The 110540-nt window shown below is 63.3% G+C and carries 108 protein-coding genes and 6 tRNA genes (2 of these 114 running past the window's edge); 41 read left to right on the top strand and 73 right to left on the bottom strand.

Going from position 1 to position 110540, the window contains the following annotated elements:
* On the bottom strand, positions 1-120 hold the start of the coding sequence (locus ACQ4WQ_RS05930) for a peptide chain release factor 3 (protein WP_326457758.1). The gene continues 1557 nt to the left of window position 1, outside the view; only the first 120 of its 1677 coding nucleotides appear in the window; the start codon lies at positions 118-120; the stop codon falls past the left edge of the window.
* 201 nt (positions 121-321) lie between these two features.
* Between ACQ4WQ_RS05930 and ACQ4WQ_RS05925 the strand changes: the two genes are divergently transcribed.
* On the top strand, positions 322-2379 hold the full coding sequence (locus tag ACQ4WQ_RS05925; RefSeq protein ID WP_436495324.1) for a methyl-accepting chemotaxis protein: 2058 nt from the start codon (positions 322-324) through the stop codon (positions 2377-2379).
* 229 nt (positions 2380-2608) lie between these two features.
* The gene (locus ACQ4WQ_RS05920; protein ID WP_034783188.1) at positions 2609-3418 is read left to right on the top strand and encodes a Crp/Fnr family transcriptional regulator; all 810 of its coding nucleotides are present in this window, start codon (positions 2609-2611) and stop codon (positions 3416-3418) included.
* Between the two features lie 82 nt (positions 3419-3500).
* Here the strand turns inward: ACQ4WQ_RS05920 and ACQ4WQ_RS05915 are convergent, their stop codons facing one another.
* From ACQ4WQ_RS05915 to ACQ4WQ_RS05860, 12 genes are all read right to left on the bottom strand, one after another.
* Entirely contained in the window at positions 3501-4916 is a 1416-nt protein-coding gene (locus tag ACQ4WQ_RS05915; RefSeq protein WP_436495322.1) for a sensor histidine kinase, read from the bottom strand.
* Positions 4917-5060: 144 nt separating this feature from the next.
* The gene (locus ACQ4WQ_RS05910; protein ID WP_034783185.1) at positions 5061-5693 is read right to left on the bottom strand and encodes a response regulator; all 633 of its coding nucleotides are present in this window, start codon (positions 5691-5693) and stop codon (positions 5061-5063) included.
* 201 nt (positions 5694-5894) lie between these two features.
* On the bottom strand, positions 5895-6302 hold the full coding sequence (locus tag ACQ4WQ_RS05905) for a MerR family transcriptional regulator (protein WP_326457759.1): 408 nt from the start codon (positions 6300-6302) through the stop codon (positions 5895-5897).
* Between the two features lie 10 nt (positions 6303-6312).
* Positions 6313-6660 (bottom strand): integration host factor subunit alpha, encoded by a 348-nt coding sequence (locus ACQ4WQ_RS05900; RefSeq protein WP_010399205.1) that lies wholly within the window; start codon positions 6658-6660, stop codon positions 6313-6315.
* A gap of 172 nt (positions 6661-6832) precedes the next feature.
* Positions 6833-9259: a phenylalanine--tRNA ligase subunit beta gene (gene pheT, locus ACQ4WQ_RS05895; protein ID WP_436495319.1), complete on the bottom strand. Its 2427-nt coding sequence runs from the start codon at positions 9257-9259 to the stop codon at positions 6833-6835.
* A 78-nt stretch (positions 9260-9337) separates the two neighbouring features.
* A complete protein-coding gene (gene pheS, locus ACQ4WQ_RS05890) occupies positions 9338-10354 on the bottom strand; it encodes a phenylalanine--tRNA ligase subunit alpha (protein ID WP_034751917.1) in 1017 nt (338 codons plus the stop codon).
* A 145-nt stretch (positions 10355-10499) separates the two neighbouring features.
* Complete coding sequence (rplT, locus tag ACQ4WQ_RS05885) at positions 10500-10859, bottom strand: 50S ribosomal protein L20 (RefSeq protein WP_010399214.1); 360 nt, start codon at positions 10857-10859, stop codon at positions 10500-10502.
* 26 nt (positions 10860-10885) lie between these two features.
* On the bottom strand, positions 10886-11083 hold the full coding sequence (gene rpmI / locus ACQ4WQ_RS05880) for a 50S ribosomal protein L35 (RefSeq protein WP_038493025.1): 198 nt from the start codon (positions 11081-11083) through the stop codon (positions 10886-10888).
* A 227-nt stretch (positions 11084-11310) separates the two neighbouring features.
* On the bottom strand, positions 11311-11871 hold the full coding sequence (gene infC, locus ACQ4WQ_RS05875; RefSeq protein ID WP_205711303.1) for a translation initiation factor IF-3: 561 nt from the start codon (positions 11869-11871) through the stop codon (positions 11311-11313).
* Positions 11872-11883: 12 nt separating this feature from the next.
* Positions 11884-13791, bottom strand: a complete 1908-nt coding sequence (gene thrS / locus ACQ4WQ_RS05870; protein ID WP_071326353.1) for a threonine--tRNA ligase — start codon at positions 13789-13791, stop codon at positions 11884-11886.
* A 215-nt stretch (positions 13792-14006) separates the two neighbouring features.
* Positions 14007-14083, bottom strand: a tRNA-Val gene (locus ACQ4WQ_RS05865).
* An 89-nt stretch (positions 14084-14172) separates the two neighbouring features.
* Positions 14173-14249 (bottom strand) — tRNA-Val (locus ACQ4WQ_RS05860).
* Between the two features lie 137 nt (positions 14250-14386).
* Here ACQ4WQ_RS05860 and ACQ4WQ_RS05855 point away from each other — a divergent pair.
* Positions 14387-14851: a hypothetical protein gene (locus tag ACQ4WQ_RS05855; protein ID WP_436495317.1), complete on the top strand. Its 465-nt coding sequence runs from the start codon at positions 14387-14389 to the stop codon at positions 14849-14851.
* Positions 14852-14854: 3 nt separating this feature from the next.
* Here ACQ4WQ_RS05855 and ACQ4WQ_RS05850 read toward each other — a convergent pair whose 3' ends face one another.
* Positions 14855-15967 carry an acyltransferase family protein gene (locus ACQ4WQ_RS05850; protein ID WP_436495315.1) on the bottom strand — a complete coding sequence of 371 codons (1113 nt, stop codon included), beginning with the start codon at positions 15965-15967 and terminating at the stop codon, positions 14855-14857.
* 138 nt (positions 15968-16105) lie between these two features.
* Between ACQ4WQ_RS05850 and ACQ4WQ_RS05845 the strand changes: the two genes are divergently transcribed.
* Positions 16106-17068, top strand: a complete 963-nt coding sequence (locus tag ACQ4WQ_RS05845) for a M14 family metallopeptidase (RefSeq protein WP_436495313.1) — start codon at positions 16106-16108, stop codon at positions 17066-17068.
* On the opposite strand, the gene ACQ4WQ_RS05840 is transcribed toward ACQ4WQ_RS05845, so the two are convergent.
* A complete protein-coding gene (locus tag ACQ4WQ_RS05840; protein ID WP_070217979.1) occupies positions 17069-17398 on the bottom strand; it encodes an SMR family transporter in 330 nt (109 codons plus the stop codon).
* A 23-nt stretch (positions 17399-17421) separates the two neighbouring features.
* Positions 17422-17742, bottom strand: a complete 321-nt coding sequence (gene sugE / locus ACQ4WQ_RS05835) for a quaternary ammonium compound efflux SMR transporter SugE (RefSeq protein WP_070217981.1) — start codon at positions 17740-17742, stop codon at positions 17422-17424.
* Between the two features lie 209 nt (positions 17743-17951).
* Here sugE and ACQ4WQ_RS05830 point away from each other — a divergent pair, with 209 nt between their 5' ends.
* From ACQ4WQ_RS05830 to ACQ4WQ_RS05810, 5 genes are all read left to right on the top strand, one after another.
* Positions 17952-18314, top strand: coding sequence for a DUF1304 domain-containing protein (locus tag ACQ4WQ_RS05830; protein ID WP_035819959.1), 363 nt, complete (start codon positions 17952-17954; stop codon positions 18312-18314).
* A gap of 160 nt (positions 18315-18474) precedes the next feature.
* A complete protein-coding gene (locus ACQ4WQ_RS05825; protein ID WP_436495310.1) occupies positions 18475-18771 on the top strand; it encodes an ArsR/SmtB family transcription factor in 297 nt (98 codons plus the stop codon).
* Between the two features lie 56 nt (positions 18772-18827).
* A complete protein-coding gene (locus ACQ4WQ_RS05820) occupies positions 18828-19892 on the top strand; it encodes an alkene reductase (protein WP_326457753.1) in 1065 nt (354 codons plus the stop codon).
* Between the two features lie 89 nt (positions 19893-19981).
* Entirely contained in the window at positions 19982-20305 is a 324-nt protein-coding gene (locus ACQ4WQ_RS05815; RefSeq protein WP_436495308.1) for a hypothetical protein, read from the top strand.
* Positions 20306-20509: 204 nt separating this feature from the next.
* Positions 20510-21121, top strand: a complete 612-nt coding sequence (locus ACQ4WQ_RS05810) for a 1-acyl-sn-glycerol-3-phosphate acyltransferase (protein WP_326457755.1) — start codon at positions 20510-20512, stop codon at positions 21119-21121.
* Here the strand turns inward: ACQ4WQ_RS05810 and ACQ4WQ_RS05805 are convergent.
* The 11 genes from ACQ4WQ_RS05805 to ACQ4WQ_RS05755 all read right to left on the bottom strand — a co-directional run bounded on the left by ACQ4WQ_RS05805 (position 21118) and on the right by ACQ4WQ_RS05755 (position 34538).
* Complete coding sequence (locus ACQ4WQ_RS05805) at positions 21118-21678, bottom strand: HupE/UreJ family protein (protein WP_436495306.1); 561 nt, start codon at positions 21676-21678, stop codon at positions 21118-21120. The genes ACQ4WQ_RS05810 and ACQ4WQ_RS05805 overlap by 4 nt on opposite strands.
* Entirely contained in the window at positions 21675-22313 is a 639-nt protein-coding gene (gene ureG, locus ACQ4WQ_RS05800; RefSeq protein WP_070289315.1) for an urease accessory protein UreG, read from the bottom strand. Before ureG ends, ACQ4WQ_RS05805 begins: the two co-directional genes overlap by 4 nt.
* A gap of 22 nt (positions 22314-22335) precedes the next feature.
* The gene (locus tag ACQ4WQ_RS05795) at positions 22336-23016 is read right to left on the bottom strand and encodes an urease accessory protein UreF (RefSeq protein ID WP_436495303.1); all 681 of its coding nucleotides are present in this window, start codon (positions 23014-23016) and stop codon (positions 22336-22338) included.
* The gene (gene ureE, locus ACQ4WQ_RS05790) at positions 23016-23540 is read right to left on the bottom strand and encodes an urease accessory protein UreE (protein ID WP_436495301.1); all 525 of its coding nucleotides are present in this window, start codon (positions 23538-23540) and stop codon (positions 23016-23018) included. The genes ACQ4WQ_RS05795 and ureE overlap by 1 nt, the downstream gene beginning before the upstream one ends.
* Positions 23541-23553: 13 nt before the next feature.
* Complete coding sequence (ureC, locus tag ACQ4WQ_RS05785; protein ID WP_436495299.1) at positions 23554-25254, bottom strand: urease subunit alpha; 1701 nt, start codon at positions 25252-25254, stop codon at positions 23554-23556.
* A gap of 1 nt (position 25255) precedes the next feature.
* Positions 25256-25585: an urease subunit beta gene (locus ACQ4WQ_RS05780; RefSeq protein WP_034751935.1), complete on the bottom strand. Its 330-nt coding sequence runs from the start codon at positions 25583-25585 to the stop codon at positions 25256-25258.
* A 30-nt stretch (positions 25586-25615) separates the two neighbouring features.
* Complete coding sequence (locus ACQ4WQ_RS05775) at positions 25616-25918, bottom strand: urease subunit gamma (protein WP_436495297.1); 303 nt, start codon at positions 25916-25918, stop codon at positions 25616-25618.
* 25 nt (positions 25919-25943) lie between these two features.
* Positions 25944-26786 carry an urease accessory protein UreD gene (locus ACQ4WQ_RS05770; protein WP_436495295.1) on the bottom strand — a complete coding sequence of 281 codons (843 nt, stop codon included), beginning with the start codon at positions 26784-26786 and terminating at the stop codon, positions 25944-25946.
* A gap of 154 nt (positions 26787-26940) precedes the next feature.
* A complete protein-coding gene (locus ACQ4WQ_RS05765) occupies positions 26941-29151 on the bottom strand; it encodes a two-component system response regulator (RefSeq protein ID WP_436495293.1) in 2211 nt (736 codons plus the stop codon).
* Between the two features lie 174 nt (positions 29152-29325).
* Positions 29326-31491, bottom strand: a complete 2166-nt coding sequence (locus ACQ4WQ_RS05760; protein ID WP_436495291.1) for a sensor histidine kinase — start codon at positions 31489-31491, stop codon at positions 29326-29328.
* On the bottom strand, positions 31488-34538 hold the full coding sequence (locus tag ACQ4WQ_RS05755) for an ATP-binding protein (protein ID WP_436495289.1): 3051 nt from the start codon (positions 34536-34538) through the stop codon (positions 31488-31490). The genes ACQ4WQ_RS05760 and ACQ4WQ_RS05755 overlap by 4 nt, the downstream gene beginning before the upstream one ends.
* Positions 34539-34742: 204 nt before the next feature.
* On the opposite strand from ACQ4WQ_RS05755, the gene ACQ4WQ_RS05750 reads away from it, so the two are divergent.
* Positions 34743-35222, top strand: a complete 480-nt coding sequence (locus ACQ4WQ_RS05750) for a GNAT family N-acetyltransferase (RefSeq protein WP_436495287.1) — start codon at positions 34743-34745, stop codon at positions 35220-35222.
* A 3-nt stretch (positions 35223-35225) separates the two neighbouring features.
* Here ACQ4WQ_RS05750 and ACQ4WQ_RS05745 read toward each other — a convergent pair whose 3' ends face one another.
* The 6 genes from ACQ4WQ_RS05745 to ACQ4WQ_RS05720 form a co-directional block, all read right to left on the bottom strand.
* Entirely contained in the window at positions 35226-35399 is a 174-nt protein-coding gene (locus tag ACQ4WQ_RS05745; RefSeq protein WP_175445173.1) for a hypothetical protein, read from the bottom strand.
* Positions 35392-35769, bottom strand: coding sequence for a DUF2750 domain-containing protein (locus ACQ4WQ_RS05740; protein WP_436495284.1), 378 nt, complete (start codon positions 35767-35769; stop codon positions 35392-35394). The genes ACQ4WQ_RS05745 and ACQ4WQ_RS05740 overlap by 8 nt, the downstream gene beginning before the upstream one ends.
* Positions 35759-36031 carry a hypothetical protein gene (locus ACQ4WQ_RS05735; protein ID WP_436495282.1) on the bottom strand — a complete coding sequence of 91 codons (273 nt, stop codon included), beginning with the start codon at positions 36029-36031 and terminating at the stop codon, positions 35759-35761. Before ACQ4WQ_RS05735 ends, ACQ4WQ_RS05740 begins: the two co-directional genes overlap by 11 nt.
* Before the next feature lies 1 nt (position 36032).
* Positions 36033-36422: an Imm1 family immunity protein gene (locus ACQ4WQ_RS05730; protein WP_436495280.1), complete on the bottom strand. Its 390-nt coding sequence runs from the start codon at positions 36420-36422 to the stop codon at positions 36033-36035.
* Positions 36419-38059, bottom strand: a complete 1641-nt coding sequence (locus ACQ4WQ_RS05725; RefSeq protein WP_436495278.1) for a SulP family inorganic anion transporter — start codon at positions 38057-38059, stop codon at positions 36419-36421. The genes ACQ4WQ_RS05730 and ACQ4WQ_RS05725 overlap by 4 nt, the downstream gene beginning before the upstream one ends.
* A 68-nt stretch (positions 38060-38127) precedes the next feature.
* Positions 38128-38709 (bottom strand): TetR/AcrR family transcriptional regulator, encoded by a 582-nt coding sequence (locus tag ACQ4WQ_RS05720; protein ID WP_436495276.1) that lies wholly within the window; start codon positions 38707-38709, stop codon positions 38128-38130.
* Between the two features lie 127 nt (positions 38710-38836).
* Between ACQ4WQ_RS05720 and ACQ4WQ_RS05715 the strand changes: the two genes are divergently transcribed.
* The 3 genes from ACQ4WQ_RS05715 to ACQ4WQ_RS05705 all read left to right on the top strand — a co-directional run bounded on the left by ACQ4WQ_RS05715 (position 38837) and on the right by ACQ4WQ_RS05705 (position 43123).
* Positions 38837-39811, top strand: a complete 975-nt coding sequence (locus ACQ4WQ_RS05715; protein WP_326459880.1) for an SDR family oxidoreductase — start codon at positions 38837-38839, stop codon at positions 39809-39811.
* 3 nt (positions 39812-39814) lie between these two features.
* Entirely contained in the window at positions 39815-40690 is an 876-nt protein-coding gene (ku, locus tag ACQ4WQ_RS05710; RefSeq protein WP_436495274.1) for a non-homologous end joining protein Ku, read from the top strand.
* A 120-nt stretch (positions 40691-40810) separates the two neighbouring features.
* Positions 40811-43123 carry a PAS domain S-box protein gene (locus tag ACQ4WQ_RS05705; protein WP_436495272.1) on the top strand — a complete coding sequence of 771 codons (2313 nt, stop codon included), beginning with the start codon at positions 40811-40813 and terminating at the stop codon, positions 43121-43123.
* On the opposite strand, the gene ligD is transcribed toward ACQ4WQ_RS05705, so the two are convergent.
* Positions 43107-45605 (bottom strand): DNA ligase D, encoded by a 2499-nt coding sequence (ligD, locus tag ACQ4WQ_RS05700; protein WP_436495270.1) that lies wholly within the window; start codon positions 45603-45605, stop codon positions 43107-43109. The genes ACQ4WQ_RS05705 and ligD overlap by 17 nt on opposite strands.
* Before the next feature lie 211 nt (positions 45606-45816).
* On the opposite strand from ligD, the gene ACQ4WQ_RS05695 reads away from it, so the two are divergent.
* The 8 genes from ACQ4WQ_RS05695 (at position 45817) to ACQ4WQ_RS05660 (ending at position 52655) form a co-directional block, all read left to right on the top strand.
* Entirely contained in the window at positions 45817-46137 is a 321-nt protein-coding gene (locus tag ACQ4WQ_RS05695) for a hypothetical protein (protein ID WP_436495268.1), read from the top strand.
* A gap of 222 nt (positions 46138-46359) precedes the next feature.
* The gene (locus ACQ4WQ_RS05690; RefSeq protein WP_436495266.1) at positions 46360-46722 is read left to right on the top strand and encodes a hypothetical protein; all 363 of its coding nucleotides are present in this window, start codon (positions 46360-46362) and stop codon (positions 46720-46722) included.
* Positions 46723-46761: 39 nt separating this feature from the next.
* Positions 46762-47100, top strand: a complete 339-nt coding sequence (locus ACQ4WQ_RS05685; protein WP_436495264.1) for a hypothetical protein — start codon at positions 46762-46764, stop codon at positions 47098-47100.
* A gap of 277 nt (positions 47101-47377) precedes the next feature.
* On the top strand, positions 47378-49546 hold the full coding sequence (locus ACQ4WQ_RS05680) for a TonB-dependent siderophore receptor (RefSeq protein ID WP_436495262.1): 2169 nt from the start codon (positions 47378-47380) through the stop codon (positions 49544-49546).
* A gap of 15 nt (positions 49547-49561) precedes the next feature.
* Positions 49562-50797: a PepSY-associated TM helix domain-containing protein gene (locus tag ACQ4WQ_RS05675; RefSeq protein ID WP_436495967.1), complete on the top strand. Its 1236-nt coding sequence runs from the start codon at positions 49562-49564 to the stop codon at positions 50795-50797.
* A gap of 63 nt (positions 50798-50860) precedes the next feature.
* Positions 50861-51886 carry a serine hydrolase domain-containing protein gene (locus ACQ4WQ_RS05670; RefSeq protein WP_436495260.1) on the top strand — a complete coding sequence of 342 codons (1026 nt, stop codon included), beginning with the start codon at positions 50861-50863 and terminating at the stop codon, positions 51884-51886.
* A 115-nt stretch (positions 51887-52001) separates the two neighbouring features.
* On the top strand, positions 52002-52346 hold the full coding sequence (locus tag ACQ4WQ_RS05665) for a hypothetical protein (RefSeq protein WP_070219501.1): 345 nt from the start codon (positions 52002-52004) through the stop codon (positions 52344-52346).
* Positions 52347-52391: 45 nt separating this feature from the next.
* On the top strand, positions 52392-52655 hold the full coding sequence (locus tag ACQ4WQ_RS05660) for a hypothetical protein (RefSeq protein ID WP_099411462.1): 264 nt from the start codon (positions 52392-52394) through the stop codon (positions 52653-52655).
* A 55-nt stretch (positions 52656-52710) separates the two neighbouring features.
* On the opposite strand, the gene ACQ4WQ_RS05655 is transcribed toward ACQ4WQ_RS05660, so the two are convergent.
* From ACQ4WQ_RS05655 to ACQ4WQ_RS05630, 6 genes are all read right to left on the bottom strand, one after another.
* Positions 52711-53268, bottom strand: a complete 558-nt coding sequence (locus ACQ4WQ_RS05655) for a fasciclin domain-containing protein (protein WP_436495257.1) — start codon at positions 53266-53268, stop codon at positions 52711-52713.
* A gap of 178 nt (positions 53269-53446) precedes the next feature.
* Positions 53447-54889, bottom strand: a complete 1443-nt coding sequence (locus tag ACQ4WQ_RS05650; protein ID WP_436495965.1) for an efflux transporter outer membrane subunit — start codon at positions 54887-54889, stop codon at positions 53447-53449.
* Positions 54890-54933: 44 nt separating this feature from the next.
* A complete protein-coding gene (locus ACQ4WQ_RS05645; RefSeq protein ID WP_436495255.1) occupies positions 54934-58134 on the bottom strand; it encodes an efflux RND transporter permease subunit in 3201 nt (1066 codons plus the stop codon).
* 2 nt (positions 58135-58136) lie between these two features.
* Complete coding sequence (locus ACQ4WQ_RS05640) at positions 58137-59381, bottom strand: efflux RND transporter periplasmic adaptor subunit (protein WP_326457030.1); 1245 nt, start codon at positions 59379-59381, stop codon at positions 58137-58139.
* Between the two features lie 271 nt (positions 59382-59652).
* Positions 59653-60513 carry an alpha/beta hydrolase gene (locus ACQ4WQ_RS05635; protein ID WP_326457031.1) on the bottom strand — a complete coding sequence of 287 codons (861 nt, stop codon included), beginning with the start codon at positions 60511-60513 and terminating at the stop codon, positions 59653-59655.
* Positions 60510-60680, bottom strand: a complete 171-nt coding sequence (locus ACQ4WQ_RS05630; protein ID WP_326457032.1) for a hypothetical protein — start codon at positions 60678-60680, stop codon at positions 60510-60512. The genes ACQ4WQ_RS05635 and ACQ4WQ_RS05630 overlap by 4 nt, the downstream gene beginning before the upstream one ends.
* A 190-nt stretch (positions 60681-60870) precedes the next feature.
* On the opposite strand from ACQ4WQ_RS05630, the gene ACQ4WQ_RS05625 reads away from it, so the two are divergent.
* Genes ACQ4WQ_RS05625 through ACQ4WQ_RS05615 form a run of 3 tightly spaced genes read left to right on the top strand, consistent with a single transcriptional unit; the run spans position 60871 to position 63256 of the window.
* On the top strand, positions 60871-61830 hold the full coding sequence (locus tag ACQ4WQ_RS05625) for a LysR family transcriptional regulator (protein WP_436495252.1): 960 nt from the start codon (positions 60871-60873) through the stop codon (positions 61828-61830).
* Positions 61827-62804, top strand: coding sequence for a D-2-hydroxyacid dehydrogenase (locus tag ACQ4WQ_RS05620; protein WP_436495250.1), 978 nt, complete (start codon positions 61827-61829; stop codon positions 62802-62804). The genes ACQ4WQ_RS05625 and ACQ4WQ_RS05620 overlap by 4 nt, the downstream gene beginning before the upstream one ends.
* A complete protein-coding gene (locus tag ACQ4WQ_RS05615) occupies positions 62801-63256 on the top strand; it encodes a hypothetical protein (RefSeq protein WP_436495248.1) in 456 nt (151 codons plus the stop codon). The genes ACQ4WQ_RS05620 and ACQ4WQ_RS05615 overlap by 4 nt, the downstream gene beginning before the upstream one ends.
* 3 nt (positions 63257-63259) lie before the next feature.
* On the opposite strand, the gene ACQ4WQ_RS05610 is transcribed toward ACQ4WQ_RS05615, so the two are convergent.
* The 8 genes from ACQ4WQ_RS05610 to ACQ4WQ_RS05575 form a co-directional block, all read right to left on the bottom strand.
* The gene (locus ACQ4WQ_RS05610; RefSeq protein ID WP_436495246.1) at positions 63260-63772 is read right to left on the bottom strand and encodes a DUF1993 family protein; all 513 of its coding nucleotides are present in this window, start codon (positions 63770-63772) and stop codon (positions 63260-63262) included.
* Positions 63769-64263 carry a hypothetical protein gene (locus ACQ4WQ_RS05605; protein ID WP_436495244.1) on the bottom strand — a complete coding sequence of 165 codons (495 nt, stop codon included), beginning with the start codon at positions 64261-64263 and terminating at the stop codon, positions 63769-63771. The genes ACQ4WQ_RS05610 and ACQ4WQ_RS05605 overlap by 4 nt, the downstream gene beginning before the upstream one ends.
* A 59-nt stretch (positions 64264-64322) precedes the next feature.
* Positions 64323-65198, bottom strand: coding sequence for an extracellular catalytic domain type 1 short-chain-length polyhydroxyalkanoate depolymerase (locus ACQ4WQ_RS05600; protein WP_436495242.1), 876 nt, complete (start codon positions 65196-65198; stop codon positions 64323-64325).
* Between the two features lie 75 nt (positions 65199-65273).
* Positions 65274-66497 (bottom strand): sensor histidine kinase, encoded by a 1224-nt coding sequence (locus tag ACQ4WQ_RS05595; protein ID WP_436495240.1) that lies wholly within the window; start codon positions 66495-66497, stop codon positions 65274-65276.
* Positions 66490-67194: a response regulator transcription factor gene (locus tag ACQ4WQ_RS05590; protein WP_436495238.1), complete on the bottom strand. Its 705-nt coding sequence runs from the start codon at positions 67192-67194 to the stop codon at positions 66490-66492. The genes ACQ4WQ_RS05595 and ACQ4WQ_RS05590 overlap by 8 nt, the downstream gene beginning before the upstream one ends.
* Positions 67191-67730 (bottom strand): GNAT family N-acetyltransferase, encoded by a 540-nt coding sequence (locus ACQ4WQ_RS05585; RefSeq protein WP_436495236.1) that lies wholly within the window; start codon positions 67728-67730, stop codon positions 67191-67193. The genes ACQ4WQ_RS05590 and ACQ4WQ_RS05585 overlap by 4 nt, the downstream gene beginning before the upstream one ends.
* A gap of 18 nt (positions 67731-67748) precedes the next feature.
* Complete coding sequence (locus ACQ4WQ_RS05580) at positions 67749-68096, bottom strand: SMI1/KNR4 family protein (RefSeq protein ID WP_436495234.1); 348 nt, start codon at positions 68094-68096, stop codon at positions 67749-67751.
* Positions 68093-68656, bottom strand: a complete 564-nt coding sequence (locus ACQ4WQ_RS05575) for a GNAT family N-acetyltransferase (protein ID WP_326458763.1) — start codon at positions 68654-68656, stop codon at positions 68093-68095. The genes ACQ4WQ_RS05580 and ACQ4WQ_RS05575 overlap by 4 nt, the downstream gene beginning before the upstream one ends.
* A 180-nt stretch (positions 68657-68836) precedes the next feature.
* On the opposite strand from ACQ4WQ_RS05575, the gene ACQ4WQ_RS05570 reads away from it, so the two are divergent.
* The 4 genes from ACQ4WQ_RS05570 to ACQ4WQ_RS05555 all read left to right on the top strand — a co-directional run bounded on the left by ACQ4WQ_RS05570 (position 68837) and on the right by ACQ4WQ_RS05555 (position 71792).
* Positions 68837-69604, top strand: a complete 768-nt coding sequence (locus ACQ4WQ_RS05570) for a CPBP family intramembrane glutamic endopeptidase (protein WP_436495231.1) — start codon at positions 68837-68839, stop codon at positions 69602-69604.
* Between the two features lie 9 nt (positions 69605-69613).
* Positions 69614-70273 carry a hypothetical protein gene (locus tag ACQ4WQ_RS05565; protein WP_436495229.1) on the top strand — a complete coding sequence of 220 codons (660 nt, stop codon included), beginning with the start codon at positions 69614-69616 and terminating at the stop codon, positions 70271-70273.
* A gap of 10 nt (positions 70274-70283) precedes the next feature.
* Positions 70284-71090 carry a DUF6624 domain-containing protein gene (locus tag ACQ4WQ_RS05560; protein WP_436495227.1) on the top strand — a complete coding sequence of 269 codons (807 nt, stop codon included), beginning with the start codon at positions 70284-70286 and terminating at the stop codon, positions 71088-71090.
* Between the two features lie 195 nt (positions 71091-71285).
* On the top strand, positions 71286-71792 hold the full coding sequence (locus ACQ4WQ_RS05555; protein WP_436495225.1) for a P-loop nucleotide/nucleoside kinase family protein: 507 nt from the start codon (positions 71286-71288) through the stop codon (positions 71790-71792).
* Between the two features lie 147 nt (positions 71793-71939).
* Here the strand turns inward: ACQ4WQ_RS05555 and ACQ4WQ_RS05550 are convergent, their stop codons facing one another.
* The 3 genes from ACQ4WQ_RS05550 to ACQ4WQ_RS05540 all read right to left on the bottom strand — a co-directional run bounded on the left by ACQ4WQ_RS05550 (position 71940) and on the right by ACQ4WQ_RS05540 (position 76508).
* Positions 71940-73958 carry a DNA recombination protein RmuC gene (locus ACQ4WQ_RS05550; RefSeq protein ID WP_436495223.1) on the bottom strand — a complete coding sequence of 673 codons (2019 nt, stop codon included), beginning with the start codon at positions 73956-73958 and terminating at the stop codon, positions 71940-71942.
* 340 nt (positions 73959-74298) lie between these two features.
* A complete protein-coding gene (locus tag ACQ4WQ_RS05545; protein ID WP_436495221.1) occupies positions 74299-75444 on the bottom strand; it encodes an alpha-hydroxy acid oxidase in 1146 nt (381 codons plus the stop codon).
* A 92-nt stretch (positions 75445-75536) separates the two neighbouring features.
* The gene (locus ACQ4WQ_RS05540; RefSeq protein ID WP_436495219.1) at positions 75537-76508 is read right to left on the bottom strand and encodes a phytanoyl-CoA dioxygenase family protein; all 972 of its coding nucleotides are present in this window, start codon (positions 76506-76508) and stop codon (positions 75537-75539) included.
* A gap of 115 nt (positions 76509-76623) precedes the next feature.
* On the opposite strand from ACQ4WQ_RS05540, the gene ACQ4WQ_RS05535 reads away from it, so the two are divergent.
* Entirely contained in the window at positions 76624-77496 is an 873-nt protein-coding gene (locus ACQ4WQ_RS05535; protein WP_436495217.1) for a helix-turn-helix domain-containing protein, read from the top strand.
* A 55-nt stretch (positions 77497-77551) separates the two neighbouring features.
* On the opposite strand, the gene ACQ4WQ_RS05530 is transcribed toward ACQ4WQ_RS05535, so the two are convergent.
* Positions 77552-77628, bottom strand: a tRNA-Arg gene (locus tag ACQ4WQ_RS05530).
* Between the two features lie 278 nt (positions 77629-77906).
* Here ACQ4WQ_RS05530 and ACQ4WQ_RS05525 point away from each other — a divergent pair.
* Positions 77907-80036 carry a hypothetical protein gene (locus ACQ4WQ_RS05525; protein ID WP_436495215.1) on the top strand — a complete coding sequence of 710 codons (2130 nt, stop codon included), beginning with the start codon at positions 77907-77909 and terminating at the stop codon, positions 80034-80036.
* Between the two features lie 119 nt (positions 80037-80155).
* On the opposite strand, the gene ACQ4WQ_RS05520 is transcribed toward ACQ4WQ_RS05525, so the two are convergent.
* The 3 genes from ACQ4WQ_RS05520 to ACQ4WQ_RS05510 form a co-directional block, all read right to left on the bottom strand.
* Positions 80156-80232 (bottom strand) — tRNA-Arg (locus ACQ4WQ_RS05520).
* A 78-nt stretch (positions 80233-80310) separates the two neighbouring features.
* A tRNA-Arg gene (locus tag ACQ4WQ_RS05515) sits at positions 80311-80387 on the bottom strand.
* Between the two features lie 82 nt (positions 80388-80469).
* Positions 80470-80546: transfer RNA gene (locus tag ACQ4WQ_RS05510), tRNA-Arg, on the bottom strand.
* Positions 80547-80974: 428 nt separating this feature from the next.
* Between ACQ4WQ_RS05510 and ACQ4WQ_RS05505 the strand changes: the two genes are divergently transcribed.
* Both ACQ4WQ_RS05505 and ACQ4WQ_RS05500 read left to right on the top strand, forming a co-directional pair.
* Entirely contained in the window at positions 80975-83464 is a 2490-nt protein-coding gene (locus ACQ4WQ_RS05505; RefSeq protein WP_436495213.1) for an ATP-binding protein, read from the top strand.
* 305 nt (positions 83465-83769) lie between these two features.
* Positions 83770-84753 (top strand): GGDEF domain-containing response regulator, encoded by a 984-nt coding sequence (locus tag ACQ4WQ_RS05500; protein ID WP_326455841.1) that lies wholly within the window; start codon positions 83770-83772, stop codon positions 84751-84753.
* Between the two features lie 77 nt (positions 84754-84830).
* Here ACQ4WQ_RS05500 and ACQ4WQ_RS05495 read toward each other — a convergent pair whose 3' ends face one another.
* Positions 84831-85226, bottom strand: a complete 396-nt coding sequence (locus ACQ4WQ_RS05495; protein WP_070219229.1) for a hypothetical protein — start codon at positions 85224-85226, stop codon at positions 84831-84833.
* Between the two features lie 310 nt (positions 85227-85536).
* Here ACQ4WQ_RS05495 and ACQ4WQ_RS05490 point away from each other — a divergent pair, with 310 nt between their 5' ends.
* Together ACQ4WQ_RS05490 and ACQ4WQ_RS05485 are read left to right on the top strand one after the other, a co-directional pair.
* A complete protein-coding gene (locus tag ACQ4WQ_RS05490) occupies positions 85537-86250 on the top strand; it encodes a sensor histidine kinase (protein ID WP_326455840.1) in 714 nt (237 codons plus the stop codon).
* A gap of 76 nt (positions 86251-86326) precedes the next feature.
* Positions 86327-86842, top strand: a complete 516-nt coding sequence (locus ACQ4WQ_RS05485) for a DUF6265 family protein (RefSeq protein ID WP_436495210.1) — start codon at positions 86327-86329, stop codon at positions 86840-86842.
* A 42-nt stretch (positions 86843-86884) separates the two neighbouring features.
* Here the strand turns inward: ACQ4WQ_RS05485 and ACQ4WQ_RS05480 are convergent, their stop codons facing one another.
* The 13 genes from ACQ4WQ_RS05480 to ACQ4WQ_RS05420 all read right to left on the bottom strand — a co-directional run bounded on the left by ACQ4WQ_RS05480 (position 86885) and on the right by ACQ4WQ_RS05420 (position 100652).
* A complete protein-coding gene (locus ACQ4WQ_RS05480; RefSeq protein WP_436495208.1) occupies positions 86885-88183 on the bottom strand; it encodes an NAD(P)/FAD-dependent oxidoreductase in 1299 nt (432 codons plus the stop codon).
* A gap of 15 nt (positions 88184-88198) precedes the next feature.
* Positions 88199-88699 (bottom strand): hypothetical protein, encoded by a 501-nt coding sequence (locus ACQ4WQ_RS05475; RefSeq protein WP_436495206.1) that lies wholly within the window; start codon positions 88697-88699, stop codon positions 88199-88201.
* Positions 88700-88792: 93 nt separating this feature from the next.
* Positions 88793-89566: a transporter gene (locus ACQ4WQ_RS05470; protein WP_436495204.1), complete on the bottom strand. Its 774-nt coding sequence runs from the start codon at positions 89564-89566 to the stop codon at positions 88793-88795.
* A 77-nt stretch (positions 89567-89643) separates the two neighbouring features.
* Entirely contained in the window at positions 89644-91299 is a 1656-nt protein-coding gene (locus ACQ4WQ_RS05465) for a methyl-accepting chemotaxis protein (RefSeq protein WP_436495202.1), read from the bottom strand.
* A gap of 178 nt (positions 91300-91477) precedes the next feature.
* Positions 91478-92857, bottom strand: coding sequence for a multicopper oxidase family protein (locus tag ACQ4WQ_RS05460; protein ID WP_326458101.1), 1380 nt, complete (start codon positions 92855-92857; stop codon positions 91478-91480).
* Positions 92858-92859: 2 nt separating this feature from the next.
* On the bottom strand, positions 92860-94218 hold the full coding sequence (locus ACQ4WQ_RS05455; protein WP_436495200.1) for a TolC family protein: 1359 nt from the start codon (positions 94216-94218) through the stop codon (positions 92860-92862).
* 1 nt (position 94219) lies between these two features.
* Positions 94220-94582 carry a hypothetical protein gene (locus ACQ4WQ_RS05450; protein WP_436495198.1) on the bottom strand — a complete coding sequence of 121 codons (363 nt, stop codon included), beginning with the start codon at positions 94580-94582 and terminating at the stop codon, positions 94220-94222.
* 128 nt (positions 94583-94710) lie between these two features.
* Complete coding sequence (locus ACQ4WQ_RS05445; RefSeq protein ID WP_436495196.1) at positions 94711-95139, bottom strand: hypothetical protein; 429 nt, start codon at positions 95137-95139, stop codon at positions 94711-94713.
* Positions 95140-95172: 33 nt separating this feature from the next.
* Complete coding sequence (locus tag ACQ4WQ_RS05440; RefSeq protein WP_436495194.1) at positions 95173-95718, bottom strand: hypothetical protein; 546 nt, start codon at positions 95716-95718, stop codon at positions 95173-95175.
* A 137-nt stretch (positions 95719-95855) separates the two neighbouring features.
* On the bottom strand, positions 95856-97430 hold the full coding sequence (locus tag ACQ4WQ_RS05435) for a sensor domain-containing diguanylate cyclase (protein WP_436495192.1): 1575 nt from the start codon (positions 97428-97430) through the stop codon (positions 95856-95858).
* A 155-nt stretch (positions 97431-97585) separates the two neighbouring features.
* Positions 97586-98143, bottom strand: coding sequence for an NADPH-dependent FMN reductase (locus ACQ4WQ_RS05430; protein ID WP_436495190.1), 558 nt, complete (start codon positions 98141-98143; stop codon positions 97586-97588).
* 87 nt (positions 98144-98230) lie between these two features.
* A complete protein-coding gene (alr, locus tag ACQ4WQ_RS05425; protein WP_436495188.1) occupies positions 98231-99349 on the bottom strand; it encodes an alanine racemase in 1119 nt (372 codons plus the stop codon).
* A gap of 13 nt (positions 99350-99362) precedes the next feature.
* A complete protein-coding gene (locus ACQ4WQ_RS05420) occupies positions 99363-100652 on the bottom strand; it encodes a D-amino acid dehydrogenase (protein ID WP_326458109.1) in 1290 nt (429 codons plus the stop codon).
* Positions 100653-100757: 105 nt separating this feature from the next.
* Here ACQ4WQ_RS05420 and ACQ4WQ_RS05415 point away from each other — a divergent pair, with 105 nt between their 5' ends.
* The 4 genes from ACQ4WQ_RS05415 (at position 100758) to ACQ4WQ_RS05400 (ending at position 103366) form a co-directional block, all read left to right on the top strand.
* Positions 100758-101258 (top strand): Lrp/AsnC ligand binding domain-containing protein, encoded by a 501-nt coding sequence (locus ACQ4WQ_RS05415; RefSeq protein ID WP_034754979.1) that lies wholly within the window; start codon positions 100758-100760, stop codon positions 101256-101258.
* Between the two features lie 148 nt (positions 101259-101406).
* Entirely contained in the window at positions 101407-101754 is a 348-nt protein-coding gene (locus tag ACQ4WQ_RS05410) for a hypothetical protein (RefSeq protein ID WP_070222194.1), read from the top strand.
* 95 nt (positions 101755-101849) lie between these two features.
* Positions 101850-102416 (top strand): carboxymuconolactone decarboxylase family protein, encoded by a 567-nt coding sequence (locus tag ACQ4WQ_RS05405; RefSeq protein ID WP_436495186.1) that lies wholly within the window; start codon positions 101850-101852, stop codon positions 102414-102416.
* Positions 102417-102505: 89 nt separating this feature from the next.
* Positions 102506-103366 (top strand): tetratricopeptide repeat protein, encoded by an 861-nt coding sequence (locus ACQ4WQ_RS05400; protein ID WP_436495184.1) that lies wholly within the window; start codon positions 102506-102508, stop codon positions 103364-103366.
* Here ACQ4WQ_RS05400 and ACQ4WQ_RS05395 read toward each other — a convergent pair.
* Positions 103343-104311 (bottom strand): GlxA family transcriptional regulator, encoded by a 969-nt coding sequence (locus tag ACQ4WQ_RS05395; protein WP_436495963.1) that lies wholly within the window; start codon positions 104309-104311, stop codon positions 103343-103345. The two genes, ACQ4WQ_RS05400 and ACQ4WQ_RS05395, sit on opposite strands and share 24 nt — an antisense overlap.
* A gap of 139 nt (positions 104312-104450) precedes the next feature.
* On the opposite strand from ACQ4WQ_RS05395, the gene ACQ4WQ_RS05390 reads away from it, so the two are divergent.
* The 3 genes from ACQ4WQ_RS05390 to ACQ4WQ_RS05380 all read left to right on the top strand — a co-directional run bounded on the left by ACQ4WQ_RS05390 (position 104451) and on the right by ACQ4WQ_RS05380 (position 106726).
* Positions 104451-105092, top strand: coding sequence for a cysteine hydrolase family protein (locus ACQ4WQ_RS05390; RefSeq protein WP_436495182.1), 642 nt, complete (start codon positions 104451-104453; stop codon positions 105090-105092).
* 141 nt (positions 105093-105233) lie between these two features.
* Positions 105234-106166 (top strand): CFI-box-CTERM domain-containing protein, encoded by a 933-nt coding sequence (locus ACQ4WQ_RS05385; protein WP_436495180.1) that lies wholly within the window; start codon positions 105234-105236, stop codon positions 106164-106166.
* Entirely contained in the window at positions 106163-106726 is a 564-nt protein-coding gene (locus ACQ4WQ_RS05380) for a YdcF family protein (protein ID WP_436495178.1), read from the top strand. The genes ACQ4WQ_RS05385 and ACQ4WQ_RS05380 overlap by 4 nt, the downstream gene beginning before the upstream one ends.
* A gap of 147 nt (positions 106727-106873) precedes the next feature.
* On the opposite strand, the gene glpK is transcribed toward ACQ4WQ_RS05380, so the two are convergent.
* The 3 genes from glpK to ACQ4WQ_RS05365 all read right to left on the bottom strand — a co-directional run.
* Positions 106874-108367 carry a glycerol kinase GlpK gene (gene glpK, locus ACQ4WQ_RS05375; RefSeq protein WP_436495176.1) on the bottom strand — a complete coding sequence of 498 codons (1494 nt, stop codon included), beginning with the start codon at positions 108365-108367 and terminating at the stop codon, positions 106874-106876.
* Positions 108368-108449: 82 nt separating this feature from the next.
* Positions 108450-110177 carry an ABC transporter substrate-binding protein gene (locus tag ACQ4WQ_RS05370; RefSeq protein ID WP_034779106.1) on the bottom strand — a complete coding sequence of 576 codons (1728 nt, stop codon included), beginning with the start codon at positions 110175-110177 and terminating at the stop codon, positions 108450-108452.
* Positions 110178-110383: 206 nt separating this feature from the next.
* Positions 110384-110540, bottom strand: partial view of a DUF2160 domain-containing protein gene (locus tag ACQ4WQ_RS05365; protein ID WP_034779613.1) — the 3' portion only. 119 nt of this gene lie beyond the right edge of the window; 157 of the gene's 276 nt are visible here — the last part of the coding sequence; its start codon lies off the right edge, out of view; it ends in the stop codon at positions 110384-110386.

The raw sequence follows: 110540 nt of genomic DNA, 5'->3' as shown, positions 1-110540 counted from the left end.
GGTGCGGCGGCGCTGCACTTCGCGCGCGATCACGGCCGGCGCCTTGCTGCTTGCTGGCGCTGCGGCGTTGTCCGCATTGTCGGTGGAATCGGGGGTAGTGATGTCGTTCTCGTTGGCCATATTGGTGACCATAATATGGCCCTCGCAAAAAACCCTCGATTTTACAGAAGGATCGGCCTTCCGTGTGAACTGCTTCACTCTGGCGAACGGCAAAATCGGCGGCGCGAATTGGCCAAGCAGCCGCGCAGTTCATCAAGGGGTCACAATCCGCAGGCAACATTGCACTGCAGAAATGTTGCCCCCCCCTACCCTGGAAACCCGATGAAAATGCTCCTCACCCCCGCCGTCCGACTCATGCAGCGCCTGCGCCTGCTGCCCAAATTCATGCTTGTCTGCCTGGTCTTCCTGCTGCCGCTGGCGCTGGCGACGACCCTGCTGATCTCGGAACTGGGCAAGTCGCTGGCCCAGGCGCAGGACGCGCAGCGGGGCGTGGCCTATGTGCGCCAACTGCAGGAAGGCACGCGCCTGCTGCAGCAGCGGCGCGGCCTCGAGCACTTGCGCCTGAGCGGCAAGGCGGGCATGGACAACACGGCCGTCAATACGCGCATCACGGCCGCGCTGGCGGCCCTGGCGCGCTTGCCGGCGGGCGCGGACTTGCCGCAGGCGGCCGAACTGACGAAGCAGTGGCAAGCGCTGCTGGGCCGCCAGGCGGGCCTCGCGGCACGCGACAGCTATGCGGCGCACACGGCGCTGCTGCGCCAGGCGGCCAAGCTGGGCCAGCTGGTGGCCGACCGCTCGCACCTGAGCCTGGACCCGGACGCGGGCGCCAACCACCTGAGCGCCGTCTTCACCGCCACCCTGCCCGACCTGGCCGAAAGCCTGTCCGACATCGGCGGGCGCGGCGCCGCCTACATCGACACGGGCCTGTTCGAGGCGAACGAGGACCAGCTGGTCAACGCCAACGCCCTTATCGCGCGCCACGAACTGGAACGCCTGCCGGCCCGCTTCGACGAAATCCTCGCCGCCAGGCCCGAATTGCGCGCCAGCCTGCAGCCGGCCCTGAAAGCCGTGCCGGCCGCGCTGGCCTTCCTCGAACGCACGAAGAATGAAGTGACGAATTCCTACGACCAGACCTCGGGCGCGCAATTCCACGCGGCCGGCATGCAGGCGATCGAAGCCCTGCACGCGCTGTCGGGCGCCTCCGCCACCGCGCTCGACAGCCTGCTGGCGCAGCGCATCGCGCGCGACGAGGCGCGCCGCGGCCTGATCCTCGCCGCCATGCTGCTGGTGCTGCTAGCCGCCGCCTACCTGTGCGCGGGTTTTTATGCCGCCTTCGCGCGCGACGTGACGCAATTGCGCGTGGCCGTCGGCGCGGCTGCGGCGGGCGACCTGTCGCAGCGCATCACCTCGCAGGCGCACGACGAAATCGGCGACCTGGTGCGCGACTTCGGCGCCATGACGCACGGCCTGGCCACGCTGGTGCAGGAAATCCGCGGCGGCGCGGCCGTCATCGCGGCGGCTGGCGCCGATATCGCGCAGGGCAACGCCGCCCTGTCCGGCCACACGGCCACGCAAGCGGACGCGCTGGGCGCCACCGTGGACTCGATGCGCGAGCTGACGGCCACCGTGGGCCGCAACGAAGCCCACGTGGGACAGGGACGCACGCTGGTGGCGACAGCGGCCGACGTGGCCCTGCGCGGCGGGCAGACCGTGGGCGCCGTGGTCGAGACCATGGCCTCGATCAAGGCCAGCTCGCACAAGATCGTCGACATCATCGGCGTCATCAACGGCATCGCCTTCCAGACGAATATCCTGGCATTGAACGCGGCCGTCGAAGCGGCGCGCGCGGGCGAGCAAGGGCGCGGCTTTGCCGTCGTGGCGTCCGAGGTACGCAGCCTGGCGCAGCGCTCGAACGAGGCGGCGCTGGAAATCAAGCGCCTGATCGGCGATTCGGTCGCCACCGTCGATGCGGGCGGCGACCTCGTCAATGCCGCCGGCCACACCATGCGGCAAGTCGTCGACGCCGTGCAGGAAGTAGCCGTGGTGATCGGACGCATCAGCAGCGCGGGCGCCGAGCAGAATGGCGAGATCGCCCGCATCAACCAGGCGCTGGCGCAAATCGACGACATGACGCGCCAGAACGCGGGCCTGGTCGACGAGGCGCGCGCCGGTTCGCAGCGCCTGCACCAGGAAGGCGAGGCGCTGACGCAAGCCGTCAGCCGCTTCCGCCTGGGGGAACACGAGGTGCCAGGCCCACGCCAGGCACCTGCCGCGAGCGTGCGCGACGGCTTGCCCAGCGTGCGTCCGGCCGGCCTGTGGAGCGCCAACAAGCCGCGCGTCATATCACAAAATCGCGCGGAACGGCGCAAGGCTAGCTAGTCAAAAGTGTGCGCGTAGGACAAGGACTACAAATCCGCCTCAAAAGAGACTACAAAGTGGCGACTGCTAATCTTATGTTCGCCACTTACATAAGCTTTTAAAGTAGCTACATCGCGATCTGCACCGCGCGGTTGAAAAGAACGCCGTTATCACATGAGTACGGCAGCTTTTTTTGACCAGCAACGCGGCAGTCGCACTCCGATGTAAAAAGAAGCCTGTGAGGAATACTATGAGCCATACTCAACTTATCGCCCCGGTCCAGAAGAACCAGCTGCTGCCGCGCGCCATGCCGGCGGCCGGACGGGAAATCAAGCTTGCGTCGCGGGTTAGCCTCAGCAGTGCACAACAGAATGAATTGCTGGCCGCCCTGCCGCGCGCCGCGCTCGAATCGCTGTTCGAAGACCTGGAACTGGTGGAACTGCCTTTCGGCAAAGAACTGTATGCCTACGGCAATAACCTGGAATACAGCTATTTCCCCACCACCGCCATCATTTCATTGCTGTATGTCATGGAAGACGGCGCCACGACGGAAATCGCCGTGGTCGGCCATGAAGGCGTGGCCGGTGCCTCGCTGCTGGCAGGCGAGCGCGCCATGTGCACGGCCGTCGTGCAAAGCGCCGGCTACGGCTACCGCCTGAAGACGCAAAGCTTGCGCGATGCCTTCAATCAAGGCGGCGCCCTGCCCCAGCTGCTGATGCGCTACACGAACGCCCTGTTTGCGCAGATGGCGCAGAACGCCGTCGGCGGCCGCCACAGCTCGATCGAGCAAAAGCTGTGCCGCTGGCTGCTGGACCGCCTGGACCGTTCGCCATCGAATGAATTGAAAGTGACGCAAGAGCTGATCTCCATCATGCTGGGCGTGCGCCGCGAAAGCATCACGGCCGCCGCCGGCAAGCTGCAGGAAGAAGGCTTGATCCACTATCGCCGCGGCAATATCACGGTGCTGGACCGCGCCGGCCTGGAATGCTATGCGGGCGAGTGCTACAAGGTGGCGAAGACGGAATACGACCGCTTGCTGCGCGACGTGTCGCGCTGCTGATGACAAGCTGCCGTTGACCCGGCAGCATGGACAAAAAAATGGCCGGGCTGCATGCCCGGCCATTTTTTTGCCTCAAGGAAAATTACGCCTCGACATCCGCATCGATGTCTTCCAGCTCCGGCGTCAGCGGCAAGGGAATCACGGCTTCCACGCAAGTCCCCTTGCCTTCCGGCCCCTGGCGCACGGTGAGGGTGCCGCCCAGCAGCAAGGCCCGCTCGCGCATGCCCAGCAAGCCGTGCGACATCGGTTTTTGCAGCGCATCTTCCGTGATGCCGATACCGTCGTCGATCACGCGCAGCACGAGGCCGTGCTCGTTGCGCTTCAATGTCACGCTGACCATGCCGGCGCGCGCATATTTCAGGATATTCGTCAGCGATTCCTGCACGATACGGAACAGGGCGATCGTCAAGGTCGCTTCGCGGTTGTCGATATTGATGGCCACATCCGTTTCGCAGCGCACGGAGCTCATGCGCGCAAAATCCTCGCAATAGCTTTCGATGGCGGCACACAGGCCCAGGTTGTCCAGCAGGCTGGGGCGCAGGTCTTCCACGATGCGGCGCTTCAGTTCCACCGTTTCCAGCAAGGTCGCCTTGGCGCGGCGCAATTGCGCGGCCAATTCCGGCTGCGTGTGCGCCAGTTGCTGCGTGACGGCGCCCAGGTCCATGCTGATCGAGGTCAGGTTGGCGCCCAGCTCATCGTGCAGCTCGCGCGCCAGGCGCGCCTTTTCCACTTCATTGACGCTGATCAAATGGCGCGACAGCACGGATAATTGCTCGGTACGCTTGCTGACCGTCGATTCCAGGGTGTCGTTGGCATTTTGCAATGCATACTCGACGGCCGCGCGGTTCTGGAAACTGCGCCGCACCAGCTGGTAAAACATGATCAGCACGAGGATGGCCAGGGCATTGATGCCGATGCCGAGCAGCACGGCTTTCTGGTACTCATGATAAAAGGCGGCGCTGCCGGACGACAGCGCTTCATTCTGTTCGCGCGTCATGATCACCACCTGCAGACGGATCTCGTCCATGGTGGCGCGGTCATCGGTTACGCGGGAAATGTTGACGATCTCGGCCAATCCGCCCTGCTTGTAGACGTCGATCGACTGTTGCAGCATCGACATCTTGCGACGGATCAAGCTTTTCAGCTGGCCCAGGTTTTTCAGCTGGGTGGGACTGCCCGCAAGCAAGGTTTGCAGTTCGTTGAATTCGTTTTCGATTTCGGTGGTGGCGGTCTTCGACGGCCCCAGATAGGTTTCCGAGCCGGAAATGAAATAGCCGCGCAAGCTGCTTTCCGCGTCGAGCACGAGCACGTTCAGATACTGCAGACGGTCCGCCACGCGGGCGCTCTGGCTGAGCAAGGCATTCGTGCCCTTCAGCGACTGCAGGTTGTGATAGAGACTGAAACCATTCAATACAAGCAACAAGGCGCACGTCACGCACAGGATCGTCTTGTACAGGGGCAGGCGGTGATTCGGGGCCGGTTCAGCGGTGAAATACATCCTGATGTGCATCCTTAGCAAGGTTCGGCGCGGGAGAGAGCGCCGGCGCCGGCCAATTATAGTCCTCGCCACAAACTGCTGCACTGCACAAGTCGTGCTGGCCAGCTGGCTGAGCGATCATGTTTCCATGATCGCACCGCAGCGCTAGTCAAGCAAATTGTTTTTCATTGCGTAATAGGTCAAGTCGCTGTTCGATTGCAAGCCCATTTTTTCCATGATGCGCGTACGGTAAGTACTCACCGTCTTGATGCTCAACGACAAGGCCACGCCGATATCGGACACGGTGGCGCCACGCGCCAGGCGCAGGAAGACCTGGAACTCGCGGTCCGACAATTCCGTATGCAGGGCGGCATTCGTGTCGCGGTCGAACGACTGCGCCAGCAACTCGCCCACGGTGGAGCTGACATAGCGGCGCCCCTGGAATACGGTGCGCACGGCCGTCATCAGCTCGTCAGCCTCGCATTCCTTGTTCAGATAGCCATTCGCGCCCATCTTGAACAGATTTAGCGCGTATTGCTGCGCGGGATAGCCGCTGAGGATCAGCACGGGCAATTCCGGCTGTCCCTGGCGGATCGTGCGCAAGGTATCGATGCCGCTCTGGTCGGGCATGGCTATATCGAGCAGCAATACATCGCAAATTTCGCGGCGGGCGATATCGAGCGCTTCGCGCCCCGTACCGGCTTCCGCCACCACACTGAAGTCGCTTGACGACGAAAAAATCTGTTTGAATCCAGCTCGTACTATTTGGTGATCATCACAAATGGCAACGCGTATCATTGTTTCCCCTTAAATTTTCCTGGCCTGGGAAAGACTACCGGAACCTGAACGCTGCTCCAGCTTAGCGTCACTAACAAAAACGCAACATTAACATTATATTCAAAATATGGCGCGCCGCACGGTAGCGGCAGCGCCAAGGCAAAGTACCCATCCAGTATAGTCAACCGGTACCGGACAACCTCACCTATATTGGTACAAATCTTATTTTAGCAAGTTTAAAATCGCAATTAATTCATTGCGTATCCACGCCCGGTCCAGCGGCGCTTCCTGCGGCACGACGGGCATGGCCGGCAGCACAGGCAACTCGTCGGCGATGGCATGCGATGCGCCACGGCTATCGAGCTTGTTGCGCGCGCCGCTGATGGTAAAGCCTTGCTCATACAGCAATTCGCGGATGCGGCGTATCAGCAGCACCTCATGGTGCTGATAATAACGGCGGTTGCCACGTCGTTTGACCGGCTTGAGCTGGGAAAACTCCTGCTCCCAGTAGCGCAGTACGTGCGGTTTGACGCCGCACAACTCGCTCACCTCGCCGATCGTGAAATAGCGTTTCGCCGGAATGGGCGGCAAGGGGGCGATCAACTCGGTTTTACTGATACGCTCGTTCATCGCCACTCACTCAGGCAGCACGTGCCAGCGGACTGGTCTCTTCGACCATGCTTTTCAGCTTCTGGCTCGCATGAAAGGTCACGACGCGGCGCGCCGTGATGGGAATCTCTTCACCCGTCTTCGGATTGCGGCCCGGCCGTTGCGGCTTGTCGCGCAACTGGAAATTGCCGAAACCGGACAATTTGACGGCCTCGCCACGCTCGAGCGCATTGCGGATTTCGTCGAAAAAGGTCTCGACCATATCCTTCGCTTCGCGCTTGTTCAGGCCCACTTGCTCGAACAACAATTCGGCCAGTTCCGCCTTGGTCAAGGTGGGTAAATCTTTTTCCGCTTCCTGGCGCACTTTGGCAACCAGCATGGCCCGATGCAAATCGGCGGCCAGTGCGGATTGCAGTACGGCGGAATCAACGTCGCTGTTATTAATTTTCCTGCCCTGCCTTTTCTGTGCGCCCGAGCCCGCCACATGGCAAGCTCGTCTACGGTTGACGACGGAAAGGCCGTCACGCAAAAAGCGACGGCCAGTCCGGCAATTACGAACGCAGTTTCGCGTCGTGGCCCTGCTTGGCGGCATCGATCAGCACAGCCATCAGGCCGTCGACGACATCGTCTTGCAGGGTGTTTTGAGTATCTTGCAAGCTAATCCGGAAAGCAAGGCTTTTTTCATCCGTTTCCAGCCCTTTTCCACGATATTCATCAAATAAAACAATGGCTTGCACGATACGCGCTGCAGGGCTTGCCTTGGCGGCGGCGTGGAAACTGTCGAGCAGATCCTGCACGGCCACCGATTGCTTGACGACGACCGCCAGGTCGCGGCTGGCGCCAGGGAATTTCGAGATTTCCTGGTACACAGGCACGACTCTTTGCGTCAGGGCAGCGGCATCGACTTCGAACAGCACGGGTGCCAGCGGCAAGTCGTACTTTTGCATCCAGCGCGGGTGCAATTCGCCGATGAAACCGATGACCTTGCCATCGAGTTCCACATTGGCCGAACGGCCCGGATGCAAGGCCGGATGTTCCGCCTTGGTGAAACGCAAGACCAGCGGCGCGAACAGCGCTTCCAGGTCCGCCTTCACGTCGAAGAAGTCGACCGTGCGGGACGGCTGGCCCCACTGTTCGTCGGCCACCGCGCCGTAGGCCATGGCCGCCACGCGCTTGGGCTGGGCGTAGCCGGCCACCGACAAGGGGCCGTTTTGCACGCTGTCGTCACGCTGGTAGATGGCGCCCACTTCGAAGATGCGCACGCGGTTCGTCTTGCGGTTCAGGTTGTAGCGCACATTGGCGATCAGGCTGCCGATCAGCGAGGAACGCATCACGCTCATCTGGCTGGCGATCGGGTTCTGCAATTTGATCGGATTCGTGTTACCCGAGAAATCGCGCTCCCATGCCGCATCGACAAAGCTCATGTTAACCACTTCCTGGAAGCCCAGGTCGGCCAGCTCATGACGTACCGCAAACAAGGAGCGGGTATTTTCCGGTGCGATCTGCATCACGTTCGCTGCCACGGGCGGCAAGGTCGGGATGTTTTCAAAACCATATACCCGCGCCACTTCCTCGATCAGGTCTTCCTCGATCTCGATATCGAAACGGTAGCTGGGCGACGTGACGGAAAACACGCCGTCCGCCAGGGTGAACGGCAGCGCCAGGCGCGTGAAGATGTCGGCGATCAGCTCGTCGTTGAGCGGCACGCCGATGACTTTTTGCGCGCGCGCCGTGCGCATCGTCACAGGCTGGCGCTGCGGCAGGTTCACCACGTGGTCGTCGACGGGGCCGACGGTGGTAGCCGGCGTGCCGCAGATTTCCACGATCAGGGCCGTGATGCGCTCGATGTGCTCGACGTTGGTGGCGAAATCGACGCCGCGCTCGAAGCGGTGCGCCGCATCGGTCGAGAAATTCAAACGGCGGGCGCGGCCTTGGATGGCGTTCGGCCACCAGAATGCCGCTTCCAGGTAGATGCTGTCCGTATCGTCCGACACGGAGCTGGCGTCGCCGCCCATGATGCCGGCCAGCGATTCGATTTCCTGGTCGTCCGCAATGACGCCGATCCACTCGTCGACGGCAACGGTGTTGCCATTCAACAGCTTGACGGATTCGCCCGCCTTGCCCCAACGTACGTCGAGGCTGCCGTGGATCTTTGCCAGGTCAAACACGTGGCTGGGACGGCCCAGTTCCAGCATGACATAGTTGGAAATGTCGACCAGGGCCGACAGCGGACGCTGGCCGCTGCGCTCGAGGCGCTGCTTCATCCAGTCCGGCGTGGCTGCCTTGGCGTTCAGGCCGCGGATGACGCGGCCCGTGAAACGGCCGCACAGGTCCGGCGCGCTGACTTTCACGGGCAGGATTTCATCGCTGGAAACCGGCACGGTGCGGAACTGCGGCGCATTCAGGGGCACGCCCGTCAATGCCGACACTTCGCGCGCCACGCCCAGCACGGACAGGCAGTCCGCCTTGTTCGGCGTCAACTTGATGGTGAATTTCAAGTCGTTCAAGGCAAAGTAATCGCGGAAATTCTGGCCGATCGGCGCGTCGTCCGGCAACTCCATCAAGCCGGCGTTTTCTTCCGACAATTTCAATTCGCGCGCGGAGCACAGCATGCCTTGCGACTCGACGCCGCGCAGCTGGCCCACCTTGATTTCAAACGGCTTGCCGTCGGCGCCAGGGGGCAACACGGCGCCCGCCATCGCGCAGACGACTTTCAAGCCCGGGCGCACGTTGGGCGCGCCGCAGACGATGTTGAGCATGGTGCCCGTGCCGACATCGACCTGGCACACATTCAGGCGGTCCGCGTTCGGATGTTTTTCCATCTCCAGGACCAGGCCCACCACCACGTTCGAGAATGGCGGGGCGACAGGATCGACGTCCTCGACTTCGAGACCGGACATGGTCAGCAGATGGGCCAGTTCGTCCGAAGTCATCTTCGGATCGACCATGGTACGGAGCCAGTTTTCGGAAAATTGCATAATCAAGCCTTCAAAGGGTCAAAGCTCACAGCGCGAGCGCACGGGCGCTCAAGCGCCATGAATCAAACGGAACAACGCTTAGTTGAATTGCTTCAGGAACCTTAAATCGCCTTCATAGAACAGGCGCAGGTCGTTGATGCCATAACGCAGCATCGTCAAGCGTTCCAGGCCGGAGCCGAAAGCAAAACCGATGAATTTCTCGGGATCGAGGCCGAAGTTCTTCACCACGGTCGGATGCACCTGACCTGCGCCCGACACTTCCAGCCAGCGGCCTTTCAGGGGACCCGAGCCGAAGGCGATGTCGATCTCGGCCGACGGTTCCGTGAACGGGAAGTACGACGGGCGGAAGCGCACTTGCAGGTCGTCCGTCTCGAAGAAAGCCTTTACGAAGTTCAGGTACACGCCCTTCAGGTCGGCAAAGCTGATGTCTTCGGCGATCCACAGGCCTTCGACCTGGTGGAACATCGGCGAATGGGTGGCGTCGCTATCGACGCGGTAGGTACGGCCCGGCGCGATGACCTTGATCGGCGGCGTATGCGTGCGCGCATAGCGCACCTGCATTGGGCTCGTGTGCGTGCGCAGCAGCAAGGGCTTGCCATCGGTGTCATTGCCGTCGATGTAGAACGTATCCTGCATGGAACGGGCTGGATGGTTTTCCGGGCTGTTGAGCGCCGTGAAATTGGTCCAGTCGTTTTCGATTTCGGGGCCGTCGGCCACGTCGAAGCCGATCGAGCGGAAGATTTCCTCGACCCGCTCCCACGTGCGCATCACGGGATGGATGCCGCCGGGCATGCGGCCACGGCCTGGCAGGGTCACGTCGATCGCTTCGGCGTTCAGACGGCCTTGCATCTGGGCATCAGCCAGCGCATCACGGCGCGCCGTCAGCGCGTCCTCGATCTGCACTTTGACGGCATTGATCAGGGCGCCCTGCGCCTTGCGCGCGTCCGGGTCCAGCTTGCCCAGGCCCTTCATCATTTCAGTAATCTGGCCAGTCTTGCCCAGGTAGCGGGCTTTGGCGTTTTCAAGTGCGGCAGCGTCTGCGGCGGCGATAAAGTCAGCCTGGGCCGAGACGACGAGTTCTTCTAGGGAGTTCATGCGGCTTTTCCTGTTTTGGAAATCAATCCTGGATTTAGTAATCTAGAACCCAACAATCAAAAACGGAAACGGGGCATAAGGTTCACACCCCTGCCCCGCTCTTTATAACGTCACCCTACGGATGACGTTGTGCAATGACCGATGCTTACGCAGCGATTTTTGCTTTCACTGCGTTGACAATCGCAGCGAATGCTGGCTTGTCCATCACAGCCATATCGGCCAGGACTTTACGGTCCAGTTCGATATTTGCTTTTTTCAAGCCGTTCATGAATACGCTGTACGTTACGCCGTGCTCACGGGAAGCGGCGTTGATACGGGCGATCCACAGGCGGCGGAAAACGCGCTTCTTGTTGCGGCGATCGCGGTAAGCGTATTGGCCAGCGCGCATAACTGCTTGCTTGGCAACACGGTATACACGGCTGCGGCGACCACGGTAGCCTTTAGCTTGAACAAGAATCTTCTTATGACGGGCACGAGCTGTAACCCCACGTTTTACTCTAGGCATAGTAACTCCTTAAATTGAGTGTGAGATTAAGCAGTCGGCATCATGCGCATGACGGATGTGACATCCGATGCGTTGATGTTACGGGTACCGCGCAACTGACGTTTGTTTTTGGTGGTTTTCTTGGTCAGGATGTGGCGTTTGAACGCGTGACCCGACTTGACTGTTCCACCTGGACGCACGCGAAAACGTTTTTTCGCGGAGCTTTTGGTCTTCATTTTAGGCATAGCAATCTGTCCTCTTACGGACAGCTCCATTTATAACAGGATTGCAGGTGGCAACACGACGCTGCGCTTAGATGCCTGCTTTCACATGTTGTGCAGCGGATGCGAGTCCGCTACAGTTCACGCGGCCCGCACATTGCTGAGCGGGCCGCGCAAATTCTGCCTGGAATCTAGTGTCGCACCAATGCTGGCACAAACCACGTCGATCCACAGTAAAACGCTATTGTAGCTTACTTCTTCTTCTTAGGCGAAAGAACCATGATCATTTGGCGGCCTTCCATCTTCGGGAACTGCTCGACCTGGCCGTACGGCTCCAGATCGGCTTTCAGACGTTCCAGCATGCGGAAGCCAATATCCTGGTGCGCCATCTCACGACCGCGGAAACGCAAGGTGATCTTGGTTTTATCGCCATCTTCGAGGAACTTGATGAGATTACGCAACTTGATATTGTAGTCACCATCATCAGTCCCCGGACGGAATTTGACTTCCTTCACGAGGATGATCTTTTGCTTCAATTTGGCTTCGTGAGCTTTCTTTTGCTCCGAATACTTAAATTTGCCGTAGTCCATCAAACGGCACACCGGTGGCTGCGCGGTAGGCGCAATTTCCACCAGGTCGACGTTTGCCTCTTCCGCCAGGCGGAAGGCTTCAGCCAAACTTACGATACCGAGTGGCTCGTTATCGACCCCGCTTAAACGCATTTCAGGGGCAGTGATTTCGCCATTGATGCGATGTGACTTGTCAGTAGCTATTGTAATTTCCTTTAAAAATCTTGTAAGACGGTCGTGCAGCGAGTTTCCTCGTCAGGCCTTGGTGTCGACTTCATGTTTGAGTCGCTCAATCAGGGCATCGACGGACATGACGCCCAGATCGACATTGCCCCGCGCCCGCACGGCCACTGTATTCGCATCCCGCTCTTTGTCGCCAATTACTAAGATGTAAGGCAATTTTTGTACGGAATGTTCACGTATTTTATAGGTAATCTTCTCGTTACGCAAATCAGCCTGTACACGCAGCCCCGCTTTGCGCAGTTTTGTTGTTACTTCTTGTACATAATCAGCTTGGGCGTCGGAAATATTCAACACCGACACCTGCACCGGCGACAACCACAGCGGCATGGCGCCCGCATAGTGTTCGATCAGGATGCCGATGAAACGTTCCAGCGAACCCACGATCGCGCGGTGCAGCATGATCGGCACCTGGCGCGTGTTGTCCACGGCCACGTATTCGGCACCGAGACGGCCCGGCATCGACGGGTCGATCTGCACGGTGCCCACTTGCCACGCGCGGCCCAGGCTATCCTTCAGGTGGTATTCGATCTTCGGGCCGTAGAACGCGCCCTCGCCCGGCAATTCCGTCCACTCCACGCCGCAGGCGCGCAGGGCCGAACGCAAGGATTCCTCGGCGAAATCCCACGACTCTTCCGTGCCGATGCGGTTATCGGGGCGCAAGGCCAGTTTCACGTCGATATTCGTGAAGCCGAACGCCGTGTACACATCCATCGCCTGCTGGTGGAACGCCGTCACTTCGCCGGCGATCTGCTCTTCCAGGCAGAAGATATGGCCGTCATCCTGCGTAAAGCCGCGCACGCGCATCATGCCGTGCAAGGCGCCCGATGGTTCGTTGCGGTGGCATTGGCCGAATTCGCCGTAACGCAATGGCAAGTCGCGGTAGCTGCGCATGCCATTGTTGAAAATCTGGATGTGGCCAGGGCAATTCATCGGCTTCAGCGCATAGGCGCGGTTTTCCGATTCCGTGATGAACATGTTTTCACGGTAATTATCCCAGTGACCGGTTTTTTCCCACAGGCCACGGTCGAGGATTTGCGGCGCCTTGACTTCCTGGTAGCCGTTGACTTGGTACACATTGCGCATGTATTGCTCGACCTGCTGCCAGATCGACCAGCCTTTCGGGTGCCAGAAGATCAGACCCGGCGCTTCTTCCTGGAAATGGAAGAAATCGAGCTGCTTGCCCAGCTTGCGGTGATCGCGCTTTTCCGCCTCTTCCAGATTGTGCAGATACAGCTCCTGGTCTTCCTTCTTGGCCCAGGCCGTGCCATAGATACGCTGCAGCATCTCGTTTTTCGAGTCGCCGCGCCAGTAGGCGCCAGCCAGCTTCATCAGCTTGAACACTTTCAGCTTGCCCGTCGACGGCACGTGAGGGCCGCGGCACAAGTCCGTAAACTTGCCTTCGGAATACAGCGACACTTCCTGGTCGGCCGGGATCGAGCCGATCAGTTCAGCCTTGTACGCTTCGCCGATACCCTTGAAGTAGTCGATGGCTTCGTCGCGCGCGACAACCTTGCGCGTGACTTGCTCATCCTTCTTGGCCAGTTCCGCCATCTTCTTTTCGATTGCGACCAAATCTTCCGGCGTGAACGGGCGCTTGTAGGCGAAGTCATAGTAAAAGCCGTTGTCGATCACGGGACCGATGGTCACTTGCGCGTCCGGGAACAATTCCTTGACGGCATACGCCAGCAAGTGGGCCGTCGAGTGACGGATCACTTCCAGGCCGTCAGCATCCTTGTCCGTGACAATCGCCAGTTCCGCGTCTTGCTCGATCAGATAGGAGGTATCGACCAGCTTGCCGTCGACCTTGCCCGCCAGGGCAGCCTTGGCCAGGCCGGTACCAATATTGGCCGCAACCTGGGCCACGGTGACCGGGCCGTCAAATTGACGGGCGGAACCATCGGGAAGTCGGATTGTAAGCATATTGATCTCCATATCGGCGCTGGCGCCAGGTAAAACTGCAATGAATGGTGTGGACTGAAAAACTGAAAGGAAAACGCAGACGCAAAAAAACGCGGACTAGCCGCGTTTTTCACTTTTTTGAGACAAAGGAAACCCGTTCGACTAGCGTCACTCCCAAAGCTTGGTAGTAGTTCGCGGTGTCATAACCGGTTTTACCTTTCTCTCTAACTGCATTCTGGTGGGCGGTGAGGAATTCGAATCCCCGACCCCTTGGATGTCGACCAAGTATTCTAACCAGCTGAACTAACCGCCCGTAAAACTTTTGTTGATCATTGTATTTCAAATGACCGCTTGCGGCTTGCGCCAGCTTAAAACTCTTTAAAACCACTTACTGCCAAATTCTGGTGGGCGGTGAGGAATTCGAATCCCCGACCCCTTGGATGTCGACCAAGTATTCTAACCAGCTGAACTAACCGCCCCGAAGACCAGCATTATAGAGAGGCTTTCCCAGAATGACAAGGGCTGTTTTGCAGGAAACTTTAATCATTTCTCCGGGCGTCAGCCTCCTTTATATGGAGTGGGCCCGGGACACCTGGAATGCCGCTAGAATCGGGGCATGAACTCCACCTTATTAGCCTGGCTGAAAACCCTGAGCCGCGTCTGCGGTTTCGAAACGGCCGACTCCTTCCCGCCCGGCCATCCGTATGCGCGCACGCGCTGGAATGCGGCGTACTTCGATATCGCTTCCGACGTCAAACCCGACGAGATGGAGCGGCGCATCTGCGCGGCCATCGCCAACACGCCAAGCGTCTTCGCCTACATCACCAATCCCACGCCGCGCATGCAGCGCGCGCTGCTGAACGTGATCCACGACCGGCTGCGGCGCCAGCCCGGCGCGGGCGCCACCGACCTGGTCTTGTTGTTGATCAATGCCTACGCCAGTCCCCACATCACGGAAGCCGTGCCCGGCCTGAGCACCCTGATCTACAACACGGAACAGGAAGACACGAATCTGCGCGTGCATGCGATCCTGGAATTGCTGGTGGGCACGCCGCGGGGACTCGATGTGATCGACATGTAATCGTCACGCGTGATTGGCAGGCACATAGCGCGCCCGCAAGCGCATGAACGGCGTTTCCACCAATGCATATAAAAGCCAGCCCGTGGCGATGCTGACGGCGATACTGATCAGTATCGCCGGCGCCCCGTCCGGCCCATACCCCATATCCTGCAAGACGGGGCGCAGCAGGATGCACAGCTGCTTGTGCAGCAAATAAATCGCATACGACCACAGGGCCAGGCTGGCCGCGCCCGGCACGCGCAGTTTATATAACGCACTGCCGGGACTGAGCGCGGCGATCAGCAGCAAGCTGAAACTGGCGGCCAGGGCCGGATAGCCGAACACGGTCACCGCATAGCCGTAGTGATCGGTAAGAAATACATAAAACAGCAGCGCCGTAGCAGCGATTCCCGCCAGCAGGGTGCGGTTGCCATGGGATGTCAGGCGCGTCCAGGCAGCCGGATGGTAATTTTTCAGCAGCGCCAAGGCCACGCCCGCCACCAGTTCGTCGAAGCGGCACCACGACGCGTAATAAATATACTTGTAATAGCCAAGTCCGCCGCGCGGTACTTGCACGTACTCATCCCACAGGCAGGCGCGCACCAGCATGCCGACGATCAAGCTGGCGGCCACGGCCAGCCAGGCCCACAGCAGCGACTTGCGGCAGGCGGCAATCAACAACGCCACGGCCGGCAGCAGCACATAGAACTGCTCTTCCACGCACAGCGACCACGCATGCGAAAACGCCGTACCCGGCGTCAGATTGATGTTTTGCGTAAAGGTCAGGAATTTCCACAGCGGCAGCAGCGCGCTGTCGCCGCGAAACGCGGGCCACACATAATACAAAGCCAGCACGACATAGAAATTGGGCAAGGTGCGCAGGAAGCGCCGCGCATAGAAACGCGGCAAGGAAAAGCCGTGCTCGCTGCGCAGGGCCGCGAAGATCTGGTTGCCGATCAGATAGCCGCTGAGGGCAAAGAACAGGTCCACGCCCACCCAGCCGATTTCGCCCCAGAAACCGAACGCCCCGCCCTCGCTGACGAACAGCAGATAGTGGTTCATGAAGACGAGCACGATGGCCAGCGCACGCAAGGTATCGAGGCCATACAGGCGGGAAGGATGGGACGTACTGGACATGGAATCGGCAAGGGAAAACAACGGTGGCGCCGATCATGCCACGGCGCACCTTGCCATGGCCAACTTTTTGCAGGCGTGCACGGCGAATCCCGCTAAAATATGCCGACCCCGCTTTCCCTTCCCGCAACAGCATAGGATATGTCCAGCATGAGCAGCGCACTCCACTTCAAATCCATCAACTACACGGGCCAGGGCAGCGGCCCGCGCCTGATCGTCACGGGCGCCGTGCACGGCAATGAAACCTGCGGCACCAAGGGCATCCACCGCGTGATGGCTGAACTCGACAGCGGCGCCCTCTCCATCGTGGCCGGCAGCGTCACCTTCGTGCCCATCACCAACCCGCTCGCCTACGCCAAGGGCGTGCGCAGCGGCGACCGCAACCTGAACCGTAATTTGTTCCCAAACGACAATCCGCAGGATTTCGAAGACCGCATCGCCAACTGGCTGTGCCCTCTGCTGGGCCAGCACGACGTGCTGCTGGACTTGCACTCGTTCAATGCCGACAGCCAGCCCTTCGTCATGGTGGGACCGCGCAACAACGATGGCCCGCTGCAACCGTTTCAACATGAAGACAAGGAGCGCGCGCTGGCGCGCCGCCTGGGCGTGCGCCGCTTCGTCGATGGCTGGCTGCATGCGTACGGCCAGGGCGTGCAGCGCCGCCTGGGCAATAGCGACCAGGTGGGCCTGGTCTTGCGTTATGGCGTGGGCACGACGGAATACATGCGCTCGACGGGCGGTTATGCGCTGACCCTGGAATGCGGCCAGCACGCGGACCCGGCCGCGCCGGACGTGGCCTACCGCGCCATCATGAACACCCTGGCCTTCCTCGGTTTCATCGATGCGCCGCAGCCTGAACCGATCGCCGACGCCGACATGGAAGCGCTGAACATGGTCGTCGTGCACGACAAGCTGCATGCAAGCGACCGCTTCATCAAGACCTGGTCCAGCTTTGACAAGGTCAAACAGGGCGAGCAGATCGGCGTGCGCGCGGACGGCACGCCCGTGACGGCCGAATTCGACGCCTACATCCTCTTCCCGGACGTCAACGCGCAAGCCAATGCCGAATGGTATTACCTGGCGCGGGTGGCCAGCAGCTTTTGATTAGTGGCCGACCGACTTGGAAAACAGGTTAATCACCAGCACGCCGGCAATGATCAGCCCCAGGCCGATCAAGGCCGGCGTATCGAGGCTTTGCTTGAACCAGAACCAGCCCACGGCGGAAATGAGCACGATGCCCACGCCCGACCAGATCGCATACACGATGCCGGTAGGAATGACCTTCAGGGTCAGCGACAAGCACCAGAAGGCGATACTGTAGCCGACCACGGTGATGACACTGGGCCACAAGCGGCTGAAGCCCTCGGACGCCTTCAAGGCGCTGGTGGCGATGACTTCGGCGATGATGGCGATAGCCAGGTAGAAATACGTCATGGCGAGACTCATGCTGGCATCCTTTATTGCGGGCTGAGCAATTTCAAGCCCAGGATGCCGGACACGATCAGGGCGATGCAGGCGATGCGCGCGGCGCTGGCCGGTTCGCCCAGCACCATGATGCCGAAGATGGCCGTGCCCACGGTGCCGATGCCCGTCCAGATGGCGTAGGCCGTGCCCAGAGGCAAGGTGCGCAAGGCCAGGCCCAGCATCACCACGCTGCCCAGCATGGACACCGCCGTCAAGACGGAGGGCACGAGGCGGGTAAAACCGGCGCTATATTTGAGGCCGATGGCCCAGCCGATTTCCAGCAAGCCCGCCAATACCAGAATGATCCACGCCATCTATTTCTCCCGAGGCGGCAGGGTCGTCCCCGCCATGCAGCCCCCACATCGAGCGGGGTCGTCCCCACAGGAGCAAAGGGAAGAGTATACCATCGGGTGGAAACCCTTGCCGCAAGCACATTTTTTCTAGTGCGGCCGCTCCAATCAAATATTGCCAAAAAACATGCTTGTGGCAGCATAATTGCTGCATCCACTCACTCTCGGGAACAATGATGCTGCTACTGGCCCAAATCCTTACCGCCCTCATTCTGCTGCTGCACGTCTACATCGTGCTGCTGGAAACCGTGCTGTTCGATGCGCGCGGACGCAAGGTGTTTGGCTTGTCCAAGGAAAAGGCGGAGATCGTGCGCCCCGCCATGTCGAACCAGGGCTGCTACAACGGCTTTCTCGTGGCGGCACTGGCGCTGGGCTTTTTCCACCCGGACGCCGCCATCGCCCATGCCTTCACCGTCTTCGGCCTGGCCTGCATCGCCGTGGCCGGCGTGTGGGGCGCGGCGACCGTCATGACGCGCATCCTCTACCTGCAAACGGTGCCTGCCGTCATCGCCCTGCTGCTGTTCCACTTCGCCTGATTCCTGCCAGGGCGGCCGACCGGCCGCCCTTCCACCCGCCCTGCCTGAAAAATCCACTGGCCAGCACGTTTTTTACTTATATCGTAATATACCGATATTGAAATTCATAAAAGACGAACCATATATCGTTTGAAGACGAACATGACTAGGAGAAAACAGCATGGACATCGACGCCATTCACAAGGCGCTGGCCAATCCCGTACGGCGGCAGATTTTGCAGTGGCTAAAGGAGCCGGAGCAGTATTTTTGCGAACAGGACCATCCGCTCGACTTCGGCGTCTGCGCCGGCCTGATCGACCGCCGGCTGGGACTATCGCAATCGACCGTCTCGGCGCACCTGAGCACCCTGCAAAAGGCCGGCTTAATTTCCACCAGAAAAGTTGGCCAATGGAGCTTTTTCAAGCGTAATGAAGCCACCATCCAGGCCTTTCTGGACCACATGCAGCAAGGTTTGTAACAGCAACCCCATCCATATCGCCGTTCGCGGCACTCTCGACAGGAAAGATAGCAATCATGGCAACTTTATTCGACCCCATCACCATTGGCAGCCTGCAACTGAAAAACCGTATCATCATGGCGCCGCTGACGCGTTCGCGCGCCGGCAATCCTGGCCGCGTGCCCAACGCCCTGATGGCCGAGTACTACACGCAGCGCGCCTCGGCCGGCATGATCATCTCGGAAGCAACGGCCGTCACACCGCAGGGCGTGGGCTATGCCGATACGCCCGGCATCTGGTCCGACGAGCAGGTGGAAGGCTGGAAACACATCACCAAGGCCGTGCATGACGCGGGCGGCCTGATCGTGCTGCAACTGTGGCACGTGGGCCGCATTTCCGCACCCGTCTTCCTCGATGGCGACCTGCCCGTGGCACCCAGCGCCGTCAAGCCGGCCGGCCATGTCAGCCTGGTCCGCCCGAAACAGGAATTCGTCACGCCGCGCGCGCTGGACACGGAAGAAATTCCCGGCATCGTGGCAGCCTACCGCCTGGGCGCAGAGAATGCGAAAAAAGCGGGCTTCGACGGCGTGGAAATCCATGGTGCCAATGGTTATCTGCTCGACCAGTTCCTGCAAGACAGCACCAACTTGCGCACCGACAACTATGGCGGCTCGATTGAAAACCGCGCCCGTTTGATGCTGGAAGTGACGGACGCGTGCATCGAAGTATGGGGCGCCGACAGGGTCGGCATGCACCTGGCGCCGCGACGCGACGCGCACGACATGGGCGATTCGAACCCGCGCGCCACCTTCGGCTATGTGGCACGCGAGCTGGGCAAACGGGGCATCGCCTTCATCTGCGCGCGCGAAGCGCTCGGTGAAGACCGCCTGGGCCCGTACCTGAAGCAGGAATTTGGCGGCGTGTACATTGCCAACGAGAAAATGGACAAGGCGGCGGCCGAAGCCTTGCTGGCCAAGGGCGAAGCCGATGCCGTGGCCTTTGGCCTGTGGTTCATCGCCAACCCCGACCTGCCCATCCGTCTGCACAGCGACGCGCCGCTCAACCCGCTGAACCCGGACACCCTGTACGCGCCGGATGCCGCAGGCTATACGGACTACCCCGCGCTGGCGGCACAAGCCTGAACGACGTCCTGAGAGCACCATGAGCAGCACCGCGCTGCTCATCCCCCAATGGCGGCGGGCGCAACGATACCAACGCAGCTGATTGCGTAATGATCGCGGCGCCCGCCGCTTTTTTTACGGCGCGACTCGGTCGCTACTCGTCCCCCTCAACGCCATCGGCGCCGGGCCGGCCGCGCCGGGCGGCGCGCCTGCACGCTGCTGAAGACGCGGCGTATCACTTCGGCCGGCACGGCGTGCTCGCGCAAATAGGCCGTCGCGACCGTCCGGCCCAGGGCGTGATGAAACGCCACGCCACGCTCGACGAGCTCGGCCATCACTTTGTCCGTTCGGACATTGTTTCCATGTACATCATCGCTACTGTTTTTCATGCCATGGCTCCCTATCGGGTGAATCAACCCTGCATCAAGTTTTGACCACATACCGTGCATTTAGTGCCCGGCACAGGAGGCAAGCATGGTTAAAATGGCAGTACGAACAGCCCCGACACCGCATGGATAGCGGCCTCGGCTGCTTGTCGCCACCGCCAGCCCCGTATAGAATGCCTGCGCAGAATTTTTGCTTCAAGGAAAATGGCCACCAGCGCCATCCCATTAAAACAGTGTCACTGAAGGGTATCGATGGACGATTTATTTGTACAAGCGGGCGACTTGCCGACCTGGCACCAGCGCTGCGCGCTGCGCGTGCTGCACCTGTTCGGCTGGCGCATGCGCTTCCGCCCCTTGCCGGGGCCGCGCGGCATCGCCGTCGTCTACCCGCACACGTCCAACTGGGATTTCATGGTGGGCCTGTTCGGCAAATGGGCGCTGTCCTTGCCGTTCCGCTGGCTGGCCAAGGATTCGCTGTTCCGCGGCCCCATGGGCAAGGTGCTGCGCTATCTGGGCGGCGAACCCGTCGACCGCAGCACCACCAGCGGCACGATTCAGCGCCAGGCCGAACGCATGCTGGCCGCCGACTGGTACTGGCTGGCCATCACGCCGGAAGCGACGCGCAGCTACCGCCCGAACTGGAAAAGCGGCTTTTATCACCTGGCCCTGGCCGCCAAGGTGCCGCTGTTGCTCGTCTACATCGACTACCCGAACAAGGTGCTGGGCGTCGTCGACCATTTATACTTGACGGGCGACAAGGACGCCGACATGGCGGCGATCGCCGCCGTGTATGCGGGCCACCAGGGTTTACATCCGGAAAAGGCGGCGCCCATCGTGCTGTCCGAGCGCCGCCCCGGCGCTTAATTCATTCCCATCAGCACCACGCCGGCGGCCGTCAAGGCCACGCCGGCCAGGCGCAGCACGCGCTCGGCCAGCACCTGGCCGACGACGCGTCCCGTACACAGCACGGCGGCCGACGCCAGCATGAAGCCGCACGCGGCCGAGGCAGCCGGCAATTCCTGTCCATGCGCATTGCCATGCGCCAGCGCAAACATGGCCACCAATCCGAAGCCGAGCCAGTTCGGCAAAGCCAGCGCCAGCGCGATGGCCAGCCCCACCAGGGCCACCGTGGCGGCGATGCCCGTTTCCAGACCAGGCACCGTCAAGCCCGCCATGCCGGCCAGCGCGCCGAGCAGCATCATGCCGAGGAAAGTCGCGGGCTGGCCCCAGCCGCGGCGCTGCTGGCCGCCCCAGAGACCCACGCCCAGCATGGCCAGCAAATGGTCGATGCCCGTGAACGGGTGCGCGAAGCCGGCCAGGAAGCCCACGCTCTCGCCGTGGCCGGGGTGGGCCATCGCTGGCAAGGCCAGCAGGCACAGTGCCGCCACGGCGGCCGTTTTCTTCATCAGTCTTGCGCTCATTGCAGCTCCTTGCCTGGTTGATCGAGCAAACCTTGCTCGCGGATAAAATCGATGACGACCTGCACGCCGTCGCCGCTGCGCAGGTTGGTGAACACGAAGGGGCGCTCGCCGCGCATGCGCCTGGCGTCCTGCGCCATGATGTCCAGGTTCGCGCCCACGTACGGCGCCAGGTCCGTCTTGTTGATAATGAGCAAATCGGAGCGCGTGATGCCGGGCCCGCCCTTGCGCGGGATTTTTTCGCCGCCGGCCACGTCGATCACGTAAATCGTCAGGTCCGACAGTTCCGGGCTGAAGGTGGCGGCCAGATTGTCGCCGCCCGATTCGACCAGGATCAAGTCGAGATCGGGAAAATCAGCCTGCATGCGCGCGATCGCTTCCAGGTTGATCGACGCATCCTCGCGGATGGCCGTGTGCGGGCAGCCGCCCGTCTCCACGCCCATCAGCCGCTCGGCCGGCAAGGCATCGGCGCGCAGCAGGATTTCCATGTCTTCCTTGGTGTAGATATCGTTCGTGATGACGGCCATGTCGTAGCGCTCGCGCATGCCCTTGCACAGCATTTCGCACAGGGCCGTCTTGCCCGAGCCGACGGGCCCGCCTATGCCCACGCGCAAGGGATTGGAGGTAATCGATGTCATGTTTGCTCTCTCATTGAATAGTTCAGGAACGGTACAGGCGGCTGTACTGCACTTCGTGTCGCATCGACAGCAGCGACAGGCCGGGCGCCCAGTTGCCCATCTCGTCGTCTGCCAAGGTTTGCGCCGTGAGGGCCGCCGCTTCCAGGTCCGGCCGCAGCGACAGCAGCAGGCGCTGGCCCGCCACCTGCCCCAGCGGCACGGATTTCACGCAGACGAGCACCTGGTTTTCCGCCCAGGCGAACAGCATGGCCAGCAGCGCCTCTTCGCGCGGAATGGCCAGCGCCGCCACGGCGCAGGCATACGCGGTGGGTAGCGCCACTTCGGGCTCGCCCTGCAGCATGTCGATCAAGACGCCCTCGGCCACGCCCAGCTCGGCCAGCAGCTTGGTCAAGGAATAGCCCATCTGGATGGTTTCGGCGCGAAATTCCACCGTGTCGCGCGAAGCGATGAAGCGCTCGCTCCAGCGCTGAACGGCGCGCAGATCCTGCGCTTCAAACGCCTGCATCAAGCGCCAGCACAGGGGCGCCTCCCAGCGCGCCACCACCTGCGCCAGGTGTTGCGCGATCCATGCGCGCGCCGTGGCCGCATCCGTCACCAGGCCCGATTCGAGCGCCGCTTCCAGCCCCTGCGAATAGCTGTAGGCGCCGATCGGCAAGGCCGGGCTGGCGAACTGCAGCAGATGCAGCAGGGCCGACGCCTGCATCACGCAGCGCCTGGCACGTCGCCGGGGCGGTGGATTCTCTGCCGCAGCGGCACGGGCGCCAGCAAGTGCTGGCCGTGGCCGTCGTGGTGGCCATGGCCGCCGCCATACGCGCCCGCTTCCGGCTCGAACGGCGCGCTTTCTTCCGTCACGGTCGCCTGCAAGCCTTCCAGCATCTCCTTGAGCACCACATCCTTGCGGATGCGCAAAAAGCCGTCGCCCACCTGCGCCTGCGTGTGGCGGTTCCCCAGGTGGAAAGCGCAGCGCAGCAGGGTGTGCGCATCCGCGCAGCGCACCAGATAGGTCGGTTCGCGCGCGGCGACGATCTGCACCACCTGCCCGCCCGGCCCCGTCATGCGCTCGCCGTCGCGCAGCACCGTGCCGCGCACGGTGAACACGGCCACGTCGTCGCCATTCGACAGCACGGCGCGCAGCCGGCATTTTTCGCGCTGGTCGTAGGGCAGCACCAATTGGGCAAACGGCGCGCGGTCATCGTCGGGACCTAATTTGGTATGCAAAGTCAGCATGCTTGTCTCCCGCTTAAAATAGAAAATAGCGCTGCGCCATGGGCAGCACGGCCGCCGCCTCGCACACGAGCAGCTGGCCGTCGGCGCGCACGGCGTAGGTTTCCGGGTCCACTTCCATGTGCGGCGTGGCGCCGTTGTGGATCATGTCGTGCTTGCGCAAGCCGCGCATGTTCTTCACGGCGATGACGGATTTATTCAGTTTGAGCTGGTGCCCGATATCGAGGTCATACGCCGCCTGCGAGACAAACGTAAACGACTTTTTCAGGCCGCCGCCGAAGGCGCCGAACATCATGCGGTAGTGCACGGGCTGCGGCGTGGGGATCGACGCGTTCGGGTCGCCCATCTGCGCGGCCGCGATCATGCCGCCCTTTAAGATCATCGATGGCTTGACGCCAAAAAACGCGGGCTTCCACAGCACGATGTCGGCGATCTTGCCCGCTTCGAGCGATCCCACCACGTGCGAAATCCCGTGCGTGATGGCCGGGTTGATCGTGTACTTGGCGATGTAGCGCTTGGCGCGGAAATTGTCGCTGCGCGCCGTGTCGGGCGCCAGCGCGCCCCGCTGCACCTTCATCTTGTGCGCCGTCTGCCAGGTGCGCATGATCACCTCGCCCACCCTGCCCATCGCTTGCGAGTCGGACGACATCATCGAGATGGCGCCCATGTCGTGCAAGATATCTTCGGCGGCGATGGTTTCGCGGCGGATGCGCGACTCGGCAAAGGCCACGTCTTCGGCAATCGCCGGGTCCAGGTGGTGGCACACCATCAGCATGTCCAGGTGCTCGTCGAGCGTGTTGACGGTGAACGGGCGCGTCGGATTCGTCGACGAGGGCAGCACGTTGGCCTGCCCCACGGCGGCGATGATGTCGGGCGCATGGCCGCCGCCCGCCCCTTCCGTGTGAAACGTGTGGATGGTGCGGTCCTTGAAGGCGGCCAGGGTGTGTTCGAGAAATCCCCCCTCGTTGAGGGTATCGCTGTGCAGCGCCACCTGGATATCCATGCGGTCCGCGACGGACAGGCAATTGTCGATGGCGGCCGGCGTGCTGCCCCAGTCCTCGTGCAGTTTCAGGCCGATGGCGCCCGCGCGCACCTGCTCTTCCAGCGGCAGCGGCAAGCTGACGTTACCTTTGCCCATGAAGCCCAGGTTCATCGGGAAGGCATCGGCGGCCGCCAGCATGGCGTGCAAATGCCACGGCCCCGGCGTGCACGTGGTGGCGGCCGTGCCCACGGCCGGCCCCGTGCCGCCGCCCAGCATGGTGGTCACGCCGCTCATCAGCGCTTCCTCGATCTGCTGCGGGCAGATGAAGTGGATGTGCGTGTCGACGCCGCCGGCCGTGACGATCATGCCCTCGCCGGCGATGATTTCCGTCGCGCCGCCGATGGGGAGCGTGACGCCCGGCTGGATGTCCGGGTTGCCCGCCTTGCCGATGCCGAAGATCAGGCCGTTTTTCAGGCCGATGTCGGCCTTCACGATGCCCCAGTGGTCGAGGATGACGGCGTTCGTGATGACGGTATCCATCACCTCGGCCGCGCAGCGCTGCGACTGGCCCATGCCGTCGCGGATGACTTTACCGCCGCCGAATTTCACTTCTTCGCCGTAGATCGCATAGTCATGCTCGATTTCGATGAACAGTTCCGTGTCGGCCAGGCGGATGCGGTCGCCCTTGGTGGGGCCAAACATCTCGGCGTACGCGCTGCGGGGAATGCTGGCCATCTCAATCCTTTCCCGGTGGAGTGTCTTGCAGTTCGCCCATCACTTCGCCATTGAAACCATAGACCTTGCGCTCGCCCGCCAGCGCCACCAGTTCCACCGTGCGCTGCTGGCCCGGTTCGAAGCGCACGGCGGTGCCGGCCGTGATGTTCAGGCGCATGCCGTAGGCGCGCCAGCGCTCGAAGGCCAGCGCCGGATTGACTTCAAAAAAGTGAAAGTGCGAACCGACCTGGATGGGCCGGTCGCCGCGGTTGGCCACCACCACAGTGGCCGTGGCGCGCCCGGCATTCAAGCTGATTTCGCCTTCTTCCAATTGGTATTCGCCTGGGGTCATGAGGGGCTCCTGTCAATGTCGCTTGTAGGGTTACGGTATCGGGTGGTGCACGGTCACCAGCTTGCTGCCGTCGGGGAAGGTCGCCTCCACCTGGATGTCGGGGATCATCTCGGCGATGCCGTCCATGACGTCGGCGCGCGAGAGTATCTTGGTGCCGTCCGACATCAGCTGCGCCACCGACTTGCCGTCGCGCGCGCCTTCCATGATGCCGGCGCTGATCAGGGCCACCGCTTCCGGATAATTCAATTTCAAGCCGCGCGCCAGGCGCCGTTCGGCCAGCAGCGCGGCCGTAAAAATAAGCAGCTTGTCTTTCTCGCGGGGAGTCAGGTCCATGGTTTTCCTTGCGTTTCTTTCCTGATTAAGTGTTCCAGATACGGGGCACGACGGCGTCGCGCCCCAGCATGGCGGGACGCAGCAGCTGCCAGGCGGCCAGCATGACGCGGCGCGCCGCCTCGCTGTCGCCGCACAGCAGGCGCACCACCACCAGCGATTTCATCTGCGTGGCGCCAAACGCGGCGCCGGCCGGCACGGCGATATCGCGCACGGCGGCCAGCACGGCGGGAGCAACTTGCGTGCCGACGGCGATCAGGGTGGCGCACACCGTGTGCCCGCCCAATCCCAGCGGGCTGGCCATCAGCGCGCCGCCGGCGGCCAGCACGCCCTGCTCCCACCACAGCAGCTTGCCGCCGCGGCGGATCCGCACCTGCTGGCTGATGCTGCCCGTGTTGAAAATTTCGCCCGCGGCGCTGCGGCCCAGGCAGACGATGTCGCAGCCGATGTAGCCGGCGTCCGGCGCCAGTTCCACTTCATGGCGCAAGCGCACGCAGGCCTGGTCGAAGAAAATGCTTTCCTGCGGCAGCCACTCGATGGCCGCGCCGCTGCCCGCGCGCAGCACGATGTGCTGGCCCGAGACATGGCCATTCGCGCGGTACCACTTGGCGGCGCCCGGCGACGTGAGCAAGGCGTGCGCGCCGTCGCCCGCCGTGGCGTCGACGGCCAGCTGGTCGCCGCCCACCACGCCGCCGGGCGGATGGATGATGATGGCGTGGCAGACGGCATCGCCTTCCGGATACAGGGGCTTTTGCACGCGCAAGGGGCCGCTGTGCGTGCGCTCGACGAGGCGGCTGACGCCATCGTGCAGCGCGAAGCCCAGGCGCAGCTGCGCCTGCCAGGCGCCGTGGGCGCTGGCTGGTGTAGGCATGACTGGATGGCTGCTGTCTGGCATGCGGGGCAATCGCGTAAATAAGCGATTACCTAAGCAGGATATGTGCCAGCGTCAGGGGAAAGAAAAGTGAACATTGCGCACCGCGCTGCAGCGGACGCACCGCCATGGTGCAGCGGCCGCACCGCGGCGCTTATGCCTGGGCCACGGCCAGGGTGCGCCGTTCGCGCAGCAAGGCCGTGAATGGTGCGGCGGCCAGGGGGCGGCTGAAATAATAGCCCTGCATTTCATCGCAGCCGTGCTCCGTCAGGAAGTCGACCTGCTCGCGCGTTTCCACGCCTTCGGCGATGACGCGCATGTCGAGGTTGTGCGCCAGCGAGATGACGGAGCGGGCGATGGCCGCGTCGCTGCTGCTGGTGGTGACGTCGTCGACAAAGGATTTGTCGATCTTCAGCACGTCGATGGGGAAGCGCTTCAGGTAGCCGAGGCTGGAATAGCCGGTGCCGAAGTCGTCGAGCGAAATGCCCACGCCGATGTCCTTCAGGCGCGTGAGGGCCGCCACGGCCTTGTCCGGGTCGCCCATCACCGTGCTTTCCGTGATTTCGATGCCGAGGCAGGCGGGCGCGATGCCGTACTTGCGCAAGGCCGCCTCGACGAACGGCACCGTGCGGTCCTGCGCGAACTGCTTGCCGGACAGGTTGACGGCCACCTTGATGCTGCCCAGGCCCGCGTCGTGCCACACGCGGATCTGCGCGCAGACGCTTTCGAGCACCCATTCGCCGATGGCCGTGATCAAGCCGTATTCCTCGGCCAGCGCGATGAACAGGCCGGGCGGCACCTTGCCCAGCACAGGGTTATTCCACCGCAATAACGCTTCCGCGCCCAGCATGGCGCCCGTGCGCAAGCACATCTGCGGCTGGTAATGCACTTCGAATTCGTCGCGGCCGATGGCGCCGCGCAGCTGCTGCTGCATGGCCAGGCGGGCACGGATATCGCTGCCCATGCGCTCCGTGAAGAAGGCGTAATGGTCGCGCCCCATTTCCTTGGCGCGCACCAGCGCCGTGTCGGCGTGGCGCAGCACGTCGTCGAGGCTGTCGCCGTCGGCCGGGCACATGGCGATGCCGATGCTGGTCGTCAGCGCCAGGCGCTCGCCATCGACGCTGAGTTCTTCGCGCAAGCCGGCCAGGATGGTTTGCGCCAGCCCCAGGGTGCGCCCCAGCAGGGCATCGTCCTGCAGCAGGATCTGGAATTCGTCGCCGCCCTGGCGCACCACGGTATCGCCCTCGCGCACGCAGCCGGACAGGAAGCGCGCCACCACCTGCAGCGCCTTGTCGCCCACGGCCTGGCCGTGCGAATCGTTGATGTTCTTGAAGCGGTCCAGGTCCAGGCACATCAGCACCACCTGCTGGCTGTCGCGCAAGGCGTTCGCGCGCGCCTGTTCGAAGCGCTCGCGCAGCAGCACGCGGTTCGGCAAGCCCGTCAGCGCGTCGTGGTAGGAGAGGAAATCGATCAGATGCTGCTCGGCCTTGCGCTCGCTGATGTCGAGGAAGACGCCGATGTAGTTGACGACGGCGCCGTCCGGGCCGTGCACGGTGGAGGCGCTGAGCAGGCAGGGATAGGTGTCGCCGCTCTTGCGCCGCGTCTGCACCTCGCCCGACCAGCAGCCGCTGCTGCGCAAGCCCTGGCGCAGGGCCAGCAGCACCGCTTCGCCCGTGTATTCGGCATGCAGGCGCATGATGTCCGTGCCCACCACTTCCTGTGCCGCATAGCCGGTGATGCGGGTAAAGGCGGGATTGGCCGTGACGATGACGCCGGCAGGATCGGTGATCAGGATGGCGTCCTGGGTCGCTTCGAAGACCTGGCCCGACAGGCGCAGCAATTCTTCATTGGCACGGCGGATCTGCACTTCGCGCGCCAGGGTGCTGGCCACCTGTTCCAGTTCGGCCGTGCGTTCGGCCACGCGCCGTTCCAGGTTGGCGCGCTCCTGCGCCAGCTGCAGCTGCGCCCGCGCCAGGCGCACGTGGGCATCGGTGCGGGCCAGGATTTCCTCGGCCTGGAAGGGCTTGGCGATGAAATCGACGGCGCCCAGCGCAAAGCCGCGCACCTTGTCGTCCGTATCGTACTGGGCCGACAGGAAGATCACCGGCACCTGGCACAGGGACGGTATCTCCTTCAGGCGGCGGCACACTTCAAAGCCGTCGAGGCCCGGCATGCGCACGTCGAGCAGGATCAGCTCCGGCGGGCGCGCCTGAGCCGTCCACAGGGCCAGTTCGCCGTTCGGCGCCTGGCGCACCGCATAGCCGGCGCCGCCCAGCAAATCGCTCAACAGCTTCAGCGAAGCCGGCGTATCTTCAACGATCAGTACTTCGCCCTTCGAATTCACTTCCGAAAAATCGCGGTGCATGTAGCAGTTCTCTCAGCTTTGGATGAGGCGCGGCGATCCGTTGCCGCGCTGGACAAGACATTTCTTTGCGATGAACTACGTACCATCATCATAATCTTTATTGCAATTTAGCACCATCCATCGACCCTGCTTAGTCCGTCTTTTCAGCGAAACCGATGTTGTCAGCCCACACTTTTACGTGTGCGCCAGCGCCCCCTCATTCTCCAGCAAGCCGCACAGCTGGCGGTACTGATGCTGGTCCAGCATGGCCTGCAGCGGCGCCAGCAACGGCGCCGCCGACGCAGGCAGGGCCGCCAGCAGCTGCGCTACCCTGGCCAGGTTCAATTCGCGCAGCGCCACCAGCAAGGCGGCGCGGTCTTCCCCGGCCAGCAGCAGCAAATCTTGCGCCCGCAGTGCCGGCAACGCCTCGGGCGCGGGCGCCACGGGCAGCGGCATGGCCGCCTGCACGGGCGCCTCGGCCGCCTGCGCGGGTATGCTGAAACGGAAGGTGGCGCCCTGCCCCGGCGTGGACTCCAGCGTCAGTTCGCCGTTCATCAGCTGCACGAATTCGCGCGAGATGGCCAGGCCCAGGCCCGTGCCATCCTTCGGTCCCGCGCTGTCGGCCTGCACGAAGGGCTCGAAGATGCGCTGCTGGTCCTCCGGGGCGATGCCGATGCCCGTGTCGCTGACGGCGAACGACAGCATCCATTGATCGCCATCGCGCCGCTCGCCGCGCACGCGCAGGGTGACCTCGCCGCCGCCGGCGAACTTGACGGCGTTCGACATCAGGTTCAGCAACACCTGGCGCAGGCGCGTCGCGTCGAGCAGCACGGCCGCCGGCAGGTCCGCGCAATCGAGACGCAGGGCCAGTCCCTGCTGCTCGGCGCGCATGCCCAGCATGTCCATCACTTCCTGCAGCAGGGGCGCCAGCGCCACCACGGCGGTCTGCGCCTGCAGGCGCCCCGCCTCGCCCTTCGACAGTTCGAGGATTTCATTGATCAGGGTGAGCAAATGATTGCCCGAGCGGTGAATGATGGCCAGGTTGCGCTTTTCATCGTCCTGCATGTTGGGCGAGGCGGCCATCAGGCGCGAAAAGCCGATCACGGAATTCAAGGGCGTGCGCAATTCATGGCTCATGTTGGCCAGGAAGGTGCTCTTGGCGCGGTTCGCCGCCTGCGCCTGGCTGACGGCCACCGACAGGGCGCTCGTGCGCTCGGCCACCAGTTCTTCCAGGTGATGGCGGTGGCGCAGCAGTTCCAGTTCGGCCTCGCGGTGCGCCGTGATGTCGTAGTTCGAGCCCACCAGGCGCATGGGCCGGCCCTGGCCGTCGCGGAAGATCACGGCGTCGGCCTTGATGTAGCGGATGGCGCCATCGGGCCACAGGATGCGGTACTCGTGCGTGAACGCCTGGCCGGCGCCCAGCGCGGCGCGCAGGGCCGCCTTGACGGCCGGCACGTCGTCCGGCATCAGCGCTCCGCGCCAGATCGCCTCGGGCGCCACGCCGCTGCCAGGATCGGCCTTGAACTGCGCATACATCTGCTCATCCCACTGCAAGGCATCGCTGCTGACGTTCCAGTCCCAGATGCCGATGCTGGCCGCGCCGGTGGCCATCTGCACGCGCTCTTCGCTGCGCTGCAGGGCGCGGTAGCGGCTGTCGAGCAGCGCCACCATGTCGCGGATGGAACGGTACAAGGTGCGCAGCTCGCCCAGGAACCACGCTTCCGGCGGCGTGCCGGACGCTTCGCCCTGCCCCGCCTGGATGCCGGCCGCATACTGGCCGATCGCCTTCAGGGGCTTGAGCATCAGCCACCACATGAGCAGCCAGATGCTGGCCACGAGGATCACGTCGAGCGCCACGATCATGGCGCCGATGCCCAGCGCGCGCTGGCGCAGCTGCGCGTGCAGCAGGGCCGGCGTCGCATACACGGCGACGCTGCCGATGACCTGCCCGCCCATCGTCACGGGGCGCCGCTGCACCAGCCAGCCGGGTTCCGCGGACAGCGAGGAAAAGCTGCCGATGGCGCCGGACGCAGTGCGGCGCAGCACCAGCGCTTCCTTGCCGATGCCCGGCGTGAGGGAACTGGCCACCAGATCGCGCTTGCCCAGCATGCTGCGCATGATGGCCTGCATCTGTTTTTCATCGAGATTCCACAATGGCAGTTCGATGGCCACGGCCAGCTGGTCCGCGCTGACGGACAGGCTGCGCTGCAGCTGCTGCCAGCGCTGTTCGCGTTCGGACTGGTAAAACAGCACGGCAAACACCAGCAGCAGCGCGGTGACGACAAAGGTCAGCGCCACGCTGACGGCCAGCACGATCGACACGCCGCCCAGGCGCGCGCCCCTGGATGCGTGCAAAGTCATGCGTCCTCGCCCTGCGGCTCGCTGGCCGGCTGCGCCAGCAGGGCGCACAGCGGCTGGTACTGGTGCTGCTCCAGCATGGCGGCGATGTGCGCCGTCAGTTGCGGCAGGCTGGTCGCCACGCCGGCCAGCACGATGGCGCTGCGCCGCAAATCGAGCGCTTGCACGGATTCGAGCAGCGCCTGCCGCTCGGCCCCGCCCAGCTGGCCCAGCGCCTGTTGCAGATCGAAGGCGGCGGCCGGCACGCGCGGCGGCGGGGCGGCAGTGCGCTGGAAGCGCAGGCCCAGCTGCTGCTCCAGCATGGCGAACAGGTGTTCCTGCTCGATCGGTTTGCGCAGGAAGCCGTCGGCGCCGGCCGCCAGCGCCTCCTGCTTTTCTTCCTCGAAGGCGGAGGCGGTCATGATCACCAGGCGCGGCTGCACCAGCGCCGGCTGCGCACGCAGCCAGCGCGTCAGCGCCAGGCCGTCCATGTCCGGCATGCGCCAGTCGCTGAGCACCATGTCGTAGCGCTGCGCCGCCAGCATGGCTTGCGCCTGCACGCCGCCCGCTGCCTCGTGCAGCTGGAAACCCAGCGGCGCCAGCAAGCCGGCCAGCAGCTTGCGGCAGTTGTCGTCATCGTCGACCAGCAGCACCATGCGCCCGCGCTGGGACGGCGGCAGGCGCGCCACGCGGCCCGGCGCCAGCGCCGCGATGGCCGGCTGCCGCAGCAGCGGCGCGTGCAGCGCGAAACTGAAGCGGGAACCGGCACCCAAGGTCGATTCGACGCGCAGCTCGCCGCCCATCAGGCGCACGAATTCGCGCGAAATGGTCAGCCCCAGTCCCGTGCCGGCCTGCGCCACGGCGCTGCCGGCCTGCACGAACGGTTCGAAGATGCGTTCCAGGTCCTCTTCCGCGATGCCGCTGCCCGTATCGCGCACGGCAAACGCCAGCGCCACTTGCCCATCATCGCCCGCCTGGCAATCCAGCGACAGGGTCACGCTGCCCTGCTCGATGAACTTGAGCGCGTTCGACAGCAAATTGAGCAGCACCTGGCGCAGCTTGGCGCCATCGAGGCGCACCAGCGGCGGCACGCCGGCACGTTCGAGCCGCAGTGCGATGCCCTGGTCGCCCGAGCGCATGCGCACCATCTCGAGCACTTCGTCGAGCAAACCATTCAAGTCCACGGGTCCCGCCTGCAGCTGCATGCGGCCCGCCTCGATTTTCGACAATTCCAGGATGTCGTTGATCAAGGTCAGCAAGTGGTGGCCGGCGCGGTTGATGATGGCCAGGTTATGCTTTTCTTCCTCGAACATGCTGCTCGAATCGGCCATCATCTGCGAAAACCCGATCACGGAATTCAAGGGCGTGCGCAATTCGTGGCTCATGTTGGCGAGAAAAACACTTTTCGCGCGGTTCGCCGATTCGGCCTCGGTGACGGCCACGGACAGCGCCGCCGTGCGCTGCTGCACCAGTTCTTCCAGGTGGTCGCGGTAGCCGAGCAGCTCCTGCTCGCTGTGCTTGCGCTCGGAAATGTCGACGATGCCGCTGCGCACCAGACGCCGCCCTTCCATCGGCAAGCGCACCAGCCGCACTTCGCAGGGAAAAACGCTGCCGTCGGCGCGCCGCACATGGCGCTCGACCAGGATGGGTTCACCCAGCATGGCGCGGCGCAGATGCTCTTCCATCATCAGGCCCAAAGGCATGCCGTCGGGCTGCTCCGTGCTATACAGGTCGAACGGCCCGCGCGCCAGCAGCGCTTCGCGCGACATGCCCAGCATGCGCTGCGCGCTGCTGTTGGCGTCGATGAAGCGGTCCTGGTCCAGGTCGTACACGACGATGGCCTCGGGCGCATGCTCGACGAGGATGCGGAAGCGCTGTTCGCTTTCGCGCGCCTCGCTCTCGGCGCGGCGCAAGCGCCGCCGCTGCAGCAGCAAGGCGCTCAGCAAACTCACCATCACGATGAAGATGGCGCCCGTCAGCAGCACGGCGGCGCGGTGTTCCTGCCACAGCCGCGGCGGGCGGTTGAGGAACAGGGTGTGCGGCGGCAGCTGGCTGATGTCGGCATCCCAGCGCTGCAGCTGCTCCCAGTCGTACATCGGCACCGGGCGGACCGGCGGCAGCAAGGCGCCCGGCGCGGCAGGCGCCTTGCCGTCCAACACGGCCAGCGACATCTGCGCCACCTGCTGCGCGGCCCGTTCGATGTGCAGGATGGAGCCGCCCAGGATGCCCTTGCCGACCGTCGCGTTATACATGCCAAAGGCGGGCACGTTGGCCAGCTGCGCCAGCTGCACGGAAAACTGCACGGGCGTGGCGATGTTGCCGTCCACGTCGCGGTTGACATTGCCCGCCACCAGCAGCGTATTGGCGGGCAAGTGCGCCACCGCCGCGCGCATCTGCTCCAGGGACAGGTTGTCGAGATACCGCATGGCCACCTTGCCCCGCCACGCCAGCGCCGCCTGCTGCATGCTGCGCTTCAAGGCCTGGTCGGCCTCGCTGGTGCCGACGGCCATGACGATGGTTTTGGTCTCCGGGAACAGCGCCATCGCTTGCGCCAGGGTGCCGGGAAAATCGACATTCGCCTTTTGCTGCCAGATGGCCAGCGGACTGCCGGCCGGCAAGGCCTTGCCCGAGGTATTAATCGCCAGCACGGGCACGCCGCGCGCCAGCGGCGCCAGGTCCGACAGCAAAAAGTCGAGCGCCGGCTGCTGCATGGCGATGATCAGGTCCGCCTTGCGCCCCATCATCTGGGTGTATCTTAAAAGCAACAAATCACGCATCTCGTTGCGCAACGCCGGGTCGCCCTGGGTATTGAGGTTCAGGTGCTCGACCATGATGTCTTCGCTGGCCAGGCCCGCGGCGGCCATGGCGGCCACATAGGTGCGTGTGTACGATTCCACGCCGGCGCGGCCGTAATCGTAGGCGTTGAGGAACAGCACGCGCTGCCCCTGGTGCGCCGGCGCCGTGGCCGGCACGGCGGCCGGGGCCGCGGCGACACAGAGCACCAGCAGCAATGCGCGGCCGCAGCGGCGCACCGCTGCCCCGCCCATCCCGCCGCCCGGCGCTTCACGCATCACTCGCCATGCCCATGCTCGCCCTCGTATGTCACCATGTTTCAACCATGCGCCGACCATTCAGCCACCGACACTTACAAAAACATGATAACGTCAACTGCTGGGGCAAGTCTATTCCTTAGGGCAATCATTTGTCACATGGCGGCGCTGCACTGGCCAGCCGCCGCATCGTGCGCTAGCATGACCTTTTGCCCGAAAGCCTCCATGCCCATCACCCTGCGCCCCGCCCTGCCCTCCGACATCGACGCCCTGTGGGCCCTGCGCACGGTGGCCGTGCGCGTCAGTTGCGCCACGCACTATGCGCCGGAACAAATTGCTGTTTGGACCGCCTCGCCCGTGCCGGCATCGTATGCCGCCATGCTGGCTGCCGGTGGCGGCATCGTGGCCATGCAGGACGAGGCCATCGCCGGCTATGCCATGCTCGATGCGGACAAGCAGGAAGTCGATGCCGTGTTCGTCGATCCCGCGCGCGCGGGTCTGGGCATCGGCAAGCGCCTGCTGGCGGCGCTGGAGCAGCTGGCGCGCCAGCGCGGCATTGCCCATTTGCACCTGTCCGCGTCGCTCAATGCGGAGCCGTTTTACCGGGCCGCCGGTTTTGTTGCCTTGCGCGCGGAAGCGTATGCGCACCCGAGCGGCATCAGCCTGGCCAGCGTGGCGATGGAAAAGGCGCTGGCGGCGGCCTGACCTTCAATCCGGCACCGCGCCTGCCTCGGACTCGGCCAGGCATTGCTGCAGCTTGGCGATCAGGGCGCGCACTTCGTCGTCGCCCAGGTCCAGCGGATCGCCGTGCGCGCCGACGGCGATCAGGCAGATGGCCGAGCCGTCGTACCAGGCGTCGAGGCGATCCTTGTCTTCACTCATATTGTTCTGCCTCATGTTGCAAATCCATCAATAGATCAGCCGGCGCCGCGATGGCGCCAGGTCCTTGCTGCACGGGGAACACGGACGCCAGTTGGCCGTTGCCGGCCATGCCGGGCAGCCACTTGCTCAAAAAATCGTCGAGCGCGATGGCGCGGGGCTGGAAATGTTCCCACTCGCCGCTGGCGCACGCTTGCGCGTATGCCGCTTCCGGCCAGAACGGTATCGCCACCTTGCCGTCGGCTTGCGCCGTGGCCCAGCCGTCGTGGTACAAGCCCCACACTTCTTGCGTATCAGCTACCTTGCGCACAAAATAGCCATGGCGTTCGGCGGACGGCAGGCCCATTACCTGCTTGAACTTTTCAGGATGCACGGTTTTCCCCTACCTCGTCCCACACCCGCAGATGCGGCGCGCACCAGCCCGTCACGATGTCGAGGGCGTCCAGTATCACGTCTTCCAGCGGCCCCTCCTGCGTGGCAGGACGCAGTTCATGCAGCAAGCCGGCCACTTGCGCGGCCGTCACGCCGCTGGCCTTGTAGCGCAGCAGGATGGCGCGCAGCGTCAATAAACCTGCCCTGGCGTCCAGTGCGGCCAGCAAGTCTCTGTCGATGTCGGCGATGATGGTGTGCGGCATGTCAATCCGCCTCCCACGCGATGGCGGCCGGCCGCGCGCCGCCTGTCTTGAAGAACGCGACGAAGGCGCGCTGGCAGTGTTCCACATCAATGCACCAGGCTTCCGGATACTCATCCACCTGGCCATTGGCCAGCAGATAGCTGCAAACGCCGTCGGCCTCCTCATCGCCCAGCGAGTGAAAACTCACGTCATCCTGGCCCGACAAATACATCAGCCAGGCATTGCCGCCATTGCGCAGCATGCACAGGGCCGGGCCCTGCTCCGCGTCGGTCGCCATGGTCAGCCACAGCTCGCACTGGGCCAGCGCGCGCGCGTCGCTCAGCGCCTGTTCCAGCGCAGCGATGGTGTCGACGGCGCGCGCCTCGCCATGCAGATTCAATTCCATCGTCATGTTGTGCTCCCGCTCAAATCGTTCGTCGCCAGGGCCGTACTCAGATACAGCTTGCCGCTGAGGTCTTGCAGCAGGCTGCTCTGGCGCAGGCGGTCCATCACGGGGCCCTTCACTTCGGCCAGGTTCAGGCTGATGCCGCGCTTGGCCAGCGTGCTGTTGAGTTCGATCAAGCCCAGCAAGGCCGTGCTATCGATCTGGTTGACGGCCGACAACACCAGCACCAGGTGGCGCGCCGTCGGATGGCCGCGCAGCTCGTCTTCCACGCGCTCCGTGACGGCTTCCACGTTGCCGAAGAACAGGCCCGCATCGATGCGCAGCAGCAGGACGTCGGGCAAGGTTTGCGCTTCATAACGCTCCACGTTGCGGAAGTGCTCGCTATTCGGGATCCGGCCCAGCACGGCGATATGGGGGCGGCTGGCGCGCCAGATCAGCGTCCCCATCGACAGCAGCACGCCGATCACGACGCCCGCTTCCACGCCCAGCACCAGCACACCGGCCGTCGTCGCCAGCAGGGCCAGCGCATCGCTGCGGTCATAGCGCCACGACAGTTTCAAGGTGTCCCAGTCCAGCAGGCTGCTGACGGCAAAGATGATGGTGGCCGCCAGCACGGGCAGCGGCAGCAGGGCCAGCCAGCCCGTGGGCGCCACCAGCGCCAGCGCGAGTAGCCCCGCCGTGATGATGCTGGCCAGGGGCGTGTTGGCGCCCGCCTGGAAATTGACGGCCGAACGCGAAATCGACCCTGTGACGGGAAAGCCGCCCGACAGCGCGCTGGCCACGTTGGCCGCGCCCAGGCCCAGCAGTTCGCGGTTCGTGTGCAGTTTTTCACCGCGCTTTTGCGCCAGGGTCTGGGCGGCGGACATGCTCATCAGGAAGATGATGAAGGCGATCAGCAGCGCCGGCGACAGCAAGGTGCGCCAATGGGCGCTGGAGGTGGCCAGGTTCAGGCCCGGCAAGCCGCTGGGCACGTGGCCCGTCGTCTGCACGCCCATCGCTTCCAGGCCGCCGTAGGCGACGAGCGCGATGCCGGCCAGCACCAGCGCCATCGGCGCCAGGCGCGCGCCCACGTCGGCGGCGACTTTATTCACGCCGCAGCGCTGCAACAGGCGCGCCAGATAGCGCTTGGCCAGCCACAGGAACAGCAGGCCGGACAACCCCAGCACCAGGCTGGGCGCGTGCCAATGGGGAAGCGTTGCGCCCAGCAGGGGCGTGATCTGGCCCCAGATGATCAGGATGGCGGCGCCATTGCTGAAACCGCTGATCACGGGACGCGACAAAAAGCTGGCCATGAAGCCCAGGCGCAGCACGCCGCACAGCAGCAGGACGAGGCCGCTGATGAAGGCCAGCTGGGCGGCCAGCACGATGTACAGGGAAGAGCCGGGGTCGGCCAGCGGCGCCAGGGCGGCGGCCGTCATCAGGGAAACGATGGCCATGGGGCCCACCGATTGCGTCATGCTGCTGCCGAACAAGGCGTACAGCACGGGCGGCAGGATGCTGGCGTAGATGCCCACGACGGGCGGCAAGCCGGCCACCAAGGCGTAAGCCATGCCTTGCGGCACCATCATCATGGCGACAACGATACCGGCGGTAATGTCCCCGGCCAACAGAGGACGCCGGTATTGCCTGAGCCAAAGCAGCATGATGCGATCCCAAAATCTGAAAACCGAAGCCTATCATGCGACGAGGCCGGCTGACAGGGGGAACGCGATCAGTCTGGCAGCAATTGCGCCTTCACGGCATCGAGGATTTCCATCGACAGCGCTTCGTCATCGACGGAACGGGCCAGCACCATGGCGCCCACCATGGCGGCAAACGTGGCAATGGCCTGCCGGCGCCGCCGCTCGGGCATACCATCCGACGCGCCTTCCGGCAACAAGCCTTCCAGCAGCGCGAACTGCTGCCGCGTGGCTTGGGTAAATGCGGGACGGGCGCCGGGCGACATGCGCGCCACGTCCGCGCCCATGGCCGCCGCCGGGCAGCCCGTGCCGGGCTGGTCGCGGTGCCGGGTGGTCAGATAACTGTCGATGATGGCCGGCAGCGCGCGCTGCGGGTCGCCGGCGACCTTCGCCCGCCAGCCTTCCAGCGACTTGTTCAAGGCATGCTGGCACGCCTCGATCATCAAGTCTTCCTTGGACGCGAAATGGCCATAGAAGCCGCCATGCGTGAGGCCCGCGTTCTTCATCAGGTCGGCCACGCCGATGCCGTCATAGCCCTTTTCGCGGAACAATCTTGCCGCCACGTCAACGATGCGCTCGCGGTTCAGCGCCGCCTGCTCTCTGCTCACTTTCATGCTGCCCTCCTACATTTATGTCAATCATCATATAACTTTACGCCCGTTTGCGCCACTCTGTTAGCAAGCGCACCGTTCGATGCGGGCGCCGCGCCGATACTGGATCTTCGTTTCCAGGGAGGCCAGCATGAACGAAAACAAGGATCAGTCCGCCGGCAACTTGCAGCGCGCCATCCAGCAGGAGCAGGATGGCCGCGATGCCGCCAAGCCAGGCAAGGAAAGCAAGCAGCCCGTGCAGACGGGCCACCGCAGCCAGCCGGCGCCTCCCCTGCCCGCCCAGCACCTGGACAAGCCGGGCATCGAAGCGCAGATGGCATTGAAACCGCGCTTCCTGGCGCCCGATTATTGCGGCAGCGGCAAGCTGGCCGGCATGGTGGCCATCATCACGGGCGGCGATTCGGGCATCGGCCGCGCCGTGGCCGTGCTGTATGCGCGCGAAGGGGCCGATGTCGCCATCATTTACCTGAACGAACATGCGGACGCCAACGAAACGAAGCGCTATGTGGAAGCGGAAGGCCAGAGTTGCCTCTTGATTCCCGGCGACGTGCGCGACCAGGGCTTTTGCCAGCAAGCCGTCAGCCAGGTGCTGGAGAGATTCACGCACATCGACGTGCTGGTCAACAACGCCGCCTTCCAGGAACACGCCGAATCCCTGCTGGAACTGAGCGAAGAGCGCTTCGACCTCACCATGAAAACCAATGTCTACGGCTACTTTCACATGGCCAAGGCCGTGCTGCCCCATTTGCAGCGGGGCGCGTCCATCATCAACACGGGTTCCGTGACGGGCTTGCAGGGATCGAAACACCTGCTCGACTATTCCACCACCAAGGGCGCCATCCATGCGTTCACCATGGCGCTGGCCGGCAACCTGCTCGACAAGGGCATCCGCGTCAACGCCATCGCGCCCGGCCCCGTCTGGACGCCGCTCAATCCGGCCGACAAGTCGCCCGAGGACATCGAGAAATTCGGCCAGGACACGGACATGCGCCGCCCGGCCCAGCCCGAGGAACTGTCGCCCGCCTACGTCTTCCTGGCCTCGCCCGCCTGTTCCAGCTACATCAGCGGCATCGTCCTGCCCGTCACCGGCAGCGTGGGGGACTAGGGCATGGCGCGCGCACTGTGGAAAGGCGCCATCAGCTTCGGCCTCGTGCACATCCCCGTCGAGCTGATTTCTGCCAGCCTCGACCACGAACTGGACTTGTCCATGCTGGACCGGCGCGACTTCGCGCCCATCGGCTACAAGCGCTACAACAAGCAGACGGGCAAGGAAGTCGAGTGGGACAACATCATCAAGGGCTATGAATACAAGACGGACGAGTACGTGGTGCTATCCGACGAGGATTTAAGGCAGGCGAACGTGAAGGCCACGCAAACCATCGATATTTTCACCTTTGTCGATGCGGCGGAAGTGCCGCTGACCTTTTACGAGCATCCGTATTACCTGCTGCCCGCCAAGGGCGGCGAGAAAGTCTATGCGCTGCTGCGCGAAACCTTGCGCAAAGCCAATAAAGTGGGTATCGCCAGCGTGGTCATGCGCACCAAGCAGCATCTGTGCGCACTCGTCTGCGTGGAAGACGCCATCGTGCTCAACACCCTGCGCTACGCCGATGAAATCCGCCCCACGGACGATCTGGACTTGCCCGCCAGCACCCTGAAGGCGGCCGGCATTTCCGACAAGGAACTCAAGATGGCCCTGTCGCTCGTCGAAGACATGAGCGAAGCGTGGGAACCGGAGCAATACCACGACAGCTACCGCGAAGACGTGCTGGCGCTGGTCAAGAAGAAAATCAAGGCGAAACAGACCAAGACCATCACGCCGCCCGCGCCCGAACCGGAAGAGGAACACGGCAGCAATGTGATCGACCTGGTCGCCCTGCTGCAGCAAAGCCTGGGCAAGAAAGCGCCCGCCGCGCCGGCCCGCAAGCGAACGGCCTCGTCCACCGCGCGCAAGCCGGCGCCCGCCAGGCGCAAGGCGGCCTGAAACGCAATACCCGGCCCGGGAGCAGCGTCAATAATATAAATGCATTGACTTTGATCAGGCTTCTCGCTACGTTATGCACAGGCCTGCCAGCCGGCAAGCCCTGTCACGCGTGCGGAAAAAATGGATGCCGAGTTAGATCAGCTTATCCTCAGCGGCGCCCCTGGCGGCGTTGTCGTCACCAACGAAAACCATGCCGTCGTGCGCTGGACGGATGGGGCGCAGCGCATTTTCGGCTATGCCAGCGAGGAGGCGCTGGGTCGCACGCTGTGGGAACTGATCTCCTTGCCCGGACAGGCCGAAGCGGCCCTGCTGATCGACGAACAACTGACCCTGCACGGCAGCTACGACCGCGAATCGCTGCGGCGGCGCAAGGATGGCGAACTCATCCACGTTGACGTGGCGTGCCAGGCCGCGCAGACCGGGGCGGATGCGCCCCGCTACCTGATTTCCACCATGAAGGACACGACCTTGCTGAAGGCGGCGCGCGACGCCCAGTTCGTCGAGGTGCGCTACCGCGTGCTGTTCGAATCGACGCCGGACAGCGTCATCATGGTCAATGCCACCGGCGCCATCGTGCTGGCCAACCAGCAGGCGCAGCGCCTGTTCGGCTACGCGGAAGGCGAATTGAACGGCAGGCAAATCGATAGCCTGCTGCCGCAACGCCTGCGCCATTCGCATGTGGCGCACCGCGCGCGCTATTTCGACCAGCCCCGCACGCGCACCATGGGCGCCGACCTGGAATTGCTGGGCTTACGCAAGGACAACGTCGAATTCCCCGTCGAAATCAGCCTGTCGCCCATCCAGACGGAGATCGGCACCTTCGTCATCAGCGCCATCCGCGACGTCAGCGACCGCCGCCGGGCCGAGCAGAAGTTCCGCGGCTTGCTCGAATCGGCGCCGGACGCCATCGTCATCGTCAACGGCGATGGCGAGATCGTGCTCGTCAATTCGCAGACGGAACGCCTGTTCGGCTACTCGCGCGCGGAGTTGCTCGGGCGCAATGTCGAAGTGCTGATCCCGGCCCGCTACGCGATGGATCATCCGCAGCACCGGCAAGCCTTTTCCACGGCGCCGCGCGCCCGCTCCATGGGCGCCGGGCTGGAACTGTACGGCTTGCGCCGCGATGGCACCGAATTCCCCGTCGAAATCAGCCTGTCGCCGCTGGAAACGGACGAAGGCGTGCTCGTGTCGTCGGCCATCCGCGACATCTCCGAGCGCAAGCGCATCGAACGCACGCTCAACGAACAGAAAGTCGAACTGGAGCGGGCCAGCCAGGCGAAGGACCGTTTTCTCACCAGCATGTCGCACGAGCTGCGCACGCCGCTGAACGCCATCCTCGGCTTTGCCCAGCTGCTGGCCAACGAAGCCCTGCCCGCGACCGTCCTGCAAAAACGCACTTTCGTGCAAAACATCGTCACCTCGGGCCGCCACCTGCTTACCCTGATCAATGAAATCCTCGACCTGGCGAAGATCGAATCAGGCAGCCTGAGCCTGTCGATGGAAGCGGTGACGCTGCCCGCGCTGATCGAGGAAGTGCGCGTGATGGTGGAAGAACAGGCGCAGCAGCGCCAGATCCACCTGATTTTTCCGGCCTGCGACGCGCTCACGCTCAGGGCCGACCATACGCGCCTCAAGCAAGTGCTGCTGAACCTGCTGTCGAATGCCATCAAGTACAACCGCCCGGCCGGCAAGGTAGAGCTGGAAATCTCGCAACCCGATGCGCTGTGCGTGCGCATCGCCATCCGCGACACGGGCAAGGGGCTGGACGACGCGCAGATGGCCGAACTGTTCCAGCCGTTTAATCGCCTGGGGCAGGAGGCCGGCAGCGAGGAAGGCACGGGCATCGGCCTGGTCGTCACCAAGCGCCTGGTCGAACTGATGGGCGGGCGCATGGGCGTGCACAGCTGCCTCGGCGTGGGCAGCGTGTTCTGGATCGAACTCGACACGATGGCCGCGCCGCCCGACAGCATGCCAGTGGACAAGGAGGGGCCATCCGAGCCTGCCGGCGGCGCCGGGGGCGAGGACAGCGGCCAGGCCCTGCTGCTGTACGTGGAAGACAATCCGGCCAGCCTGCGCCTGGTGGAAGATATCGTCAGCTTCCTGCCCCACCTGCGCATGATCTCGGCCACCGACGCGCGCCAGGGCATCGCGCTGGCGCTGGAATGCCATCCCGATGTCATCTTGATGGATATCAACCTGCCCGGCATGAACGGCAACCAGGCGCAACGCATCCTGCGCAACGATCCGCGCACCGCGCACATTCCCGTCATCGCCCTGACGGCCAACGCCATGAAGGGCGACATCCGGCATGGCCTGGCCGCGGGCTTTTTCCGCTACCTGACCAAACCCGTCGAGATCCCCCAGCTCAACGCCGCCATCAACGAAGCCCTGCAACTGGCGCGCGCCACCGTGCCATTCAAGCCGGAGGCATAAAGGCCAGCTTTTTCATCGCCGCATCGAGCCCTTTCGCGCTGCGCGCATAGCCAGCCCACGGCGCGTTGCCCACGTCGAGGCGGCTGTGGACGTTGCCCACGCTCCATTGATCGCCCGCCTTCAGCTTGTCGAGCTCATCCCAGGCCAGCGGCACGGAAATGCCCAGCCCCGAACGCGTGCGGGCCGACCACGCGCACACGGTGGTGGCGCCCCGTCCATTGCGCAAATAATCGATGAAGATCTTGCCGACCCGGTTGGACGGCCCGCTTTTCAGCACAAAACGCTGGGGTATCAGCTGCGCCATGTGCGCCACGATGGCTTGCGAAAACGCCTTGACCGTATCCCAGTCGTGTTTCGGGCGGATCGGCACGACCACGTGCAAGCCCTTGCCGCCGCTGGTCTTCAGCCAGGCGGGCAAGCCCAGTTCCGTCAGGAAGGCGCGCAGCAGCACGGCCGCTTCGCGGATGGCGGGCCAGGCCACGCCCTTGCCCGGGTCCAGGTCGAACACCAGGCGGTTCGGCGTGTCGTAGGCGCTGGCCAGCGCGTTTTGCGTGTGAAATTCCACCACATTCCACTGCGCCGCCGACAACAGGCCCTGTATGCTGGCCACTTCCAGCATGGAAGCATGCTCGGGATCGAGGCCGGGATCGAGCTGTCTGACGCCGGGCATGGCGGACGTGTCCGCATGCTTCTGGAAAAACAGCTCGCCGCCCACGCCGGCCGGCGCGCGCACCAGCGACACGGGCCGGCCCCGCAAATGCACGAGCATCAGCTTGCCCACCAGCGCGTAATAGCGCACCAGGTCGATCTTCCTGGCGCCGCTGTCCTGGTCGATCACCCTGTCCGCATGGCTGACCTTGAAACTGGCCGGCAAGACGCTGTCCGGCGTGGCTTGGTGTTGCATCGTCTTCTCCCTGTCGATTCGCTGTGGCCGCTCGCGCACGATGGCGGCCGGCTGTTTATCCGCGCGCAAGCCGTGAAAGACGGCGTGGCGCACGGCGCCGCCGCTGGTCCATTGCGCAAAACCGACCTCGGCCACCAGCTCCGACTTGACCCAGTTGGGCTGGCGCACGCCGCCCGCCTTGCCCGTGAACGGACTGGCATCGCTGGCCAGCGCGTCGAGGCGGCGGCGCACATCACGCAGGCTTGCCGCGTCAAAGCCGCTGCCCACATTGCCCGCATAGCGCAGCTTGCCCTGGTCATCGTACACGCCCAGCAGCAGCGAACCGATGCCTTCGCGCGCGCCCTGCGGCGCCGTATAGCCGCCGATGACGAATTCCTGGCGCAGCCCGCATTTGAGCTTGATCCAGTCGGCGGAACGCCGCGTGACGTAGGGTGAGCCGCGCCGCTTGCCGATCACGCCTTCCAGCCCCAGGCGGCAGGCATGGGCCAGCAGTTGCCGGGGCTTGGCGTCGAGCGCGCCGCTGAAGCGCACCAGCGGCGAGGCCGGCAAACTCTGCAGCAACTGTTCCAGCAAGGCCCGGCGCGCCTCGACGGGCTGGCCGCGCAGATCGTGGCCATCGAAAAACGGCACGTCGAACAGGTAATACACGATCTCGCTGCTCGTGTCCGCATCGAAGGCGCGCTGCAAGGCGCCGAAATCCGGGTGGCCGCCGGCGTCGTTGACGACGATTTCGCCGTCATACCAGCCTGGCGGCAAGCCCAGCTGCTCCAGCGCCTGCCGCAGCTTCGGCAGTTTGGCCGTCCAGTCATTGCCATTGCGCGTGATCAGGGCGACCTGATCGCCATCGCAACGCGCGAGGATGCGGTAACCGTCGAATTTCACCTCGAAAATCCAGTCTTGCGCGTCTGGCGGCGGCGCATCGACGAGGGTGGCCAGCTGCGGCGACAGGGCGGCGGGCAGCTTCGCGGCCGGAGATGCCGCCTGCGGCGCGCCTTGTTTGCGCCTGGGCATGGCCTTGTGCTTGACGCTATCGGGGAATTCGTCGACGACGGAAAATTCCAGCGCCGGCCGGGCATATTCGTCTTTTTCCTTGATCAGCAGCCAGGCCGGCTGCTTTTCGCTGCGTTTATCGCCCTTGCCCTTCATGCGCACGAGCACCCAGTTGCCATGCATCTTGTGGCCGTCAAGGGTGAATTTCAGCTCGCCGGCCGCCAGCGCGGCGCGCGCATCGGGCGTGGCCGGCTGCGGCTGCCACGTGCCCTTGTCCCAGATGATGACCTTGCCCGCGCCATACTGTTTTTCGGGTATCGTGCCTTCAAAACCGGCGTAGGCAAGGGGATGGTCTTCCACCTGCACCGCCATGCGCTTGTCGCGCGGATCGTAGCTGGGTCCTTTCGGCACGGCCCAGCTTTTCATCGTGCCGTCCAGTTCCAGGCGAAAATCGTAGTGCAGGCGGCTGGCCCAATGCTTCTGGATCACGAAGGTGAGCCCCTCGCCCGCCGCCTCGCCGCCCTCCGCAGGCTCGGGCGTGACGGCGAAATTGCGCTTGGCTTGATAGGTTTTCAGGGCGGCTTTCATGGCGAACCCATGCGGTGAGGATGGCATCGAGTCTAGTCCGCCAGGGGCTTGGGTGCGGTACGCCAGCTAACAGAGTGCCTGCCCCGGTAAATGTAAGTGTTTGTAATTGACAGAAAACGTGTCAACGCAATTGCCGCACGGCGCGTTTTTGGCTCAGTGACAGGGGAAATGCATCTCCTGAACTACAACCCACTTCTCGAGGAACTGCACCATGAAAAAAGTAATCGCTACTCTGATCGCCGGCTTGTTCGCTACCGCAGCCTTTGCTCAAACCCCAGCACCAGCAGCGCCGGCCAAGGCCGAAGCCAAGCACACCAAGGAAGTGGCTAAAGCAGAAGCAAAAGAAACCAAGACCGTGGTGAAAGCCGATGCGAAAGAAGCCGCCGTCGCTGCAGATGCCAAAGCCGACGTCGCCAGCGCCAAGGCTGACGCCAAAGCCACCAAGGCCAAAGCCCACCACAAAGCGAAAAAAGCCAAGGCCAAGGCTGACGAAGCCAAAACTGAAGCGACCGCAGCAGCAGCAGCCAAATAATCGGCTCCGCGCGTTTTTTGCGCCACGAAAAAAGACAGCTTCGGCTGTCTTTTTTCGTTTTCATGCCCACATCACACAGCAACAGCCGATAAAACACCTGATTGTAAGAAAGTGTAAACAAGGTCAACGGTAAGCTTCCGGGGCGCGTTTTATGCTCAGTGACACGGGAATCATCCCGGCACCAACAGACGTACCAGACAAACCACCACAGAGGACTGCACCATGAAAAAACGCATTTTCAACCTGAGCGCTACCCTGATCGCCGGCCTGTTCGCTACCGCTGCCTTCGCCCAGACACCTGCAGCTCCTGCAGCCACCCCGGCAGCCTCGGTTCCCGCCAAAGTGGAAGCGGCCCACACCAAGGCCGTCGTGAAAGCCGATGCCAAGGAAGCGCAAACGGTCGTGAAAGCGGACGCGAAAGAAGCGAAAGCCGTCGTCGCCGCGAAAACGGAAGTCGCCAGCGCCAAGGCGGAAGCGGCCACCACGAAAGCCAAGGCGCACCACAAGGCCAAGCACACGAAAGCCAAGGCTGACGCCAAGCTGGCTTCGGCCACCGCTGAAGCAGCGCCGGCAGCAGCCAAGTAATCACCCAGACAATCGCTTACCACTCTCCAGGACAATACAATGAAAAAAGTTATCGCCACCCTCGTCGCCAGCCTGTTCGCTACCGCAGCCTTCGCCCAAACCCCTGCCGCCCCGGCAGCACCGGCTCCCGCCAAGGCGGAAGCGGCCCACACGAAAGCCGTAGCAAAAGCGGAAGCCAAGGAAACCAAGGCCGTCGTGAAAGCCGATGCGAAAGAAGCAGCCGTCGTCGCCGACGCGAAAGCCGATGTCGCCAGCGCCAAGGCCGACGCCAAGGTCAGCAAGGCCAAGGCCCATCACAAGGCAAGCAAAGCGAAAGTGAAAGCGGACGCAACGAAAGCGGCAGAAGCCGTACCGGCAGCACCTGCGCCAGCGAAGTAATCGCGGCAATCGCCACGGCAGCGCGTCCGCCGGGTCTGCGCTTCCGTGGCGGCTTCGCCCGCAGTACCAAAGACAGCTTCGGCTGTCTTTTTTTTCGCGGCCGGCACTGGTAGCGCATGAGCGGCACTGCCGACCGGAAGCAAAACCTCCAACGTAAAATCATGTAAAGATGTAAAAAAACAACGCTTTATAGTCACAAAAAGTTCCCATTCCGGCGCCTCCTCAAATAGAATTGAGAATTATTCTCATTCTCATCCTTGATTCAGGAGCCGTTTCAATGCCAGGTCGCATCACCCCTTCCGCCGCACCGTCCACCCCATCGTCCCCCGCCGCGCTGTCGTTGCGCCCGCTGGCCCTGGCCATTTCACTGGCGCTCGGCGCCGGCATGGCGCATGGCGCCGAGGGCGCCCCCGCCGATGACGCTGGCGAAGATACGCCCGTGATGCAAACCATTACCGTTACGGGCAGCAGCGACGCGACCGCCTACACGGCGCGCAAAAGCGCCTCGGCCAGCAAGTTCGACCTGTCGCTGCGCGAGACGCCGCAGGCCGTTTCCGTGGTCACGCGCGCGCAGATGGACGATTTCAGGCTCGACAACGCCAGCAAGGTGCTGGCGCAAACGACGGGCGTGACGGTGGAAGCGGTGGAAACGGACCGCACCTATTACACGGCGCGCGGCTATGACATCACCAACTTCCAGTTCGACGGCGTGGGCATTCCTTTCGTCTTCGGCAATGTGATGGGCGACCTCGATACGGCGCTGTTCGAGCGCGTCGACATCGTGCGCGGCGCGAATGGCCTGATTTCCTCAACCGGCAATCCGTCGGCCACCGTCAACTTCATGCGCAAGCGCCCGACCCAGGGCCTGGCCGCTGCCGCCGGGGTCACGCTGGGCTCCTGGAATACGCGCCGCCTCGATGCCGACGTCTCGACGCCGCTCGGCAGCGACGGCAAGGTGGCGGCCCGCTTCGTCGTCGCCCACGAGGAAGGCGATTCCCACCTGGACCGCTACTCGCCGCGCAAGGATGTCGCCTACGCCATCGTCGAAGCGAAACTGACGCCGGACACCCGCCTGGCCGTGGGCCACAGCTACCAGAACAACCTGGCCAGGGGCGGCATGTGGGGCGCCCTGCCCGTCGTCTACACGGACGGCACGCCGACCGACTACCCGATTTCCGCCTCGACGTCGGCCGACTGGTCGCGCTGGAGCATCCTCAACAACAGCACCTTCGCCGAACTGGCGCACCAGTTCAATGCCGACTGGCGCGTGACGGCCACGGCCACCTACAACCGCTCCACCTCCGATTCCAAACTGTTCTACGTCTACGGCACGCCGGACAAGGCCACGGGCGACGGCTTGTTCAGCTACCCTTCGCGCTATGCCTCGGCCAACAAGCAGCGCCTGCTCGATGTCGCCGCCACGGGCACATTCACGCTGGCCGGGCGCCGGCATGACCTCAGCATGGGCCTGGCCTGGTCGAAATCCACGCTCGACGACGTGTCGTATTATGGCCGTGGCATCGGCACGGCCCTGCCGAACGGCACGGCCTTCGACGGCTCCTACCCGGAACCGCTCTTCGACGCCTCCACCGATGGCAGCGCCTACAAGGACGAACGCAAGAATGCCTACCTGGCCGCCCGCTTCAACCTGGCCGACAATGCCAAGCTGCTGGCGGGCGTCAACACCGTCAAGGCCGACAGCACGGGCAGCGCGTACGGTGTCAGCCAGGCCAAGTCGCAGAGCGACACCACGCCCTATCTCGGCCTGGTGTACGACATCGGCCGCCATGTGTCGGCCTACGGCAGCTACACGGAAATCTTCAACCCGCAAAGCAGCATCGACCGCACGGGCCAGACCCTGGCGGCGGCCACCGGCAAGAGCCTGGAAGCGGGCTTGAAAAGCGACTGGTTCGATGGCCGCCTGAACCTGTCCGGCGCCCTGTTCAAGACGCGCCAGAAGAACGTGGCCGAAGCGGCCGGCACCACGCCCGACCTCAAGACGTTCTACAAGGGCGTCGATTCGGAATCGCAGGGTTTCGAGCTCGATGCCTCGGGCGAACTGGCGAAAGGCTGGCAGGCGAACGCCGGCTATGCGCAGCTGCGCATCCAGGGCGACGACGGCCAGGATGCGCGCACCTTCATCCCGCGCAAGCGCTTCCACCTGGCCACCACCTATCACGTGCCGGCCGTGCCGGCGCTGAAGGTGGGCGCCAGCCTGACCTGGCAGGACGCCATCTACAACAAGGTCGACGACAGCACCACCCTGCACCAGGGCGCCTACGCGCAACTGGGACTGATGGCCAGCTACGCCATCAGCCGCAACGTCAGCCTGGCGCTGAACCTGAACAATGTGACGGACAAGAAGCACCTGACCAGCCTGTACTGGACCCAGTCGCTGTACGCGGCCGGCCGCAATGGCAGCGCCACCCTGAGCTGGAAATACTAGGGAGCCGCCATGCGACTGCGTCCTCCCATGGTTGTTCTGCACCGCTGGTTCGGCCTGGCGGCGGCGCTCTTCCTGTTCATTTCCGGCCTGACGGGCGCCGTGATCTCGTGGGATCACGAGCTCGACGCCTGGCTCAACCCGCAGCTGTTCCACGCCGCCAGCGCCGCCGATGCCGGCCCCGCAAAATCGGGACTGGAACTGGCGCGCCAGCTTGAGGCCCAGGACCGGCGCCTGCGCGTGAACTACGCGCTCACTGCGATCGAACCCGGCCACACGGCGCTGATCTCGGTGGAAGGCCGGCCCGACCCGGCCACCGGCAAGCCGTCTGAACCGGGCTTCAACCAGGTGGCCGTCGACCCGGCCACAGGCGCGATCCAAGGCACGCGCCAGTGGGGCGCGGTCTCGCTGACGCGCGAAAATCTGCTGCCCTTCCTGTATAAACTGCACTACACCATGCACATTCCCGATGGCTGGGGCATCGAACTGGGCGTGTGGTTCATGGGCATCATCGGCATCGTGTGGGTCGTTGACTGCGGCATCGCCCTATACCTGTCGTTTCCGAACTGGCGCAGCTGGCGCAAGTCGCTGGCCTTCCGCTGGCGCGAAGGGGGCCACAGGCTGAACTTCGACTTGCACCGCTCGGGCGGCGTGTGGGTCTGGTTGCTGCTGCTGGTGCTGGCCGTCACCTCCGTGTCGATGAATCTGCAAACCCAGGTGATGCGCCCCCTGGTGGCGAAGTTGTCCACGCTCAGCCCGAACGCCTTCGACAGCCGCACGCCGCAGCCGCCAGAGCGCCCCATCGAGCCGCTGCTGACGCGCGAAGAGGCCGTGGCGCTGGCGAAGACGGAAGCGGCAAGACGGGGCTGGACGCTGCCGGCCGGCGGCGTGTTCTACTCATCGAGCTACGGCCTGTATGGCGTCGGGTTCTTCGCGGCGGACAACGACCATGGCGACGGCGGCCTGGGCAATGCATGGCTGTACTTCGACGGGCGCGACGGCAAGCCGGCCGGCGGCGTGGTGCCCGGCACGGGCAGCGCGGGCGACATCTTCCTGCAGGCGCAATTCCCGCTGCATTCGGGCCGCATCCTGGGCTTGCCCGGGCGCATCCTGATTTCCGCCATGGGCCTGGTGGTGGCCATGCTGAGCGCGACGGGCCTGATCATCTGGTTGAGAAAACGCCGTGCCCGCGCGGCGCAGACCGGCAAGGCGGCGGCGCCGCTGCATGCCAACTTCAGCAAGCAGGTGCAGTAAAACGCCACAAAACGGCGCAACTGGGCGACACTGGCGATCCGACCATCGCCACGAAAGCTGTCCATGCGCCGCCTGTCCTTGTCCTTGCTGGGTAGTACCCTCGTCCTGTCCTGCGCCGCCCTGGCGCAGGACAGCGCCCCCGCCGCCATCGCGCAAGTCCTGCAAGCCCAGGACAGCGACAGCCATGGCGACCTGCGCGCCGTCGTCGTACTGCGCGACGGCGCCATCGTCGCCGAGCGCTATTACAACGGCGAGACGGCCGCCACCCTGCACGACATCCGCTCGGCCGGCAAGAGCATCACCGCGCTGCTGGCCGGTGCGGCCGTGGCGCGCGGCCAGCTGGCGACGACAAAAACCGTAGGCGACTACTGGCCCGAAGTGGCCGGCAGCCCGGCCGGCAAGGTCGTCCTCGACGACGTGCTGACCATGCGTTCGGGCCTGGCGGCCTTCGATGAAGACGAGCAGTCGCCCGGCAATGAAGACAAGCTCGATGCCGCGCCCGACCCCGCCGCCTTCGTGCGCGGCGTGCCGGCCGCAACAAAGCCGGGCAGCGCATACCGCTATAACTCATTGGGGGCGTACATCGCCGGCAGAGTGGTGGAAAACGCCAGCGGCGCCGACCTGGAAGACTATGCCGCCAAGGTCTTGTTCGCGCCACTGGGCATCACGCACTGGCGCTGGGGCCGCGACGTGGCCAACCATCCGAAGGGACAGGGCAATCTGTCGCTGCGGGCGCGCGACACGGCGAAAATCGGCCAGATGGTGCTCGACGACGGCGTAGTTGGCGGCAGGCGCGTGATCGACGCCGCCTGGCTGCACGCGGCGCTGGCGCCGCGCGTGGCCATCGGCGCCGTCGACCGCTACGCCGACAGCTATGGCTATTTCTGGTACGCGAAGAGGCAGGATATCGGGGGACAGCAGATTGCCGTGCATTTCGCCTCGGGCAATGGGGGCAACAAGATCTATGTGATTCCGTCGCGCCGCATGGTGGTGAGCATCGCGTCCAGCGCCTATGGCAAGGCACATGGGCAGCGCCGTTCGGAAGACATCCTGAAGGCCATCCTGAAAGCGGATGCCACGCAGATGTAAGCGTTTGTAATGACCGTCAACGCAAGCGTCCCGGGGCGCGTTTTATGCTCAGTGACACGGGAATCATCCCGGCACCAACAGATACACCAGACAAACCACCACTGAGGACTGCACCATGAAAAAAGTAATCGCTACCCTGATCGCCGGCCTGTTCGCAACCGCTGCCTTTGCCCAGACGCCTGCAGCGCCTGCAGCCACCCCGGCAGCCTCGGTTCCCGCCAAAGTGGAAGCGGCCCACACCAAGGCCGTCGTGAAAGCCGATGCCAAGGAAGCGCAAACGGTCGTCAAAGCGGACGCGAAAGAAGCGAAAGCCGTCGTCGCCGCCAAAACGGACGTCGCCAGCGCCAAAGCGGAAGCGGCCACCACCAAGGCCAAGGCCCACCACAAAGCCAAGAAAACCAAGGCCAAGGCTGACGAAAAGCTGGCATCGGCCACCGCCGAAGCGGCTCCAGCGAAGTAATTCCTTCACACTGCATTCACCCGAAAAAACACCAAGGATCTCATCATGAAAAAAGTTATCGCCACCCTGATCGCCAGCCTGTTCGCCACCGCCGCTTTCGCCCAGACGCCAGCCGTCGCGCCAGTCGCTCCAGTGGCACCGATTCCTGTCGTCGCCCCTGTCGTCAAGGCCGAAGCACCGGCAGCAGCCGTCAAGCCGGCCGCGCACAAGAAAGCCAAGCATCACAAGGCAAAGAAAGCCGCTCCAGCCGTCAAGGCAACGCCTGCGGAACCGGCAACGCCAGCTACGCCAGCAACACCGGCCAAGTAATCACGGCCGCAGCAAGCAAAAAGACAGGGTTTTCCCTGTCTTTTTTTTCGTCCCCTTATTTTGGCATCAGCACCGTGTCGATGACATTGATCACGCCATTCGACTGGTACACGTCATAGGTGCTGATGTTGGCGCTGTTGCCGCCTTCATCCATCACGACGATGTTGTGCATGCCGTTCATGGCGAACATCAGCTTGCCCCCGCTCGCCGTGGGCAAGGTGGCTTTACCGTCATGCATCTTGATTTCCTTGGCCAGCGCCTTGAAGTCATATTTGCCGGGCACCACGTGGTAGGTGAGGATTTTCGTCAGGGTCGCATTGTTTTCCGGCTTGACCAGGGTCTCGACGGTGCCGGCCGGCAGCTTGCCGAAGGCCGCATTCGTCGGCGCGAACACGGTGAACGGTCCCTTGCCTTTCAGGGTGTCGACCAGGCCGGCCGCCTTGACGGCGGCGACCAGGGTCGTGTGGTCGGCCGAATTGACGGCGTTGTCGACGATGTCCCTGGACGGATACATGCTCTGGCCGCCCACCATGGTCGCCATGTCGGCGGCAAAGGGGGCGCTGGCGGCCAGCATGGAGGTGATGAACAGAGCTGCGGGAACGATGGTGCGCATGATGATCTCCTGATCGGTTATGAACTGCGGTGCGTGTTTGCACAGTCATTTACGCGGCCAGGCAGAAAACGGATTCAACTGGTTTTCAACAAAAAAACGGCGCCGTGCAGATGCACGACGCCGTTTCGCGATGTTTTCCTCGCCGCGGGCCGGGAATGCCAGCCCGCGGTGCCGGAAATCAGTTGGCCGCGACCTGCGGCTCCGTCTCGCCCCAGCCGCCGCCCAGGGCACGGATCAGCGCCACCGTGGTGACGGCGCGGTTGCCGCGCAGTTGCACGGCGTTGCGCTCGATGGCCGCCAGGTTGCGCTGCGCGTCGAGCAGATCGAGGTAGCTGGAACGGCCCGCGTCGTACAGTTTTTGCGCCAGGTCGGCCGAACGGCGCGCCGAGACGACGGCTTCGTCGATCTGCTGCGTCTGGCCCGACAGGATGCGCAGGCCGGCCAGGTTGTCTTCCACCTCGGCGAAGGCCACCAGCACGCTCTGGCGATACGTCGCCACCGACTCTTCCAGCTGCGCTTCGCTGCGCGTCACGGCAGCCTTGTTGCGGCCGCCGTCGATGATCGGCATCGACATCAGGGCACCCAGCAGCCAGGAACGGCTGCTCCACTTGAAGATGTCCGAGAAGGTATCGGACGCGCCGCCGCCGGAAGCGTTCAGGCTCAAGGCGGGGAACATGGCCGATTTGGCCACGCCGATGCGCGCATTCGACGCTTCCATGGTGCGCTGCGCCGAGGCGATGTCGGGACGGCGCTCCAGCAGCGACGATGGCATGCCGGCCGGGATCACGGGCAGGAAGCCGCTATCCTGCAGCGGGTTGACGCCCGCCGTGAAGCTGGCGGCCGGTTTGCCCAGCAGGACGGCCAGCGCATGCTCGCTGGTGGCGCGCTGACGCTGCAGGCCGATGGCTTCGGCGCGCACGGTCGACAGCTCCGTGCGGGCACGGGACAGGTCGAATTCGCCGATGTCGCCCAGGTCGTAGCGGCGCTGGTTCACATGCACGCTTTCCTCGCGCAGGCGCACCGTCTGTTCCAGGGTCGCCAGCTCGGCGTCCGTGGCGCGCAGCTGGAAGTAGGTTTGCGCCACGTCGGCCTGCAAGGACAGCAGCACGGAGCGGTAAGTCGCTTCCACGGCCAGCGCATCGCTGCGCGAGGCGCTGACGTTCGATGCCACCCTGCCGAACAGATCGACTTCGTAGCTGGCCGTCAGGTTGGCCTGGTAGACGTTGGTCGCCGCCACCGGCGCGCCGTTCGGCAAGCCGAGCGACACGGCGGAAGCGCGGTTGCGCTGGCCGCCCACGTTCACGCCCACTTGCGGGATGCGGTCCGCTTCGGCGATGCCGGCAATCGCCCTCGCCTGCTTGACGCGGGCGGCGGCGACGGCCAGGTTGGCGTTCGCCTGCGTTGCCTCGTTGATCAGGCCAGTCAAAGCCGGATCATTGAACGCCAGCCACCATTCCCCGCGCGCCTGGCGCTCGGCCGGCACGCCCTGCTTCCAGCGCGTGCCGTCGGCCGCCGTCTGCACGGCGGGCGCCTGCGCTTCCTTGAACGCCGCCGGCGTCTCGATCTGCGGCTGCTTGAACTCGGGCGCCGCGCAGGCGGCCAGCAGGACTGCGGCGGCCATGGCGCTCAAGACGGGCGCCGCGCGCCGGATGATTTCCTTGGTTTTCAATATATATCTCCTTCCAGGTCCAGCGCTGGCGCAGCAGTTGGCTTGGCGACAGCGGCGGCTGGTTTTTTCTCAAAACGCTGCGCCAGGGTGCGCAGCAGTACGTAGAACACGGGCGTCAGGAACAGGCCGAAGAAGGTCACGCCCAGCATGCCGGCGAAGACCGCCACGCCCATGGCATGGCGCATTTCCGAACCGGCGCCGTGCGAGAACACCAGGGGCACCACACCCATGATGAAAGCGATCGACGTCATCAGGATCGGACGCAGACGCAGACGGCACGCTTCCAGCGCCGCTTGCACGACGGTGCGGCCATGCTCTTCCAGTTCGCGGGCAAATTCCACGATCAGGATGGCATTTTTTGATGCCAGCCCCACCAGCACGAACAGCGCGATCTGGGTGAACACGTTGTTGTCGCCACCGGTCAATTTGACGCCCAACAGCGCGCACAGGATGGACATCGGCACGATCAGGATCACGGCCAGCGGCAGGGTCCAGCTTTCGTACTGGGCAGCGAGCACCAGGAATACCAGCAGCACGCACAGCGGGAAGACATAGATCATCGTATTGCCGGACAAGATGTCCTGGTAGGTCAGCTCCGTCCATTCATACGAAATCCCCTGCGGCAGCACTTTCTTGGCGATGCGTTCCAGCGCAACTTGCGCCTGGCCGCTCGATACGCCAGGGGCTGCGCCGCCGTTGAAATCGGCTGCGGCGTAGGCGTTGTAGCGCTGCACGCGGTCAGGACCATAGCTGTCCTTGACGCGCATCAGCGACGACAGCGGGATCATCTCGCCTTTGTCATTGCGTACCTTCAGCTGCGCGATATCCTGCGCATGCGAACGGAATGCCGCATCGGCCTGCACGCGCACCTGGTAGGTGCGGCCAAACTGGTTGAAGTCATTCACGTACAGCGAACCGAGGTTGATCTGCAAGGTCTGGTAGATCGTTTGCAGCTGCACGCCCATCTGCTTGGCTTTCACGCGGTCGACGTCGGCGAACAGCTGCGGCACGTTGATCTGGTAACCCGAGAACACGCCCGCCAGTTCCGGCGTCTGGTACGCTTTCGCGGCCAGTGCCTGGGTGGCGTTGTACAGCGCGTCGTAACCGAGGTTGCCGCGGTCTTCGATCATCATCTTGAAGCCGCCGATGGTACCGAGGCCATTCACAGGCGGTGGCGGGAAGACCATGATGAAGGCGTCCTGGATGCCGCCCAGGCGCTTGTTGATCTCGGCCGCGATGGCGCCGCCAGACAGCTCCTTGGTAGTACGCTCATCGAACGGCTTCAGGGTGGCGAAGACGATGCCGGCGTTCGGTGCATTGGTGAAGTCGTTGATCGACAGGCCGGGGAAGGCGATGGTCGATTCGACGCCAGGCACCGACTTGATGACGTCGGACATGCGGCGCACGACATCTTCCGTGCGGTCCAGCGAAGCGGCGTCGGGCAATTGCGCAAAGCCCACCAGGTATTGCTTGTCCTGCGCCGGCACGAAGCCGGCCGGCACGGACTTGAAGGTGAAGATCGCGGCGACGACCAGCAGCGCATACACGCCCAGCGAGGCGCTCTTGCGGCCCAATACACCCTTCACGCCCGCTTCATAGCGGTGCGAAGCGCGGCCGAAGAAGCGGTTGAACCAGGCGAAGAAGCGGCCGAAGACCATGTCCATGCCGCGCGTCAGCGCGTCTTTCGGCGCATCGTGCGGTTTCAAGAGAGCGGCCGACAGGGCCGGCGCCAGGGTCAGCGAGCTGAAAGCGGAGATCACCGTCGAAATGGCGATCGTCAGCGCGAACTGGCGGTAAAACTCGCCCGACAGGCCGGGCACGAAGGCGATCGGCACGAACACGGCGCACAGCACCAGGGCGATGGCGACGATGGGACCGCTGACCTCTTTCATGGCCTGGATGGTGGCGTCGCGCGGCGACAGCCCTTCCTCGATGTTGCGCTCGACGTTTTCCACCACCACGATGGCGTCATCGACGACGATACCGATGGCCAGCACGAGGCCGAACAGCGACAAGGTATTGATCGAGAAGCCGAAGCCCAGCATCACGGCAAAGGTACCGACGATCGACACGGGAACGGCCAAGAGCGGAATGATCGATGCGCGCCAGGTTTGCAGGAAGATGATCACCACCAGCACCACCAGGGCGATCGCTTCGAGCAGGGTATGGATCACGGCTTCGATGGACGAGCGCACGAATTGCGTCGGGTCGTACTCGATGCGGTATTCCACGCCTTGCGGGAAGTCTTTTTTCAGTTCGTCCATCTTGGCGCGCACGTCGGAAGACAGTTGCAGCGCGTTGGCGTTCGGCGCTTCGAAAATACCCATGCCGACGGCAGGATTATTGTTCAGCAGCGAACGCAGCGAGTAGCTGTTGGCGCCCATTTCCACACGCGCCACGTCCTTCAGGTGCGTCACGGCGCCGTCGGCATTGGTGCGCACGATGATGGCGCCGAATTCCTCTGGCGTCTGCAGACGGCCCTGGGTATTGACGGTCAGCTGGAAGTCCGAGTTCTTCGCTGGCGAGGCGCCGATCACGCCGGCGGCCACCTGCACGTTCTGCTCGCGGATGGCGTCGACGACGTCATTGGCCGTCATGCCGCGCGCCGCTACCTTTTGCGGGTCGAGCCAGATGCGCATCGCGTAGTCGCCCGCGCCGAAGATCTGGATGTCGCCCATGCCGGGCAAACGGGCCAATTGATCCTTGACGTTCAGCACCGCGTAGTTACGCAGGTACATATCGTCATAGCGCTTGTTGGGCGACACCAGATGCACCACCATGGTCAGGTTGGGCGAGGACTTGACGGTCGTCACGCCGATCTGGCGCACTTCCTCGGGCAGGCGCGGCAAGGCGCGCTGCACGCGGTTCTGCACCTGCGTCTCGGCCTGCTCGACGTTGGTGCCGATCTTGAAGGTCACGGTCAGCATCATCGCGCCATCGGACGTGTTTTGCGAGGACATGTAGAGCATGTTCTCGACGCCGTTGATCTGCTCTTCGAGCGGCGCGGCCACGGTTTCGGCGATCACTTTCGGGTTGGCGCCCGGGTATTGCGCGCGCACCACCACGGATGGCGGCACGACGTCGGGATATTCGGAGATGGGCAGGCCGAATATCGACAGCAGCCCGGCCACGAATATGACAATCGACAGCACCGCCGCGAAAATCGGCTTGTCGATGAAAAAGCGGGAAAAATTCATGTTTATTCCTTGGAAGTCGATGCTGCTTTCGCGGCGATCTTGGCGTCTTTTGCTTCAGGTTTGGCGGGAGCGACGGGCGCGGTCGGGTCGAAATCCATCGCCACCATCTGCGGCGTCACCGGCGCGCCGGGGCGCACGCGCTGCAAGCCGTTGACGACGATTTTTTCGCCCGCCTTCAAGCCTTCGCGCACCACGCGCAAGCCGTCCGAGGTCGGGCCAAGCTTGACGGCGCGGTATTCAGCCTTGTTGTCGGCGCCCACCACGTACACGTATTTGCGGCTTTGATCCGTGCCGACGGCGCGGTCGGAGATCAACAGCGCCGTGCTTTGCGCGTGCGGGCCGTTGCCGCCATCGAGCTGGATGCGCGCGAACAGGCCCGGCACCAGCTGGCGCTCGGCGTTGGCGAAGGTGGCGCGCATGCGCACGCTGCCCGTGGCCGGGTCGAGCTGGTTGTCGACGAATTCCAGCTTGCCTTCGTGCGGGAAGCCCGTTTCGTTGGCCAGACCCACCTTGACGGTGACGGGCGTGCCCTTTTGCGCCGTGCCGGCCACGCGCAGATACGTATCCTCATCGCCGTCGAAGCTGGCGTAGATGCGGTCCGTCGACACGACGGAAGTCAAAATGGCGGAAGCGTCGATCAGGTTGCCGACGGTGATTTCCGCCTTGCTGACGCGGCCGCTGATCGGCGCCTGCACCTGCGTGTACGACAGGTTCAGCCTGGCCGCTTCATACGCGGCTTGCGCCGAGCGGGCATTCGCGTCCAGCTCTTTCAGGCCCGACGCTTTTTCATCGAACTCGCGCTGGGCGATGGCTTTTTCGGCCAGCAGCTTTTCAGCGCGCAACAGTTCCAGCTTGGCCAGTTCCGCCTTGGCGCGGGCCGAGGCGGCCGTGCCTTCGGCGCGCGACACTTCGGCCTGGAAGGGGCGCGGATCGATGACGAACAGCACATCGCCCTTCTTCACTTCGCTGCCTGGCTTGAAGTTGACGGCCGTGATGAAGCCGCCGACGCGCGAGCGGATTTCCACGCGCTCGATCGCTTCCAGGCGGCCCGAGAATTCCTGCGTTTCCGTGATCTGTTTTTCAACGACGGCGGCGGCCGAGATGGGCGGGCCGCCGGCCGCTGGCGCGTCGGGCACCTTGCTATTGGCCGAATCGCAGCCGGCCAGGCTCACCGCCACCAGTCCCGCCAGCGCGAGCGAGGCCGCCAGGGGCTTGAGCAGAGTGGAAAATTGTTGAACGTTTTTCATTTTATTTCCCTGTTTTATGAAAATTTCTAATGGTATGGGCGGCAGGAAGCAACCCAGCTGAAAAAGTGAATGGTGGTGCCATGGCGCCCGACGGCGCTCGATCAAAGGTAAACAGGCCGCCAGCTGCTTGAAAGCGGACGGGGACGACGAAGCTGGCTGTGCGAACGCACAACGCAGACAGGAAGGGAACTACACTGCGTAGTGTAGCAACCGAAACTCAAAAAGTAAACTGATTAGTGTAATTTTTTTTGCAGTGCCGCGGATGGCGGCTTTATGACTCGGGCTCCTGCCCCAGTCCGGCGACGAAACTGCTAATTTCGCTCAATACCTGCACCTTGCAGGCGCATTCATTACGGGCGGTAGCGTCTTGCAGCGGCGCGGCGGCCATGCGCCGCACGGTGGTCTTGATGCCGCAGGCAATCAATTTACTGCCGTATTGTTCAGCCTCGTCGCGCAATGGGTCGTCTTCGCTGGACAATATCAAGGCTGGCGGCAGGTTCTTCAGGCGGCTCGACTGCAATGGCGACGCGTACGGATGGGTACGGTCAGCGGCATTCGGCAGGTAGCCGCGGTAGGCGGCGGCGCACTGGTCCGCCACTTCGGCCAGGTCCGGACAGGTCGGCAAGGAGCGCATCGAGCAGGTCGACAGGCCGGGGTCGAGCATGGGCATGATCAGCACCTGGCCCGCGAGGGGCGGTCCGCCCCGGTCGCGCGACATCATGGCGCACACGGCGGCCAAATTGGCGCCCGCTTCGATGCCCGACACCACCATCTGCTTGCCCGTCCAGCCCAGCTTGGACTTGTTCTTTTTCGCCCACAGCAGCACGGCATGCGCGTCTTCGACGGCGGCGGGGAATGGCCGCACCTTCGCCAGCGTGTAGTTCGCGGCCAGCACCACGTGGTCGGGATTGCTCAGCACGAGGCAGCGCAGGAAGTCGTCCGCGTCGTCCAGGTCGCCGTCGACAAAGCCGCCGCCATGGAAGAAGACCATCAGGTTCGGCTGCTTGGCACCCGGCACGCCGGCCGTGTAGACGCGCGCGCCGAGCGCATCCTGCGCGCCCTGCACCTCGATGTCGCGTATCTTCAGCGCCTGGCCAGGTGCCAGTTCGGCCGTGGTGTCGGCAACGCTCATTGCGCCACCACCGGCTGCACCGCCACATCGAGTACCGCGTCGTTCAGGCACAACAGGGCGACGCCGCCCACTTCATGGGTCAGGGCGCTGTAAGCACTGGCTTCGCTTTGCGCCGCCAGCGAGTAGGCATCCGTCGATACCATCGCGGCCAGAGCAAGCGAGCTCATAGCGAGAGCGAGCAATGCAAAGATTCCATTCCGATGACCCATGATGTTTCTCCTGTTGTACTTCCTGCGGCATCACATTTATGCTGCAGTACAACAACTATAGACTTGATCTACAATCTGATAAAGAGTGCAATGCCGAATTGATTGTTCAGGATTCTGAATAATCAAGCAGAAAGTGATAGGAAATCAAGTGAACAAGCTGCAAGCCATGGAAGTTTTCATCCAAGTCGTCGATGCGGGCGGTTTTACGCGCGCGGCGGAAAACATGCAGTTGCCCAAAGCCACCGTGTCGACCCTGATCCAGTCGCTGGAAGCGAGCCTGTCGGTCAAGTTGCTCAACCGCACCACGCGCCACGTCAGCATCACCTCCGACGGCGCCGCGTATTACGAACGCTGCGTGCGCATCCTGTCGGACGTGCGCGAGGCCGAGGAATCGCTGTCGCGCACGCGATTGAGCCCCAGCGGGCGGCTGCGCGTGGATGCGCCCACGGCCCTGGCCAGCGAACTGATCATCCCTGCCCTGCCCGACTTCTTCGCCCGCTATCCGGACATCTCGCTGGAACTCGGCTGCAGCGACCGTCCCGTCGACCTGATCGAGGAAGGCGTCGACTGCGCCGTGCGCGGCGGCGAACTGGGCGATTTGAACCTGATCGCGCGCCGCGTCGGCGTGCTGCATTTCATCACCTGTGCCGCGCCCGGCTACCTGGCGCGCTATGGCAGGCCGCTGCACCCGAACGACCTGGCGCAGCACCGGGGCGTGAATTTCTTCTCCGCCAAGACGGGCAAGACCTTCGAATGGGATTTCACGCGCGCGGGCGAACGCATCCAGATGTCCATGCCCAGCCATATCGCCCTGAACGACTCGAACGCCTACGCGGCGGCCGGCCTGGCGGGCCTGGGCATCGTGCAAATGACGCATTTCATGCTTGCGCCCCTGATGGAACAGGGCAAAATGGTGGAATTGCTGGGCGATTGGGAATCCGACCCGCTGCCCATCCACGTGATCTATCCGCCCAACCGCCATCTGTCCGCCAAGGTGCGCGTGTTTGTCGAATGGGTCGCCGACATGTTTACCAACCACCCGGCCACGCAGCTGAAGGGCAAGAGCAGCCTTCCCGCGCGTGCCACCCTGACCGAGGCCCAGCCATGACCGCAGCAAGCACACCGCCACACCCCCACCGCATCGTCTTCCTCGACCGCGACAGCCTGATCGCCACCGTGCGTCCGCCCGCCTTCGCCCACAGCTGGGAAGAGTTTGCACACACCAAAGGCAGCGAACAGACGGTAGCCCGCCTGCAAGGCGCCACGATCGCCATCACGAACAAGGTGCCGCTGCGCGCGGCCGAGCTGGCGCAGCTGCCGGACCTGAAAATGATCGCCGTGGCCGCCACCGGCACGGATATCCTCGACCTGGCCGCCTGCCGCGAGCGGGGCATTATCGTGGCGAATATCCGCGACTATGCGCGCGCCACCGTGCCCGAACATACCCTGGCCCTGATGCTGGCCCTGCGCCGCCAGCTCATCGCCTACCGCGCGGACGTGGAAGCGGGCCTGTGGCAGGCGTCGGACCGCTTCTGCCTGTTCGGCCACCCGATCCGCGACCTGGCCGACAGCCGCCTGGGCTTGCTCGGCTACGGCGCGCTGGGCAAGTCCGTGGCCCAGCTGGGGCGCGCCTTCGGCATGCAAGTGATCGTGCACAACCGTTCCCCGATCCAGGAAGACGGCGTAAAGGAAGTGAGTTTTGACGAACTGCTGGCCACCTCCGACGTGCTCAGCCTGCACTTGCCTTTGACGGAGAAGACGCGCAACATCATCGGAGAGCAAGAGCTGGCACGCATGCAGCCCACGTCCCTGCTGATCAACACGGCGCGGGGCGGCCTCGTCGATGAAGCGGCCCTGGCCCAGGCATTGACGAACGGCGTGATCGCCGGCGCCGGCTTTGACGTGCTATCGAAGGAACCGCCGCCGCCCGACAACCCGCTGCTCAATTTACGCCTCCCCAACTTCATCCTCACGCCGCACACGGCCTGGGCCAGCGGCGAGGCCATGCAAAAGCTGGCCGATATATTGATCGGCAATATCGAAGCGTTCGAACGCGGTGCTCCCGTGAACGTGGTGGCATGAGCGTCTTGCACGAACTCGATGCACTGCTGGGGCTGGACGGCGACGAATACGACCGCCTCGACCTGTTCCAGGAAGCGGATGAGCTGATCGAACAAGTGCGGACGGCCGACGTGCCCGCGCTGCTGGCCTTGTGGCCGCAACGCAGCCTGTGCTGGCAGCAGCGTTTCACGCAAGCGAGCACCAACATCGACGGCTCCGTGCTGCGCGCCCTGCTGGCCGGTTTGCTGCAGATCCAGGAGACGTGCCACGGCGTGTTCGAACTGATGAGCCGCCTGCCGCCCGTGGCCGACGCCTCCCCGCTCAGCGACGCGCTGCTCGATTATGCCGAGCAAGCCTGGCATGCGAATCAGGGGCGCCATCGGCAAATCCAGATCAGCTGCTGGAGCTGCGGGCTGTCGGGCCGGCTGCTGAAGCGGCTGGGGTTGTCTGCCTGGAAGGATGCCGGGCTGTAGGAACTATGGCGCTGCGGGCCGCTCAAAGGAAAAGCCAGGCGCATACGCGTGATAACCATCGAAATCGCCCTTGCCGATGGCCGCGCCGGCGCTGCGGGCGATCGCATACGCCATGCTGAAGTGAAAATAGAAATTCGGCAGAATATACAAATTCAGATATTCGTCGGCCGGCAGTGCGATGTCGGCGAAGCCGGCGCGGTCGCGGCAGATGCGCTCAAGCGGCCCGTCGAAGCGCTCAGGGGGAATCGTCTTGAGGTAGCGCATGGTCTGCGCGATCTGTTCCTGCAGGCTGGCGGCGGCGCTGAAATCGGCCACCTCCAGTCCCGCCAGCGGGCAGCAGCCGCGCAGGGAAAAACTCACGGCTGCGCGCACTTGCTGGGCGAATGGCAGCATGTCCGGGTGCAGGCGCGCCGCCAGCAGCTGCGGCGCGGTGCCGGTCTTGTCGAGCATGGACGACAGCTGCGCCAGCGAGCGGCAAAAGATGGCGGCGGGGTGGATCGGCATCGCGTCCGTCATGACAAGCCCTCCTGTGCGGCGACCTGCTTCAGCACGCGGATCAGCCGGCGTTCATGGCGGCCCACGGCGGCCCAGTCCCAGGCGTCGGTCGGGCCGAACGCCGGGTAATGGCGCTGCCATTTTTCCGCGCGCTTCTGCGAATTGGCGCCCACATGCGACGCCAGGCCCTTGCCGCTGGACAAACGCAAGTAGACGCGGATGACGCCCCAGCCTTCGCACACATAACGGTAGGTGAGGCCGCCGCACTGGGCCGGATCGAGCGCGATACGGCGCGGGGCAAAGTGTCCGCCCATGTCCGGGTAATGGACGGCCAGGAGCACCTCGCTGGCCCCTTCGGCCTCCAGCCTGGCGGCATACGCGCACAGCTCGGCAGGCGAGTGGAAATGCAGCGTTTCCCGTTCCGCCTCCGAATACGCCTGCGCCACGGCCGCGCCGGGCCTGGCAAAGATCGCCTCGGCCATGGCCGTGATACCTGCTGTTGATAATCCCACTGTGCCTGCCTTTCCTGTTGCCTGATGGTTACGCCATGCGCCGCCATCCTAGCATGGCGTCAACGGCGATGGCGGCTGAAAAATTCCCACATCACCTCATTCGCGTCGATGGCGCGCGTGGTCTTGCCGATGGGCAGGCCAACATTGAAAGCGTCGGCGCCCGGCCACGTGTGGCCGCCGTCCTTGATGGTGAGCAAGGCCACGCTGGCGCCGCCGGCGCCCTGTTCCAGCCAGCTCACCTGCGTGGCGTCGCCAGCGGGGCCGGATATCTGGCGCGGCTGCGGCGCGGCGCCGTCGATGCCGTTGTGCCTGCGCCAGTAAGCGAACGTGTCGTCGGCCGACAGGTAGCTGGCCGCCTTGCCCTCAAACAGCACGACCTTGTCAGCCGTGCCCTGCATCAGCAGCATGCCCACCTTGTCCTTCTGCTTGTGGTGCTGCAGCACCGGTTCCGGCATGGGCGCGCCCACCGAGGCGACGGCGGCGAACTGCTGGGGCAACTCGGCTGCCAGGCGCAGGGCGAAGAAACCGCCGCGCGACAGGCCTGTCGCATACACGCGCTTGTCATCGATGCGGTAATCCTGCTTGAGTTTGCTCAATATCGCCTGCGTAAAACCGACGTCATCGGTGCCCGCCAGGTAATCCATGCCGAAGCCCACGTTCCAGTCCTGCTTGATGCCTTGCGGATACACAACGATGAACCGGTGCCGCTCGGCCGTCTTGTTCATTTGCGTGTACAGCATCTGTTCCGTCATGCTCATGCCGCCGCCATGGAAATTGAAGACGACGGGAAACGCTTGTTGCGGCGCCTGGTTGTAGGCGGCGGGCGTATAGACGATATAGCGGCGCTTTTCCTCCTTGTGGACGAGGCTGCTCACTTGCGCCAGCGCGGGGATGCTGGTGCTCGCCAGCACCAGCAGGCTGATAAAAAATTTCATGCGGTTTTCTCCATTCATCAAGAGCTTGCAGCTTATGCAAGCGCCGGTGAAATCGCGGTGAAATCTTCCTGCTTTTTATCGTATCTGGAGCGGAATGATGTCGACGCGGTAGTATTCCTCGCCCGGATGGAAACGGATATCCCAGCGCATGGCCTGCGTCACGCGCCCCAGCAAGCTTTGTCCATGCGCAAATCCCTGGATGCGCCGTGGCTGCCCCACCTGCAAGGTATTGCTGATGCTCAGGCAACCTTGCGCATACGCGATGCGGATGCGGCAAGCGGGGCCGCCATGGAACAGGGCATTCGCCAGGCAGTTATTGAGAAGCAACATCGTCAGTTGCGGATTGCCGACGACATCCAGGCGCTCGGGCAAGTCCAGCGCCAGCAGGCTGGCATCCCATGGATGTTCGTCGAGCAGGCGCAGCAGGCATTGCTCGATGCAGCCGCGCAACTCCACCACGTCGCCCGGCAGCTGCTCGGCCCGCGCCAGCGCGAACAGCACCTCGATGGTGGCGCGCATCTCGTCGACACCCTGGCGCAGCTGCGCCTGCCCGTCTGCCGCCAGGGGCTGCGCGCCGGCCAGCGCCAGGCTGTTGTGCATCAAGGTCAGCGGCGTGCGCAGTTCATGGCTGACGTCGCGGGCGAATGCCTGTTCGCGCCGCAACACCGTTTGCAGTTCGGCAAACGTGGTTTCCAGACGGCGCGCCAGGAAACCGATCTCGTCGGGGCGATCGCGCTCGCTGAAATGGACGGCGCCGCCGGGCGCCAGCTGGCGCGCTTCCCGGGCCAGGCGCTGCAGGGGCAGCACGAGGCGCCGCGCCAGCCAGTACGCCAGCAACAAGGCCAGGGAGATCAGCGCCAGCGCCACGCCAGCGACGACACCGCCCACCTCCCGCGCCAGGCGCTGCACCACCAGCACGGGCGCCACGTCGGCCAGCAGATACGCGCGCCGCGGCTGGCCGGCGGCAACGAGGTCCAGCGCCAGCACGTGATAATGCTGGCCCGCCGTCGTGAACACTTCGCCGCGCGGGGCAGACGGCGACACTTGCGCGCGCACGGCTTGAGGCAAATCAAGATAGCTGCCATAAACCGTGATGAGGTCGCTGCCAGACGGCGTAAGCTCACCGTGCTGGCGCAAACGCTGGCTGACCACCGCCGCTTCGCGTTCGAGCAGGCGCTGCACCAGCATGTCTTCCGTCACGTAGGCGATCACCAGCGCCAGGCCCGTGTAGCACAGGCACAGCAGGACGGTGAAGCCGGCCAGGGCCGCAAACAGCCGGTGTCGGATCGATTTAGCCATTGCCGGCCGCCGCATCGAAGACCAGGCGGTATCCCAGCTGCGGGATGGTGACCAGCACGCCTGTCGCGCCAAGCAACTCCAGCTGCTTGCGCAGCGCATAGATATGCGATTTAAGGGCGTCGCTGTCGGGCGGCTGGCTGCCCCACAGGGCTTGCAGCAAGGCCGAGCGCGATACGGCATGCGGATGCTCGCGGCACAGCAGCAGCAAAATTTTAAAACCCGTCTGCGTCAGCGGCAGCGCTACGTCGCCGACCAGGGCGCGTCCTGCGCGTGTCTGCAAGGTGAAGGGCCCCACGCGCATTTCCTGGTGCACGTGCAGCCGCTGCCGGCGCGCCAGCGCTTCGCAGCGCAAGGCCACCTCGCGCAAGTCGAAGGGCTTGGTCAGATAGTCGTCGGCGCCGTCGCGAAAGCCGCGCGCCTTGTCTTCATAAGCGTCGCGCGCCGTCAGCATCAGGATCGGCACATTGCTGGGCGCACTGGCCTTGATGGCGCGGCACACCTGCAAGCCATCGATGTCGGGCAGGTTCAGGTCCAGCAGCACCACGTCATAGGCGTTGCGCGTGGCCAGCGCGACACCGAGCGCGCCCGTGCCCGCATGGTCGGTCTGCCAGCCCAGGCCGTCGAGGAAGTCGAGCACCTGGCGCGCGATGCCCAGGTGGTCTTCCACCAGCAGGATATTCAAGGGCGCTTTGCTCATGGAACGCCGGCAAGGCGCGCATACAGCCAGAAGTTACCCGATCTTCCACGGATTTGCCGGTAGCTGTGCAGATAACCTTCCCGCTCGAAAGCGCAGCGCTCGAGCACGCGGATCGAACGCTCGTTGCTTTCCAGCACGGTCGCCTGGATGCGCAGCAAGCCCAGGCGCTGGAAGGCCCAGTCCACGACAGCGTCCACGATGGACGTGGCCACGCCCTGCCCCCACACGACAGGAGAAAGATCGTAGGCGATTTCGGCCGTACGGTGCTGTGGGGAAATCGCATTGAAGCCGATAGTACCCACCAGCTGGCCGCCGTCGCGCAGCACCACGGCCAGCCGTATCGGCGAAGCCGGCTGGGCCGACGCGTAATCATCGAAATTGGCTTGCAGGTCGTCAATGCCGCGCAAGTCCCAGCTCGTGTGCTCGACGACGGCAGGGTCGGCCAGGTAGGCATACCAGGCGGGGGCGTCGCTGCGTTCCAGCGGGCGCAAGGTCACGAGGGGATGGGTGGAACAGGGCAAGTCAGCCGGTTTCATCGTTTGCTCATGGAATAGTCAATCGACGGGGCAATCGGCGGCCAGCCAGGCGGCGAAATCATCGGCGACCCGCTCGAAATCGTCGCGCTGCATCGAGCCATGGCCCACCAGGTACACGGCGCGGTCGCTCCCATCGAGGGCCAGCATGACGGCGCGCCCGCCGCTGTCGTCGCCGATGGTCATGTAGCCGGGACAAAATTGCTGCGTCTCATACGTTTCATTGCGTTCCCGTAAGCTGTCCACGCCGTACAGCAAGACCTGTTCGCCGCGCATGCTCTCTTGCCCACCCTGCAGAAAACGCAGGTAATACGCCGGCAAGGGGGCGCCCAGCCAGCGTTCAAGCGCGTCGATCGCTTGCCCGCTCACGCGGCATCCTTGCGCCGCGCTTCCCATTCGCGCCGCAGCAAACCGTACAGTGCCGAATCGCTGACGTGGCCGCCCACGATCCAGCGTTCAGGCAAAAAGCCTTCCCTGTTAAAACCCTGGCGCTCGAGGGCGCTGGCCGAGCCGGCGTTGAGCGGGTCGATATCGGCTTCCAGGCGGTTCAGGTCGCGCTCGACGAAGGCGTACTCGATCAGCGCCGACAGCGCTTCATGCATATAGCCACGGCCCCAGTGCGGACGCGCCAGCGCATAGCCGATCTCGGCACGGCGGTTCTGGCGGTGCACGGAAAACAGCGTGCAGCTGCCCAGGTATTCGCCCGTCTCCTGCAGTTCGATGGCGAAGCGGAAGAACTCTTCGTTGTCGAAGGCGGCGCTGTCCTCGGCGATCTGGCGCGCCGCGCGGCCGGCATCGTCCCAGGGCGGTTCGCTGAAATAGCGCATCACTTCGGGATCGGCATGCATGGCGAACAGGGCCGCCTCATCGGATGGCTGCGGCTTGCGCAGGATCAGGCGTTCGGTGGTGATGGTCTTGCTGTAGGTCATGGCGCTCCAGTCTGGCGGCAAACGGACGAGTGCTTATTATTCCATGCAACTATAACGAAGTGGCAATTTTGTGACGGTGCTTTTAATGTAATATGGCAATATTTTCGACCATATCATTGATGCAACTTCATGATCTGCTCATGCACGTAGTAAAACACGCAGCCAACCCCGAAGCCGACCATGTCCATCCCTAAAATCCACCTCACCATGCCGCTTGCCCTCGGTGCGCTGGCCGTCTGGCTGGCCCTGAGCATGGGCGGCCGCTGGCTGGAATCGGCCGGCTACGCCTTGCCGGGCGCCGCCGTCACCGGCCGTATCGGCCTGGCATGGGCGCTGGCCGCCCTGTTCGCGCTGGCGTTGCTGCTGGCATCCAGCGAGCGCCGCGAAGCGGGCCTGTGCGCGCCGCAGCCATGGAAAACGGTGTGGCTCGTCTCGCCGCCCCTGCTGTATGCGCTGCTGATGCTGGTACTGGCCTGGGCCGGCGGCTGGCCGCAGCCGCGCGTGCTGCTGATCGTCGCGTGCAATGCGGCGCTGGTGGCCGTCTCGGAAGAACTGATGTTCCGTGCCATCTTGCTGAAGGGCATGCTGGACCGCTACCCCGTCTGGCCCGCCGTCCTGATTTCCTCGGCGCTGTTCGGCCTGGCCCATACGGCCAACGGCCTGGCCTCGGGCGACGTCAGCGGCGCCCTGTGGCAAGCCGTCGCCGCCACCCTGCAGGGCGTCGGCTATGCGGCCATCCGCCTGCGCACCCGCTCGATATGGCCCATGGTGCTCGTGCATGGACTGTGGGACTACGCACTCGTGACGGCCACCTTGCCGCACCCGGCCGAGGATGGCGCATCGATCCTGCCGTATATCGCGCTGCTGGCCGTGCTGCCCTTGTGCCTGTACGGCGTCTACCTGCTGCGCCCCAGCCAGCGGGCCGCCATGTCGCAACTGCAACGATAAGGAATCTGCATGACGTTTTTTTCACGTGATTACGAAGTATTCCTGTTGCTGGCCGCGCCCGATGCCATACCGCTATGGGATGCGGCGCAATGGCTGCCGTTTGCCGCCAGCCTCGACGGCCTCGTGGCGCAGGCGCGGGGCAAGGCCGGCGTGCGCAGCCATCAGTACAATCCCAAGGGCAAGCCGATTCCCTTTGGCCGCCTGGGCTGGGATGCCACATCGCACGCGAAATGGACGCACACGGCGGCCACGACGCAAGCGCGCTTCATGAGCCTGGAAGCATGGGCGCCCACCTGGACCACCTGCGAAAAGGACGACCAGGCGCCCGACGTATTCCTCGCCCTGGCCAACGAATCGCTGCTGGGACTGGCCGGCAAATCCCTGCAATTTGGCCAGCGCCTGGTGTGCGCCATCGCCACGGACATGGGAGCGGACGCCGCTGCCACCTTGCAGGCAGCCCTGGCACAACTGGCCGCGCAGCAAGACGCCGTCGTCTTCGCCCGCACGCGCCGCCAGTGGGGCCGCGCCTCGTCGTACGGCGGCTTCACGGGTGCCATCCAGGACATGCTGATCGGCGGCCTGTTCCAGCCCGACGACCCGCATGCGCGGCCGCTCGATGACGCCACGTTCCGCGAAAATTGGACCCTGCTCGACCTCCACCATGCATGAACGCACTCCCATGCCACGCCTGACCTTCGCCATCCTGCTGTGCTGCAGCGTCCATGCGGGCGCCTTCGAACTGAGCGGCACCATCCGCAGCAACGGCGCACCGCTGCCGCAAGCCATCAGCATCGTGGCCGAGCGCATGCACGGCGAGCCACAGATACATGGCACGGTCGAAAATGGCCGCTACCGCATCGATGTACCGGAAGGCAGCACACTGGCACTGCTCCTGCAATCGCCCGGCTGGGAAGCGGAACCCAAGCTCATCTTCAGCGCGGCCACGGCGGGCGCGCTGGACTTCCTGCTGTATCCGGCGGCGGTGCCCGAAGCGGCACTGGCCGCCGAGCTGCGGACCATGGAAAAGGATGACGTGGCCGCACGCACTGCCTGGCCGACGACAGGCTCCGACATGCAGGCACGAAAGCGCATGCGCGAGACGGATGCGAGAAATGAAGCGCGCTTGCGGCAAATCATCGCCAGCAAGGGCTGGCCCACGCAAACGATGGTCGGCTACAAGGCGGCGGCCAGCGCCTGGCTGATCGCCCAGCATGGATCCAATGCCTTCCTCAAAAGCAGCCTGGCCCTGATGCGAACGGCGGCAGAGCAAGGGGAAATCACGCCCTCGAAGCTGGCACTGGCGATCGACCGCGACCTGAGCAATGACAAGTTGCCGCAGCTGTACGGCAGCCAGTTCCAGACTGGCAGCGACGGCAAGACGGTCGCCTTCCCTATCGACGATCCGCAGCGCCTGGAGCAGCGCCGCGCCAGCATGGGCATGGAACCCTATGCGCAATACCGGCAGTTATTCGAACAGGACAATTGACAACGCCATCGATCGCATGGCATTGTTGCTCCATGCAATCGATACACCGCCCCCTGCCCTCCATTATTGCCGCCATTCCAACGAGGGTGGCTGGGCAGGAATGAGATTGCCAAAGCCGCCTGCAAGGCGGCTTTGATCTGCAACAAACAATCAAGACGTCTCGCAGGTTTTAGTTTTCACTTTCAGCGAGCGACCATGCACACCACTTCCAGCACCCCGGTTACCCCCACCCTGCACCTCGTGTGCGGCAAGATTGCCTCGGGCAAATCCACCTTGACCAGCCAGCTTGCGCAAGCGCCACATACCGTGCGCATCAGCGAAGACAGCCTGCTGGCGCAGCTGTATCCGGGCCAAATCGCCAGCCTGGCCGACTATGTCGCCTGCACGGCGCGGCTGCGCGCGGCCATCGCGCCTTTGTGTCTGCAGATGCTGCAGGCGGGCGTATCCGTCGTGCTCGATTTCCCCGCGAATACACCCGCCAGCCGGGCCTGGATGCGCGAGCTGTTCCAGCAGGCGCGCGTGCCGCACGTGCTGCATTACCTCGACGTAACGGATGAGGAATGCAAGGCGCGCTTACGCCAGCGCAATGACAGCGGCTTGCACCCGTTCTCCACCAGCGAGGCTGATTTTGACGCCATCACGCGCCACTTCGTGCCGCCTTCAGAGGCCGAAGGTTTTCATGTCGTGCGGGTGGATCGCTAGCACGCGGCCAAGTGTCGAGTAACGAAAAATCAGGCCTGTAAATCAAAGACTCAAAGACGATCTTACGTGGATTTGGCCTGCCAATGTCTCCTCTGAGAAGTATTGCGCGCCTTTGATGTGCTTTTTGTAAACGATGCCACAATTCGACTAGCCATCAGTCGCGATAGCAGCGTTGTCTCCCACCATATCCTCGTTCACCATTGCTATATCCAGCACAGCGGATGGCATCGATTTAGTAGGCTTTACCCCCAACTGTTTCAGCATCTCAGCCTGACGAATAACGTTACCTTTATTCGTATATAGCTTGTTGCGGGCATCACTATAACTTTCCTGAGTAAGACGCAATCGATCTCCCACCTTTTCTAAATCGACAACAAATGCTGAGAGACGATCGTAAAGTTCCGCGCCACGTTTAGCAATATCCTGTGCATTTCTACTTTGCGCCTCCTGACGCCACAGATGTGCAACTGTACGAACAACAAACAACAATGTTGATGGACTTACAAGCAAAACATTTTTACTAAGCGCCTCCATATACAAATCTTGATCATGTGTAATTGCCATCATGAAGGCTGGTTCGATAGGTACGAACATTAGTACGAAATCAAGTGACTTAAGGCCATATAATGTCTGATAATTTTTGCTTGACAAGCCTTTCATATGCGCCCGAACAGAATCGAGATGACGCCTGATAGTAAGTTGACGCTCATTGTCGTCTTCGGCTGAAACACACGCTTCGTAAGCCAAAAGAGAAACTTTAGCATCGACTATAAGGTGACGATCTTCAGGCAAGTGCACGACGACATCAGGCTGTGCTCTCGTACCATCTTCCCGAACATGACTTTCTTGAACGTCGTATTCATGCCCCTTGCGTAGGCCGGAGGCCTCCAGCACCCGCTCCAATATCAATTCGCCCCAATTACCTTGCGTCTTACTGGATCCTTTCAGAGCCGAAGTCAGATTTTTTGCATCTTGGCTTAAGACTTGATTGAGGTCCATGAGCTGCCGAACTTGTTCTGCTAACGCTGAACGATCCTTTCCCTCCTGAACATAGACCTCTTCTACCTTTCCCTGGAACTCGTGCAACTTTGTTCGCAATGGATCCAATAGCTGTCCAATATTTACCTGATTCTGTTCAGTGAATTTTTTAGATTTTTCATCAAGAATGTCATTAGCCAAACTCTTAAATTGATTAGTGAGCGATTCCTTTGCTTCAAGTAATATTGCCAACTTCTCATCCGCCTGACGACGTTCGGATTCCAATAGACCAGTAATTTCCGCGACTTCATTCGATAACTTATTACCCCTTGCCTCACTCTGCTCACGTAAACTTTTTTCCATCTGCCATTCGGTACGCATGCCAAGCCCTAGCTCTCGTTCAGCCTTTAATTCAGCATTGACCCTACCAGACACCTCCCGTAAATCAGCAACCTGCTGTCGCACATCAGCAAGAATTCTTTCAGACTCGGCTATTTTCTCAAGAAAAGCAGGAATTCGACGTGCGTCGTTTTCAGCCACTGCAAGCTGTTGATTTGCAAACGCAAGATCGCCAGAGATTTTATTCATAAGTACCTCTACCTCACTTCGCAACTCTTGCTCTCTTTGGAAGCTTTCCCGTATCAGCGATATCGATTCAATTCCGGCCTTAATCTCAGCATTCAACCTCCCTGATTGCTCCCGCAAACCGGCAGTTTGCTGCCGTAGTTCGAGTAACTCATTTTCACGTGCATCGCACTCCCGCTCGACTTCCGCTAGTCGCCCCGACACCGCCAACAAAGATTGATTTTTTTCCGCCTCATTTTTTGCTAACCGCAAAATCTCTAACCGATCCTCCTGTTGCTCCTCCAATAATTTTTCAATTTGCGCATCAAGTGCTTGCACGCGCATGGCTCGTTCACCAATTTTCGCCCCCTCATTGCGAGCGTTATCCAACGCGACACTGAGACCATTACGTTCAGCAACTATTTGCTCCCTCTCCGCATCAAATAGCCGCATCCGCTCCGTCAACGTTGCAATCTCAATCGCCGCCGCAGAACGTCCTTGCTCTTGCGCGGCATCGGCTGCAGTTTTTATGGCACGTTTCGTAATAAAGTAGAAACTGATAGCGCTCAACACCAAACCCAAAAGAAATGCCAATAGCATGTGTAAAGATGATTGCGTTTCCATGTGCTCTCTCTCAGGTCGGGGGGGAATTTGACCACGTCGCGATTACCCAGGCCACAATCGGCCAAACCAAATACCGTTGTCCATGACAAGCAGCTGATGCAATCTATCCAATCTTCACGCCATCAATTCATTTATAGCAATGCATTCATTCAGTAACCATGAATCGAATATTTTGATGTGAAAAACTTAATTGCCGATGCAGACCTACCTCTCAAAAAAGCATGCTCCGTTATTCATCTTTTTTTCTAACGATGAAAACAGTAGTTACTATGCGTAAAAAAATACCGAAACATGACAAATCTGGTACCGAAACCTCGTTCCGTCACATACAACTTATAGCTTAAAACGTCCCCGGCAGCAGGATTTTCTTGTCCACCTGCTGCAGGTCGCGCAAGCCGCAAAACGCCATCGTCAGATCGAGTTCGTTGCGGATGATATCCAGGCACTTGGTCACGCCCGGGCCGCCCATGGCGCCCAGGCCATATAAGAAGGGGCGCCCGATGTACACGCCTTTCGCGCCCAGCGCCACGGCCTTGATCACGTCCTGGCCCGAGCGGATGCCGCCATCCATGTGCACTTCGATCTGGCTGCCGACGGCGTCGACGATGGCGGGCAAGGCTTCGATCGACGATTGCGCGCCGTCGAGCTGGCGCCCGCCATGGTTCGAGACGATCAGCGCGTCGGCGCCGCTGTTGACTGCCAGGCGCGCGTCTTCGGGGTCCATGATGCCCTTGATGATCAGCTTGCCGCCCCAGCGCTGCTTGATCCATTCCACGTCCGCCCACGACAGGCTCAGGTCGAACTGCTGCTGCGTCCAGGCCGACAGCGACGACATGTCCGACACGGACGTGGCGTGGCCGACGATGTTGCCGAAGCCGCGGCGTTTCGTGCCCAGCATGCCCGCCACCCAGCGCGGCTTGGTGGCCATGTTGAGGATGTTCGGAATGGTGAGCTTGGGCGGCGCGGACAGGCCGTTGCGCAAGTCCTTGTGGCACTGGCCCAGCACCTGCAAGTCGAGCGTCAATACGAGCGCGCCGCATTTCGCCGCCTTGGCGCGGTCGATCAGGCGGTTGATGAATTCGCGGTCTTTCATCACGTACAGCTGGAACCAGAACGGTTTTGTCGTGTTCGCCGCCACGTCCTCGATCGAGCAGATGCTCATGGTCGACAGGGTGAACGGCACGCCGAAGCGCTCGGCCGCCTGGGCCGCGAGGATTTCGCCATCCGCATGCTGCATGCCCGTCAAGCCCGTGGGCGACAGGGCCACCGGCATCGAGACGTGCTGTCCCACCATGGTCGAGGCCAGGCTGCGGTTTTCCAGGTTGACGGCCACGCGCTGGCGGAACTTGATCTTGGCGAAATCGCTGTTGTTGGCGCGGTAGGTCGATTCCGTCCAGGAGCCGGAATCGGCGTAGTCGTAAAACATGCGCGGCACCCGTTTCTGGGCCAGCACGCGCAAGTCTTCGATGCAGGTGATGATACTCATGCGTTTCCTCGGTCGATGGCTAGTCGGACCATGATCGTGCATTTGCCGGCAATTGTCTATCCGGCAGGCAAGCCTGCCGGATGGCGCTTCGCTTACCAGTCGCGCGCGCCGAGGATCTTCTCGCCCAGTTCGCTCAAGCGCGCCTGCGGGTAGCGCAGCTGTTCCTTGTCCTCGGGGTCGCCGGGAAACGCGTAGCCCTGCGGCGCGCTGCGTTCGCGCCAGCTTTGCACCCGCCAGTCGCGCAGACTTTGATTGTCTTGCTGGGCGGGCGTAAAGGAAATGTACTGCGCCAGGCGCACCTGGTCCGTCGACGTGTTCGGACGGATGCCGTGCGCCAGCAGGCTGTTGAAGATCAGCAGTTCTCCCTTCTTCATGGCGATGAATTCCATCGGGTACGGCACCGTCGCCAGGTCCGGCTGCCACGGGTTGCGGTCTTGCGGCACGGTCTTGCGCCACGCGAGCAAGTTGTTGAACAGTTCCGGATAGCACTGGAAACCGCCGCTCTCGGGCGAGGTGTCGGACAGGGCCAGCACGCCCTGCACGTTGACGGGCAGCGGGTCGAGCGTGGTGTCGGCATCCCAGTGGATGAAGCCGCCAAACTTGCGCTTGCCATGGTTCGGCGTGTTCAGGTTGGCGCGGTCGATGGTCACCCACAAATCCTGACGGTCCCAGATGTCGACGAAGGCGTCGTAGACGCGCTGGGTCTGGCGGTTGTCCCACAGGGTCTGGTTGTGATAGGCCTCGACCATGCCGGAGCCGTTGAGCTCTTTCATCGCGTGGTCGCGCAGCTGGTCCCGGTTCCAGGTGGCGGGATCATGCTGGTCGAGTCCCTGGAATTCCCACAGGAAATCTGTCGTGCGCCGCACCTGCTCGGGCGACACCGCATCCTTGACGATGACGTAGCCATAGGTTTGCCAGTGCAGAAAGTCGCTGTCGGACAGCACGCGCAGGGGCAGCTGTTTTTGGATGTCGCGCAACTGGGTCTGTTCCGTGTAGGCCACGGATGGGTTGCCGGGACGGTCTTCGCCGTATTGCGGGTTTACATACTGAACCTGGTTCTGCATCGCTGTCTCCTGTGTTGGTGTGAGACAGATTGTGCGATGGAAGAGCAGGAGGAACTGCGTACACAGCAACCAAAACTGATACTATCCTGACTATCCATTCCATCAAAACGTCACAATGACGCCTTTATTCGAACAAGTCACGATCCCGACGGGCCACTCCTGGGGCTTGCTGTGGCGCGAACTCGATGCCATTCCCTTTATCTGGCACTACCACCCGCAGTTCGAGCTGACCCTGACCGTCAATGCGCGGGGACAGCGCTACATCGGCGACCACCTGGGCAACTTCGAACCGGGCGACCTGGTGCTGCTGGGGCCGAACTTGCCGCACACGTGGTCGGCCAGCGAGCGTATCGACAGCGCACAGCCGATGCTGGCCGTCGTCGTATGGTTTTCGCTCGAGTGGCTGGAGCAACTGGCGGCCTGTTTTCCGGAATTGCACAGCTTGCGGCAACTGGCGGCCCGCGCCGGCCCTGCCCTGCATTTCTCAGCGGCCACGAGCGCGCGCTGCGCGGATAAACTGCTGCGGCTGAACGCCCTGCCCGTGCCGCAGCGCCTGCCGCTGCTGCTCGACGTGCTGCTGGAACTGGCGAGCGATACGGGCGCGCGGCCGCTGGCCTCGACGGCGCAGGCGCCGCTGCCCGATGGACAGCACAAGCGCATGGCCGGCGTGTTCGATTTCATGCACACACATTTCCGGGAAGAAATCGCACTGGAGAGCCTGGCGCAGCGGGCGGCCCTGTCGCTGGGCGCGTTTCACCGCTGTTTCAAGCGCCACGCGCATTGCACGCCGGGCGAGTACCTGGCGCGGCTGCGCATCGGCCGCGCCTGCCAACAGCTGATCGAGAGCAATCTCGCCATCGCCGTCATCGCGCAAGAGGCGGGCTACCGCAACCTCGCGCATTTCAACCGCCAGTTCCGCGCCGCCAAGCACGTCACGCCGCGCGCGTTTCGCCTGCAATACCGGCGCGGCGCCCACAGCGCGGCGTAAATCCGTCCGGAAACGAAAAAGGGGATCAGATTTTACAATCTGACCCCCGATATTCTGGTGCGGCTGGCAGGAATTGAACCCACGACCCCTTGGTTCGTAGCCAAGTACTCTATCCAGCTGAGCTACAGCCGCCTAAGACAAGATTATAGCAGGGCTTTGCAGAATGGCAAAGGGCGTGGCGGCGATATTTCACAATTGACGCCCTCCCCGGTTTTTCAGCGGCCGCCCCGCTCACTTGCATTCTTGATCACATTGATTTTCCGATTGCGGCGCAAAACCGACACGCTGATGACTGATTGGCCATTATTAATGCATCCAAGAAAAATAAATTGCAATTCATGGAAAACTTTGAGAATGTTTACTGGCAGTAATTCCAAAAAAAATACCAAGGGGATGTCATGAAAATAAACTTGCATAAATTGCCTCTGGCCGCCGCCTGCGCGGCCGCCCTCCTTCTTGCCGCCTGTGGCGGCGGCGGTAGCAGCAGTCCCGCCGACCCGGTTCCGCCCGTCGCGCCGCCGCCGGCAACGACGCTCAGCGGCACTGCCGCCGTCGGCGCGCCCATCTCGGGCAGCGTGGTGGCCATCGACAGCAAGGGCAAAGTGTCCACGGCGGTCAATACCGGCGCCGGCGGGGCATTTACGGTCGACGTGGCCGGCATGACGGCGCCGTTTTTCCTCAGCATCACCGGCTCGTCCGGCGGCAGGCAGGTGACGCTCAATTCCATCGCCACCGCGGCGGGGCAGACCGTCAACATCACGCCGCTGACCGATCTGATCGTCTCCACGGCGTCGGGCCAGCCCGGCGGCACGGCCCTGGCCGCCGTCTGCGCGCCCGTCGCCAATACGGTATCGGCCGCCTGCACCTCGGCCCTGGCCAATGCCGCGACCCAGCAACGGCTCGATGCGGCCGTGGCCGCCGTCGTCGCCATGATCAAACCGATTAATACCGGCAATACCAATCCGCTGACGGGCGCCTTTGTTGCCAACGGCACGGGCATGGACGCCGTGCTGGACCAGATCCTCGTCGCGCCCGCGGAAGCGCAGGGCGCCATGGCCACCGTTACCCTGATTGCCACCAACAGCGCGCTGGGCAGCGTGACCCTGCCGGCCGCCGCCGGCGGCGCGCCGACGATACCGGCAGCGACGCCGCCATCGGACGCCGACCTGACCAAGGCGACGGCCGCGGCCACTGTCTTGCCGGAAATCCGCGCCTGCATGGCCTCGCTCAGCGCCCTGTATCCGAAGACGGGCTTCGTCGTGCCGTCGGCGGCGGCCGTGTCGCCGTTCATCGACAGCTCCTTCAACATGGGCGCGGCGGTGGGCAAGGCTGAAATCCTGGCCGCCCTGACCAGCGCGGACCAGGCCGCCCACGCGGGCCTGACCATCGAAGCGCTGGGTTTAGCGGGCGTGGACATGCAGCCTTTGAGCTCGGGCGAGATTGCCACGCTGACGTCCGCGAGCAGCACCTCGACGACGCGCGTCGCCGACTTCATCGGCAATCGCCTCAGTGCCGGGGCGACGGCCATCGCCTTCACCTCCGGCAAGCCCAGCAGTGCATGGGTGCAGTTGCGCATCGGAACAGATGCGGGCATGCTCAACTGGAAGCTGGTCAAGACGGGCGACACCAGCGGCTGCGTCGGCGGCTGGAAACTGGCCGGCAGCGGCCACCTGGACATGCACATGAATGCGCGCATCCAGCGCAGCGTCGATACGGCGGGCACGGCCAGCTTTGCGCGCGAATGGGCTGCCCACGTCGAGCTCGACACCGTGCTGCAGGAAAATCCGGCCGTCAACAAGATCGACGTGCGGGGACCGGGCCTGACGACGTTCGGCGACTTCCAGATACCGGGCACGGCCGGCAGCAAACTGCAGCTGATCCTGCCGGCCACCGGCTACACCCACATGCGGGTGGCCGACAGCAATGGCGCCGCCAGCACTTTCTACAATAACGCGGAAGCCATCCAGAGCTGCCAGGACCTGGCCAGCCTGCCCGCCAATACGCCGGGCCTGGGCGCGGGTACGGCTTGCATCGACGAAACGAAAGTGGCGCCTGGAAAAATCTACGTGTGGACCCTGAAAACGCCGAATGGCGCCGTCAGCGCCTTCCCGTTCCAGATCAATGCCGTGCCCCTGTCGAAAGCGTTTGCCAAGGCCAACCAGGCCAGCCTGTTCGCCACGCTCACCAGCATCACGCCGGCGAAACTGTCGTCCATCCCGGCCGCCGCCCTGCTCGATGGGGCGGTGACCTTCAACTATACGCAGTCGGCCACCTACGGATCGAAAATGGATAATTGCGGCCTGTACTTGTTCAATGGCGCCACGCCGGTGCTGAACGCGGAGCAAAATGCGGTTGGACAGGAAACCTCGTGCACCTTCACGACCTCGGGGCTCAATGCGCTGGCGTCGAACGTGGCGGACCCGGCGCAATCTGGCGCTTCGCTGTTCAAGTTCACCGGTCCCGTGACCAGCGGCGGACTGTGGGTGACCACCATCGTCCTGGGCAACCAGGCGTCGTCGGGCCAGCCTTATCCGAATTGACGGGGCCCGGCCACTGCAGCGCGCCGCGATGAGGGCGGCGCGCTGCAGGCTTGCCTTTCGCTGGACGAAAAAAAACCCGGAAAGCGAACTTTCCGGGTTTTTTTCACTACTGCTGATACTGGTGCGGCTGGCAGGAATTGAACCCACGACCCCTTGGTTCGTAGCCAAGTACTCTATCCAGCTGAGCTACAGCCGCAAACTCTGACACACTTCGCCGAACGGCGCGAAGCTTGAAACTTTCATCAAAACGAAGCGAACTCCATTTTGGAAATACTGGTGCGGCTGGCAGGAATTGAACCCACGACCCCTTGGTTCGTAGCCAAGTACTCTATCCAGCTGAGCTACAGCCGCAAAACTTCTACAACATTCCACTAACAACATGGAGGTGAAACTTGTTACAACAAAACCAGGCAAAGTCTGATTTTCAGTATTCTGGTGCGGCTGGCAGGAATTGAACCCACGACCCCTTGGTTCGTAGCCAAGTACTCTATCCAGCTGAGCTACAGCCGCGCAGGCAAACATTATAGCGTATTCATTTCGCTTTGAAAAGTTCGATTTTTCAATCGCTTAGCTGATTTTGCAGAATACCGCCCCGCACGATCGACTACCTTTTCACTGCCAAAAAGCTCACGCCTTTTTATCGATGGGCACTTCTGCTTTCACAGTCGTGTCCAGCGAATCGAGAAGTTGCTGTCTCGAAAGAAGCGGGATTATAGGGACTGCTTTCCAGCCTGTCCAGTGCTATCTGCAGGCGGCGTGCAAGCGTGCGGTGGCGGCGCGCCGCTTGGGGCTACAATACCAGCCAGACAGGGGCGCTTGTGCCTCCCCTGATGCATGACGGCGGGTATTTACCATCATGACCTATTTAACTGAGCTTAGCGGCGGCGGCCCGGCGGGGCAAGAGCCCGTGCGGCAGACTCACTGTTGCAGGATTTCCGATGGCCAAGCATGACCGCGAGCAAGATCTGCTTCCTCCATCAGCGCCGCTGAGCCTCTCCGACGAGCGCCTGGCCAACTTGCTGGAAGGCATTACCGACGGCTTCTGCCTGCTCGACCGCGACTGGACCATCCGCTACCTCAATACGCGCGGCGCCGACATGCTGGCGCCGCAGCACGCGCCTGGCGCCAGCCTGGCGGGCAAGAACCTGTGGCAAGCCTGCCCCGACCTGCCGGGCACGGAACTGGAGACGCAGTACCGGCGCGCCATGGCGCAGCAGCTCAGCTGCAGTTTCGAACTGCCGCATCCGCCGCTGGGGCGCTGGCTGGAAGTGCGCATCTTCCCGTCCAGCGACGGCTTGACCACGTATATCCAGGACATCAGCCAGCGCAAGGCGGCCGAGGACAGCTTGCGCCAGAGCGAGGAAGACTTGCGCGCGCTGGCCAATTCCATCCCGCAACTGGCCTGGATCGCCAGCTTCGACGGCACCATTGCGTGGTACAACCAGCGCTGGCACGACTACACGGGCACCAGCGCCGAACAGATGGCGGGCAACGGCTGGAGCATCGCCTATGACGCGCAGCACCTGCCGTCCATACTGCACGCCTGGAAGGCCGCCTTGCGCGATGGCACGCCCTTCGAAATGGAATTCCCCATCCGGGGCGCCGACGGCCAGTACCGCTGGTTCCTGACGCGCGCCAATCCCGTGCGCGACCGGGGCGGCCAGCTGCTGCGCTGGTTTGGCACGAGCACCGATGTCGACCAGGTCAAGCGCGCGCAGGAAGCCTTGCGCGACGAGACGCGCGTGCTCGAGTTGCTCAACAATACGGGCGCGGCCCTGGCCGGCACCCTCGACCTGCCGGCCCTGCTGCAGGAAACCGTCGATGCGGCCACGCGCATCAGCGGCGCGCGCTTCGGCGCCTTTTATTACGACGATGCGGGCGAGGCCTACCCCGCGGCACGCGCCGTCAACAACATCAGCCTGCGCCAGGCCGACGCCATTGCCACGGAACTGCGCCAGGGAGCGGCCATGCGCCGGAACGACTTGCTGACCGCGCCCGACGCCAGCGCCGATGGCGCGCCGCCGCTGCGCAGCTGCCTGAGCCTGCCAGTCAGCTCGCGCTCGGGCCTGCTGCTGGGGCGCTTGCTGCTCGGTCATCCGCAGGCGGGCATGTTCAGCGCGCGCAGCGAACGCATCGTTTCGGCCATCGCGGCCCAGGCCGCCGTCGCGCTCGACAATACGCGCCTGTACGCGGCCGCCACGCGCGCCGCTGAAGAACGCAAGGTACTGCTCGACAGCGAACGCGAGGCGCGCGCCGAGGCCGAGCGCACGAACCAGCTGAAAGACGATTTTCTCGCCACCCTGTCGCACGAACTGCGCACGCCGCTGTCGGCCATCCTGGGCTGGGCCCAGGTGCTGCGGCGCGGCACGCGCGACCAGGCCGACCTGCACCGCGGCCTGCAAAGCATCGAACGCAATGCGCGCGCGCAGGCGCAACTGATCGAAGACTTGCTCGACATGAGCCGCATCACCTCCGACAAGGTACTGCTGGACCTGCAAACCATCGTGCCCGCCAGCATCATCGCCTCGGCCATCGAAACCCTGCGCCCGGCGGCCGACGCCAAGCACATCGCCATCCATTGCGACATCGCCAGCGATGCGGGCAGGATCACGGGCGACCCCAGCCGTATCCAGCAAGTGATCTGGAACCTGCTGTCGAATGCGTTGAAATTCACGCCGCAAGGGGGACGGGTCGAGATCGGCGTGCGCCGCGAGGCGACCCGCCTGGCCATCACGGTGAGCGACAACGGCGTCGGCATCAAGAAGGATTTCCTGCCCCACGTATTCGACCGCTTCCGCCAGGCCGACGCCTCCACCACGCGCCGGCATGGCGGCCTGGGCCTGGGCCTGGCCATCGTCAAGCACCTGGTGGAGCAGCATGGCGGCACGGTCACGGTCAGCAGCGCCGGCGACATGCAGGGCGCCAGCTTTACCGTGCGCCTGCCCCTGGGAACGCGGACCGCGCCGGCGCGCCTGGCGGACGGCGCCTCGTCCGCCAGCCCGGACTTGCGCGGCGTCACGGTGCTGCTGGTCGATGACGAGGCCGATGCGCGCGAACTGACGGCGCGCATCCTGCGCGACAACCACGCCGAAGTGCATGGCGCCGGCAGCGTGGCGCAAGCGCTGCAACTGCTGGACCAGGTGCGCCCGCACGTGCTGGTCAGCGATATCGGGATGCCCGACGCCGACGGTTTCGACTTGCTGGCGCACATCCGCGCGCACGCTTCCCCCGACGCGGCCCGGCTGCCCGCGCTGGCCCTGACGGCGTTCGCGCAACTGCAGGACCGCCAGCGGGCGCTGGCCAGCGGCTTCCAGGCCTGGATCTCGAAACCGCTCGACCCGGCCGAACTGGTCGCGGCCGTGGCGCAACTGGCCGCGCCGCGCGTGAGCGCCCTGCCCCCTGAACCGGGCGATACAACACCGTCTTAAAAAGATGATGCAAAGAAATACATAGTGCAATACAAAATGACTATTCCCATGGGTTGGCCTTCCTACCTTCAGACGCGGCACTGTCCTACAAGCAACTAAGCCGAAGTTTGCTACACTGAAATGCAGAAGCGCACCTGCACGGCAGGCTGGTGGCGGCGGTTTAGGCCGGCGAGAACGTCAAAAGCGAGCTCAAGCGCTGTTGTGCGCCCTATCTTGTTGCAAGGCGCTACTATCTTCCCACCGCCGTCAGCCCATCATCTGCGGTAGAAACCAGCGTTGCATAGACCGTATAACCGAGACCTTACATGCCCAGCCAAGATGAGATTTTGAAAGCCAAAATTTTGGTCGTCGACGATTCACCCGACAATGTTGACCTGATGCTGGAAATCCTGCGCGATGCCGGCTACACCAATGTCACGGCCACCATGCGTCCAGCCCAGGTCTGCCCCCTGCACCGGGAGCATTGCTACGACCTGATCTTGCTGGATCTGCAAATGCCGGAACTGAATGGCTTCCAGGTCATGAAAGGCTTGAAGGAAATCGAGCATGGCGGCTACCTGCCCGTGCTGGCCCTGACGGCACAACCGAGTTTCAAGATCGCCGCCCTGGAAGCCGGGGCGCGCGACTTCATCAGCAAACCGTTCGACCTGATGGAAGTGCACAAGCGCATCCACAACATGCTGGAAGTGCGCCTGTTGTACAAGGAACTGGCGCAATACAGCAAGCAGCAGCAGGAACTGGCGCTGCACGATCCGCTGACGGGCTTGCCGAACCGGCGCCTGCTGGAAGACCGCATCGAGCATACCCTGCAGCAATCGGCCCGCAGCCGCGGCAAGTCGGCCATCCTGTACCTGGACCTGGACGGCTTCAAGGCCATCAACGACAGCTACGGCCACGGCTATGGCGATGAAATCCTGAAAATGGTGGCGGCACGCCTGGTGGGCGCCTCGCGCAAGGAAGACACGGTGGCGCGCATCGGCGGCGACGAATTCGTCATCGTGCTGGGCAACCTGGCCGGCAAGGGCGACGCGCGCGAACCGGCCGCCAAGCTGATCGAAGTCATTTCCGAGCCGTATTTCATCAACGACCTGACCCTGCGCCTGTCGACCAGCATCGGCATCGCCATCTATCCGGACGATGCCAGCACCGTCGAATCCCTGCTGGGCGCGGCCGACACGGCCCTGTATGAGGCCAAGCGCGCGGGCAAGAACCGCTTTTGCTGCTCGCCCCACGAAGTGATGGCGTCGCAGGTCAACACGCAGAAAAACAGCATCCCCTCGATCGCCTGAGCCTACTTCCCGCGCGGAACATAAAAAAACCGGCAAGCCACGATGATGGCTTGCCGGTTTTTTATGGCCAGGATGCTTTATTTCTTGCCAGCCGTCACTTCATGCTGGCCCGCATGCTGGTGGTCCGTCTGTGCATCGACGGTTTCCGGCGGCACTTCGATGCGCGTGATGCCGGCATCGACGGAGATCGGGTCGCTGGCGGGGAAAGTCATTTCCACGGCGTCGTCCAGCAACTCTTCCTTGGCCCGCTCTTCGCCGCTCATGCCCTCCTCATCGGCCAGGATGGCCAGCGCGCTGGCCCATTTGACGAAATTGAGGTTGGACAATTCGCGTACGGTGGTCACGCCAAACGCTTGCTGCAAGGCCTTGGCATCCTTCGCGCTGACACCGCGCAAGGCGCTGATGGGGGCATTGACGATGTCGCGGAAGCTTTTGTCGAGGTATTCCTTGTCGACGATGGTTTCGATATTCATGGCATGTCCTTTCGTTTCGGTAATCGGGCCTGTGCTGCACCCTGCGCCGCGGGGCGGCTATGCTGCATGGAGAAAATGCACAACCCCACTATGGCAGCGTGCGGCGCTCCGGTATGTGCGCAGCCGTACGTAACGGCGGGAACGATGGCCCTTGGCGCCAACGACAATATTGCCTATGATATAAAAGTGATGGGAGGAGATTAAAATTGCCGAAAAGACAGAAATTTTCCATCCATGCGCCCCGCGATGAAATCATCATGTATGATCCACAACTTGAATTTGGTCCACCTTTCACCATTCACGGGGCGCTATGTCCGCACAAACAGATCCGAACAAGGAAGCGGCCCAGGCCGATGCGGAACGCGCCGCCGATCTCAGCGAATTGCTCGGTCATGTCAACACCAGCTGGGACAATGAACGGCGCGCCCTGTCGCGCCAGTTGCACGACAGCCTCGGCTCGTCGCTGACGGCGCTGACCATGCACCTGTCGCTGCTGACGCAAAAAATGCCGCAGGAAGCCGCCTTGCTCGACCGCGCAGCCACCATGAAGCAATTGCTGCTGAACGTGATCGAAACCAACCGGCAAATGCAGATGAAGCTGTGGAACGACAAGCTGGAGTTCCTGGGCGTGAATGTGGCGCTGGGCGAGCTGGCCGCGCAATTTGCCGAACAACACAAGATCACCGTGCGCTGCAGCCTGCCCGAAGATGAATTGATTTGCCCGCGCAACGTGGGCGTGGCCCTGCTGCGCACGCTGGAAGAAGCGCTCAGCAACATCGCCGCGCACGCGCAGGCAAGCGAAGTGGACATCATCATCGACGACAATGACGAAGCGCTGATGATGACAGTCAAGGACAACGGCAGCGGCCTGCCGGCCAGCGAATCCGTCGAAATGAGCAAGCACGGCCTGCGCTCCGTGCGCGAGCGCGTGCAATACCTCGGTGGCAGCCTGAGCCTGGCAGCCAATCCGCAAGGCGGCACGGCCCTGACCGCCGTCTTGCCGCGCATTAGCCCGAAAGCATAGTCCTTGCCAGGCCGCATCGGGCCGGAACACCACCGGGCGCCGTGATCCGCTGAACGATACAACGACAGGAGACCGCATGCAACGACTGATCCCCACCGTGCTGGCAGCGCTGCTGGCCATGGGCGCCGCCCAAGCCGCCGACAAGACCGTGCCGCCGCCGGAAACCGTGGACAAGCTGGCCTGGCTGGCCGGCTGCTGGAACGTCGATGGCGCCGAGCCCGGTTCCGGAGAGCAATGGAGCACGGCCGCCGGCGGCACCCTCCTCGGCACCAGCCGCACCGTCAAGGGCGGCAAGACGACGGCCTTCGAATTCGTGCAGATCCGCCTCACGGAACCGGGCCAGCTGGCCTACATCGTGCAGCCGTCAGGCCAGCCGCCCGTGACCTTCAACCTGCTGCGCCAGGACAAGCCGAATGAATTCATCTTCGCCAACTTGGACAATGACTTCCCGAGCCGCATCATCTACCGCCACGACAGCGAGCGCATCTTGCACGCCAGCATCACCGGCACCTTGAAGGGCAAGCTCACCACGATCGACTTCCCCATGACGCGGGGCCGCTGCGAAGCGGCGCCCGTCGCGCGCGGCAAATAAAAAGGGGCCTTGCGGCCCCTTTCTGCTCTGATACCAATCAGGTTAATGCAGCTTGACCTGCGGCGTGCTGCGCTTGATCAGGAAGCGGCCCATGGCCATGACGGCCGTGCGCACGCTGCCCAGCACGGCGTTGTGGTGCATCAGATGCAGGCTGACATACATCATGCGCGCCACAAAGCCCTCCACGAACCAGCTCAGGCCCTTCAGGGAACCCATCAGGGTGCCGACCGAAGTGGTGCGGCCAAACGAGACGAGCGAACCGTAGTCCAGATATTCGTACGGCTTGGTTTGCGGCGGCTTGCCCTTCGCTTGCAGCAAAAAGGTTTTCAGCAGGTAATCGGCTTGCTGGTGGGCAGCCTGGGCGCGCGGCGGCACCAGCTTGCCGTCGGGACCCGCGCAGGCGGCGCAGTCGCCCAGCGCAAAGATATTCGCATGGCCCTGCACATTGAGCATGCCCGTCACTTCCAGCTGGCCGGCGCGGTTGGTCGGCAAGCCCAGGGTAGCCAGGAACTCCGGCGCGCGGATGCCGGCGGCCCACACGCAGATGTCGGCCGCATAGCTGGTGCCGCTGGCCACCGTCACCTTGTCGGGGTCGATGGACGTCACGCGCGTATCGGTCACCACCGTGATGCCGTGCTGGTGCAACAGTTTCGAGGCGGCGATGGAGACGCGCTCGGGCAGCGGCGCGAGGATGCGCGGCGCCCCTTCCAGCAGGGTGATGCGCACATCCTTGATGGCGTTGAGATTCTGGAAACCATACGCGGCATACACGCCGCTCGCTTCGCGCAATTCGGCCGCCAGTTCGACGCCCGTGGCGCCGCCGCCGATGATGACGATATCGACGCCGGGATGGCCCGCGTCGCCCTGGCGCTGCTCGGCCATGGCCAGCAGCTTGAGCAGGGTCAAACGGAAACGTTCCGCGTCTTCCGTGGCATTGAGGGAAATCGTGTTTTCCTGGGCGCCGGGCACGCCGAAGTAATTCGAGGTGCTGCCCACGGCCAGCACCAGCTGGTCGTAGCTGACCTGGCGCTGCGGCAACAGTTGCTCGTCCTTGTCGGTGGCGATGGCGCCTACGGTGAGGCTGTTCGTCGCCGCGTCGAGCGCGGTCAGGGGGCCATAGACATAGGTAAAACCATTGTCATGCGCCAGCATCTGGTACGACAGGCCCTCTTGATGAATGTCCAGGGTGCCGGCTGCCACTTCATGCAGCGACGGCTTCCAGATATGGTACAGGCGGCTGTCGACCAGGGTCACCTGGCCGGGGCCGAGCTTGCGGCTGAGTTTGCAGGCCAGCTCCAGGCCGCCTGCACCTCCCCCTACGATTACGATTTTACTGTGCAAAGATCCTCCTGCTTGTTAATCCCTGTGCCCGTTACCATTGCCATTGCCATGGCCTCGGCCCGGATTGTCATCATGCTTGTCGCGCTTGTCATCATGCTTGTCGCGCTTGCCTTCATGCTTGTCATAGTGCTTGTCATGCTTGTCATCATGACGGCCGCGGTCGCCGTAATCGGGACGGCCATGGTCGCCATGCTGCTGGCGGTAACGGGGCACATACTGGTTGTTATACCAACCATCTTGGACGAAATATACCTCTTGGTTACAGGCATTATACTTGCGGCAGTGCTTGGACCAGTTTTTGGCATGGCCGGGCGGCACGCGCAAATAGATGGGACGGGCCGAATAGTATTGCGGGCGCTGCACGATGACGGGCTGGGCGTAGATCAATTGCGGCGCGGGATAGTCGCCTATGTCGATGCGTCCGTAAAAGCCTGGCTGGCCGACGGTGACGGAAACTTGGGCGACGGCGGCGGTGCCTGCCGACAGCAGGACGGCGGCGAGAATGAGGGTTTTCATGAGGACACTCCTTTTATCAGTTATGCCGCAATTGTAGACCTTGTGCAAGCAACCGTTTGTTCGCAAGGACACATAAGGAATGCCGTCGCAATCTCACCACAGTTTGCCCAAAGGCACGACCAAGCCGCTGAACAGCGACCAGTCCGGCGACGACGCCGTCAAGCCGCGCGCCATGCCGATGTCGATGGCCAGCCGTGGCGTAGGACTGTAGGTGGCGGCCAGCAAGAGCTGCGCCGTGGCCGGTGCGCCGCGCAGCCGCGTGCCCGACACTTCCGCCGTGGCGCCCCAGCGGTCGCTGACGGGCGTGGAAAAGGAGGCCGCCCAGCCCGTTTGCACCCTGCCCGTGCCAGGGTCGGATGCGCCCAGGCGCGTGGCGTTCAGGTTGGCGTCCATGTGCACGGCCCCCAGGTCGCGGCTGAAAATGCCGTTCAGCGAGAGATCGCTCTTGCCGCTGCCGATGCTGTCCTTGGCCGTGGGCAACTTCCAGCCCAGTTCCAGGCCCAGGGCCGTGGCGCTGTCGAGCAAAAAGGCGCGCTTGAGCACGACGGTCGTGTCGCCCACGCCCGTTTCGCGCCGGCCCGTGTCATCGCGCGCGCGCACGAAGCCCTCGCCTTCGAGCAGCACGCCCCATTCGGGCGTGAACGCCAGCTTGAAGGTGTACGGCAGGCTGGCGCGGCGCGTGTCGTCCGTTTTGGACAACAGGCCGCCCGCCTCGAATTCCAGCTGGCCCGGGACGGGCAGCTGGGCGGGACTGGCCACCGATGGACGGTAAGGCAGGACGGGATCGCCCTCCTGCGCCTGCGCCAGGGGCGCCAGGGACAGCAGCAACAGGGAAAAACTGAAGGACGGCAGGAAGGAAGATGGCATGGAGGACCCGGAAGTGGCAAACGCGCAATAACCACAGCCTACCACCACCGCGCCGATTGCGCCCGATCCAGGCGCTGTCAGGCCAGGCGCCGCACGCCCTGGCTGGCGGACGGCACTGGCCGGCGCAGCGGCGTCACGTTGCTCGACGCCGGCACGGCGATGCGTTCGGCCTGGGCATGCAGGCGGAACACGCCCACCAGTTCCGTCAGGGTCTGCGCCTGGTCCTGCAGCGATTCGGCGGCCGCCGCGGCCTCTTCCACCAGGGCAGCATTCTGCTGCGTCACCTGATCCATCTGCAAGACGGCCTGGTTGACTTGCTCGATGCCGGCGCTCTGCTCCGCGCTGGCGGCCGTGATTTCCTGCATGATGTCGGCCACCTGGCGCACGCTGGCGACCACTTCGTCCATCGTCTTGCCCGCGTCATGCACGAGCTTGGCGCCCACTTCCACCTGCTCGACGGAGTCGCCGATCAGGGTCTTGATTTCCTTGGCGGCACTGGCTGAGCGCTGCGCCAGGTTGCGCACTTCGGCCGCCACGACGGCAAAACCGCGCCCTTCCTCGCCCGCCCTGGCCGCTTCCACGGCCGCGTTCAAGGCCAGGATGTTGGTCTGGAAGGCGATGCTGTCGATGACGCTGATGATGTCGACGATCTTGCGCGACGAGGCATTGATCGATTCCATGGTCTGCACCACCTGCCCCACCACGGCGCCGCCCTTGCCGGCCACGTCGGACGCGGCGCCGGCCAGCGCATTGGCCTGGCGCGCATTGTCCGCGTTTTGCCGCACGGCCGACGTCAGCTGCTCCATCGAGGACGCCGTTTCTTCCAGCGAACTGGCCTGCTCTTCCGTGCGCGACGACAGGTCGAGGTTGCCCTGGGCGATTTCGCTGGAAGCCGTATGGATGGTGTCCGTGCCCGAGCGCACCTGGCTGACGATGCCCACCAGCTTGTCGCGCATGGCTTTCATGGCAAACAGCAGGCTGGCATTGTCATGGCTGGCCGTACGGATATCGACGGTGAGATCGCCCTCGGCGATGGCGCCCGCGATCTTGACGGCATACGCCGGTTCGCCGCCGAGCTGGCGCGTCAGTCCGCGCGTGATCAGCGCGCCCAGCGCCAGGCCGGCGGCCACGCTGCCCAGCACGAGGGCGAGCATGAAGGTGCGGCTGGTCTGGTACACGTCCGACGCCTGCGCCGCGGCCGCCCTGGCCCGCTCTTCTTTCTGCGAGGATAATTTATCGAGCACGCTGTCGAGTTCATCCGCATGCAGCCGCGTCTTGTCGAGCAACTGCGTCAGGTTCGCGCTGCGCTGCGCCAGCGGTTCGGCCGCCGCCAGGGCCAGCGCCTGTTGCATGGTGGCGATGTATTCCGCTTCGACGGCCGCGAAGCGGGCAAACAGTTCCTTGGCGGCCGGCGAGACGAACAGCGGTTCGGCCTTGGCCAGATAGCTTTTATTGTGTTCGAGGAATTTGGTGATATCGGCCTGGCGCCGGCTGCGCTCTTCCGCCGTGGTTGCCAGCAGGAAATTGCTGCGCGCGCGGCCCACCTTGATCAGGGCGATATTGGCTTCCTTGATGTACGACAGGCCCAGCAATTCATTGTTGTACATCCTGCCAGCCATGGTGTCGATCTTGCCCATGTTGAAAATACCGATGCCGGCCACGATGGCGCCCAGCAGCGCGACGCAAAAGAAGGCCGCGAGCAGGCGCGTCCCCACTTTCATTTTCTTCAACATGTTTCCTCCCAGACAAGACGGTAGCCAATAATTTAAGCCATGACTTGAATATAAGGAAAAAACTGCCACTAAAATGCTCGGATTGTCACTAACCAACAATTCCTTGATTTATAGCAACATGCAAAACGGCTTGCCATGCTAGGCAAGCCGCCGTGTTTATCCGCGTCAGCAGAGCATGTTAATGCCCGCCGTGCGCTGCCGGCTTGCGCACCGTCATCTCGACGCCACCTTTCGCCGTTTTAACCGTCCCCTGGCCGCGCACCGGTTCCGGCAAGGCGCCCGTCCATTCGTACGCCACGCTGCCGGCCGGGTGCTTGTACCAGCCCGGGTCGCGGTAATCGCCCGGTTTCTGATCCTTGCGCACCTTCACCGTGGTGAACATGCCGCCCATGCCGATGGCGCCGAAGGGACCGTCGCCCGCCATCATCGGCAAGGTATTGTCGGGGATCGGCATCTGCATCTCGCCCATGTCCGCCATGCCCCGCTCGCCCATCACCATGTAGCCGGGCACGAGCTGGTTGATCTTCGCCGCCACGCCCTGGTGGTCGACGCCGATCATGGTGGGCACGTCATGCCCCATGGCATTCATCGTGTGGTGCGACTTGTGGCAGTGGAAAGCCCAGTCGCCCAGGTCGGTAGCCGTGAACTCGACGGCGCGCATCTGGCCCACGGCGATATCGGTCGTCACTTCGGGCCAGCGCGATTCGGGGCGCGTCCAGCCGCCATCGGTGCCCGTCACCTCGAATTCATGGCCGTGCATGTGGATCGGGTGGTTGGTCATGGTCAGGTTGCCCACGCGCACGCGCACCTTGTCGCCCTGGCGCACGACCATGGGGTCGATGCCGGGGAAGACGCGGCTGTTGAAGGTGAACAAATTAAAATCCGTCATGGTCATGATCTTCGGCGTGTAGCTGCCCGGGTCGATGTCGTAGTTGCTGAGCAAGAAGACGAAATCGCGGTCCACCTTCATGAAGTTCGGGTCTTTCGGGTGCGTGACCCAGAAACCCATCATGCCCATGGCCATCTGCGTCATTTCATCCGCATGCGGGTGGTACATGAAGGTGCCGGGCCGCTTGGCGACGAATTCATACACGAAAGTCTTGCCAGGAGGAATGCCCGGCTGGGTCAGGCCCGTGACGCCATCCATGCCGTTGGGCAAGCGCTGGCCATGCCAGTGCACGCTCGTGTGTTCCGGCAACTTGTTGGTGACGAAGATGCGCACCCTGTCGCCCTCCACCACTTCGATGGTGGGACCGGGCGACTGGCCGTTGTAGCCCCACAGGTTGGCCATCATGCCCGGTGCCAATTCGCGCACGACGGGTTCGGCCACCAGGTGGAATTCCTTGACGTTGTTGTTCATGCGCCAGGGCAAGGACCAGCCATTCAGGGTGACGACGGGGTTATACGGACGCCCGTTCGGCGGCGGTGGCGGCGCTTTCGTGTCCGCGCCGGCCATGCTGACGGCTTCCGGCAGGGACGCCGCACCGACGCGGCTCACCGCTGCCGCACTCAGGGCGACGGCACCCGCATTCATGAAAAAATTTCTACGTGTAATCATCATTATTCCTTGTTGGCTGGGCCGCTGCCATTGATGGCGCCTTGCAGTTCAGTTTGCGCGATCCAGAAATCGCGCTGGGTCTCGATCGCGCTGTTCACGCTGGCGACTTGCTCGCGTGCATCGGCCAGCAGTTCGAACACGCTGGCCAGCATGCCGTTGTAGCGCAGCAATACTTCATGCGAGATCGTCTTGCGCAGCGGCACGACTTCATCGCGGTAGTGACGCGCCAGGTCGTAGGCCGTGCGGTAGCTCGAATACGCTTCGCGCACTTCGGAGCGGGCCCGCACCGCCGTGCCCGCCGTGCGCTGCAGCGACTGCTCGTACAAGGCTTGCGCCCTGGCGTTGCGCGCCGTGCCCCAGTCGAACAGGGGCAGTTCCAGCGAGACTTCATAGCCGTTTTCGCGCGGCGCCTCGCTGCTGCTCTTGTTCGCGTAGCCCACGTCGAGCACATTGACGAAACCCGTCACCTTGGCCAGGCCCAGCGCGTCGGCCGTCGCATGGGCGTCGAGTTTCGCTCTTTGCACGTCGAGGCGCTGCTCCATCGCCTGCGCCTCGATATTGCCCGCCTCCGCCGGCTGGGCCGGCAAGTCGGGCAGGCGCGACGGCAAAGTAAAGCTGGTCTGCTTGCCCCACAGGCCCAGCAAGCGCGTCAGGCGTTCGCGGGTGGCCGTAGCCTGGTGGCGCGCGCGGGCCAGGTCGCCGACGGCATCCGCATAAAACACTTGCTGGCGCGCCTGGTCGAGGCGGCTCCAGTTGCCCGCCTGCTGCAAACGCGTACCCAATTCGGCGCCCGCCTCGGCCGACAGCAGCGCCCGCTGCATGAACGCTTCCGTCTGCACGGCGGCCACGGCATTGAAATAGGCGCGGCGCGTCTCAAGCGCCAGCTGCACGGCGCTGCTGGCCGCCTGCAGCTTGGCTTGCTCGAAACGGCCCCGCTCGATGTTCACGCGCATCGGCATGGTCAAGAGGCCCGCCAGGTCGAAGCTGACGCCCCGGTCGATTTCATTGCCATGGCTGCCGTGCGAGCGGCCGAACGACAGGCCCGGGTTGCGCAAGCGCCCCGCCTGCACCAGGTCCGCCTCGGACGCGCCCAGTTCGGCCAGCGCCACCTTCATGCCGTGGTTGTTCATCAGGGCGATGCGCACGGCGCTGTCGGCGTCCAGCGGCTGGGCCAGCAGCGACGCCAGTTTTTCTTCGCCACCGTTGTCCGTCAATGCCGCCGGGGCGCCCGTGCGGGCGTCGGCCAGCGCGGACACGGCCTGCATGCCGCCATCGGGGCTGAAGCTGGCGCAGCCAGTGAGCAGCAAGGTGGCCGCCAGGGCCAGCGGCGTGAGGCAAGTTGATTTGGTGAAACGTGCCATGTCAGTGTCCTTCATGCTGGTGTGGCGGGGCCGGCTGGGCATCGGGCTTGGGACCGGGCTTATCCATCGGCATGGTGTGGCCCTTCATGGCATGGCCTCCCATCTTGTAGCCGTCCATCTTCATCATGCCCATGTGGCCGCCGGCCTTGCCGACTTTCTCGTTGACGGCGCGCCAGGTCTGGTCGGGCGTGGCGTCCTCCTCGGCGGCGGGACGGTAGCCGGCAAAGGCGGAACGGTAGGCGGTGGCCGGCACGGAGGCTTGCGCCTCTTGCGGGGCCGATGGGACTGGCGTGGATGCGGCCGGGCCGGCGGCGCTGGCGGCCAGCGGCAGCACAGCCAGCGCGAGGCTGAACAGGTGTTTCATGGTGTTTCCTTGATTGACAGGATATGGCGCGGCGGGCGCGCGACTGGAACGCTGGCGCGGCCGGTGCAAGGTGCACGATACAAGCTGCAGGGACGTGCGACGGCGGCACCGCCAGGTTCAACGGGCGGTCAGGCGGAGCGCGTGCTTCTCGGGGGACGTTCGGGACCAGGCGGGATATGCCCGGCGAACAGGGAATCGGGCGCCAGCGCCGGGGGCGGCGCGCGCAGGGTCAGGGCATGCAAGGCAGGCATGCCCGGCGGCGCCGTGGCGCCCACCGTGCAGGCGCCGTGGTTGCTGCAATCGTGGCCATGGTGCGTGGCGCCGCCATCGTCCATGGCCATGTGCAGCGACTGGTCCTGCATGTGGGACATGCCGGCCATGTCGCCCATGTCGTGGCACTGGGGCGCCTGCATCGCCTCGGCGGCGACCGTGACCGCTGCCGCCCGCTCGTCCACGCAGCAGCTGCGCATGGCCGACGCAAAGCCCTGCAAGGGCAGCGTGACGGCAAGCAGCCAGAGCAGCGAGCGGGCGAGAAAGCGGAAAAAGGCACGGTTCATGGCACGACTATAAACCTTCCCACATGAGGAAGGTCAAGTGCCTATTTGATCTCGCCGGCCGTGCGCCAGCCAGATGATGTAGACACCGTAGTAGCCCTGCCCTTCCAGGATGACCTGGCCATCGGCAAAATAGATTTTCTCTACTTGATTGACGGTAAAATACGCGCGGCCATCGGCCGCCTCCACGTCGCCCAAGCAACGGGCGCGGGGCCGGCAGTAGCCGCTGGCGCGCCCGATGGCCCACATCAGGTCGCCGATCATGAAGTCGTCAATCATGTCGGCCAGCAGCGGCCGGTGACCCGCCAGCATGGCCGTGATGTCGGGGTAGCCGGCCTGCATCAGCTCGGGCAAGTCGCTTTCCTCGTACTGCAGGTCGTCTTCGCGGCAATCCTGCACGAAACTGTTGAACGGTTCGTCGAGCAGTCCCGCCAGCGCCGCTTCCGGCACGCTCAGGCGGAACGGGTGCAGCGGCAGCACGCTGTGCTGGCCGTAATTGAGTTCGCGGCAGTCGAGAAAGGCCGGCGGGTGGGTCTGGCCATCGACTTCGCAGCGGATGCCAGGCTCTTGCTCAAACGTCATCAATATTCACCGTTGCCATGCACTTTGTCCCCCCGTTGTACACCATCAGGACCCTATGGTAAGCGCTGGCGGGCAAACGGGACAGGCTCAGATGCAACAGAAAACAGGGGATCAGTTTATGCCGCAAGCTACGCCCGTCAGGCGGGTTCCGTGATACCCACGCAATTGCGCCCGTTTTCCTTGGCCACATACAGGGCCGCGTCGGCGGCCAGCAGCACGGCGTCCGTGCCGCGCTCCCCGTGCGACGACGAGACCACGCCCAGCGAGACCGTGATGGCGCCCGCGCCGGGAATCACGGCGGCGGCCACCTTGGCGCGCAGGCGCTCGGCCACCTGCATGGCCACGTCCAGGTCGGCATCGGGCAGCAGCATGATGAATTCGTCGCCGCCATTGCGGCACAGCACGTCGGCATCGCGCGAGCAGGCGCGCATCAGCTGCGCCAGGCGCAGGATGACGTCATCGCCCACGGCATGCCCCCATTTATCGTTGACTTGCTTGAAATGGTCGATGTCGATGGCGATGACGGAAAACGGCCGCGCCTGCGCCTGCCAGGCGTCCAGCGCCGCCGCCATGCCGCGCCGGTTCGACAGGCCCGTCAGCGGGTCCGTCTCCACATCCGTCTTCAGCTTGCCGATCTTGTTCTGCAACAACGCCAGTCCCTTCAACAGGGCTTTCTTGATCTGCGCCGCTTCCACATACCACGAGCGGATGGCGGCGATGTGCTCGGCCGTGCCGGGCGCGTCCATGCGCCGCGCGCCTTCGGCCAGCTGCACCAGGGGCCGGGAAATCAGGCTGGCCAGCCACCAGATGAATGGCAGGCTCAGCAAGGCGATCGGCAGGGAATGCCATACCGTGTCGGCCATCAGCTGCTTCAGCGGCGCCAGCGTCATGGCCGTGGGACGCTGCGCCACGATGCCCCAGCCCGTCGACGGCATGGTGGCGTAGCCGGCCAGCATGTCCACGCCCAGGCTGTTGTCCATGCGCCGGTTGCCACCGCCCCGCTGCGCGATGATGGCGTCGATCACCTCATTGCGGCCGGCCACGTCGCCCAAGCGCTCGGGGTCCGGGTGGTACAGCAGGCGCCGGTTCTGGTCGACCACGTACAGATACGAGCCGTCGCGGTAATAATGCTGGCCCAGCATGGTGTACAGGATATTTTTCTGTTTCAGGTAGATGCTGCCGCCCACATAGCCGAGGTAGCGGCCATCCTTGCCAACGATGGGATGCGAAACGAACACCACCAGGTTGCCCGCCGAGGACATATACGGCTGCGTCACCAGCGGGCGCCGTTCGCGCAGCGCCTGCGCGGCGCCGGCCGAATCGAGCGTGCGGTTTTTCAGTGCCAGGGTTTCCGGCGACACGCCCAGCACCTTGCCTTGGGCATCGACGATGAGCACGGAATTGAAGCTGTTCGTTTGCAGGCGCAGGCGCTGCGCCTCGTCCGTCAGCCATTGCTCGTCGCCCATGCGCGACGGCAGGCTGCCGGCGCTGTAGGCCAGCTGCTGGCGCGCCGACTGCAGGAAGTCCTCGGCCGTGCTGGCCAGCTTGCTCGCGTAGGCGTGGTTCGCTTCCAGCGTGGTATCGATCAGCAGCTGGCGCTGCACGCTGTAGCTGGCATAGAAGGTATTGGCCAGCGACACCAAGGCGCTGGCGAAGGCCACAAGCACGATCAAACGGCGCAAATTCATGCGCAGAACAGGTTTAGTCCACATGGAGTCGGCAAGAAATTGGAAAGTATTGCGCTACAGAAAGAGCGCATTATACCGAGACACCCGTGCCAATATTGAAATATTGGCATCCATGGTCAAAGAAACGGTACAAGCGGCAACGCGGGGCGCTGCCGCCTTGATTTGCATCAAGCGTGGAATCAAGCGTGGATGGCGTGCTTGCGGACCCAGTCCACGTAGCGCTGCATCCAACCCTGGAAGAAACCCAGGCTGGCCGGGCCGATGCCGCCGTGCTCGTCGAACAGGCCGTCCTTGGCCTGGATAAACATTTCAGGCTGCCCCAGCAGCGGCACGTCCAGGTAAGCGAGCACATTGCGCAAATGCTGCTGCGCCAGGGCCGTGCCCGTGGCACCGACGGACACGCCCAGCACGGCGCCCGGCTTGCCACCCCACACGCTCTGGCCATACGGACGCGAGCCGTGGTCGAGGGCGTTTTTCAGCACGCCGGGGATGGAGCGGTTGTATTCGGGGGTGAGGAAGAGCAAGGCTTGCGACGCGGAAATCTCCGATTTGAGGCGCAGCACCTGCTCGGCCTGCGCGCCATCGTCATCCTGGTTGTACAACGGCAAGTCGCCGATTTCGATGTGCTTGAAGGAAAACTCGGGCGGCGCCAGCTTGACGATGGCGTCGGACAGCTTACGGTTGAAGGAATCCTTGCGCAGGCTGCCGACGATGATAGCAACGTTATATTGACTCATAGAAATCCCCGATGATGGTTAATAGAAAGCCCCGGAGTGGAGTTCACACCGGGGCCTATCTTGCCACACAATCATCGGCTTGGCGCGCTAGCGTGCAGACTGCGCCAGGCCTTGATATTCGCGGTAATAACGCCCGCCCAGGTTCGTCAGCACCTCATAGCCGATGGTATTGGCCATGGCCGCCACGGCGTCGACCGGATGTTCGGCGCAGATCAGGTCGACCAGGCTGCCCGGCGCGACGCGCTCCTGGTCGATGGCGCTCACGTCCAGGGTGATGGAATCCATCGAGATGGCGCCGATCTGCGGCACTTTCACGCCATCGACGATGGCCAGGCCCTGGTTGCTCATGCTGCGCAGCCAGCCATCGGCATAGCCGACGGAAACCGTGGCCACCTGGCGCGGCTCGCTGGCCGTGTAGCGGCGGCTGTAGCCCACGTGGTCGCCGGCGGCGATCGTGCGGGTCTGCATGACCTTGCCTTGCAGCCGCACCACGGAGCGCAGCGGATTCGGTTCGCCGCCCTGCGGCCCGATGCCGTACAGGGCCGCGCCCGGGCGCACCAGGTCGAAGTGGTAATCGGGCGACAAAAAGATGCCCGAGGAATTGGCCAGGCTGGCGCGGTATTGCGGCAAACGGGCGCGGATGGCGATGAAACGGGCCAGCTGCTCGCCATTCATCGGGTTGGCGCGCTCGTCGGCGCAAGCCAGGTGGCTCATGATGTAGCGCACCTTGATGCCATCGAGAAAGTGCGGGTCCAGCAGCCAGGCGTCGATTTCCTGCGGCGACAGGCCCATGCGCGACATGCCCGTGTCCACCTGCACGACGGCGTCCAGGGCGGTGCCCAGCGCCTTCGCATGCTGGCGCCAGCCCGCCACCTGCGGCTCGCTGTTGAGCACGGGAATCAAGCCGTGGGCCGTGAATTCGCCTTCCGTGCCGACGGGCGGGCCGTGCAGCACGAAGATGGCCGCGTCGGGCGCCACGTGCGGACGCAGGCTGATGCCCTCTTCCAGGTGGGCCACGAAGAAATGGCGGCACCCTTCTTCATACAGGGCCGCGCCCACTTGCGCGGCACCCAGGCCATACGCATCGGACTTCACGACGGCCGAGCAGGCGGCCGGGTGCGCCTTGTCGCGCAGCAAGCGGTAGTTGGCGCGCACGGCATCGAGGTCCACCGTCAGGATGGCGCCGCTACGCTCTTTCGCAGGCATGCTGGCCCCCATCTCAAGCCACCGCGTGTTGCAGTTTGCCATTGGCCTGCGCGCCGCTGTAGCGGCTGACGGACAGGTCGTCGGCCAGGATGGCCGGCTTTTTCGACGACATCAGGTCGGCCAGCAATTGCGCCGAACCGCAGGACATGGTCCAGCCCAGGGTGCCGTGGCCCGTGTTGAGGAACAGGTTGCGCAGCGGCGTGCGGCCGACGATCGGCGTGCCGTCCGGCGTCATCGGGCGCAAGCCCGTCCAGAACGTGGCCTCAGCCGTGTTGCCGCCGCCGGGGAACAGGTCGTTGACGACCATTTCCAGCGTTTCGCGGCGGCGCGGGTTCAGGTTCAGGTTGTAGCCGGCGATTTCCGCCATGCCGCCCACGCGGATGCGGTCGTCGAAACGGGTCACGGCGATCTTGTAGGTTTCATCGAGGATGGTCGACACGGGCGCCTTGGCCGCATTGACGATGGGCACGGTGATCGAATAGCCCTTCAGCGGATACACGGGAATGTCGAGCAGCGGCTTCATGAAGCCCGTCGAGTAGGAACCGAGCGCCACGACATAGGAATCGGCCTTGACGATTTCCGCGCCGCATTGCACGCCAGCAATTTCATCGCCCTGCGTCAGCAATGCATCGATCGAGACGCCGTAGCGGAACTTCACGCCCAGGGCCTCGGCCATTTCGGACAGGCGCGTGGTAAACAGCTGGCAATCGCCCGTTTCATCGTTGGGCAGGCGCAAGCCGCCGAACAGCTTATCCTTGACGGCTTCGAGGGCCGGCTCGGCGCGCGACAACTCGTTGCGCTGCAGCACTTCGTACGGCACGCCCGCGTCTTTCAACACTTCGATATCCTTGGCGGCATCGTTGTATTGCTTTTCGGTGCGGAACAATTGCATCGTGCCTTGCTGGCGGCCTTCATACGTGATGCCGGCCTCGGCGCGCAGCACCTTGAAGCAGTCGCGGCTGTATTCCGCCAGGCGCACCATGCGTTCCTTGTTCACGGCATACGCTTCCGGTGTGCAATTACGCAACATCTGCCACATCCATTTCAGCTGGGCGGCGCTGCCGTCGAGCGAGATGGCCAGCGGTGCGTGGCGCTGCATCATCCACTTCACGGCTTTCAGGGGAATGCCGGGCGCGGCCCATGGCGAAGCGTAGCCGGGCGAGATTTGCCCCGCATTCGCGAAGCTGGTTTCCAGTGCCGGGCCCGGCTGGCGGTCGATGACGGTCACTTCATGTCCTGCCTTGGCCAGATAGTAAGCACTGGTGACGCCGATGACGCCGCTACCCAGAATCACGATACGCATAGTTTCCTCATTATATTTTTTAGGCTGACGCCAGATTAACCGCTATCATATTGGGAAAGAGCCAGTATTTGTTCACGTATAAATCGAGATATTCAGCAATAAATCATGAGAATCCTTAAAGAATCGGCACGTGGCCTCGACAAGCTGGACCGCCACATCCTGCGCATCCTGCAGCAGGATGGCCGCATCTCGATGAAAGACCTGGGTGAACAGGTGGGGCTGTCGATCACGCCCTGCATCGAGCGGGTCAAGCGCATGGAGCGCGACGGCGTCATCACGGGCTATCACGCCAAGGTGAACCCAGCCGCGCTGGGCGCCAAGCTGCTCGTCTTTGTAGAGATTACTCTCAATCAAAAGTCGGCGTCCGCCTTCGAGCAATTCCGCCGCGAAGTACTGCAGATTCCCGAGGTGCAGGAATGCCACCTGGTATCGGGCGACTTCGATTACCTGATCAAGGCGCGCATCCATGAAATGGCCGAATACCGCAAGCTGCTGGGCGACATGCTGCTGCAGCTGCCGGGTGCCGCGCAGTCGAAAAGCTATGTGGTGATGGAAGAAATCAAGGAAACCCTGGCGCTCTCGACCGACGTGCTGCAGAGCCGGTAAAAGTACCGCCAGCCAGCACCACCGGCATCATTTTTTGCGCCTTTGTATAATCTTGTAGCACATTCGTGGCGACGCAAGCACACTCCCGGCATGACATCACGCCCGTCCCCTCTGAGATTGGAAGCAGTGATGCACACTGGGAGTCCATATGAACACATTGATAAAACTGGCAGCTTCCTGCCTCGCGGGCCTGGCCGTGGCCATGTGCACCGCCAGTGAATACAAGGTCAACCGCGCGCCCGACAACGGCGCCATCTATCAGAACATCAAGGTGGGCAAGACCACCCGCCTCGACCTCGACGCGGCCCTGGGCAATGCCACCGTCGTCAGCTTCGATCCCGGCTACGAAGTCTGGGTCTACAAGAACCAGCTGCAAGCGCCCAAGGTGACGCGGCTGATCCCCCTGCTGGGCGAAAAAGGCACGCGCGAAGTGGCCGTCATGTTCGACCAGGCGGGTGTCGTGAAGAAATTCCGCATCCACGAGCCGCGCAAGTAGGCGCACAGTGAACGGGCGCCGCCTGCCACGCTGGCTGGCTATACTGACTGCTGGCTACCGCCGCCCACCGCTCACCTACCCAGCAAGGAGTTCCCATGCGCCTGCCCCTGATCGCTCCGCAAGACCTGACGCCCGAACAGCAGCCGCTGTATGACGATATGCGCAAAGGCATCACCAGCAATTTCAACGATTTCATCGCCGTGCGCGAAGACGGCGCCCTGATGGGGCCATGGAATCCGTGGCTGCACGAACCGGCCATCGGCAAGGCCATCTGGGACCTGACGCTGGCCATGACGGCCAACGCAACGCTGCCCGACAACGTGCGCCAGATTGCCATCCTGGTGGTCGGCGCGCGCTACAACGCCGCCTATGAAATCTACGCCCACATCGCCGTCGCGGAGCGCGAAGGCATGTCAGCCGAGCGCCTGGCCACGCTGGTGGCCGACGTCAAGCCCGTCGACCTCGACAAGCATGAGAGCATCGCCTACGACCTGGCCTACGCGCTCAGCGGCGGCGGCACGCTGCCGGAGCCCTTGTACCGGCTGGCGCTGGCCACCTTTGGCCAGCACGGCACCAACGAGCTGATCTACCTGGTGGGCCTGTACGCGCTGGTCTCGACCACCTTGAACGGCTTCAACGTGCCGGTGCCAGAACGCGACTGAAGGGCCTTGCCCCTGCCCAGGTGCCGTGACAGGGAACGCCGGTGGACGCGCTCTTGCTCTACACTGGCGTTTTATCCTCTGCAACCTCCATGCAACCACCTGCAAACCTCGCCCGCATCTCGGTCGAACAAGACTGGCAACACACGACAGCATATCCACCGCTCGGCTTCACCCCGTTCGCCGAAGGCGCGCTGGGCAATGGCGACACGTTCGGCCTGTACTGGCCCATCGGGCGCGAAGCGGCGGAACCGATCGTCGTCGAAACCTGGCACGACGAGTGGCGCCTGCAGCCGCACTTTTCCAGCCTGGCGGCGTTTCTGTCAGCCTACGCAACGGCGGAAGACGAGTACGTCGCCACGCCGTCGCTGGCCGAGGACCCCGCCTCGCCGCGCGCTGCGTTCCTGGAGGCCAAGGAATTGATTGCGCAGCGCAAGCCGGACGCCGCCATCGCGCTGCTGGAAGCGGCGCTGGCCATCGTGCCCGAATACACGGACGCTCTGACCTTGCTGCATGGCCAGTATGTGCGCGCGGGCAGAATCGATGACGCCGTCAAGGTGGCCATCCAGGCCATCATCTCTCCACCGTCGTTTGGCGGCCCGCCATTGAAGGCTTTGCAATGGCTGCGCACGCAGCCGGTGCCGGACGGAGAACCAGACCCCATCTGGCGCGCCTGCGGGCAATTGTCGTTCAACTTTGGCGGCAGCAAGGAAAATGCCGACTACCCCGTGCTGCTGGCCGCCATCGACACCTATCTGGAACAAGGCAAGCATCTTTCCGCCTCGACCCTGATGCAGACGTATGCCGAACTGATGAGCGCGGAAACCGTCTCGTTCCAGGAACGCTACGCCTTCGCGCCGGCCGCCTTCATCGCACGGCAAATCGCCGTCAGCGCGCAGCTGGCCAACGGCAGCCGGGACACATCAACGCTATGGCTGCCCGACCTGGCCTGATTGCTGCCGGAACAGCTTGCGGTACGCCGACGGCGACGTCTGCAAGCTGGCCCGGAAATGCTGGCGCAGCGACAGGGCCGTGCCGAAGCCGGCTTCTTGCGCCACGACATCGATCGAGGCCGCGCTTTTTTCCAGCAGGCTCTGCGCATGCGCCAGACGCTGGTTCAGCAGCCACTGCTTGAACGACGTGCCCGTCGCCTGGCGGAAGTGGCGCGTGAAATTGCGCCGGCTCATGGCGGCCCGTTCGGCCAGCGCATCGATGCTGTGCGCCTGGCCCAGGTTGGCCGTTACGCAGGCGAGCACCTCGGCAAAGCGCCCTTCGCTGCCGGACACGGGCAGCGGGCGCGCGATGAACTGCGCCTGTCCGCCCTGGCGGTGCGGCGCCACCAGCAACCGGCGCGCCACCCGGTTGGCCACCTCGGCGCCCGCCAGCTGGCGCAGCAGATACAGGCAGCAATCGAGGCCGGCCGCCACGCCGGCCGACGTCAGCACGGCGCCATCGTCCACGTACAGCACTTCCCGGTCCACTCTGACCTTGGGATAGCGGGCCGCCAGCCGGTCCGCCATGCCCCAGTGCGTGGCGGCGCTCTTGCCATCCAACAAGCCTGCCTGCGCCAGGGGAAACGCGCCCAGGCACAGGCCCACCATGCGCGCGCCGCGCCCGCTGGCCGCCTGCAGCGCGTCGACCAGCGATGGCGCCGCGTCGCGGCAATCGTCGTGCCAGGCCGGCATGATGACGATATCGGCGCCGTCCAGTCCTTCCAGGCCGAACTCGGGCGTGATGCCGAAGCCGGCCGCCGTGCGCAAGGGCAGCGGGTCGGCGGCGCACACGCGCACGTGGAAAGGCGGCAGGTCGGCCTCGTCCGTCTGGGCGCCAAACACGAGGCAAGGCACGGACAAGTGGAATGGCGTCATGCCGTCGAAGGCGATCACGGCCACGCTCAAGGGGGAAGAAGAAGAAATCGTAGGCATGGCCCGATTTTATCGCAGATAGGCCTTCGGGCCACTTTTTGTTTATGCCGTGCGGCTTGAAAATGGCTGTATCGGGGAAGTTCTTCCTCTTTCAACCATTCAGGAGTCAAGCATGTCCACCACTACCGCACCGCGCCGCGCCCTGCTCGTCATCGACGTGCAAAACGAATACTTCACGGGCGACATGCCCATCGAATATCCATCCGTCGACATTTCCCTGCCGAACATCGTCACCGCCATGGCCGCCGCCCGCGCCGCCGGCGTGCCCGTCATTGTCGTCCAGCACGATGCGCCGGAAGCTTCTCCCATCTTTGCAAAAGGCAGCGACGGCTGGCAGCTGCATCCGCAAGTGGCCGCCTTTGCCGCCGACCACCGCATCAACAAGAGCATGGGCAGCGCGTTTGCGGGCACGGACTTGCGCGCCTGGCTGGAGAGCCACGGCATCGACACCCTGACGGTGATCGGCTACATGACGCACAACTGCGACGCGGCCACCATCTATCAGGCCGCGCACGACGGCTTGCAAGTCGAGTTCCTGCAGGACGCCACCGGCACCCTGCCCTACGCCAATGCGGGCGGCACGGCCAGCGCCGAGGAAATCCACCGCGTCTTCAGCACGGTGTTCCACTCGAATTTCGCCGCCGTCGTCAGCACGCAGGACTGGCTCGATGCCGTGCGCGCAGGCAAGCCGCTGGAAAAAGACAATATTTATCTGTCGAACCAGCGCGCGAGAACAATTTCAATTACACCTTGATGGAAAGTACCGGATGCTTGAAAATATTTTCAGTCATCCCATTATCTTTCCCTGACACCGGCCGTCAGATACGTTAGAGTTTTAGAATTACACAGCTTAAAAGGGCTGTGTCCTTTTCCACGCTAACGGATCACGACCGAGATGGCTTTAGCTGTATTTGAATGCACACAATGTGGGGCGAATCTGGACGTAGAAGACCAGGCATCCACATTTACCTGTCCCTATTGTCACAATTCACATGAGCGCAGCCATGAGGCGGCATCCAGCCCCACCCCACAAACCTTGTGCGTCATGGCGGAGCGCTCGATTGCAAAAGGACTCTATGGCAAAGCCATGCAGTACGTTGAGCAGGGGCTGCTGCTTGATCCTTACCATGCAGGCTTGCTGGATCTGGAAATAAAAGCGCGCGATGGATTAAGCCAATTCAACAATACACAGGCTGCGCGACGTGCCAAAGAGGCAAAGCTGGCTGCCGACAAGGCCGAATCCGACCAGTATCACTATCAAGCGAAGCAAATGATGCAATTGCTGCGCGAGAATAAGAAAATCTACGGTACAAACATAGGTTTTAAAGTGCCGCAATCGGCCGATATGGATCTGGCACTGCAATATATCGACCGTTCGCTGGAGCTATTTCCCGAAAACCCGATCTCTCTCAATCTGAAGGGGCTGATTTTATGGGAAGGACACAAGAAAAAAGACGAGGCACGGGCTTTTCTGGAAAAAGCCGCCCAACTCGCGCCGCGCAATATCGACATCCAGAATAATCTCGCCTCGATCAATTCTTCGGCATGCTTCATCGCCACGGCGGCATTCGGAACACCTTTTGCAAGCGAAATCAATGTATTGCGGCATTGGCGTGATCGGCATCTGCTGCAATCTATTGGCGGACGCTGGTTTGTGGCGTGCTATTACCGCACCAGTCCTCCCTTCGCCAACTTCATTGCCACACGCCCAACATTGAAACGGCTGGTTCGCTGGCTACTCCAGCCACTGCTGACTTATGCGGCAATCCGCTTGCGCAAGGGCCATCTCCATTCCGCCCCAAGAAAAACGTCACGGCATTGCGAATGATGCGAAAACTTACGCTCTTGGGCTTGGCCAGCTTTGCCACGTTCTCGCTGGCCACCGCGGCCCTGGTGCTGGCGGGCCTGAACGACAAGCTGGCACCCGCCGACGTGATCGTCGTGCCCGGCAACACGATCCTGCCCGACGGCACACCCAGCCCCCGCCTGCAGGCACGGCTCGATGCGGCACTCACACAGTTCCGGGAACACAGGGCGCCGCGCATCCTCGTCAGCGGGGCGACGGGCAAGGAAGGTTTTGACGAGGCCGCATCGATGGCCCGCTACCTGCTCAAGCGCGGCGTACCGGCCGGCGCCATCATTGAGGATAATCAAGGCTGGACCACGGACGCCACGGCCCGCAACGCGGCGCTTCTCATGCACACACACGGCTGGAAGACAGCCATGGTCGCCACGCAATATTTTCACGTGCCCCGATTCCGGCTGGCGCTGGAGCGGGCCGGCATCGTCGTCAGCGGCAACGTGCATGCGCCGTATTTCGAGTTGCGCGACCTGTATTCCGTGCCGCGCGAAACGGTGGGCTACGCCGTGTATTTCATGCGCCATTGATCCCGGTTCTTATAACGTCTGACAAAACCGTAGCGAGCGGCAGTGATTTGTGGCTAAGAAGCGCAACCGTGCTTAGCACGGGGCCGCCGAGGCGGTGAGCATCGCAGGCCGCAAAGCGCGACGCGCAGTAGGTTTGGTCAGATGTTCTTACTCGCTCCAGTCGCGCGAGCGTTCCACCGCCCGCTGCCACTTGTGCAGCCGGCTCAAACGTTCGTCGGCCGCCATGGCCGGCTCAAAACGGCGTCCCACCTGCCATTGGGCGGCGATTTCTTCCTGCGATGTCCAGAAACCCACGGCCAGGCCCGCCAGGTAGGCGGCGCCCAGGGCCGTCGTTTCCGTCACCACGGGACGCACCACGGGCACATTGAGTATGTCGGCCTGGAACTGCATCAGCATGTCGTTGCGGGCCGCGCCGCCGTCGACGCGCAATTCCGATAGCGCAATGCCCGCGTCGTCCTGCATGGCGGACAACACATCGACGTTCTGGTAAGCCACGCCCTCCAATGCCGCGCGCGCGATGTGGGCCTTGCCCGTGCCGCGCGTGATGCCGATCAGGGTGCCGCGCGCGTACGGGTCCCAGTACGGCGCGCCGAGGCCTGCGAACGCGGGCACGAAAACCAGACCGCCCGAATCGGGCACGCTGGTGGCCAGCGCTTCCACTTCGGACGAGTCGCGGATGATGCCGATGCCGTCGCGCATCCATTGCACGGCCGCGCCCGCGATAAAGGCACTGCCTTCGAGCAAATAATCGGTTTGATTTGCATCAGGACCCAGGCTCCAGCCCACCGTCGTCAGCAGCCGGTTTTTCGATGGCAAGGGGCGCTTGCCCACGTTCATCAGCATGAAGCAGCCCGTGCCATAGGTATTCTTCGCCATGCCCGGTTTCAAACAGGCCTGGCCGAACGTGGCCGCCTGCTGGTCGCCCGCGATGCCGGCGATGGGCACGGACACGCCCAGCAGATCAACGCGCGTGTGCGCGGCCACGCCGCTCGATGGCACGACGTCGGGCAACAGGGAGGCGGGAATGTCGAGCAGCGCCAGCAGATCCGTGTCCCATTGCAGGGTATGGATATTGAACAGCATTGTGCGCGCCGCGTTGCTCGTGTCCGTCAAGTGGGCGCCGCTCATCTTGTAGATCAGCCAGCTGTCGACCGTGCCGAAGGCCAGCTCTCCCCGCTCGGCGCGCGCGCGGGCGCCGGGGACGTTGTCGAGCAGCCATTTGAGCTTGGTGGCGGAAAAATAGGCGTCCAGCACGAGACCCGTTTTTTGCTGGATCAGGTCCGCCTTGCCCTGCTCGACCAGCTGCTCGCAGTAAGCGGCGTTTCTCCGGTCTTGCCAGACGATGGCGTTGGCGACGGGCTCGCCCGTGGCGCGGTCCCACAGCACCGTCGTTTCGCGCTGGTTGGTCACGCCGATGGCGGCCACGTCCGAAGCGGCCACGCCGCTGTCGCGCAGCACCTGCTGCAGCACGCCCTCTTGCGAAGCCCAGATTTCGCCCGCGTCATGCTCGACCCAGCCCGGCTGGGGAAAAATCTGGCGAAATTCGCGCTGCGCGCTGGCGTGCGGCCGGCCCGCATGGTCGAACAGAATGGCGCGCGAACTGGTGGTGCCCTGGTCTAAAGCAAGTATGTATTTGGTCATGGTCGCTACTACATCAATACAGTGAAAAAAGGCACGGGCAAAGGCCCGTGCCCCGGGAAAGCGACGGCAGAAGTTTACACGACTACCTTACCTTGCCCTCTTTCCAAGCCTGCAATAATTTATCGTAGGCAATCGTTTCACCCTTCGGTTTTTCATTCGCCAGCTTTTTCCATGGGGCATGCTGGTCCGACAGATACTGGTTCGGATCGACCTTGGGATTGAGCTTGGGCGCGCACGCCTTCATGCCGGCCCGCTGCAGGCGCGCCATGACCTGGTCCATTTCCTCGGCCAGGTTATCCATGGCGGCCTGCGGCGTTTTTTCCGCCGTAATCGCCGTGGCCACGTTCTTCCACCACAGCTGCGCCAGCTTCGGATAGTCGGGCACGTTGTTGCCCGTCGGCGTCCACGCCACGCGGGCGGGGCTGCGGTAGAACTCGATCAAGCCGCCGTATTCGTTCGCGTGCTTCGTGAAGTAATCGTGGCGGATGTCGGAATCGCGAATAAAGGTCAGGCCGACGATGGATTTCTTCAGCGATACGGTTTTCGACGTGACGAATTGCGCGTACAGCCAGGCGGCGGCCTTGCGGTCATCGGGCGTGGACTTGAACAGGAACCAGGAACCCACGTCCTGGTAGCCGTTCTGCATACCCTCTTTCCAGTACGGGCCGTGCGGCGACGGCGCCATGCGCCATTTCGGCGTGCCGTCCTTGTTAACCACCGGTAAGCCCGGTTTCGTCATGCCGGCCGTAAATGCCGTGTACCAGAAGATTTGCTGGGCGATTTCGCCCTGCGCGGGCACGGGGCCCGATTCCGAGAAATTCATGCCGTTCGCCTGCGGCGGCGCGTATTTCTTCATCCAGTCGATATATTTCGTCAGCGCAAACACGGCCGCCGGCGAATTGGTGGCGCCGCCGCGCGACATCGAGGCGCCCACGGGCGTGCACTTGTCGGCCGCTACCTTGATGCCCCATTCGTCGACCGGCATGCCGTTCGGAATGCCCTTGTCGGCCGCGCCAGCCATCGACAGCCACGCATCGGTAAAGCGCCAGCCCAGCGACGGATCTTTCTTGCCGTAATCCATGTGGCCATAGACTTTCTTGCCGTCCAGTTCCTTCACGTCATTCGTGAAGAAATCGGCGATGTCTTCATAGGCGGACCAGTTTTGCGGCACGCCCAGTTCGTAGCCATACTTGGCCTTGAACTTGGCTTGCAAATCCTTGCGCGCGAACCAGTCGGCGCGGAACCAGTACAGGTTGGCAAATTGCTGGTCGGGCAATTGATACACCTTGCCATCGGGCGCCGTGGTAAAGCTGATGCCGATGAAATCCTTCAAGTCCAGGCCCGGATTCGTGAATTCCTTGCCCTTGGCGGCCATGTAGTCGGACAGCGGTTCGACGGCGCCATAGCGGTAGTGGGTGCCGATCAGGTCGGAATCGGAAATCCAGCCGTCATAAATGCTCTTGCCCGACTGCATCGACGTTTGCAGCTTTTCCACCACATCGCCTTCCTGGATGATGTCGTGGCGCACCTTGATGCCCGTGATTTCCTCAAAGGCCTTGGCCAGGGTCTTCGATTCGTAGACGTGGGTGTCGATGGTTTCCGAGACCACGGAAATTTCCTTGATGCCCTTGGCTTTCAGCTTGGCCGCCGCATCGATGAACCATTTCATTTCAGCAAGCTGTTGCTGCTTGCTCAGGCTGGATGGCTGGAATTCCTTGTCGATCCAGGTTTGCGCCTGCTTGGCGTCGGCCAGGGCCGCGTTCGACACGAGCATGGCCGCAGCCGCGAAGACCGTGAACTTCAATTTCATCGTGAATCTCCCTTATAGTTGTCATCCGGCCAGCCGGAGGCGGGCCGCTTTTTCATCTACGATTTAACACACCCAACTAACTTAACGCACCTGACAGAAGCGTAGCGAGCGGCAGTGATTTGTGGCCGAGAAGCGCAACCGTACTTTAGTACGGTGAGCATCGCCGGCCGCAAAGCGCGCCGCGCAGTAGCTTATGTCTGGTGCCCTCACCCCCAACGCATTACAACCAACAACAACACAAAACTGATGGCGGCGCCTATCGCCTGCTGCATTTCCGTGAACCCCGCCCAGGCCAGGTTCACGTAGGCGGCCGTGAGCAAGCCGATGAACAGGCGGTCGCCGCGCGTCGTCGGCATGGGCAAG

Origin of the sequence: Janthinobacterium goodfellowi (assembly GCF_051380695.1) — a bacterium.
Taxonomy (GTDB): Bacteria; Pseudomonadota; Gammaproteobacteria; order Burkholderiales; family Burkholderiaceae_D; genus Janthinobacterium.
This window is presented reverse-complemented; position numbering and strand designations above follow the sequence as displayed.

Excerpts from the sequence above, each read along its gene's own strand:
- ACQ4WQ_RS05925 (WP_436495324.1), top strand. The coding sequence starts at position 322 with ATGAAAATGCTCCTCACCCCCGCCGTCCGACTCATGCAGCGCCTGCGC.
- ACQ4WQ_RS05920 (WP_034783188.1), top strand. The coding sequence starts at position 2,609 with ATGAGCCATACTCAACTTATCGCCCCGGTCCAGAAGAACCAGCTGCTG.
- ACQ4WQ_RS05915 (WP_436495322.1), bottom strand. The coding sequence starts at position 4,916 with ATGTATTTCACCGCTGAACCGGCCCCGAATCACCGCCTGCCCCTGTAC.
- ACQ4WQ_RS05910 (WP_034783185.1), bottom strand. The coding sequence starts at position 5,693 with ATGATACGCGTTGCCATTTGTGATGATCACCAAATAGTACGAGCTGGA.
- ACQ4WQ_RS05905 (WP_326457759.1), bottom strand. The coding sequence starts at position 6,302 with ATGAACGAGCGTATCAGTAAAACCGAGTTGATCGCCCCCTTGCCGCCC.
- ACQ4WQ_RS05900 (WP_010399205.1), bottom strand. The coding sequence starts at position 6,660 with ATGCTGGTTGCCAAAGTGCGCCAGGAAGCGGAAAAAGATTTACCCACC.
- pheT (WP_436495319.1), bottom strand. The coding sequence starts at position 9,259 with ATGCAATTTTCCGAAAACTGGCTCCGTACCATGGTCGATCCGAAGATG.
- pheS (WP_034751917.1), bottom strand. The coding sequence starts at position 10,354 with ATGAACTCCCTAGAAGAACTCGTCGTCTCGGCCCAGGCTGACTTTATC.
- rplT (WP_010399214.1), bottom strand. The coding sequence starts at position 10,859 with ATGCCTAGAGTAAAACGTGGGGTTACAGCTCGTGCCCGTCATAAGAAG.
- rpmI (WP_038493025.1), bottom strand. The coding sequence starts at position 11,083 with ATGCCTAAAATGAAGACCAAAAGCTCCGCGAAAAAACGTTTTCGCGTG.
- thrS (WP_071326353.1), bottom strand. The coding sequence starts at position 13,791 with ATGCTTACAATCCGACTTCCCGATGGTTCCGCCCGTCAATTTGACGGC.
- ACQ4WQ_RS05855 (WP_436495317.1), top strand. The coding sequence starts at position 14,387 with ATGAACTCCACCTTATTAGCCTGGCTGAAAACCCTGAGCCGCGTCTGC.
- ACQ4WQ_RS05850 (WP_436495315.1), bottom strand. The coding sequence starts at position 15,967 with ATGTCCAGTACGTCCCATCCTTCCCGCCTGTATGGCCTCGATACCTTG.
- ACQ4WQ_RS05845 (WP_436495313.1), top strand. The coding sequence starts at position 16,106 with ATGTCCAGCATGAGCAGCGCACTCCACTTCAAATCCATCAACTACACG.
- ACQ4WQ_RS05840 (WP_070217979.1), bottom strand. The coding sequence starts at position 17,398 with ATGACGTATTTCTACCTGGCTATCGCCATCATCGCCGAAGTCATCGCC.
- sugE (WP_070217981.1), bottom strand. The coding sequence starts at position 17,742 with ATGGCGTGGATCATTCTGGTATTGGCGGGCTTGCTGGAAATCGGCTGG.
- ACQ4WQ_RS05830 (WP_035819959.1), top strand. The coding sequence starts at position 17,952 with ATGATGCTGCTACTGGCCCAAATCCTTACCGCCCTCATTCTGCTGCTG.
- ACQ4WQ_RS05825 (WP_436495310.1), top strand. The coding sequence starts at position 18,475 with ATGGACATCGACGCCATTCACAAGGCGCTGGCCAATCCCGTACGGCGG.
- ACQ4WQ_RS05820 (WP_326457753.1), top strand. The coding sequence starts at position 18,828 with ATGGCAACTTTATTCGACCCCATCACCATTGGCAGCCTGCAACTGAAA.
- ACQ4WQ_RS05815 (WP_436495308.1), top strand. The coding sequence starts at position 19,982 with ATGATCGCGGCGCCCGCCGCTTTTTTTACGGCGCGACTCGGTCGCTAC.
- ACQ4WQ_RS05810 (WP_326457755.1), top strand. The coding sequence starts at position 20,510 with ATGGACGATTTATTTGTACAAGCGGGCGACTTGCCGACCTGGCACCAG.
- ACQ4WQ_RS05805 (WP_436495306.1), bottom strand. The coding sequence starts at position 21,678 with ATGAGCGCAAGACTGATGAAGAAAACGGCCGCCGTGGCGGCACTGTGC.
- ureG (WP_070289315.1), bottom strand. The coding sequence starts at position 22,313 with ATGACATCGATTACCTCCAATCCCTTGCGCGTGGGCATAGGCGGGCCC.
- ACQ4WQ_RS05795 (WP_436495303.1), bottom strand. The coding sequence starts at position 23,016 with ATGCAGGCGTCGGCCCTGCTGCATCTGCTGCAGTTCGCCAGCCCGGCC.
- ureE (WP_436495301.1), bottom strand. The coding sequence starts at position 23,540 with ATGCTGACTTTGCATACCAAATTAGGTCCCGACGATGACCGCGCGCCG.
- ureC (WP_436495299.1), bottom strand. The coding sequence starts at position 25,254 with ATGGCCAGCATTCCCCGCAGCGCGTACGCCGAGATGTTTGGCCCCACC.
- ACQ4WQ_RS05780 (WP_034751935.1), bottom strand. The coding sequence starts at position 25,585 with ATGACCCCAGGCGAATACCAATTGGAAGAAGGCGAAATCAGCTTGAAT.
- ACQ4WQ_RS05775 (WP_436495297.1), bottom strand. The coding sequence starts at position 25,918 with ATGGACCTGACTCCCCGCGAGAAAGACAAGCTGCTTATTTTTACGGCC.
- ACQ4WQ_RS05770 (WP_436495295.1), bottom strand. The coding sequence starts at position 26,786 with ATGCCTACACCAGCCAGCGCCCACGGCGCCTGGCAGGCGCAGCTGCGC.
- ACQ4WQ_RS05765 (WP_436495293.1), bottom strand. The coding sequence starts at position 29,151 with ATGCACCGCGATTTTTCGGAAGTGAATTCGAAGGGCGAAGTACTGATC.
- ACQ4WQ_RS05760 (WP_436495291.1), bottom strand. The coding sequence starts at position 31,491 with ATGACTTTGCACGCATCCAGGGGCGCGCGCCTGGGCGGCGTGTCGATC.
- ACQ4WQ_RS05755 (WP_436495289.1), bottom strand. The coding sequence starts at position 34,538 with ATGCGTGAAGCGCCGGGCGGCGGGATGGGCGGGGCAGCGGTGCGCCGC.
- ACQ4WQ_RS05750 (WP_436495287.1), top strand. The coding sequence starts at position 34,743 with ATGCCCATCACCCTGCGCCCCGCCCTGCCCTCCGACATCGACGCCCTG.
- ACQ4WQ_RS05745 (WP_175445173.1), bottom strand. The coding sequence starts at position 35,399 with ATGAGTGAAGACAAGGATCGCCTCGACGCCTGGTACGACGGCTCGGCC.
- ACQ4WQ_RS05735 (WP_436495282.1), bottom strand. The coding sequence starts at position 36,031 with ATGCCGCACACCATCATCGCCGACATCGACAGAGACTTGCTGGCCGCA.
- ACQ4WQ_RS05730 (WP_436495280.1), bottom strand. The coding sequence starts at position 36,422 with ATGACGATGGAATTGAATCTGCATGGCGAGGCGCGCGCCGTCGACACC.
- ACQ4WQ_RS05725 (WP_436495278.1), bottom strand. The coding sequence starts at position 38,059 with ATGCTGCTTTGGCTCAGGCAATACCGGCGTCCTCTGTTGGCCGGGGAC.
- ACQ4WQ_RS05720 (WP_436495276.1), bottom strand. The coding sequence starts at position 38,709 with ATGAAAGTGAGCAGAGAGCAGGCGGCGCTGAACCGCGAGCGCATCGTT.
- ACQ4WQ_RS05715 (WP_326459880.1), top strand. The coding sequence starts at position 38,837 with ATGAACGAAAACAAGGATCAGTCCGCCGGCAACTTGCAGCGCGCCATC.
- ku (WP_436495274.1), top strand. The coding sequence starts at position 39,815 with ATGGCGCGCGCACTGTGGAAAGGCGCCATCAGCTTCGGCCTCGTGCAC.
- ACQ4WQ_RS05705 (WP_436495272.1), top strand. The coding sequence starts at position 40,811 with ATGGATGCCGAGTTAGATCAGCTTATCCTCAGCGGCGCCCCTGGCGGC.
- ligD (WP_436495270.1), bottom strand. The coding sequence starts at position 45,605 with ATGAAAGCCGCCCTGAAAACCTATCAAGCCAAGCGCAATTTCGCCGTC.
- ACQ4WQ_RS05695 (WP_436495268.1), top strand. The coding sequence starts at position 45,817 with ATGAAAAAAGTAATCGCTACTCTGATCGCCGGCTTGTTCGCTACCGCA.
- ACQ4WQ_RS05690 (WP_436495266.1), top strand. The coding sequence starts at position 46,360 with ATGAAAAAACGCATTTTCAACCTGAGCGCTACCCTGATCGCCGGCCTG.
- ACQ4WQ_RS05685 (WP_436495264.1), top strand. The coding sequence starts at position 46,762 with ATGAAAAAAGTTATCGCCACCCTCGTCGCCAGCCTGTTCGCTACCGCA.
- ACQ4WQ_RS05680 (WP_436495262.1), top strand. The coding sequence starts at position 47,378 with ATGCCAGGTCGCATCACCCCTTCCGCCGCACCGTCCACCCCATCGTCC.
- ACQ4WQ_RS05670 (WP_436495260.1), top strand. The coding sequence starts at position 50,861 with ATGCGCCGCCTGTCCTTGTCCTTGCTGGGTAGTACCCTCGTCCTGTCC.
- ACQ4WQ_RS05665 (WP_070219501.1), top strand. The coding sequence starts at position 52,002 with ATGAAAAAAGTAATCGCTACCCTGATCGCCGGCCTGTTCGCAACCGCT.
- ACQ4WQ_RS05660 (WP_099411462.1), top strand. The coding sequence starts at position 52,392 with ATGAAAAAAGTTATCGCCACCCTGATCGCCAGCCTGTTCGCCACCGCC.
- ACQ4WQ_RS05655 (WP_436495257.1), bottom strand. The coding sequence starts at position 53,268 with ATGCGCACCATCGTTCCCGCAGCTCTGTTCATCACCTCCATGCTGGCC.
- ACQ4WQ_RS05650 (WP_436495965.1), bottom strand. The coding sequence starts at position 54,889 with ATGGCCGCCGCAGTCCTGCTGGCCGCCTGCGCGGCGCCCGAGTTCAAG.
- ACQ4WQ_RS05645 (WP_436495255.1), bottom strand. The coding sequence starts at position 58,134 with ATGAATTTTTCCCGCTTTTTCATCGACAAGCCGATTTTCGCGGCGGTG.
- ACQ4WQ_RS05640 (WP_326457030.1), bottom strand. The coding sequence starts at position 59,381 with ATGAAAAACGTTCAACAATTTTCCACTCTGCTCAAGCCCCTGGCGGCC.
- ACQ4WQ_RS05635 (WP_326457031.1), bottom strand. The coding sequence starts at position 60,513 with ATGAGCGTTGCCGACACCACGGCCGAACTGGCACCTGGCCAGGCGCTG.
- ACQ4WQ_RS05630 (WP_326457032.1), bottom strand. The coding sequence starts at position 60,680 with ATGAGCTCGCTTGCTCTGGCCGCGATGGTATCGACGGATGCCTACTCG.
- ACQ4WQ_RS05620 (WP_436495250.1), top strand. The coding sequence starts at position 61,827 with ATGACCGCAGCAAGCACACCGCCACACCCCCACCGCATCGTCTTCCTC.
- ACQ4WQ_RS05615 (WP_436495248.1), top strand. The coding sequence starts at position 62,801 with ATGAGCGTCTTGCACGAACTCGATGCACTGCTGGGGCTGGACGGCGAC.
- ACQ4WQ_RS05610 (WP_436495246.1), bottom strand. The coding sequence starts at position 63,772 with ATGACGGACGCGATGCCGATCCACCCCGCCGCCATCTTTTGCCGCTCG.
- ACQ4WQ_RS05600 (WP_436495242.1), bottom strand. The coding sequence starts at position 65,198 with ATGAAATTTTTTATCAGCCTGCTGGTGCTGGCGAGCACCAGCATCCCC.
- ACQ4WQ_RS05595 (WP_436495240.1), bottom strand. The coding sequence starts at position 66,497 with ATGGCTAAATCGATCCGACACCGGCTGTTTGCGGCCCTGGCCGGCTTC.
- ACQ4WQ_RS05590 (WP_436495238.1), bottom strand. The coding sequence starts at position 67,194 with ATGAGCAAAGCGCCCTTGAATATCCTGCTGGTGGAAGACCACCTGGGC.
- ACQ4WQ_RS05585 (WP_436495236.1), bottom strand. The coding sequence starts at position 67,730 with ATGAAACCGGCTGACTTGCCCTGTTCCACCCATCCCCTCGTGACCTTG.
- ACQ4WQ_RS05575 (WP_326458763.1), bottom strand. The coding sequence starts at position 68,656 with ATGACCTACAGCAAGACCATCACCACCGAACGCCTGATCCTGCGCAAG.
- ACQ4WQ_RS05570 (WP_436495231.1), top strand. The coding sequence starts at position 68,837 with ATGTCCATCCCTAAAATCCACCTCACCATGCCGCTTGCCCTCGGTGCG.
- ACQ4WQ_RS05565 (WP_436495229.1), top strand. The coding sequence starts at position 69,614 with ATGACGTTTTTTTCACGTGATTACGAAGTATTCCTGTTGCTGGCCGCG.
- ACQ4WQ_RS05560 (WP_436495227.1), top strand. The coding sequence starts at position 70,284 with ATGCCACGCCTGACCTTCGCCATCCTGCTGTGCTGCAGCGTCCATGCG.
- ACQ4WQ_RS05555 (WP_436495225.1), top strand. The coding sequence starts at position 71,286 with ATGCACACCACTTCCAGCACCCCGGTTACCCCCACCCTGCACCTCGTG.
- ACQ4WQ_RS05550 (WP_436495223.1), bottom strand. The coding sequence starts at position 73,958 with ATGGAAACGCAATCATCTTTACACATGCTATTGGCATTTCTTTTGGGT.
- ACQ4WQ_RS05545 (WP_436495221.1), bottom strand. The coding sequence starts at position 75,444 with ATGAGTATCATCACCTGCATCGAAGACTTGCGCGTGCTGGCCCAGAAA.
- ACQ4WQ_RS05540 (WP_436495219.1), bottom strand. The coding sequence starts at position 76,508 with ATGCAGAACCAGGTTCAGTATGTAAACCCGCAATACGGCGAAGACCGT.
- ACQ4WQ_RS05535 (WP_436495217.1), top strand. The coding sequence starts at position 76,624 with ATGACGCCTTTATTCGAACAAGTCACGATCCCGACGGGCCACTCCTGG.
- ACQ4WQ_RS05505 (WP_436495213.1), top strand. The coding sequence starts at position 80,975 with ATGGCCAAGCATGACCGCGAGCAAGATCTGCTTCCTCCATCAGCGCCG.
- ACQ4WQ_RS05500 (WP_326455841.1), top strand. The coding sequence starts at position 83,770 with ATGCCCAGCCAAGATGAGATTTTGAAAGCCAAAATTTTGGTCGTCGAC.
- ACQ4WQ_RS05495 (WP_070219229.1), bottom strand. The coding sequence starts at position 85,226 with ATGAATATCGAAACCATCGTCGACAAGGAATACCTCGACAAAAGCTTC.
- ACQ4WQ_RS05490 (WP_326455840.1), top strand. The coding sequence starts at position 85,537 with ATGTCCGCACAAACAGATCCGAACAAGGAAGCGGCCCAGGCCGATGCG.
- ACQ4WQ_RS05485 (WP_436495210.1), top strand. The coding sequence starts at position 86,327 with ATGCAACGACTGATCCCCACCGTGCTGGCAGCGCTGCTGGCCATGGGC.
- ACQ4WQ_RS05475 (WP_436495206.1), bottom strand. The coding sequence starts at position 88,699 with ATGAAAACCCTCATTCTCGCCGCCGTCCTGCTGTCGGCAGGCACCGCC.
- ACQ4WQ_RS05470 (WP_436495204.1), bottom strand. The coding sequence starts at position 89,566 with ATGCCATCTTCCTTCCTGCCGTCCTTCAGTTTTTCCCTGTTGCTGCTG.
- ACQ4WQ_RS05465 (WP_436495202.1), bottom strand. The coding sequence starts at position 91,299 with ATGTTGAAGAAAATGAAAGTGGGGACGCGCCTGCTCGCGGCCTTCTTT.
- ACQ4WQ_RS05460 (WP_326458101.1), bottom strand. The coding sequence starts at position 92,857 with ATGATTACACGTAGAAATTTTTTCATGAATGCGGGTGCCGTCGCCCTG.
- ACQ4WQ_RS05455 (WP_436495200.1), bottom strand. The coding sequence starts at position 94,218 with ATGGCACGTTTCACCAAATCAACTTGCCTCACGCCGCTGGCCCTGGCG.
- ACQ4WQ_RS05450 (WP_436495198.1), bottom strand. The coding sequence starts at position 94,582 with ATGAAACACCTGTTCAGCCTCGCGCTGGCTGTGCTGCCGCTGGCCGCC.
- ACQ4WQ_RS05445 (WP_436495196.1), bottom strand. The coding sequence starts at position 95,139 with ATGAACCGTGCCTTTTTCCGCTTTCTCGCCCGCTCGCTGCTCTGGCTG.
- ACQ4WQ_RS05440 (WP_436495194.1), bottom strand. The coding sequence starts at position 95,718 with ATGACGTTTGAGCAAGAGCCTGGCATCCGCTGCGAAGTCGATGGCCAG.
- ACQ4WQ_RS05435 (WP_436495192.1), bottom strand. The coding sequence starts at position 97,430 with ATGTGGACTAAACCTGTTCTGCGCATGAATTTGCGCCGTTTGATCGTG.
- ACQ4WQ_RS05430 (WP_436495190.1), bottom strand. The coding sequence starts at position 98,143 with ATGAGTCAATATAACGTTGCTATCATCGTCGGCAGCCTGCGCAAGGAT.
- alr (WP_436495188.1), bottom strand. The coding sequence starts at position 99,349 with ATGCCTGCGAAAGAGCGTAGCGGCGCCATCCTGACGGTGGACCTCGAT.
- ACQ4WQ_RS05420 (WP_326458109.1), bottom strand. The coding sequence starts at position 100,652 with ATGCGTATCGTGATTCTGGGTAGCGGCGTCATCGGCGTCACCAGTGCT.
- ACQ4WQ_RS05415 (WP_034754979.1), top strand. The coding sequence starts at position 100,758 with ATGAGAATCCTTAAAGAATCGGCACGTGGCCTCGACAAGCTGGACCGC.
- ACQ4WQ_RS05410 (WP_070222194.1), top strand. The coding sequence starts at position 101,407 with ATGAACACATTGATAAAACTGGCAGCTTCCTGCCTCGCGGGCCTGGCC.
- ACQ4WQ_RS05405 (WP_436495186.1), top strand. The coding sequence starts at position 101,850 with ATGCGCCTGCCCCTGATCGCTCCGCAAGACCTGACGCCCGAACAGCAG.
- ACQ4WQ_RS05400 (WP_436495184.1), top strand. The coding sequence starts at position 102,506 with ATGCAACCACCTGCAAACCTCGCCCGCATCTCGGTCGAACAAGACTGG.
- ACQ4WQ_RS05390 (WP_436495182.1), top strand. The coding sequence starts at position 104,451 with ATGTCCACCACTACCGCACCGCGCCGCGCCCTGCTCGTCATCGACGTG.
- ACQ4WQ_RS05385 (WP_436495180.1), top strand. The coding sequence starts at position 105,234 with ATGGCTTTAGCTGTATTTGAATGCACACAATGTGGGGCGAATCTGGAC.
- ACQ4WQ_RS05380 (WP_436495178.1), top strand. The coding sequence starts at position 106,163 with ATGATGCGAAAACTTACGCTCTTGGGCTTGGCCAGCTTTGCCACGTTC.
- glpK (WP_436495176.1), bottom strand. The coding sequence starts at position 108,367 with ATGACCAAATACATACTTGCTTTAGACCAGGGCACCACCAGTTCGCGC.
- ACQ4WQ_RS05370 (WP_034779106.1), bottom strand. The coding sequence starts at position 110,177 with ATGAAATTGAAGTTCACGGTCTTCGCGGCTGCGGCCATGCTCGTGTCG.